The organism is Neobacillus muris (assembly GCF_943193175.1).
In the GTDB taxonomy this organism is placed as follows: Bacteria; Bacillota; Bacilli; order Bacillales; family Cytobacillaceae; genus Neobacillus; species Neobacillus muris.
On the sequence record NZ_CALPDF010000005.1, the window covers coordinates 115,344 to 200,167 of the forward strand.

78 protein-coding genes and 4 pseudogenes (1 of these 82 only partly in view) are annotated in these 84,824 nt (G+C 40.2%); 16 read left to right on the top strand and 66 right to left on the bottom strand.

Annotated features, from left to right (window positions below; all coding sequences use genetic code 11):
• The 4 genes and pseudogenes from NFS43_RS05685 to NFS43_RS05700 form a co-directional block, all read right to left on the bottom strand.
• On the bottom strand, window positions 1-116 hold the 5' portion of the coding sequence (locus NFS43_RS05685) for a hypothetical protein (protein WP_251550371.1). Its footprint begins 49 nt before the window's first position; the window shows 116 of its 165 coding nt (coding positions 1-116); the start codon lies at window positions 114-116; its stop codon lies beyond the left edge, outside the window.
• Window positions 117-144: 28 nt separating this feature from the next.
• On the bottom strand, window positions 145-870 hold the full coding sequence (locus tag NFS43_RS05690; RefSeq protein ID WP_251550373.1) for a 3-ketoacyl-ACP reductase: 726 nt from the start codon (window positions 868-870) through the stop codon (window positions 145-147).
• Window positions 871-981: 111 nt separating this feature from the next.
• Window positions 982-2,247 (bottom strand): annotated as a pseudogene (locus tag NFS43_RS05695) (MFS transporter).
• A 357-nt stretch (window positions 2,248-2,604) separates the two neighbouring features.
• Window positions 2,605-3,210, bottom strand: coding sequence for a TetR/AcrR family transcriptional regulator (locus tag NFS43_RS05700; RefSeq protein ID WP_251550375.1), 606 nt, complete (start codon window positions 3,208-3,210; stop codon window positions 2,605-2,607).
• A 114-nt stretch (window positions 3,211-3,324) separates the two neighbouring features.
• On the opposite strand from NFS43_RS05700, the gene NFS43_RS05705 reads away from it, so the two are divergent.
• Both NFS43_RS05705 and NFS43_RS05710 read left to right on the top strand, forming a co-directional pair.
• A complete protein-coding gene (locus NFS43_RS05705) occupies window positions 3,325-3,894 on the top strand; it encodes a cysteine hydrolase family protein (protein WP_251550377.1) in 570 nt (189 codons plus the stop codon).
• A 136-nt stretch (window positions 3,895-4,030) separates the two neighbouring features.
• Window positions 4,031-5,422, top strand: coding sequence for an MFS transporter (locus NFS43_RS05710; protein ID WP_251550379.1), 1,392 nt, complete (start codon window positions 4,031-4,033; stop codon window positions 5,420-5,422).
• A gap of 112 nt (window positions 5,423-5,534) precedes the next feature.
• Here NFS43_RS05710 and NFS43_RS05715 read toward each other — a convergent pair whose 3' ends face one another.
• Together NFS43_RS05715 and NFS43_RS05720 are read right to left on the bottom strand one after the other, a co-directional pair.
• Entirely contained in the window at window positions 5,535-7,199 is a 1,665-nt protein-coding gene (locus NFS43_RS05715) for a hypothetical protein (protein ID WP_251550381.1), read from the bottom strand.
• A 58-nt stretch (window positions 7,200-7,257) separates the two neighbouring features.
• The gene (locus NFS43_RS05720) at window positions 7,258-8,076 is read right to left on the bottom strand and encodes a class I SAM-dependent methyltransferase (protein ID WP_251550383.1); all 819 of its coding nucleotides are present in this window, start codon (window positions 8,074-8,076) and stop codon (window positions 7,258-7,260) included.
• A gap of 196 nt (window positions 8,077-8,272) precedes the next feature.
• On the opposite strand from NFS43_RS05720, the gene NFS43_RS05725 reads away from it, so the two are divergent.
• The gene (locus NFS43_RS05725; protein ID WP_251550385.1) at window positions 8,273-8,980 is read left to right on the top strand and encodes a DNA alkylation repair protein; all 708 of its coding nucleotides are present in this window, start codon (window positions 8,273-8,275) and stop codon (window positions 8,978-8,980) included.
• 53 nt (window positions 8,981-9,033) lie between these two features.
• Here NFS43_RS05725 and NFS43_RS05730 read toward each other — a convergent pair whose 3' ends face one another.
• The 9 genes and pseudogenes from NFS43_RS05730 to NFS43_RS05770 all read right to left on the bottom strand — a co-directional run bounded on the left by NFS43_RS05730 (window position 9,034) and on the right by NFS43_RS05770 (window position 17,000).
• Entirely contained in the window at window positions 9,034-10,113 is a 1,080-nt protein-coding gene (locus NFS43_RS05730) for an FUSC family protein (protein WP_251550386.1), read from the bottom strand.
• 88 nt (window positions 10,114-10,201) lie between these two features.
• Window positions 10,202-10,660, bottom strand: a complete 459-nt coding sequence (locus tag NFS43_RS05735) for a MarR family winged helix-turn-helix transcriptional regulator (protein ID WP_251550388.1) — start codon at window positions 10,658-10,660, stop codon at window positions 10,202-10,204.
• Between the two features lie 88 nt (window positions 10,661-10,748).
• Window positions 10,749-11,322 (bottom strand): annotated as a pseudogene (locus tag NFS43_RS24505) (beta-propeller fold lactonase family protein); the annotation flags it as partial.
• A gap of 96 nt (window positions 11,323-11,418) precedes the next feature.
• On the bottom strand, window positions 11,419-12,006 hold the full coding sequence (locus NFS43_RS05750) for an HAD-IA family hydrolase (protein ID WP_251550393.1): 588 nt from the start codon (window positions 12,004-12,006) through the stop codon (window positions 11,419-11,421).
• Between the two features lie 287 nt (window positions 12,007-12,293).
• Window positions 12,294-13,766 carry an Msr family ABC-F type ribosomal protection protein gene (locus NFS43_RS05755; RefSeq protein WP_251550395.1) on the bottom strand — a complete coding sequence of 491 codons (1,473 nt, stop codon included), beginning with the start codon at window positions 13,764-13,766 and terminating at the stop codon, window positions 12,294-12,296.
• 6 nt (window positions 13,767-13,772) lie between these two features.
• Window positions 13,773-14,681: a putative RNA methyltransferase gene (locus NFS43_RS05760; protein WP_251550397.1), complete on the bottom strand. Its 909-nt coding sequence runs from the start codon at window positions 14,679-14,681 to the stop codon at window positions 13,773-13,775.
• Window positions 14,682-14,962: 281 nt separating this feature from the next.
• Entirely contained in the window at window positions 14,963-15,007 is a 45-nt protein-coding gene (locus NFS43_RS24580; protein ID WP_108745583.1) for an erythromycin resistance leader peptide, read from the bottom strand.
• Between the two features lie 301 nt (window positions 15,008-15,308).
• Window positions 15,309-15,911, bottom strand: a complete 603-nt coding sequence (locus NFS43_RS05765) for a MerR family transcriptional regulator (RefSeq protein ID WP_251550399.1) — start codon at window positions 15,909-15,911, stop codon at window positions 15,309-15,311.
• 246 nt (window positions 15,912-16,157) lie between these two features.
• On the bottom strand, window positions 16,158-17,000 hold the full coding sequence (locus tag NFS43_RS05770; protein WP_251550401.1) for an aldo/keto reductase: 843 nt from the start codon (window positions 16,998-17,000) through the stop codon (window positions 16,158-16,160).
• Between the two features lie 148 nt (window positions 17,001-17,148).
• Between NFS43_RS05770 and NFS43_RS05775 the strand changes: the two genes are divergently transcribed.
• Window positions 17,149-17,397 (top strand): hypothetical protein, encoded by a 249-nt coding sequence (locus NFS43_RS05775; protein ID WP_251550403.1) that lies wholly within the window; start codon window positions 17,149-17,151, stop codon window positions 17,395-17,397.
• 42 nt (window positions 17,398-17,439) lie between these two features.
• Here the strand turns inward: NFS43_RS05775 and NFS43_RS05780 are convergent, their stop codons facing one another.
• Complete coding sequence (locus tag NFS43_RS05780) at window positions 17,440-17,733, bottom strand: hypothetical protein (protein ID WP_251550405.1); 294 nt, start codon at window positions 17,731-17,733, stop codon at window positions 17,440-17,442.
• Window positions 17,734-17,736: 3 nt separating this feature from the next.
• Window positions 17,737-17,937, bottom strand: a complete 201-nt coding sequence (locus NFS43_RS05785; RefSeq protein ID WP_251550407.1) for a hypothetical protein — start codon at window positions 17,935-17,937, stop codon at window positions 17,737-17,739.
• Between the two features lie 215 nt (window positions 17,938-18,152).
• On the opposite strand from NFS43_RS05785, the gene NFS43_RS05790 reads away from it, so the two are divergent.
• Window positions 18,153-18,647: a hypothetical protein gene (locus NFS43_RS05790; protein ID WP_251550409.1), complete on the top strand. Its 495-nt coding sequence runs from the start codon at window positions 18,153-18,155 to the stop codon at window positions 18,645-18,647.
• Window positions 18,648-18,678: 31 nt separating this feature from the next.
• Here NFS43_RS05790 and NFS43_RS05795 read toward each other — a convergent pair whose 3' ends face one another.
• From NFS43_RS05795 to NFS43_RS05815, 5 genes are all read right to left on the bottom strand, one after another.
• Complete coding sequence (locus NFS43_RS05795) at window positions 18,679-19,065, bottom strand: hypothetical protein (RefSeq protein WP_251550411.1); 387 nt, start codon at window positions 19,063-19,065, stop codon at window positions 18,679-18,681.
• 211 nt (window positions 19,066-19,276) lie between these two features.
• Window positions 19,277-19,984: a M48 family metallopeptidase gene (locus NFS43_RS05800; RefSeq protein WP_251550413.1), complete on the bottom strand. Its 708-nt coding sequence runs from the start codon at window positions 19,982-19,984 to the stop codon at window positions 19,277-19,279.
• Window positions 19,985-20,012: 28 nt separating this feature from the next.
• Window positions 20,013-20,510 carry a YehS family protein gene (locus tag NFS43_RS05805; RefSeq protein WP_251550415.1) on the bottom strand — a complete coding sequence of 166 codons (498 nt, stop codon included), beginning with the start codon at window positions 20,508-20,510 and terminating at the stop codon, window positions 20,013-20,015.
• Between the two features lie 223 nt (window positions 20,511-20,733).
• The gene (yidA, locus tag NFS43_RS05810) at window positions 20,734-21,546 is read right to left on the bottom strand and encodes a sugar-phosphatase (RefSeq protein WP_251550417.1); all 813 of its coding nucleotides are present in this window, start codon (window positions 21,544-21,546) and stop codon (window positions 20,734-20,736) included.
• Window positions 21,547-21,607: 61 nt separating this feature from the next.
• Window positions 21,608-22,507 (bottom strand): Cof-type HAD-IIB family hydrolase, encoded by a 900-nt coding sequence (locus tag NFS43_RS05815; protein WP_251550419.1) that lies wholly within the window; start codon window positions 22,505-22,507, stop codon window positions 21,608-21,610.
• Between the two features lie 243 nt (window positions 22,508-22,750).
• Between NFS43_RS05815 and NFS43_RS05820 the strand changes: the two genes are divergently transcribed.
• On the top strand, window positions 22,751-23,779 hold the full coding sequence (locus NFS43_RS05820; RefSeq protein ID WP_251550420.1) for a CdaR family transcriptional regulator: 1,029 nt from the start codon (window positions 22,751-22,753) through the stop codon (window positions 23,777-23,779).
• 33 nt (window positions 23,780-23,812) lie between these two features.
• On the opposite strand, the gene NFS43_RS05825 is transcribed toward NFS43_RS05820, so the two are convergent.
• The 10 genes from NFS43_RS05825 to argH all read right to left on the bottom strand — a co-directional run bounded on the left by NFS43_RS05825 (window position 23,813) and on the right by argH (window position 34,768).
• Window positions 23,813-24,949, bottom strand: coding sequence for a glycerate kinase family protein (locus NFS43_RS05825; RefSeq protein WP_251550422.1), 1,137 nt, complete (start codon window positions 24,947-24,949; stop codon window positions 23,813-23,815).
• Window positions 24,950-24,968: 19 nt separating this feature from the next.
• Entirely contained in the window at window positions 24,969-26,270 is a 1,302-nt protein-coding gene (locus NFS43_RS05830; RefSeq protein ID WP_251550424.1) for a GntP family permease, read from the bottom strand.
• A 430-nt stretch (window positions 26,271-26,700) separates the two neighbouring features.
• A complete protein-coding gene (locus NFS43_RS05835) occupies window positions 26,701-27,813 on the bottom strand; it encodes an ROK family protein (protein WP_251550426.1) in 1,113 nt (370 codons plus the stop codon).
• 18 nt (window positions 27,814-27,831) lie between these two features.
• Window positions 27,832-28,662: a carbohydrate ABC transporter permease gene (locus NFS43_RS05840; RefSeq protein ID WP_251550428.1), complete on the bottom strand. Its 831-nt coding sequence runs from the start codon at window positions 28,660-28,662 to the stop codon at window positions 27,832-27,834.
• A 12-nt stretch (window positions 28,663-28,674) separates the two neighbouring features.
• Window positions 28,675-29,622, bottom strand: a complete 948-nt coding sequence (locus tag NFS43_RS05845; protein WP_251550430.1) for a carbohydrate ABC transporter permease — start codon at window positions 29,620-29,622, stop codon at window positions 28,675-28,677.
• A 106-nt stretch (window positions 29,623-29,728) separates the two neighbouring features.
• Window positions 29,729-31,033, bottom strand: a complete 1,305-nt coding sequence (locus tag NFS43_RS05850) for an extracellular solute-binding protein (protein ID WP_251550432.1) — start codon at window positions 31,031-31,033, stop codon at window positions 29,729-29,731.
• Window positions 31,034-31,090: 57 nt separating this feature from the next.
• Window positions 31,091-31,759 (bottom strand): bacillithiol biosynthesis deacetylase BshB2, encoded by a 669-nt coding sequence (gene bshB2 / locus NFS43_RS05855; RefSeq protein WP_420910297.1) that lies wholly within the window; start codon window positions 31,757-31,759, stop codon window positions 31,091-31,093.
• Between the two features lie 26 nt (window positions 31,760-31,785).
• Window positions 31,786-32,136: a YojF family protein gene (locus NFS43_RS05860; RefSeq protein ID WP_251550436.1), complete on the bottom strand. Its 351-nt coding sequence runs from the start codon at window positions 32,134-32,136 to the stop codon at window positions 31,786-31,788.
• A gap of 111 nt (window positions 32,137-32,247) precedes the next feature.
• The gene (locus NFS43_RS05865; RefSeq protein WP_251550438.1) at window positions 32,248-33,261 is read right to left on the bottom strand and encodes an N-acetylglucosamine kinase; all 1,014 of its coding nucleotides are present in this window, start codon (window positions 33,259-33,261) and stop codon (window positions 32,248-32,250) included.
• Window positions 33,233-34,768: an argininosuccinate lyase gene (gene argH, locus NFS43_RS05870; protein WP_251550440.1), complete on the bottom strand. Its 1,536-nt coding sequence runs from the start codon at window positions 34,766-34,768 to the stop codon at window positions 33,233-33,235. The genes NFS43_RS05865 and argH overlap by 29 nt, the downstream gene beginning before the upstream one ends.
• A gap of 634 nt (window positions 34,769-35,402) precedes the next feature.
• Between argH and NFS43_RS05875 the strand changes: the two genes are divergently transcribed.
• Window positions 35,403-36,875 carry a GGDEF domain-containing protein gene (locus NFS43_RS05875; RefSeq protein WP_251550442.1) on the top strand — a complete coding sequence of 491 codons (1,473 nt, stop codon included), beginning with the start codon at window positions 35,403-35,405 and terminating at the stop codon, window positions 36,873-36,875.
• Window positions 36,876-36,976: 101 nt separating this feature from the next.
• Here the strand turns inward: NFS43_RS05875 and NFS43_RS05880 are convergent, their stop codons facing one another.
• Window positions 36,977-39,205, bottom strand: coding sequence for an AAA domain-containing protein (locus NFS43_RS05880; protein ID WP_251550444.1), 2,229 nt, complete (start codon window positions 39,203-39,205; stop codon window positions 36,977-36,979).
• Between the two features lie 496 nt (window positions 39,206-39,701).
• Here NFS43_RS05880 and NFS43_RS05885 point away from each other — a divergent pair, with 496 nt between their 5' ends.
• A complete protein-coding gene (locus NFS43_RS05885; protein WP_251550445.1) occupies window positions 39,702-40,442 on the top strand; it encodes an amino acid permease in 741 nt (246 codons plus the stop codon).
• 93 nt (window positions 40,443-40,535) lie between these two features.
• Here NFS43_RS05885 and NFS43_RS05890 read toward each other — a convergent pair whose 3' ends face one another.
• The gene (locus NFS43_RS05890) at window positions 40,536-40,997 is read right to left on the bottom strand and encodes a GNAT family N-acetyltransferase (RefSeq protein WP_251550447.1); all 462 of its coding nucleotides are present in this window, start codon (window positions 40,995-40,997) and stop codon (window positions 40,536-40,538) included.
• 164 nt (window positions 40,998-41,161) lie between these two features.
• Between NFS43_RS05890 and NFS43_RS05895 the strand changes: the two genes are divergently transcribed.
• Window positions 41,162-42,790, top strand: a complete 1,629-nt coding sequence (locus NFS43_RS05895) for a peptidase MA family metallohydrolase (protein WP_251550448.1) — start codon at window positions 41,162-41,164, stop codon at window positions 42,788-42,790.
• Window positions 42,791-42,943: 153 nt separating this feature from the next.
• Window positions 42,944-43,285 carry a hypothetical protein gene (locus tag NFS43_RS05900; protein WP_251550450.1) on the top strand — a complete coding sequence of 114 codons (342 nt, stop codon included), beginning with the start codon at window positions 42,944-42,946 and terminating at the stop codon, window positions 43,283-43,285.
• A 74-nt stretch (window positions 43,286-43,359) separates the two neighbouring features.
• On the opposite strand, the gene NFS43_RS05905 is transcribed toward NFS43_RS05900, so the two are convergent.
• The 14 genes and pseudogenes from NFS43_RS05905 to NFS43_RS05975 all read right to left on the bottom strand — a co-directional run bounded on the left by NFS43_RS05905 (window position 43,360) and on the right by NFS43_RS05975 (window position 54,274).
• Window positions 43,360-45,423: a sigma-70 family RNA polymerase sigma factor gene (locus tag NFS43_RS05905; protein ID WP_251550452.1), complete on the bottom strand. Its 2,064-nt coding sequence runs from the start codon at window positions 45,421-45,423 to the stop codon at window positions 43,360-43,362.
• Window positions 45,424-45,707: 284 nt separating this feature from the next.
• Window positions 45,708-45,968, bottom strand: a pseudogene (locus NFS43_RS05910) (TSUP family transporter); the annotation flags it as partial.
• Window positions 45,969-46,009: 41 nt separating this feature from the next.
• The gene (locus NFS43_RS05915; protein ID WP_251550454.1) at window positions 46,010-46,237 is read right to left on the bottom strand and encodes a sulfurtransferase TusA family protein; all 228 of its coding nucleotides are present in this window, start codon (window positions 46,235-46,237) and stop codon (window positions 46,010-46,012) included.
• Between the two features lie 25 nt (window positions 46,238-46,262).
• Entirely contained in the window at window positions 46,263-47,390 is a 1,128-nt protein-coding gene (locus NFS43_RS05920; protein WP_251550456.1) for an MBL fold metallo-hydrolase, read from the bottom strand.
• A gap of 103 nt (window positions 47,391-47,493) precedes the next feature.
• The gene (locus tag NFS43_RS05925) at window positions 47,494-48,069 is read right to left on the bottom strand and encodes a sulfurtransferase TusA family protein (protein WP_251550458.1); all 576 of its coding nucleotides are present in this window, start codon (window positions 48,067-48,069) and stop codon (window positions 47,494-47,496) included.
• Window positions 48,070-48,123: 54 nt separating this feature from the next.
• Window positions 48,124-48,420, bottom strand: a complete 297-nt coding sequence (locus tag NFS43_RS05930; protein WP_251550460.1) for a rhodanese-like domain-containing protein — start codon at window positions 48,418-48,420, stop codon at window positions 48,124-48,126.
• A gap of 24 nt (window positions 48,421-48,444) precedes the next feature.
• Entirely contained in the window at window positions 48,445-48,807 is a 363-nt protein-coding gene (locus tag NFS43_RS05935) for a rhodanese-like domain-containing protein (RefSeq protein ID WP_251550462.1), read from the bottom strand.
• A 42-nt stretch (window positions 48,808-48,849) separates the two neighbouring features.
• Window positions 48,850-49,329 carry a DsrE/DsrF/DrsH-like family protein gene (locus tag NFS43_RS05940; protein WP_251550464.1) on the bottom strand — a complete coding sequence of 160 codons (480 nt, stop codon included), beginning with the start codon at window positions 49,327-49,329 and terminating at the stop codon, window positions 48,850-48,852.
• Window positions 49,330-49,612: 283 nt separating this feature from the next.
• On the bottom strand, window positions 49,613-49,876 hold the full coding sequence (locus tag NFS43_RS05950; RefSeq protein ID WP_251550466.1) for a metal-sensitive transcriptional regulator: 264 nt from the start codon (window positions 49,874-49,876) through the stop codon (window positions 49,613-49,615).
• A complete protein-coding gene (locus tag NFS43_RS05955; RefSeq protein ID WP_251550468.1) occupies window positions 49,863-50,003 on the bottom strand; it encodes a hypothetical protein in 141 nt (46 codons plus the stop codon). The genes NFS43_RS05950 and NFS43_RS05955 overlap by 14 nt, the downstream gene beginning before the upstream one ends.
• 204 nt (window positions 50,004-50,207) lie before the next feature.
• Complete coding sequence (locus NFS43_RS05960) at window positions 50,208-51,863, bottom strand: CoA-disulfide reductase (RefSeq protein WP_251550470.1); 1,656 nt, start codon at window positions 51,861-51,863, stop codon at window positions 50,208-50,210.
• A 202-nt stretch (window positions 51,864-52,065) separates the two neighbouring features.
• Window positions 52,066-52,397, bottom strand: a pseudogene (locus NFS43_RS05965) (DUF1048 domain-containing protein).
• Window positions 52,394-52,747: a DUF1048 domain-containing protein gene (locus NFS43_RS05970; RefSeq protein ID WP_251550472.1), complete on the bottom strand. Its 354-nt coding sequence runs from the start codon at window positions 52,745-52,747 to the stop codon at window positions 52,394-52,396. The pseudogene NFS43_RS05965 and the gene NFS43_RS05970 overlap by 4 nt, the downstream one beginning before the upstream one ends.
• 318 nt (window positions 52,748-53,065) lie before the next feature.
• Entirely contained in the window at window positions 53,066-54,274 is a 1,209-nt protein-coding gene (locus NFS43_RS05975) for a macrolide family glycosyltransferase (RefSeq protein ID WP_251550474.1), read from the bottom strand.
• 226 nt (window positions 54,275-54,500) lie between these two features.
• On the opposite strand from NFS43_RS05975, the gene NFS43_RS05980 reads away from it, so the two are divergent.
• The gene (locus tag NFS43_RS05980; RefSeq protein ID WP_251550476.1) at window positions 54,501-56,057 is read left to right on the top strand and encodes a PAS domain-containing sensor histidine kinase; all 1,557 of its coding nucleotides are present in this window, start codon (window positions 54,501-54,503) and stop codon (window positions 56,055-56,057) included.
• A 123-nt stretch (window positions 56,058-56,180) separates the two neighbouring features.
• Here the strand turns inward: NFS43_RS05980 and NFS43_RS05985 are convergent, their stop codons facing one another.
• From NFS43_RS05985 to NFS43_RS05995, 3 genes are all read right to left on the bottom strand, one after another.
• On the bottom strand, window positions 56,181-57,698 hold the full coding sequence (locus NFS43_RS05985) for a glycine betaine uptake BCCT transporter (protein WP_251550478.1): 1,518 nt from the start codon (window positions 57,696-57,698) through the stop codon (window positions 56,181-56,183).
• Between the two features lie 460 nt (window positions 57,699-58,158).
• Complete coding sequence (locus NFS43_RS05990; protein WP_251550479.1) at window positions 58,159-60,492, bottom strand: putative bifunctional diguanylate cyclase/phosphodiesterase; 2,334 nt, start codon at window positions 60,490-60,492, stop codon at window positions 58,159-58,161.
• 199 nt (window positions 60,493-60,691) lie between these two features.
• The gene (locus NFS43_RS05995) at window positions 60,692-61,741 is read right to left on the bottom strand and encodes an NAD(P)/FAD-dependent oxidoreductase (RefSeq protein ID WP_251550481.1); all 1,050 of its coding nucleotides are present in this window, start codon (window positions 61,739-61,741) and stop codon (window positions 60,692-60,694) included.
• A gap of 426 nt (window positions 61,742-62,167) precedes the next feature.
• Between NFS43_RS05995 and NFS43_RS06000 the strand changes: the two genes are divergently transcribed.
• From NFS43_RS06000 to NFS43_RS06015, 4 genes are all read left to right on the top strand, one after another.
• A complete protein-coding gene (locus tag NFS43_RS06000; protein ID WP_251550483.1) occupies window positions 62,168-63,013 on the top strand; it encodes an ABC transporter ATP-binding protein in 846 nt (281 codons plus the stop codon).
• Entirely contained in the window at window positions 62,964-63,887 is a 924-nt protein-coding gene (locus NFS43_RS06005; protein ID WP_251550485.1) for an iron-hydroxamate ABC transporter substrate-binding protein, read from the top strand. The genes NFS43_RS06000 and NFS43_RS06005 overlap by 50 nt, the downstream gene beginning before the upstream one ends.
• A 68-nt stretch (window positions 63,888-63,955) precedes the next feature.
• Window positions 63,956-64,966: a FecCD family ABC transporter permease gene (locus tag NFS43_RS06010; RefSeq protein ID WP_251550487.1), complete on the top strand. Its 1,011-nt coding sequence runs from the start codon at window positions 63,956-63,958 to the stop codon at window positions 64,964-64,966.
• The gene (locus tag NFS43_RS06015) at window positions 64,963-65,970 is read left to right on the top strand and encodes a FecCD family ABC transporter permease (protein ID WP_251550489.1); all 1,008 of its coding nucleotides are present in this window, start codon (window positions 64,963-64,965) and stop codon (window positions 65,968-65,970) included. Before NFS43_RS06010 ends, NFS43_RS06015 begins: the two co-directional genes overlap by 4 nt.
• A 128-nt stretch (window positions 65,971-66,098) precedes the next feature.
• Here NFS43_RS06015 and NFS43_RS06020 read toward each other — a convergent pair whose 3' ends face one another.
• The 12 genes from NFS43_RS06020 to NFS43_RS06075 all read right to left on the bottom strand — a co-directional run bounded on the left by NFS43_RS06020 (window position 66,099) and on the right by NFS43_RS06075 (window position 80,835).
• Window positions 66,099-67,187, bottom strand: coding sequence for a sensor histidine kinase (locus tag NFS43_RS06020; protein ID WP_251550491.1), 1,089 nt, complete (start codon window positions 67,185-67,187; stop codon window positions 66,099-66,101).
• The gene (locus NFS43_RS06025; RefSeq protein WP_251550493.1) at window positions 67,184-67,864 is read right to left on the bottom strand and encodes a response regulator transcription factor; all 681 of its coding nucleotides are present in this window, start codon (window positions 67,862-67,864) and stop codon (window positions 67,184-67,186) included. The genes NFS43_RS06020 and NFS43_RS06025 overlap by 4 nt, the downstream gene beginning before the upstream one ends.
• Before the next feature lie 99 nt (window positions 67,865-67,963).
• Window positions 67,964-68,779, bottom strand: a complete 816-nt coding sequence (locus NFS43_RS06030; protein ID WP_251550495.1) for an ABC transporter permease — start codon at window positions 68,777-68,779, stop codon at window positions 67,964-67,966.
• Entirely contained in the window at window positions 68,776-69,807 is a 1,032-nt protein-coding gene (locus NFS43_RS06035; protein ID WP_251550497.1) for an ATP-binding cassette domain-containing protein, read from the bottom strand. Before NFS43_RS06035 ends, NFS43_RS06030 begins: the two co-directional genes overlap by 4 nt.
• Before the next feature lie 242 nt (window positions 69,808-70,049).
• Window positions 70,050-70,502: a helix-turn-helix domain-containing protein gene (locus tag NFS43_RS06040; RefSeq protein ID WP_251550526.1), complete on the bottom strand. Its 453-nt coding sequence runs from the start codon at window positions 70,500-70,502 to the stop codon at window positions 70,050-70,052.
• 338 nt (window positions 70,503-70,840) lie between these two features.
• Window positions 70,841-71,677, bottom strand: coding sequence for an ABC transporter ATP-binding protein (locus NFS43_RS06045; RefSeq protein WP_251550499.1), 837 nt, complete (start codon window positions 71,675-71,677; stop codon window positions 70,841-70,843).
• An 85-nt stretch (window positions 71,678-71,762) separates the two neighbouring features.
• Window positions 71,763-72,806 (bottom strand): FecCD family ABC transporter permease, encoded by a 1,044-nt coding sequence (locus NFS43_RS06050; RefSeq protein WP_251550501.1) that lies wholly within the window; start codon window positions 72,804-72,806, stop codon window positions 71,763-71,765.
• 53 nt (window positions 72,807-72,859) lie between these two features.
• On the bottom strand, window positions 72,860-73,930 hold the full coding sequence (locus NFS43_RS06055; protein WP_251550503.1) for a FecCD family ABC transporter permease: 1,071 nt from the start codon (window positions 73,928-73,930) through the stop codon (window positions 72,860-72,862).
• Window positions 73,931-73,935: 5 nt separating this feature from the next.
• Window positions 73,936-74,943 (bottom strand): iron-siderophore ABC transporter substrate-binding protein, encoded by a 1,008-nt coding sequence (locus NFS43_RS06060; protein ID WP_251550505.1) that lies wholly within the window; start codon window positions 74,941-74,943, stop codon window positions 73,936-73,938.
• 254 nt (window positions 74,944-75,197) lie between these two features.
• A complete protein-coding gene (locus NFS43_RS06065) occupies window positions 75,198-78,842 on the bottom strand; it encodes an EAL domain-containing protein (protein ID WP_251550507.1) in 3,645 nt (1,214 codons plus the stop codon).
• A 900-nt stretch (window positions 78,843-79,742) separates the two neighbouring features.
• Window positions 79,743-80,189 carry a hypothetical protein gene (locus NFS43_RS06070; RefSeq protein WP_251550509.1) on the bottom strand — a complete coding sequence of 149 codons (447 nt, stop codon included), beginning with the start codon at window positions 80,187-80,189 and terminating at the stop codon, window positions 79,743-79,745.
• A 1-nt stretch (window position 80,190) separates the two neighbouring features.
• A complete protein-coding gene (locus tag NFS43_RS06075; RefSeq protein WP_251550511.1) occupies window positions 80,191-80,835 on the bottom strand; it encodes a S1 family peptidase in 645 nt (214 codons plus the stop codon).
• A gap of 205 nt (window positions 80,836-81,040) precedes the next feature.
• On the opposite strand from NFS43_RS06075, the gene NFS43_RS06080 reads away from it, so the two are divergent.
• The gene (locus NFS43_RS06080; protein WP_251550513.1) at window positions 81,041-81,451 is read left to right on the top strand and encodes a hypothetical protein; all 411 of its coding nucleotides are present in this window, start codon (window positions 81,041-81,043) and stop codon (window positions 81,449-81,451) included.
• Between the two features lie 282 nt (window positions 81,452-81,733).
• Here the strand turns inward: NFS43_RS06080 and NFS43_RS06085 are convergent, their stop codons facing one another.
• The 3 genes from NFS43_RS06085 to NFS43_RS06095 all read right to left on the bottom strand — a co-directional run bounded on the left by NFS43_RS06085 (window position 81,734) and on the right by NFS43_RS06095 (window position 84,744).
• On the bottom strand, window positions 81,734-82,150 hold the full coding sequence (locus NFS43_RS06085) for a GNAT family N-acetyltransferase (protein WP_251550515.1): 417 nt from the start codon (window positions 82,148-82,150) through the stop codon (window positions 81,734-81,736).
• Between the two features lie 443 nt (window positions 82,151-82,593).
• Window positions 82,594-83,889: a GIY-YIG nuclease family protein gene (locus NFS43_RS06090; RefSeq protein WP_251550517.1), complete on the bottom strand. Its 1,296-nt coding sequence runs from the start codon at window positions 83,887-83,889 to the stop codon at window positions 82,594-82,596.
• Window positions 83,890-84,252: 363 nt separating this feature from the next.
• Window positions 84,253-84,744, bottom strand: coding sequence for a hypothetical protein (locus NFS43_RS06095; protein WP_251550518.1), 492 nt, complete (start codon window positions 84,742-84,744; stop codon window positions 84,253-84,255).
• Window positions 84,745-84,824 lie beyond the last annotated feature (80 nt).

Here is an 84,824-nt window from a genome sequence, read left to right on the forward strand (position 1 = left end):
ATATTAAAAAATATAGGATTATTTGTCAAACGGCAAGCCTCCTTTTTTTTCGAGCCATTGAACCATGGGGACGGTTCTTCTGGCTCCCGATTGACTGAAATCTCTTCATAAGCCATGAGAACCGTCCCTTTGGATTCTTTGGATTTAGAATGGGTTCGTCGCCAGCATGCTGGCTGTTTTCACATAAATACGTGGATGCAATTTTAATTGGGAGACGATAAATTCAGCAATGTCTTCCGGCTGCATATATTTTTGGTCATTGTTCTCAGCAATTAAGTTCGTCTTAACTGCCAGTTCAGTAGCAACGGTGCTCGGCGTCAATGCAGTCACGCGGATATTATTTCTCCGGACTTCCTGTGCCAATGATTCCGTTAAGCCAATTAATCCAAATTTGGATGCGCTATAGGCACTGGATGTGGCCGCACCATTTAGCCCATTTGTAGACGAAATATTGATGATGTCGCCGCCGTTTTTCTCTATTAATTGAGGAAGAACCGCACGTGTGACATAATATGGTCCCATTAAGTTAACATCAACGATTCTCTTCCATTCCTCCGGATCCATCTCTAAAAGGGTTTCAAACTTGCCAATTCCTGCATTATTAATCAGGATATCAGCTGCCCCTAATTCCTCCGTTAATTTTTTCACTGCCTGGTTTACTTCTTCCTGAGACGAAATATCCACGGCCGCATAAGCCGCTTTCACCCCTAAGCCTTCTACTTCTCTTGCTGCTTCCTTTAAGTCAGCCTCTGTTCTTGCAAGCAGCCCGACATTTACTCCTTCATTTGCCAAAGCAAGTGCAGCCGCCCTGCCAATTCCTTTTCCCGCACCAGTTACAAATGCCACTTTCCCTTTTAATGATTGTGCCAATTTCAACAACTCCTTCCTATCTCATTATAATATTATGGGAAAATTTTTCTATCAGTATGCTCTAAGACCATGAGGGAGGTTGTACTAGTTTTTTGATTGACTGCAGACCCTTTAAAAGCCTTGAGAACCGTCCCTATGGACCACCAATGCAGGTTTTCCCGCAAGGATAAGCTCTTTGCTTCGGCCTAGCAGAACAGCCAGTATGACAATCAATAACCCTGTTCCCATTAGCAGCCATTCGATTTTGATGATATCTGCGATTGGACCAAAAATAAGCATTCCAAGCGGCATCATTGAGGTTGAAATCATCCCCATTACACCAAAAACTCTGCCTAAATACTCTTCTTCTACCTTCTCCTGCAGCAAAACGGTAGCCGGTGTATTAAATATAGGCATAGCCACCCCGAATAAAGCCATGAAAATCAAATAAATCCAAAAGAACGGAACGATACCTAGCGCCAATGTACAGACTCCCATTATCACACTTGCGAATCCCATCGTTTTCACTTTATTTTGAAAACCTCCCCAGGAAGCAATCAGTCCTCCACCAGCCATCATGCCAATGGAAAAGGCAATTTCGATTGCCGTCAGCTGCCATACATCATTGCCAAAACTTCAGGCAACCTGTAATGGCGTCAAAAATGCCGCAGGTGCCATCAAGACAAAGAAGACTGCAAAAAACAGGAAGAATTTCTTTAGAAAACCATGGTTATTCACATACTGTAAGCCTTGTTTGAAATCACTGAAGTAGCTCGTTGTTTGTTTCTCTTTTGCCTTTTCATGGACATCGATTTTTAAAAAGGCCAGCAAAGTGAAAATGGCCAGAGCCGCCGTGATGACATCAATAAAAAATATTACTTCAATCGAGGCTAATCCCAAAAGGGCTGCACTTACAATCGGAGAAATAAACATGATAACCGCTTGAATACTTCCATTCACTCCGTTCACCTTTGTCAGTTTTTCTTTCGGAACCAGCTGCGGTAATATAGCCCCGACTGCAGGGGTTTGAATTCCAGTTCCAAAAGCACGAATTGCCGCCATCACAAACAGCAGCCAAATCGCATCAAACCCTGCCAAAAAGAGAATGGCAAGGATGAGCGTAGCAATGGCAATCAGTCCATCTGAAAGGATAATCAGCATTTTCCGGTTGTAGCGATCTGCCCAGACCCCCGCAATCGGTGACAAAATAAAGGTGGGAATAAAACCGCAAATGATATATAACGTCATCATCAAACCAGATTCTGTCTTTAGCGTTATATACCACATCATGGCGTATTGAATCAATGAAGATCCAAACAGCGAAATCGACTGACTACTAAAAAAGAGAATAATATTCTTTAACCAATTCTCCTTGAGATCGTTATTTAAGGTGGTCATGAAATCACAACTCATTTCTATTAAAATTTATTGAAACACTTTTCACCTTCATTCAAAACAACGCACCGCTCTATTCACATTCCATTTTTATACAACAAAAAAGAGGGAGACTTGGCATTACCCCCTCTTTTAACATAACCGTTCAATATAGGTTTTCTTAAAATAGACAGACCAATCCCGTTGCTCTGAAAAAAGACAGAGCCTTCAATCGTATTTAATTAACGAAAGAAAATAGGAAATCTTAATTTCATTGATGCTGTCACAAGGAAAACCTCCATTTCTTCATGATCAATTTTATCATACCAAAAGAGCCCTATTCATACAATGTCTTTTCATTTCTATGGCTCTTCTGTTCAATTAATACCCAATAAATGTAGCCCACAGCTGTTCTAAAATCCCTTCAGGTGAATAGCCCCGCACTTCCCTTTGAAATAAATAAGCATCGCTCCTCAGAGCTGCCAGTACCATGTCTGCTCTAAATACACTATTCGGTAGAGCTTCTTTTGCTGAATCCATCTCTTCAAATAGATTAACGAGGATTTGGTGCAATTCATCATATAACGGACTTTTGGTTTTCGACTTTGACCGGTTGGCAGACTCGAAATCCTCCACACCTTTCAGCAATTGTGCCTTGCTCTCCCGAAAGGCAATAAATAAGCGAAGAACCTCTCTTAATCGTTCGCTTGGAGGCTCGGTACGGTTTTCCTCCAAATACGCTTCAATCGCCTCAAAGAAAAAAACGACATTATCTTTAATGAGATCTAAACATAATTCGCCTTTGTTTCTGTACCTGCGATAAAGTGTTCCTGGACCGATCTGGGCCACTGTCGCAATTTGATTCATGCTTACCTGTTCAACACCAAATTGTTCAAATAACCTAGAAGCTGTTTCTAATATTCGCTGGCGATTTTCAGCAGCATCCCGCCGTTCGACCCGATTATAACCTATATAGCCATCCTTCATATTTTCACTCCCCACATCTATAACTAACAAATTGACAAACGGAGATATCTCCGTTTAAAATAAATAATAGAGTTCTCCACTTATAATAACTAAATGAAAAGAGGTTATCAACGTATGCAAAATCATACTGAAAAAGCTGCATTATTGGTGATGGATATCCAAAACGGAATTGTATCACGTTACGCAGAAAACAAGGAGATACTGCATAACATTCAAGAGGCGGTGGCAAGTGCGCGAAAACACAATATACCAGTTATTTTTGTACGCGTTGGATTTAGCAAAGGCTATCCAGAAGTCAGCCCACGAAATAAGGGATTTTCAGCCATTGCTGCTCATGGAGGCATGACGACTGCAGACGTGGCCACACAAATACACGAATCGGTTAAGCCGCAAGAAAACGAACCAATTGTCACCAAATACCGTATCAGTGCTTTTGCCGGCAGTACGCTCGAAATGATTCTCCGCTCCCGTCAAATTGATACGCTGATCCTTACCGGGATTGCAACAAGCGGCGTTGTTCTTTCAACTGTACGAGAAGCAGCGGATAAAGATTTTTCATTAACAGTATTAAGTGATGCCTGTCACGATAGTGATCCTGAAGTTCACCGCGTCCTTATGGAGAAGGTATTCCCTCGGCAAGCCACTGTTCTAACTGTAGGTTCTTGGGTTTCATCATTGGCTTGACCCATCAGGGGCTGTTTTGCTAAGCGAAACAGCCCCTGTCCATTTGCCTTTACTTTTATTTCACGTTAGATGCGCTTATTTTTCTAGCCCCGGCCATCTTTACACCCAAATGGACAGCAGAAGGAAGGAATAGATTTTGTCCAAATCCAGAAATCAAAATCATTTTAATCAAAAACTGATTACACCGATGATCTTAGGATCGATTCTCAATCCGATTAACTCTTCGATTATTTCAGTGGCCTTAATTCCAATTGGGCAGGCGTTCGGTGCACCGCCCTCCCAAACTGCTTGGCTGATATCTGCTTTATATTTGGCAACCGCAATCGGCCAGCCAGTCGTCGGAAAACTAATTGATCTTTACGGTCCAAGACGCCTTTTCTTAATTGCTACGTCATTGGTTGGCATCTCCAGTTTAATTGCAACTTTCGCCCCCAATTTCTGGTGGTTAGTGGCCGCACGAGTCATTCTTGGTTTTGGGACATGTGCTGGATACCCCTCTGCCATGTATCTGATCCGCAGTGAGGCAGCAAGAACCGGGAAAGACAGTCCGACAAGCATTCTGACGATCCTGGCCATTTCCAGTCAAACGATCGCCGTGATTGGACCAACTTTAGGCGGTTTACTGATTGAAGTCGGGGGCTGGCAAAGTACCTTCATTATCAACATCCCATTATCACTTGCCTGCATTATTTTGGGTTACTTGCGCTTCCCCAAATTTGCAGCAGCCTCCGATGGGAATAAGGGGAACAAGGCAGCGATTGATTTAACCGGCATCCTCTTCTTTGGGATCACCTTGATTGCTGCCCTGCTTTTCTTAATGGCTCCTAGCATGCACAAGGGATATTTGTTAATTCTGTCGATCATCGCTGGAGGTATTTTTTCCGTGGTTGAGTTAAAAATAAAGAATCCGTTTATTGATCTTTGCGTATTAAGCGGAAATAGGCCATTGTTGCTGACATATACCCGCAATTTACTTTCTGCTGTTGTTTCTTATAGCATCCTGTATGGGTTTACTCAATGGCTGGAAAACGGCAGGGAGTTATCCCCATCGAAAGCAGGGTTGTTATTGCTGCCGATGTTTCTAATGGCCATCCTTGTATCTAGATTGACTGGAAAAAGTCCTGCCATCCGTTTAAAGTTAATCGTCGGCAGCTTCGTTCAATTTATTTCGATTGCACTGCTGCTGTTCACTAATCCTTCGAGTAATCTGGTTTTCCTCGCAGCTATTGTTCTGCTGTTAGGGATACCTCAAGGCCTGCTAAATTTAGCCAACCAAAATGCGCTTTATTTTCAGGCACTTCCAGAACAGATCGGTGCTTCGGCCGGCTTGCTGAGAACGTTTATGTACATGGGGGCAATGGTTGCTTCTGCCGCAAATGGACTATTGTTAAAATCGGATGCGATGACCATTGGGATTCACCAAGTCGCTCTATTCTGCGGGGGAATCAGCTTGCTCCTTATTATGATCACTCTATTAGATCATTCCTTACTCAAGGTCGGCCATAAAGGTCAATTGAATCATACTTAGGTCAAACCACAGGGACGGTTCTACAGGCTTTTAGTAACAATAAACCACACATAAAAAGCCATTTGAACCGTCCCAATCAAGGTCCTTTTAACTAGCCGACTCACTGCGTTTCTTATTTCATTTTCCCTAATTCATCTATAAAGGCTGGTCTTTTTCTATATAAGTCTTTCAGTTGATTGATTAATTCTTCTTGCTTTGTCTTGCCTGCTATCTTTGTATATCTCTTTATTTTTTGGCATATTATTCGGTACTCTCGTCGATTGGATGAATCCCTCGCTATAGACTCTATATACTTTTTATAAAGTTCAATCACTTCTTCCTTAAATGGTTTGACTAGCTTCTCCGCATATTCTTCAATATAGCTGGGATTGTCTTTGACAAACTCCAACATTTCTTCAAGATCATTTTCTGTCTCAATTACCTTTAAGAAAATTCGACGGGCATCCCAGCCCTTCCCAGATTTCAGTTCTTGTTTTAAGCATAAATAGAAATCGCATTGATATTCTGAAGCTAATTCTTTTAAATCTTGATAATATTCAAATTCACCATCAAACAAAAGTTCCTTGGCTAATTTCTGTTGTTCTTCTTTTAATGCAAGACACTTATATGCAATATAACGAAATTTTTTCCACTTGGCGATCAATCCTCGATATGGCTCGTCCTGCATTTCTCCTTCCAAAGCTAATTCTATGACTTTATGGTAGTTTTTCTTCTGCATGCACTGATTGATTAGTTCCTCTCTAAAAGAGGAAAACTGAAGATGACCGTGGATGAATTGTTCTGCTTCCTCTTGTGTACCATATTGCTCAATCAGTTGAAACAAGAGTTGCAGAATCCGTTCATTCTTGTAATTTGTGTATCGATCGCTGGATTCTTCATCAAGCATGGACTCCATTATCCTTCTAAGCTGCTCTCTATGGATTGCATCATCTGCAAATTCAAGGCAAATTTCTAGTAAATCCATTCGAAAATCCTCCCAACCGTCAAAAATAGGATGATCGCTGAAAGATAATAGTTTCTCAAATACCTCTGTTCTTTGATGAGCTTTCACACTTTGGATAGCCGCGATTTCCGTTATTAATTCTAGTGTTTCCATGACAAGGGACCCTATATCACCGCCAGAATCATCCGCATATTGAAACGCATTGATTGCCTCCCCAAGCAATAGAAGGGCAATATCTACTGCCAACAAAGGATTCTGCGTTGTCCTTGCCTTTTCTGCCACACTTTCCATTTCGGATGTAAAAGCTCCTATATCTCGATAGTTAATGAAGCCATTTCGCCCTTTATATTTTCTTACAATCGCATTTATCAATTGCTGACAGGATTCGAGCTCTTGGCCACTGTTTGAGTATTTAACGATGAGACTGTTTTCTAACGCTTCATCATCATTGACAATATCTATAATAATTTCGAGCAATTCATCCTTCGAAAGAGCACTTAAAACCTCTGGGAGCGATGCTCGCCTGGAAGGCTTGCCATTTACTTTGCCATTGGAGGTCATTTGGTTCAATATTTCCACAAGCTGAAAATAGGCTGCCGCCTCGTGTTTACATACAGGACCAAAATCATATGGGCAATTACACTCGGAATATAAAATGTCTCCGTTTTCTCCTACCTCAACTGTCACTTCGTAATCATCGCTGCCTTCAATATAGAAAACATACTTATCATCACCAAGGCCATAAGATTCAACTACTCTTCCACCCATATAATAGTTGAACCCTCTGTCTAATATGGTTTTGTTTATATGGGTTTCAAAATTATGAATGTTCATTCCTGTCCCTCACCATTCACCTTTACCAATATCACCAAACAAAAGGTTATTAGTCCGATTATTTTCTAATCCCGATACGCATTCGATAACTAAACAGAATATCCTTGGTTTCTCCAGAAAAAACTTCTTCAACATGACTTCTGAACTCTTCAAATGCCCCTTCCAGTTCTTTCACACCTAATTTTAATGCCGTTTGGAGACCGCCCTGGCTTAAGGCAATATTGGCATAACGGACAGCGTCACATGTTTCCCAGTTATGAAACACAATTTCTTTGGCAAATGAAAATAATCCTGATTGTTCAATTTGATACAGATGCTTCTCTTTATCCCATTTATGGGCTTTACTTTCATGTGGAAGAAGCTGGGCAAGTTTATGGTCGACAAGTGCGTACAATCTATTATAATGTTCTTCCAAACGCCAGTCACAGGCAGGCGGCCAATCACAATCATAAGCGGCAAATACCCCATTCGGACGAAGAACCCGGGCAAATTCCTTTAAAGTGGACTCTGGTTCCATCCAATGAAAGGATTGGGAGCACGTTATAATATCTGCCGTTTCATCCGGCATTCCCAACTGGTGGGAGTATGCCTTCACAAACTTAAGACTTAACGGTTTTTGGAGTGCTTCCCAATGGGATACGGCCACATTGCGCATATCATCATTCGGCTCCACTCCGATAATTTCATCCGCTTCATTGAGCCAAAGAAACGTAGAAAGTCCCGTACCACAGCCAACATCCATCACTAGCTTAGGTCTCCCTTTCAAGTATGCCGTTATGATTTTCACCACCTCATTTGGTGCACTTGGGCGATTCTGATCGTATAATGAGCCAAAACCAGTAAAGCGTTCGATATTATTGCGATTTGCTTCAGCCATTGTCTCCACTCCTTTATCTATCCATTGTTACAAATGATTGTATCACAGTAGGAAAAAAGAGGAGAAAACGATACATTCTTTCTTGTTCCAAAAATTTAATTAATTCTATAGCCTTTTTCCAAATTGCTTGTTAAAGAATCGAGCCGAAACGGTTACAATGAAGAGGATATATGTTAATGAAGGGAAGTGTAAGAAGATGGATTTCGAAACAGTTATGCAGGAACTAGAGGCACTTGGAAGCGAACGAAATAGAAAAATTTACATAAGCAATGGTGCACACGAGCCGCTATTTGGCGTAGCTACAGGCAAAATGAAACCAATCGCCAAAAAAATCAAGATCAATCAGCCTTTGGCCGAGCAGCTTTACGCCACCGGCAATTATGATGCCATGTATTTTGCCGGCGTCATTGCGGACCCCAAAGCAATGACGGAAGAGGATTTTGAGCGTTGGATTGATCGTGCTTATTTTTACATGCTGTCCGATTTTGTGGTCGCCGTCACTTTAGCAGAAACCGATATTGCGCAAACTGTTGCAGATAAATGGATTGCAAGCGGGGAAGAACTTAAAATGTCAGCTGGCTGGAGCTGTTATTGCTGGCTTTTAGGGAATCGGCCAGACAGTGAATTTAGTGAAAGCAAGCTGGCCAGCATGCTTGATCAGGTGAAAAATACGATTCACCAAGCTCCAAATCGGGCAAAATCCTCGATGAATAATTTTATCTACACCGCCGCAATTTCTTATGTGCCGTTACATGATAAGGCTGTTGAAGCGGCTGAGGCTGTTGGTCCAGTTGAAATCAAGAAGGGGAATAAAAAGAGCAGCACCTCGCTTGTTTCCGAAAGGATTCAAAAGGATCTGGATCGGGGAATACTTGGTTTTAAGCGCAGATATGTTAGATGTTAATAATAGATCAATAAGGAGTATTATCCTTTTCAAGGACGAATACTCCTTCCTTTTTAAGTCGCCTTAGCTTTCCGCCGCCAAATGATGTAACCTAACAAAAATGAAATGATACAGCCAATAATCGTGTCTAGTAAACGAACAAATAAAATGCCGCCTGTCATATTGCTATGCAGACTAGAACTAATAACCATTAACGGCGTCATAAGCATGGAATAAAGGAGATAGTTTCTTTTCTTCAAAATAGGACGAAAGGCAGCCAGTGATCCAACAATTAAGGCAATAGCTGCATGCGGCAGCGGGATGATAAGTAAAATACTTCCCACCATAACCCCCATAACTGTACCTATACCTCTTTGAAAGATCCTTTGCAACGCAGATGAATAATGTGGGTGAGTGATTAATGCCACTGTGAACGGTATCCAATGGGAAAGCTCTTGGCCCAGAAATAGTCCAATCGCTTCAGCCGTTATCATGCATAGCCCCATTCGAATCGGAAACTCCCACCCCTTAAAGTGCCTCAATGTCCGAACCCAATGATGATAAATTTTTTTAAACGGGATTGCTTTTGCAGAAGCAGGGAACTGCCCGATTCCTCGTTTAAAGCAAAAATTAAAGATCAGCAAGAGAAGCGTACTCCACACTGCTCCGATTCCAAAAACAAGAGCAAATTTCAATGAGAGACCAATCTCCCAATTTGAACCTAATCCTGTGCCAATAATGAAAAATACCAAGAATTGAATGGCTAATCGGGCGATTTTCTTATCTAAACCTGTTATGAGTGCCACGAGAAAGGAAATACATACAATCACTAAAGCCGTAATCCAATTCTGTCCACCTAGCAAACTTCCCAAAAATATCGACGATGCTCCTGCTAATATGGTCATAAGATAATCCGCTGCCAGCTTCTTCAGTGTTGGACTGGATGAACCTTGAGTGACAAACATAGCACCGAGCGAAGCAAGCAAACTTGCATGTAATTGATTAAACAGGATACCAAAGAAAATGGGACCAGCCATTCCGATAAAACTTATAATGAGAATCCCCCAATTGACTTGTTCAGTCGTATCCCATCTAAATAATAAGGCATTTATCGAGTTTAAACCCTTGTAAAGTAATTGGGTACGTTCCTGCATTCTATTAAAATAAAAGAATTTGATAGCTCTCACCTCGCACGCTTCCATTAAATTAATTAGAGTTCTAACTAATTGCATAAAAAATTTTCTATTCCTTTTCTAATTTATCTACCATTTTCACGAGCAGTTTCTTCAATAATTGAATCTCCTCAGATGTGTAGGCGGAGCCAATCTTTTCATCTATCAGTCTTGCCAAGTGTTTCGTTTGATGGGCGAGTTCCTTCCCGTTTTCCGTTAAATACAGTCTTTTATATCTGCCGTCATCTGGATGATCCTCTCTATAGACAAGCTCTCTTTTCACTAATCCATTGATTAGACTTGTGACGCTCGAACGTTCAATTAATAGAATCGTTTGGACTTCAGATGCCAATAAGCCTGGATGCTTATATATGATACCTAGGGCACTCCATTGTGCAGGCGTAATTCCATAGGAATTTAATTGGTCCTGCATCTCTTTACGAATGGCTCTATTTGCTACCTTAACTAATCGGCTAATGCGGCTATCTAACTGTCCCTCTTCGATGGATGAATGAATGACTTTTTCCAAAATTAATCCACTTCCCTCAAACTAATTAGAATTCTAACTATATAAATCTTACTTATCTAAATAAACTATGTCAATGAGCGTATCATTCATGGTTAGATGTCAACTCCGATACAACGATTTTACTGCCATCCGGAGTGAAGAGAACCTGTACTGGCTGAGCATTGAAAGTGATCAGAGAATGGGTGGATCCATGAATAGGAGTAAGGTTCCCGCTATTATCTATATGAAAACCAGGATATTGGAAGCAAAATTATTTGCGGGATGACCCACATTGGAAACATAGAGAAGATGGCCAAATACATCTACACTGTTGGGCTGAGCACCTCCTGATGGCTTTACATCTGCCAGAACAGGTGTCCCGCTGTCAGTAATAATGAAACTGCTGATACTATGGCTTCCTGCGTTCACAGCAATCAGAAAACGTCCATCTCGAGACAAGGTTAAAGCGCCTTGTGACGTTAAGGGGTCGACACCATCGTTAGTTGTCGCGTCGAGACTTCCTTTGGTCCAGTGCCCCTGCCATAAGTAGGGTATGCACCCGCATAGGTGAGCATCCCTTTCCCGTCCCTGCTATAGGCTATGATTTGGTTCATGACATCATTATTGGTCATTATGTACACCATACTAGGTCGCTGGCGAGAAAAATTGTTCATTAGCTGCATGTTGTAACCTCCTCCCTTCATAATCTTATATGGTCCTTTTACCTTTTAGATTCCACAAAAAAACAAAGGACGGTTTTGGTCCTTTGTCACAGTTTGTTAGTCTATGCTCGTATTGCTTGCTAATGGAAGATCCATATTAAAAAATTCAGTGTAGTCCTTTAAATTATAATCAGCAGCATCAGAATGATTTTGAAATATGCACGTTGATATTCCTAATTTTTTTGCGGGTAATAAATCCCATTCTCTGTCACCAATCACTAGGTCGATTTTATGCTTCGTGTGCAAATGAATGTATGCTAATGGATCCGGTTTCCGGGGGAACCCATCGTCAATTGTAACCATATCCACAAAGTATTTTTCCCAACCATAATATTTTAAGATGCCTAAGACTCCTTCCCGATGCTTGTGTGTGACAATCACATTTTTTGTTGCAAATTTTAATATTTCCTCTACTCCATTGAATGGTTTCATATCTACTGGTGCTAATTTTTTCTTTAATCTTTTGATCTCTTCTTCCTGTTCACCTGAAATGTTATAAAATTGAATGGCATGCGAGTATGATATTTTTAACTTTTCATAGATTTGGTGTTTATCCACTGTTTCTCCCAAAACTTGAGAAAGTATGCCCGTATAAGCAGGATATGTATCAAATAGTGTTCCATCAAAGTCCCATAAAATGTTCAATTATACCATCCTCTTTATCATTATATTAAACATATTTTACCACCAATTCTTTCCCTTCAATAAATAGGTATATCAAAAAAACAAGAGGAGTTTAATTCATTTGCGAATTAAACCCCAATTATTATGAGTTCTCCTATTTTGCATCCTTAAAGCTTCCAAAGCAAACATTTCAAAATCATTTTGTATCTCCATCAGGTTCTATGATAATGTATGCCTGTCACCACTCTCATACTGTCGAAGGTCAGTGACAGGCTCATCCTATTTACATTAGCTTTATAAGATTATATTCATAAATTAGATTTTGCTAGTTTTAGCTGTTGATCTTCAATGATATAGATCATTTCCGCCACACGATCGATAAACATTCGATCATGTGACACTAGGATAACCGTGCCTTCATACCGCTTTATAAAATGCTCTAACGCCTCAATACAAAAAACATCCAAGAAATTGGTCGGTTCATCTAAAACCAGCGCATTGTATCTGCCCAAAAATAATTGGCACAAAACGAGACGAATCGCTTCTCCACCACTTAGATCCCGTACATTCTTCCTTAAATCATTGCCAGTAAAATTCATGGAGTGAAGAGCTGCACGAGTTTTACTCTCATCATATTGGCTTCGCCCCTTCATATATGAGAGCACCGGTTCATCCTTCTTAAATTGATAGTCCATTTGACCATACGATCCAATAACTGCTTTGGGAGAAATGGTTATCCCTTCTCCTTGTCGTAAAATATGGCGAAGCAAGGTCGTTTTCCCCGTGCCATTGTTTCCTGTGATTGCTATGGTCCGGCCTACTGGGAATTGGAAGCTTGCTTCTTTAAGAAGTGTTTTGTCACCTGCCTTTAGCGTTAAACGATCGGCCATAATAGGGAACTTATTGTGCAGTTCCAGTGCCTTAGATAGAGGGAAATATAGTGACAGTTCCTCTATCGGTGCCTCCACTGCATCCAGTTGTTCCACTCGTTTTTCAAGCGCCTTAGCCGCTCGCTGCATAGCCTTTTGGCCGGTATCCTTTGATTTGGTCATGAACATCTTATTCGCCTTGGCTTTAGTTTCTTTTTTGGAAATATGGCCATTTTCCTTCGTCATTTTTTCCGCTTTCTTCATCTTCTCCTCTGCCGCTTTGAGCAGCCGGCTTTTTTCTTTCAGGTACTTCTCATGCTGTACCTGCTGCTGTTTTCGCATCAGTTCTTTTTGAAATACATAGTCTGAATAATTCCCCGTATATTCCGTTACGCAGCCGTCTTCGACTTCCCAAATTTTCGTCACAAGCTTGTCGAGAACATACCGGTCATGGCTGACAAGCACCAAGGCGCCATAATAGTATTCCAATTCTTTGATAAAAAATTGGGCCCCCGATGCATCTAGATGGGTTGTTGGTTCATCAATCAATAGACCTTCATGATAGCATGAAAATATCTGCGCTAATTTCAGCCGTGTTTGCTCGCCTCCGCTCAAATTGGCAATCTCGGTCGATGGAATCGACAGTTTACCAATTAACTCATAATCGACTTCTCTTTCAACCGGTGCTGTCAGCTGGTCAAAATAGGCAAAATCTACAAAGCGGATTACTTGCCCTTTATTCGGGGTGATATGGCCGGCCAACAATTTTAATAAGGTGCTCTTGCCTGCTCCATTTTTCCCCACAATGCCAATCCGATCAAACTGATGAATGGCCAGCCTGGGGATATTTAATACCAATTTATCTAAAAATGAGAGTTCAATATTTTCTAATTCAAGACATACTTTTTCCATGGCTGATTACCTCCACTTCCCAAGTGTGTTTGGATCTATTTCATTCTTCTTTGTTCCGAATAATATTTCTAAGTCCACAGTAATCTCAGCAGAATCCTGATTCATAAACTCATCCAGGCGTGCTTTATCTCCGTTCCAGGCAAGCGGGGTCATTTGTCCCAGATGGTTCAGCTCCGCTTTAGCAAGTTTTCTTGAGTAACGTAAAGGGATGGAATCCAGCAGCTGGAAATGCTTTTTGAAAAGCGTCACCGTTTTATCATTTCTGTAAATAACCTTGTTCTCATTTTGATGGAAAAGACTTTCTCGCAGTTCTTTTAAATAATCAGGTCCCGGAACTACTTTAATGACGAGACCATCTGGAGTTAATATCCGCTTAAATTCCTTGTAATTGGAGGGGGACAAGATATTTAGAATGACATCAAATGATTGGCTTTCTAAAGGTGATCTTGCCAAATCACCTACTATCCAAATTGGGTCCTCATACCTTTTTGCTGCCAAAACAATGCCTTCTTTTGACAGATCAAGCCCAACTCCGGTCATTCCAGAGCATTGGCATTCATCGATAATCCTTTGTAGATGGGAACCCTCGCCACAGCCCAGATCTGCCACCATTAAGGGATTAGAGACATCCAGATGCCTGAGGATCATTTTTGCAATGGTTTCGTGCATCCCATCGTATAAGCCGCTTTCCATAATGATGCTGTGTCTTGCCTCAAACAATCCCTTACCATAGTTGCTTTTGATAGAATGAGCGGACATGTTGATATATCCCTGTTTGGCAAAGTCAAATGTGTGGCGGTTCATACATAATAAGCTTTTCAAATCCACAACCTGCATCGTGCTGCCGCAGATTGGACATTTTAATGCTGGCACTACTTCCCTGACATATTCCGCGCTTTTTATTTTTTTCGTCATGCTTATCTTCCTTTCGCCATAAAAAAATCACAGGCGATCTGCCTGTGATTTGCGAGTAAAGGGAAGAAGACCCATCTTTATTAGATCAGGGCGATTAGAAGCCGTCACCAAATAAACCTTCTATTGATAAGGAAAGAAGGAAATTTGAACATAAATAAAGAAAGGCAGAATCATCCGCCTTTCTTCACTTACGTTTTTTATAATGAAATGAAGATTATTAAAAAAGGACAGACTTATCCCGTTTACTCTGCAGCCACAAGCAGAGCCTTTGAACTATTTAATTACTTGTTCAAAGTTGGGAATCGAAGTCTCATAGCGTGTGTCATTTTTTAATAATCCTCCTTAAGGTCATAATACGATTAATATTCTACTATTGATTTTAAAAAATGTCAAAACCATACACTCTTCACTTCAGTTATGTATCCATAAATAGATCGGCTTTGATTGCCGTTCTTTATGCCTGTATTTTTTACCAGATTGGCATTAAGCAGATGGTACCTTGATGAATCTCGTTACCATCTGCTTTTATTTAATTGAGATTTAAGCTGCTATTTAGCTGAACTTATATCCCTGTTTCATACTTGCGCCGCAGGATCAACTTTGAAGCAAAGTATATGAAAACCAGCATCATATCATCATCCTCCTCCACCATCTATTTGCCAGCTCTTGGCCTGCGGGACCTTCCGGGTCTTCCTTTTGCTGGTACAAGTCGATCAGTTCAGCTGTGATGTCGCGAAAGTTTTTGTTGAACTCAATGGCAGCCTCTTCACTTTCAAATTGATTGGAGAAATACTCCATCTGTCGTTGGCTCATGTGCCGAATCAGAAAGGAATAAGGATTCCCTCTCTGGGTAGCCTTCAAAATAGCGAGCAGTTTTTCGATACTCACATCAGTCCCCAGCTTAAGCTCAGATAAAACATCCTCCAATTGATGAACAGACCCTTGGAGTTGGGAGATCTGCTCCATCAGCACTTGTTGCTGTTGTTTAAAAATCTGCTCCAATTCATAAGTCGAGTCAGCAGGAAGGATTTGATCGCGAATTTCCTCTAAGGTAAAGCCCATTGATTTAAAAAACAATATTTGCTGTAACCGGATAATATCCTGTCTGCTGTACATCCGCCTTCCCCCCTCACTGTATCCACTGGGGGTCAAAAGACCTTTTTTATCGTAGTATTGTAATGTACGCACGGTTACACCGCCTTTTCGGGCAAGTTCACCTACAGTAAGCAATTGTTCTTGGTCATTTTTTCATGCTGCTGCCTCCTCTGGATTCATTTTATTACGTTACGTTGCGTCACAAGCAAGCATTTTATAGATATTATTAAATGTTTTGTTTAACCTCTAGCTTTATTACTACCAAAACAACAAAAAGCCTATTTCCAGTATGGAAATAGACCTCTCATTTCATCCTAAATTTGGATCATAGCCTTCTTATTTTTAAGCGCCCTCGAATAAACTATCCCTAAGGACACAGTTTTAAAATTCCTCGTATACAGCAGGGTCTTGATTGGCAATCCTTCCATCAGTTCGTGTTAATTGCGAAATCATCCCCATTTCCGTTTCATTCAGTGAAAAATCAAAAATCGAGATGTTTTCAAGCTGTCTGGCCGGCGATGCAGACTTTGGAATGGAAATGGCCCCTAGTTGGTAATGCCAGCGCAAAACAATTTGAGGAATTGACTTGCTATGACGTTCTGCAATGGTTTGCAGTGTATCAATTTGTAAATCTTTAAATCCACGGGTAAACGGGCTCCAAGATTCTGTTGCGATACTTTTTTCCTCATGGTATTTTCTTTGTTCTTCCTGATTAAAAAATGGATGCAATTCAATTTGATTGATACTTGGAATTACGCCTGTTTCCTGTTCCAGCCGCTCTATATGCTCTGGCAAGAAATTGCATACCCCAATCGAACGGATCAATCCCCATTTTTTCGCATCAATCAATGCTTGCCAAGCCTCGACATATTTATCCTGAATCGGGTTTGGCCAATGAATGAGGTATAAATCATAATAATCTAAGTTTGCGCGATATATGGATTCTTGAATCGCCGTAACGGCTTTATCATACTCCTGATAGCGTCCTGGCAATTTAGAGGTGATTCGCAATTCTGATCTGGGCACAGAACTGCGGCGAACAGCTTCTCCCACTGTTCCTTCATTTTCATAATTGTATGCGGAATCAAGGAGCCGGTACCCCATATCGATTGCACTCTGTATGGCAGCGACCCCTTCATTTCCCTTAAGCTTATAAGTTCCAAGACCAATCACCGGCAAAGTAAGACCATCATTTAGCGTCATTTCTGGAATAGAATTGCGCAATTTCCGTCACCTCAATCATTAGAATAATTTAAAAATATCATAGCGATTGAAAAAAATCATGGCTTTTGTCTTTCATTTGGACTTTTCACAAGCAGTCATCAATTACATAAGATAAGTTACAGGACAGGAAAGAATGGGAGGAAATAATGTGCCCTCGGTTATAACTTTAGGAGCTTTGAACGTCAATTCTCTTCAGCCGAGCTCTGTCGTTCAGGTAGGTGAGTTGGTGATTAATGGGATGGATGCAAACAGAAAATACAACTTGAACCTTGGGGGTATGTATGGTTTTGCCAATGCCGTTACGGGCAATTTAAATAATATTTCAGATAGTTTTGAAGCAGTCGATGGCGTGATCTTTGATCAGGATATTAAACCAAATCTTGCAGGGAATATATAAGGTTAAATAAATGACTTCCCTGCTTAGATAAAAAACAAACCCTTATTGATCCAACGAGGGTTTGTTCGTTTTTGCCCTTTTATGGTATCCCTTTTCAGCCTCTGGCTTTTGTTCACTTTTGGCTGTTGATTCCTCTCCCTGTTTGGACAATGACGCAGTCATTTGAGAAAAATTGTTCTTATCGCCATGAATGTTTCCTAACCCTTGATTATGTTGTTTACTGCTCTGAAAGTCTTCCAAAAAATTGTTGCCAATACTAAAGCAGGAAGCACTTTCAATCGTCCCAATTTTGATCGAGCCGATATGAAAGGTTGGAGATAGAATAGTGGCAGCCATGAATTACTCATCCTCCCGTTTTCCATTGCCGATAATCCAATAACTCTCCAAAATCATATTCCTATTCCCATCCAATTTTCCAACTACTTCGTTGGTAATTTTTTTAGATTGGAAAGTTTTAAGAGTATTTTTTTCACCCAGAAATATTCCAGCCGAGGGGCCGATCCTAGTGATGTTAATGTTCCCTAATGCCAATTTGATCATAGAAATCCCTTCCCCTTTTGAGCCCTTTGTCAAATGAAAACAGCAGCTAGTTTTTAGGAATAAGTTCCCCGCTCCTAACCATTGCTTTCTCTTATGTAGGATATTCCAGCTAATGGGCGAATGACACAATGTTTTTTTGCGGCAGTCTCACGCTTTTTTCCCCATAAACATACGCTACCATTAGCAAATTTAAAAACAAATGTGGTGAACCATAGATGTTAAAATCCTCACATTTTCACTTTAATGGAGATATAAAGGTGCAAACCATGCAGAGACAGTCAGGGATATTTATTGGGGAACGCAACACAGCGATTGGCTGGAATGCCCATGGGAAGGAAAATCAAGTGGTTGGCAGCATAAGCGGAGAATCCAATCTGCTCTTGGGAAATTTTTTCCTATTAAATGATCCTGACATCGTAGATACTCCAATCGATGACCGTGACTTTAACCTGCATCTTGAACACCCAAATGACGATCATACAACCCATTTCACGCTTGACAATATCAATGTCAATGCCATGGTGAATAGTAATTCTATTAACGTTGGAAAAGGACATATAAATGGAATGGATGCGAACGAAAAAGTCAATTACTCGCTAGGGAATTTATACGGAGACAAAAACCACATCCAAGATAATGCAAATATCGTTCATGATCAGGATATGGTAGACGGAGTGATGAATGACCAGGACATCAAACTAAATATGTAAAAGAAAATGAACAATCAACTATGTACGGGGGCTAATGAATATCCTCCTTACGGATACGATAACCCTTTGAGGTTTTTTCCATTTTCTTTTCAAGGGAAGAGGTTTCTGACAGAACTTGTTTTTTTGCCATTTCCTTGTCAACCTTTTCGTGAAGTGTTTTGGCCAAGTCCTCTGTGCTGCTAATATGATTGCCAATAATTAATTTCCCGCTCAATTGGTCAATTTCAATACTGTCTAACCGGAAAATCATGTTTTCGATTTGATCCAACTCGACATGATCAAAATGAAAAGTATTTCCTGCCCCTTCATTTTGTTTCTGTTCCAATAACTCAATAATCCTATCTAACTTTGTTACAATAAGGGAGTTTACTCGGTTTGAATCTGTTCGTTTTCTTTTAAAAGAAAAATATTTAAACATAAACTCCCCCCTTAAGCAGACCGTATAGGAGCGGTCCAACATGTACAAGTTCCGATTGCCATCAGTATTGATTATTCCTATACCTATTCCAATTTTATGCTTAAAAAATGGAACTTAGTATTTTAATGACACTTCCACGGGCTATGCTCCAACGTTGATACCCGCTTCAACAAGCTGCATGGATAACTTTTTTTCATCCCCCGGGGCTTTGCTAAACCGTCATTTTCCAGCTTGATAAAGCCAGCCAGTTTTCTTTTTCTTTATAATCAGGCATGATTTTCCCGACAAGGCGCCAGAAGGATCGGTCATGGTTCAGATGAATCATATGGCACATTTCATGGACGACTACATAGTCGATTACTTCCCGCGGTGCCATTGCCAGCCGCCAATTGAAGGTTAACTCCCGCTTCGAATCACAGGTTCCCCAGGTAGTCTTGCTATCCGAGATACGGATGGAACGCGGTTTGGTTTTGAAATGGCTTTGGCAGGAAGCCATACTTTTTTCCACCAGCGCCTTACACTGCTGATAATAAAATCGCTTTAATGCTTGTCTGATTTTTTCCGTGTCATGCTGCTTTACGTATATATGAAGCTTCTCTTCCTTGAACAGTACATGCTCTTGCATGATATGGTGATCCTCAAAAATCTCAATGGGATAGGCTTTCCCTAAATAAAGAAAACTTTCACCGTATTTATACGCCTTTTTCTCTGGTCCAAGCAGCCGGTCCTGCTTTTCTTTTATTTTTTGTAAAATAGGTCCCCAGTTTTCCTCTAACACCTGATGTACGCTCTCATCTATTATCCCTTTTGGGGCCAGGACCTCCACATGGCCATAACCATCAATCAAAATGGCAATCGATTTACGATTTTTGTACTTGATTTCAAAACGTATGGTTTCACCTAAGTAGGTATGTATCATCTAATCACCTATACCCCATATTCTAGCTTTATCCCCTGTATTTGAGCGCCAGCCCTTTTAAGAAATTCCTGGCAAATTTATCTCCACACTCTTTATAATTCTTATGTCCCTCTTTTCTTAACAAAGCGCCGAGTTCCCCTTTGGAAACCGTGATTCCTGCCCTTTCAAAGATATCGAGCATATCCTCGGTGGTCAAGGATAAGGCAATTTTCACTTTTTTCAACAGAAGATTATTCATGTTTGTGCTTTTCTTGATTGATGGCTCTGGTGTAACAGGCTGTCCTGGTATCGGCTCTTGTTTTCCTCTTTTAAAAATTATGAAGCCATTTAAAAAGGAATCCAACATGCTGTTATTGCATCTGATTTGATCATCACTTTCCTCCGCATCATCGTCCGATTTTATCAGAATCTTTATGACTTCTGGTACCGTCACATCCATGCCGCCGAGTTTAAAAATCTCTGCCATTTCTTTATTTTTTATTTCCAATGCATATCTCAGTCTGATTAATATATCGTTATTGTCCATATTGGACCTCCCAAAGGAATATTTGTTTATTTCAATTTTGGCACATTTGATTAATATAATACTTTTTCTGTGTAATTACCATACTGAAATCTCGCCTGCCCCTTAGGCAGCAATCAACACCCTTCCCAATCTGCACAAAAAAAGCGCCTATCACGCCCTATATAACGTCGAAGAGTATTCGACAAATGAATGGATGCGACAGGCACTTACATGTATGCTTTTGTTATTTGTTTAACACCAAATTTTCAATCGCATAGGCGACTCCATTTTCATTATTGGATAATGTATGGAACTGAGCCGCTTCTTTTACGACTGATTCAGCATTGCCCATGGCAACTCCACAGCCAGCATACTCGATCATACTTAAATCATTCTCGCCATCCCCGATACAAATGACTTCTTCCCGTTTAATAGAAAGTTTTTCAGCCAGTTGTTTTACGGCATTTCCTTTGCTGACACGTGGATCCAGAATTTCTAAAAAGAACGGAGCACTTTTAACCAGTGTATATTTATCCCAGATGGATTCAGGTATTTTTGAAATAATATGATTTAAGCGTTCCGGTTCATCAATATACATGACTTTCGGAATAATCATGTCTTTTGGCACCTCATCGATTGGCCTATAATGGAGTGGAATTTGATTGATATGGGCCTCATGGATGGTGTATCGGTTAATTTCTCTATTTGGTGTATAAAGATTTTCGGTATCAAAGAAATGAAGCGGTGAATTTATTTTTAGGCTTAATTCGTATAATTCTTTTAAGTCTTCATATGCTAAGGTAATTTGAGATTCTACCTCATTGGTGTGAGTATTTTGCACAAGCGCCCCATTAAATGTAACAACATAGTCATCTTTATCATTTAATTTCAATTCTTCAACAATCGATTGGACACCGACGATTGGCCTCCCTGTGCAGATAACAACCCTCACTCCTTTTGCTCTTGCAGCTTGAATAGCGTCATTTACTTCTTTTGTGATTTCTTTTCGATCATTCATCAGCGTACCATCAATATCTATTGCCACTAATTTATACAAATCGCTACCTCCTAAATCATGTAACTGCATGCAACCATTTCTCAATCACTTATCTGACCGCTCATACATTCGTCATCATATATTTACGATCATTTTTCTCCGTTTCTTTTAAAATATAATGCTCGATGGCATAAGCTACCCCGTTTTCATCGTTTGTAAGTGTAACTAAATCACACATTTCTTTAATGTGTTCCTTCGCATTTCCCATGGCAATCGACAATCCAGCAGTCTCGAACATCGGGATATCGTTATTTTCGTCCCCGATAGCCACTGTATCTTCCAAAGGAATATCGAAATAGTCTGCCATTACTTTTAGTCCATTCCCTTTATTCCCATCCATATGCATCACTTCGATATTAAAGGGAGAAGAAGTGGAAATATATCCATCCTTTACTGACTCTATATTAGAAATCAAACGATGCTTTTGTTCTGGAACCAATATTAAGGCAAAGAATTTCTGGATTTCCAGTCCTTCTTTATTGAGTAGTTCTTCAATATGGTTAAAACTTAAAGCCAGCTCTGATTCCACAGGATTTCTCGTCATTCGCTCAAAATTTTCATTTTCATAGTGTTCATCTGGAATAAGTCCAGAGTCAAGCACTTCATCCAAGCGTTTTTTCCAGTCCTTCGGCATATAAACTCCCATGTTCGTATAAACCTTATAGGGGATACGCTCATTATCCAGGCTTAAAGCAACACTGCGAACTTGATCAGGGTTCAATGAAGTAAGTTCAAGCAGTTTTCCATCTGCATATACAGCAGTACCGTTGCTGGCTCCAATTGGACAATCCAAGTCGTATTTTTGCAAGAGTGCATGAATGGATTCCGGGGATCTGCCTGACAAAACCATTACAATATGCCCCATCGATTGAGCCTTTTTTATTGCTAAGATATTTTCTCGATTAACTTCATTTATAGAATTGACGGTTGTGCCGTCCATATCAAGTGCGATCAGTTTCATCATTCATTCTCCTCGTAAAAAAATGACCCCTTTTTGAGGTCAAAAGTTGCGAAAGCAGCTTTTTCATTATTTCATATAATTTTTCTTTTATCCATTTTTTTGAACGTTTTTGTTGCTCTTACCGTGATATTATAGAATTATTTATTGTGACGATTTCAAAAAATAGATCCTTATTTTTTTCACTTTTCATATAAGAAAATCTCGGAAGCATTTGAAGCAAGGGACCAAAAAGGAGCAGCGGCTATGTATGAATTGACCTCTATTCAAGCTCAAAATATTGTGAATAAAATGATGAAGGATATTCCTTATAATATTAATATAATGGATAAAAATGGAATCATTATTGGGAGCGGCAATAAAGAAAGGATCGGCACGCTGCATCAAGGTGCTGCAGCGGCTATAAAACAAAGGAGAATAGTAGAGATCAATAAAGATGAAGAATTTGTAAAAAAGGGGATCAATCTGCCCATTGATATTAATGGAAAAATTGTCGGCGTCGTAGGGATTACCGGCGAGGTAAAAGAAACGAGGCCCTTTGGAAATCTAGTAAAGTCCACCGTTATTTTGTTAATTGAACAGAGTGCTGCCATAGAAAGAGAAAATCTTGAAAAGAACCTAAAACAAGATTTTTTCCACAGCATAACCGAACCATCTGCCGTCTATTCTAAAGAACTAATCGACCAGGCGTTATCCTATGGTATCCAATTAAACAATCCTTCTCAAATCGTGTATGCAGAATTTCCTTACGAGGTCGAAGAGGACACCATTAAAAAAGATCCTGTATTTAAAACATCTAATACTTCGCTTTGTTTCATTGTTCAGGACCCAAATCAGACCGATGAACTGACCAAACAGCTTGAAGCTGAACATCCAGATGCATGGCTTTCCATTAGTAAGATGAACAAAAAAATTTCCGATGGCTTTTTTCAAGCAAAATCTTCTATGCGGATCCTGCAGGGTGTATTTTTAAATCAAAAAATCATTTCCTATGAGGATTGTGAATTTATAGCAGATATGTCCGAACTTCAAAGGAATAATCCCAAATCTGAACGGTTAATCCCTTTGCTTGAAAAACATGAGGATTTGATAAAAACGCTGCAGGTTTATCTAACCTGTAATATGAATGCGAATGAAACAGCCAGCCGGATGATCATTCATCGTAACACTTTAAACTACCGATTGAACAGAATTCATAAAATAACAGGCAAAGATCCAAAAAAAATATTGGAACTCATAGAATTAATTTTTTTGCTTATTCATCGAGTGCATTAAAAGAAGAGGATGCATGGGCATCCTCTTCTGCGTTTATTTTAATAACCGGGCAATACTTTCTGAAGTACGGGCCACATTTACTTTTCCGTTCGCCAGCAGCGTTTCTAGATCAGCCGCACCCGGAACGATGCCAAAAATGGCATCAAATCCTTCGTCATACAATGTTTCAACATCCTGGCCCACATAACCAGCCAAGGCAATTACTTTAATGCCGCTGTTTACACTTTTGGCTGCCTGAGCCACACCAAAAGGAGCTTTTCCAAACTTAGTTTGGAAATCAATCCCCCCTTCGCCTGTAAAGCAGTAATCCACATTTTGCATTTTTTCCTTTAGATTCGTATATTCAATCACAATCTCAATTCCTTTTTTCATGGTTGAGTTTGTGAAAGCTAATAACCCGGCACCAAGACCGCCTGCTGCACCTGCGCCTGGAACGTCGACTACATCAATTCCCAGCTGCTCTTTCACAATTTTGCCGTAATGCCGTAAATTTCCATCTAAAAATTGAACCATTTCTGGAGTGGCACCTTTTTGCGGGCCGAATACAGCCGATGCGCCCCGTTCTCCACATAGGGGGTTCGTTACATCTGAAGCCACCAAAATGTTGATATTCTTTAATTGTGGAATCACTTCAGCCGTATCAATGGTATATAAATCGCCTAGATATCCGCCGCCGAGCGGAAGTTTATTCCCATTTTTATCTAAAAATTTATAACCCAATGCAGCCGCCATTCCTGTTCCGCCATCATTGGTCGCACTTCCGCCAATTCCCAAAATGATATCCGTAATCCCTCGATCTATGCAGTCCCGAATTAATTCACCCGTTCCATAAGTGGTTGTGATCATAGGGTTTTTGGTTTCCTTTGTCACATAATGGATTCCGCTGGCGGATGCCATCTCAATCACACCAGTCTTGCCGTCTCCCAGAACTCCATACTGTGCTGTTACTGGTGTTCCAAGCGGTCCGGTAACTTGTTTTTCTAGGATGATGCCGCCAGTTGCATCGACCAATGACTGAACCGTTCCTTCACCGCCGTCTGCCATCGGGACATGAATGCATTCTGCATCCGGAATCGCTCGTTTTATTCCGATTTCCATTGCTTCACAAACTTCTTTAGCCGTCATACTCTCTTTAAAAGAATCTGGAGCTAATAAAAACGTTTTCCCCATTATTTACACCCCGTTTATTTTATAGAATAAATCCGAATAGAATAGTCGCAACGATTGTCATGGTTAAACCAACAATACTTTCGTACAAGACAACCTGCATCCGGTCCTTCATGCTCATTTTCATTGCATCACGGGTCACGTGGAAGTAGGTTCCATGCGGCAAGTGATCGATGACAGTTGCTCCGGCATGAGTCATAACAGCTGCTGCCAACGGAGCTGTGCCCGTAGCTAAAATGGCATCAGAGAATGAACCGGTCGCTAAGATAACACCTGTTGAGGTAGAGGCCGTGGCAGCTGCCATTAATATACCTGCAATTGGCGCAAGGAAGGTACCAGAAATGCCTGTAGAATTAACCAATGCAACTACCTGCTCCGGCAGATCAGAGGCTGTAATCAGACCGCCGATGGCTCCTGCACCGATAATAATTAAAATCGTTGGCGTCATTCGATTTAAGCCCGCTCCACAATAGGACAAGATTTCTTTTCTCTTCCCTAAAGCAATGGACCCAACAATGCCCGCAAACGGGAGGATAAATAGAGAATCAATTTTCAAGCTTGCTAATGCGTCAACTCCAATCATGGAACCAATAGGACTAATCATTAATAGGACAATTGCGATAACTGGAGTTACAAGAGCTTTTGACAAAGTTGGCAGATTCATCTGGCTCACCTGTTCCAATTCTGCTGCCTCTTTATCCGTTACTTTAGTGCCTTTATACTTAATAAGAGTAGCTAAGATAACAGTTACAATGACGCCGAAAATAGCAGGGACAAGTCCGCCGATCATGACTTGGTTCACGTCCAATTTAAATCCGCCCGCTGCTGCAATGGTATTCGGATTTGGAGAAATAATATTGCCCGCTTTACCGCCGCCGGACAAAGCAACCAGCATGGCAACTTTGGAATAACCCATTTTGTTCCCTACAGACAAGGCGATCGGAGCCACTATTAATACAGCAACCGGGATAAATACACCTACAGCCGTAATAATCATTGTTGCCAAAGCCAATGACAGCATGGCTTTCGTTCCCCCGAGCTTGTCAACTATCACTCTAGCAATCGTTTCTGCTGCACCTGATTCCATCATAACGCCAGCGAAAACACCGGCAGCAATAATCCGGATGACTGTCCCCTGTACACTTTGTGTTCCTGAAATTAAAATGGATACAGCATCCGCAAAATTAGCTCCGCCAATAAAAGCACCCACTATAGCACCTAAAATTAAAGAATACGTTGGAGCCAGTCTAAACAAAATTAGAATAATGGCAAGTGCCAAACCGCTTAACGCACCAATCCAGCTAATATCTAATGCTTGTGTCATATAAATCCTCCTAATTGTGGTGGGAATATTGTTTCAATGAAAGAGGCTCTTAGCTCGGTTCATGAATAGTCTTTCGTCTTTTATTCTTAACTTTATTAGATTGCACAATGTTAAATCTTGATAAGATCCTTGTATATTTTTGTTTTGTTAAAAAGGTGACCTTGTAATTTCTCTTTTCAGTAAAGCCCTTTCATTGATTGCGCTTTCAGTATAGAGGCAAATCAGCCGCCAAACAATTGATAATCCGCCAAAAATATTTGTGCATTTGCACTAAATATAGCGTTTTCAATGAGTGGTATAGACGACAAATCCTGTGGTATCAAGGAAAGAGGATTTAAAAAACCCGTTTTCATAAAGATGAAAACGGGCTGAATAGATATGAATATTTTGTGACTGAAGAAGCACCACTGAAAAATAACAGCGGTATCTATTAAAAGTCCTTAACAAAGTTGGGGTTATAGCTGCTCTCAAGGATACATCTGCCCGCCCCGTATAGTGGCGCATCGTTTCCTAAAGGAGTCACATAGATTTCAGGCATGTTTCGTACCAGAGGCTTCACGGCCTCACGCAATCTGTCCAAAAAGCCTTCAATCAACAGTGGCATATCCCCGCCGATCGCAATCATCTCCGGATCAATCAACGCAATGATATTGACAAAGCCGTAAGCAAGATAGCCAATCAGGCGGTCCTCAATTTCCCATCGATTCTCACTTTCTTCCAGCAATTGCCGCATTCCAAAATGTGACTCGAAAAACCCCTGCTCGGTCTGCTGCTTAGTACTTTTCGATATTGTTTGCGGGTCCACGATAAAGTGGCCAATCTCCCCCGCAGCGAAATGAGCACCCCGGTAAAGCTTGCCTTCAATCAACAGAGCTGCACCTATTCCATGACTTAGATGAACATAAACCATCGTTTCCGATAATAATTGGCGCCGCCATGCCTCTCCCATCACCGCTAGGCGGACATCATTTTCGACGACAACTTGGTAGTCGTTGAAAAATAATTGGAAGTGATCCTCGAGAGGCTCATTCTCCCATCCAAACTCCGGCGCATCCGATACACACCCTGCCTCATCCACGACACCTGGCACAGCAATTCCGATTCCCAACAGCTTTTCTTCGATCCCGCCCGAAGAGACAACAAGCGCTTTCATCTTAGCAGAAACCAAAGCACAGAGATCCTTGGCGGGAATATGGAGGGTCGGGAAATCTTCCGTTAATAAAACCTCCCCAATCAAATTGGACACCCTCATGCGAATTTTATCATGATTCATTTGAATGGCGCCGATATATCTTGCATCCGGATTCAGCTTAAAAAGCTGAGGCGGTTTCCCGCCTTGAGAAATTCCGCCTCCTGCTTCCAGCAGCCAGCCTTCCTCCAGCAGTTCTTTCACAACGCTGGAGACAGTGGGCATGCTGAGTCCTGATTTATCACGCAGTTCGGTCCGGCTTGCAGGAACAGATTGTTCCAGCAAGCGGAGAATGGTTTGCCGATTTAACAATCTTAATAGATTTGGAGTTGCTGGAATTGAACTATTGACCATCAAAATCACTCCCTGTGCTTATCCTTTCACTCCCGTCAAAGCAATTCCTTCCACAATTCGCCGCTGAAATATCAGAAACACGATAATCATCGGGATAATCGCAAGCGTGCTCATCCCCATGATGGTGTTCCATTGAATCCCTCCGCTATCACCCGTAGCATAAAGAGAAATCCCTACGGGGATGGTCCGCATTTTGTCTGAGGAAATCACAATAACCGGCCACAAATAAGCATTCCAATTGCCTAAAAACGTGATAATCCCCAGCGCTGATAAGGCCGGTTTCACCTGAGGGAGCGCAATTCTCCAAAATATTTTCAACTCCCCCATCCCGTCAATTCTTGCTGCATCTAAAAGATCATCCGGTATCCCCAGCATGAATTGCCTCATCAGAAAAATACCAAACGCTTCAATTAACCCCGGAAACATGATCCCTAAGTAACTGTCGATAAGATTTACCTTCGTCCCCATCACATACCAAGGGATAACCAGCATTTCTGTTGGGATCATCAGGGTACTTAAAATTAAGATAAAGATGGTCTTGCCGCCAACAAATTTATATTTCGCTAACGTATAGCCAATCAGCGAATTAAACACCAAACAGCTTAGCGTCACAATCGCTCCAATGATAATGCTATTAATATACCACTGCAGAAAATCGGTTTCCTCAAAGATATATTTATAGCCAGAAAAGTCCAGCTTGCTGGGCCAGAACGAAAAACTATAGAAATCTGGCAGGCTCTTAAGGGACGACAGAATCATCCAGATAAAAGGAAACGCTACTATAATCACCCCGGCCAGCAAAACCAGATGAATCAAATAGTCAAAGCCATTCACTTTCTTCTTTTTCAACACTTCCACCCCCTAGTACTCATAGCTTTTGTTTAAGACTTTCATCTGCAAAAGGGTAACAAGCAATATGAAGATAAATAGGACAACCGCTACCGCAGAGGCATATTCCATATTAAATTCCGAAAAGGCATTTTGGTACATATAAACCACAATGCTGACTGTGCTATTTAAGGGACCTCCAGCACTAGCCCCGCTGCTCGCCGTCAAACTTTGGATTTGGGCAAAGGTTTGCAGCGCAGAAATGACTCCCGTTACTGCCAAGAAGACAATGGTTGGATTTAACAGCGGCAAGGTAATTTTCCAAAACATTTTCCACCTTCCGGCACCGTCAATTTGGGCAGCCTCATATAATTGTTTGGGGATACCTTGAAGACCTGCCATAAAGATGAGCATACTAAATCCCATTGCCTGCCAAATCATAACTGCACAAATACAGAATAAGGCAAGCTTAGGGTCTGAAAGCCACTTTTGCGAGGGAAGCCCGAACCAGCCAATCAGTTCATTAAAGAAACCCACACTTGGTTCAAACATTAACCTCCATACCCAACTGACTGCGATGACCGAGGTAATGTAGGGCAAGAAATAAATCATCCGGTAAAACCAGCGGAAATGCTGGATCCGTTCCAATGCTAGGGCAATCAGCAAACCAAGTGCCATTTGAATAGGGACTGTTATGATGACGTATTTACACGTATTCCAAACCGATTTCCAAAAAACTTCATCCTTAAATAATTGCTGGTAATTTTCCATGGTAAATCCTTCGCCATATTGTGAGGAAAATGACATGGAAAAAGAATATAGGGTTGGATAGATTCGAATGCATAAGAAGAATAGAAGAGGGATAGCAAGAAATGAATAGGCAACCATTGTCCGCTTTGTTTTCAATTTCATCGGCGGCTTGTCTCTTTTTTCTATCATTGATTTTTTTGTCCCTCTATCGACCATACTCGTTTGGGCCAAGGCTGGACCCTCCTTTCACCTGATGAAAAGACCAGAGGACGGAAAGCCCCTGTGAAAATCTCACACAGATGTTCCAACACACCAACCGTCCGCTATTCTTGTAAAGTTAATTATTTTTAAAATATTCATCTCTAATTTCTTGCTGCTCTTTTACTAGACTTTCAAAGGTTTTGTCAATTGGCTCGTTATTTAAGATGATTTTATCAATTTGGGCCGTGATCGAATCGCGTTCCTTTGTTTCATCAACGAAGAAGGTGGCATGCGCAGATTTCAAACCTTGAACAAACGGACCATAGATTGGATCATTGTTAATCGATTCGTCATTGGCAAAGGAAGCCGCTGCAGGCAGTTCTCCAACTTCTGTTAACCATTCTTTCTGTGTTTCTTCGGAGATCAGGAATTTAATAAATTTCTCCGATGCTTCAAGCTGCTTTCCTTTTACACCCTTAGCGATTCCATTCGTCCAATAAGAACCAAAGTTAGACTCCATGCCGCCTTCCTCTTTTACTGGAAGGGTTGCAACACCCCAGTCAAACTTGGCCGCATCTTTGATCGCTGTAATATCAAATGATCCATCGATAATGATGCCCGCTTTTCCTGCTTTGAAGGCGGTATTGTAGCCTTGTAAAAATAATGGTTCGCCAAGCTTCTCTTTCTTGTACATGTTAATCCAATACGTAAAGGCCTCAAGCCCTTCTGGTGATGAATTCCAAAGTACTTTCTTTCCATCATCACTAAATGGCGTTACGCCCCATTGACGAAGCATGACTTCTTCAAATGCATGGTATCCTTGTCCATTTACATCCCAAGCGAAGCCTTCTTGTTCCAAATTTCCGCCGGAATCACGCTTGGTCATTTTCTTGGCATATTGAATGAGCTCATCCCACGTTTTTGGAGGGCTATCTGGATCAAGTCCAGCCTCTTTAAACATGTCTTTGTTATAGAATAAGGCGAGTGAACGAACGGCCGTCGGAAGGGAATAATATTTGCCGTCAATCTTAGAGGCTGTAATCATTGGAATAAAGTAATCTTCAATTTCAGAAGTGCTCATGAAATCTTGGGGAATCGGTTGAAGATAACCTTCTTTTACATATTGCGGCAGCCATCCATAGTAGAGATTTAAGACATCCGGCCCTTTGCCTGCGTGCATGGCAGCTGTCACTTTTTGGGTATATTGATCATAAGGGAAATCTTGGGCAACGACTTTAATGTTGGGATTTTCAGCTTCGAACTTTTTAATTAAACTTTTTATTTCTGTTACTTTTGCCGGGAAGGTATATTGCCAGTAGGTAATCGTTACTTTATCACCAGATTCAGATGAAGAAGCTTCGTCGTTGTTGCTGCAGCCAGCAAGTGCGATAAGACTGAATGCCATCATGACGACAAGCATTTTAAAAAGCCGCTTTTTCAATGGTAGAAACCCCCTATTATATAATTTTTTTGAATTCCGATACAACAAGCAGCCCGCTTATACCTTAATGGTCCAATATCGTTCCTTTCGATATGGCTCTAACAGTACATCTTGCTTTTCCGTTTCAGCCGCCAGGCTTTGCTCGAGTTTTTTGATAATGAATTCAGATTGCGACCGGTGGGCACGCAGCGCATCCAGCTTCACATCCAAAACCTCCGATACATCCATTACATGATCCGGAGTTCCGATGATCTTTTCACAGTTTTTCGAGAAAGCGGAGGCATATACGACTGGCCTTTCCTCTTTTGGAAAACGTGAGATTGCTAGAATAACAGCTTCTGCTAAAGCATCGTGATCAGGGTGGACCGCATAGTTTGGGTAATACGAATAAACCAGCTCCGGTTTCACTTCATTTAGGACGGTTTCCACTCGATCCGCCAATTCTTCAGGATCTTCAAATTGAAGCGTCTTGTCAAGCATCCGCCAAAGTCTCAAATCCTTAATCCCAATCACATTACAGGCATCTTTTAATTCCTGTTCACGAATTTTCCAGAGAGTTTCCCGATTTGCAAAAAAAGGTTTCCCCATTCTTCGGCCCATCTGGCCCGATGTCGCGCAAACCAATGTGATCTCAGCACCCTCCTTTGCGTGAAGCGCCAGTGCCCCCGCTTTTCCAAATGATTCATCATCAGGGTGCGGGTAAATCGCAAGAATTTTTTTATACACACTCATAACCTCCTTTTCCTTTGCCATTAAACCGAAAATGGATGCCGGCTAAGCTCCAGGGCAATGCCAATCCGCCCCTCATGATCATAACCGCCAAGTAAAAGCTGGCCCTTTTCTGTCATTTCATAATCCGTCAGTCCCTCTGCATACACCCATCCCTCTTCAAGCTTTAGACCGACACGATAGGGTCCAGCGCCAGCAATTGTTCCACGGCTGTAACGGATGCGCCCATTCCGGATAAAGGCACATACAGACATTTGCTGCTCACTCTCGAGCGAGGCGTAAGAACCATTTGAGGTTTCTAGATGATAATAAAGATCCTGGTTTAAAAATTGATCTAAGTATTGTTGGACTTCCCCTCGGTCAATTGATTTCATCCTAATCACCTCCTTTTTTGACTGTGCATTGGTTTGGTAATGTGTATACGCCTCTATCCACATGCCAGCTCCTAATTCAGTTCATCTGTGCGGAATCGTATGTCGCTGCCTTTACTTATTCTTTTTCCACCTTAATTGCCAATCCTGAAGGGATTGTGAACAGTTCCATTCAATGGTTTTTGAAACTCCTTTTCCTTTACGCAGGCCGTAAAGCAAGGCACAATAAAGCGGCTGTTTATCAAGGATGAAGTATCTAAACGTGTAATCTTTTGCCAGCCTTTGGATGAGACGGCCGGCCACAAATGGGTGATACTGCAAAATGCCTCCGCCTAAAATAAGCATGAAGGGTTTTTCAGACAATCCTAACTTTTTAATCGCAGTCCGGCAGGCATGGGCCAAATCCGCGGATGCATTGGATAGGATCTCCATTGCTTTAGTGTCCCCTTGATCTGCAAGATCGAAAATCACAGGTGCCAAAGAGGCCATTTCATTAATCGAAGAATTTGCTTTATAAACCCAATTCATTAAATCTTGGATTGTCCGCAATTTCAGATGAGAAAGAACCGCATCCATGATTCCAGAAGGCTCCTCCTGTCCGTCAATGGTACGAAAGATGTGCTGAATCGCCGCCAGTGAAATCCGGTATCCGCTGCCTTCATCCCCGATTAAATGGCCCCAGCCGCCAACCCTAATGGATCTGCCTTCCCCATTCATGCCACAGCAAATCGATCCAGTCCCTGCAATGACAAGAACACCAGGCTCATCATCAGCCAGTCCCCGCAAGGTCATATTGGCGTCATTCTCTAAATAAAGCTGGTCAACTCGAATCCCTGATTGATCAAAACTATCTAATAATATTTTTTTAACTGCTTGGTAATCCTGACCTGTATCAATCCCTGCCATCCCCACAATGGCTCGTTCAACCTCCAAAGCGGCCGCTCCGATTTGATTCAGAAGGGCCTGCAATAGCTTGGTCAGGTTTTGGTTCGTTTGGGCGATGCCGATATTCTGATAGTTGACAGGACCCTCTTCTGCATAGGCAAGAATTCGGCCGTCATCATCACACAGCGCACCCCTGCAGCAAGTGCCGCCCCCATCAATGGCCAGAATTGGAATCGGATTCATCCGTTTGGCCCCATTGGTTTGTGAGTTGATCCAGCTTTTTCCTGCATTCCGCCATTCGATTCACTTCAGCGTTGAATAGAGAAATTTGTTCATTTAAACACGCCCTTCTATCCGTAATCCCCCGCTTCATTTCCTCGGGAGCTGGTCCGCCTGGCAATGACCGAATCTTAACAAAGTTTTCTGGATCCATTGCAGCACGGACAACTGCCTCTGGTAAATTCAGCGGATAGCCAACCACTGCTTCTGCCGCCTCATCGACCAGCTCCGAAGTAACATGGGTCGCATTCATGCACCTTGAACAGGCGATTTTCACAACTTGGCTGGCAATCGAATGAGCAGTTCGAAACGGGATATGCGCTTCCCTAAATAAGGTGTCGGCTAATTCTGTGATAGTCGCAAAACTTTCCTGGGCTCTTCTTTTTAAAAGGGCTTCATTTACTTCCATTGTGCCAACTACTGCTTTTGTTAACCGAAAAACTTGATCAATAAGCTGCAGGCTCTTCCATAAATATGGCTGCAGGTCATCCTCGGTATCATTGATATCTCCGTATGGCGTGTTATGCAGCATTTGAAGGACCGTTTGGGCATTGCCGATCCCGCTTGAACTCAATGCGCGGATATGCTCCAAGGAAACAGGATTTCTTTTTTGCGGCATAATGGAACTGGTTTGAACATAAGGGTCAGCTACACGGATAGCAGAAAATTCTTGAGAGGACCATAAGAGGAGGTCTTGTGAAAACCGTCCTAGATTGATGAACGATAATTGGCATGCTGTAGCAATTTCACCTAAATAATCAGCACCGCCAATAGAATCATAGGCGCTTTTGATGATTTTCGGAAAACCTAAAAGCTCTGCCACTCTATTTCGGTCAATCGGAAATCCGGTCGTAGTTAATGCTGCCGCGCCTAGTGGACTGGCATTGCATGTTTCATAAGCTGATTTTAATCTTTTTAAGTCACGGTCAACCACATCGTACATTCCTAGCAGATAGTGGGAAAAGGTCATAGGCTGGGCCTGCTGCGTATGAGTATGGCCTAGGACAATCGTTTCCTTATAGGAATCAATCACCGTTAGCAGGGTTTCTTGAAAGGAAAGCAGCGCTTTGAGGGAAATTTGAAGCTTGTCCCGAAGAACCATCCTATACATTGCAACCCCCATATCATTTCGGCTTCGGGCAAGGTGCAAACTTCCGCCAATTTCTCCAGCAACATCCATAATTTGACTTTCAACAAGAAAAAAGAGATCCTCATAATTCCCATCATAGGAGGATTGAATCAGTGCTTCCTTATCCAGAGCGCGAATCCCTTTCATAATTTGAGCAGCTTCATTCACTTCGAGTAATCCTTGTTCCACAAGCATAATCAAGTGGGCTTTATGGATCGAAATCATCGGCTCTAGCAAAGATTGTTTGGCATGCTCATAAGCTGGAGCTAATACCACCTCAGAATATGTTGCACCTGGAAACTTGCGGCCTTCCTTTTTTAAAATACTCTCCATCATGCTCATTACATTACCCCCTTGTAGACACTTCCATGGCCAGTTAGAAGAAATAAACATTCGATTAGTAAATAAACTTTATTTACTAATAAGGCTTGAATATAAAGCAATTGAAAAAGGCTATATTAAGGATTTGTAAAAACTTTGTAAAGTTCCCTTAATAAGGAAATTATAGACCCCTATTTATAGGTTGTCAACAAATTATCTAAATACTCTTATAATTCAAAAACACCTGCCGCCACCCAGTTATGTCGATAAGTATTCAACCAATTCCGGGTGGTGGCAGGCGCTTGCCTCTATTATATTGATATTGAGTTAACACTAGTATAGAGGCGAGGTACTTTCCATAATATACAAAAATACGTAAAATCTCACTTTTTCATTTAGACAATTGAGACTTTTTGATTATTTAGTATAATATCCTTAGCAAACTAAATAAAAAGTAAGCACTCTATACAATTCTTAAAAAGGTGAGGACGCAAAGTCACGGACCTGAACCCACTCGTAAAGGTGCCGGACCGGCAAAGGAACCGGATCAAATAGGTGAACCTAGTATTTGAGGTTCGCCTTTTTTTATCCGATGTTAAAAAGAATTGCTTCCATGCTTTAATAATTATGCGTTTTATCAAAAGGAGTTAGATCATTGGCAGTCAAACCTGTTTTTTTCTTATTTCTATACATTTTAGCTGACTATAGTTTGTTATTTTTTTTAGAGGGCAATCCAATTTTGCTTTCAACTGTTAGCAATATTTTGCTTACTATAACTAGCCTCATCACTGTAACCGTTCTTCTAAAAACATACACTAACCAAAATAATCAAATAAAAAAATTTACACTATTATTGCTTTTAGGTTGTTTATCTTATTCTATAGGCAGTATTTACTGGACTTACTATGAATATATGCATATGTCCCCTCCAACTTTGGGATTATATGATTTTTTCATGTTATTAGTATATATATTTTTTATTTGGGCCTTAATTTACTATTTTAAAACTCATAAAGTTGTATTGGCAGCTACTTACCTATTTGACATCTTGATATTTACAGTCATAACTGCAACTTTATCCTGGGTATTTATCGTTCGTCCCTTTTTAATGCCAACTTTTGATGCTCATTCCTTGTTAATGTCCATTACTTCTTTAGGTTATCCAATAGCAGATTTAACAATATTATTTGCATGTTTAATTATTTTTCTTTATACTTCATTATCTAAATCGATACTTTTAATTATTTTAGGTTTTCTTATCAATATAATGGCCAATAGTATTAACTTTTATCAAAGTGCTCATACTACTTATCTTTTTGACCATCTTCTTGATCCGTTATGGGTTTTATCGAATTTACTTATAGGATTTTCAGGTTTAGACAATTTTAAAGTAAATCAGAGAACGTATCCCAAAAAATATTTTCGATTATTTATTCCATACTCTATCATGATCATTTTTCTTTTTGTGTTATACATTCATTTTTATGATATAAAAAATCCTTTATTTATTGGCGTTTTTATTTCCATCGTCTTATTAATGATTCGCTTGTTTACTACAATTTATAGTAATGAATCATTAAATCAAGAAATAAACCGAAAGAATTTACAGTTAAAGGACGCAAACGAAAAGTTGAAATTTTTAGCCTATCATGATGAGTTAACGAAATTACCTAATCGGCATTTTTTGTTTGAAAAAATTCAAAATGAAATGAAGGCAACTATCAACCAAAATCAATGTCACTTTTATCTATTATTTATTGATTTAGATGGATTTAAATCTGTAAATGATACTTTTGGCCATTACGTAGGAGACAAATTACTCAGACAGGTTTCTTGCAGGTTAAAAGAACAATTGCCGGAGGGTGATTTTTTATGCCGCTTTGCTGGGGATGAATTTATTATGTTGTTATCTGACAGCGATCAAATTGGTGTGAAAAAAATGGCAGCTGCTATTGTGGAATCTTTAGCTAAACAATATTTGATTGATTCTCACAAAATATCAATTTCGGCAAGTATTGGAATCAGTGCTTATAAAGAAACTGACTCTTTGTTATCCGTGATGAATAGAGCGGATAAAGCGATGTACGACATAAAGAAAAATGGAAAAAATAGCTTTGGTATTATGTAAAAGAACTCCCTCTCAATTAAGATCGTGATGTCAAACAACCTCCATGGTATTGTTTCGTAAATAACACGGAGGTTGTTTTGGGCATGATAGAGAAAATTCTATTAAAACTGCCTTAACAAATACTCACAAACCTTGCTTGAACTCAGTCTAGCCGCTACATAGGGCGGTTGGACTTCTCTGGCTCCTTCCAATGGAAATCCCAGCCATAACACCTTCTTGTCAACCATCACAAACGGAAACGGAAAACTCTTTTCCCGCCATACATCTGAGCTGCTCCATCTTTGTTCGGAAATAACCGTCAACGTAATTCCTTTGCCTCTGTTTCGTAACTGCTGATTCCACTCTTCAGTTAACTTGGCACCCTTCGGCAAAGAAATAAGAATCGATGACTTGGCCGAATTCAGGTCCCGAAACACAGCTGCTAATTTACGCGCATGCATCCATCTCAATTTTGGCAGCTGGTTTCGAATCCATGAGCCTATTTCTTTTGTCGTGACCGTTTGGTTGTGCCAAACCTGATGATCAACGAGCTGCCTTAGTGTTTTTCCGCGATAAATGTGCTTTTCAATAAAATGCCGGTTGCTGACATGAAGAAATTTTCCTTTCGTTCTCGTAATTGCCACATTGATCAAGCGTTCACTATCCTTGCCGGTCATTAGCATACCAGCCCGATCTTGCGGGGCACTATCGACCGTATCAAAGATCATCACATCCCGTTCACTCCCCTGAAACCGGTGGACGGTGGCGGCAATAATATCTGCTTGGCTGCGCTCCTTCTCATAGATTTCTTCAAGAAGCAGTTCCATAAGATTCGCCTGTGCCCGGTACGGTGTCACATACCCAATCGATTTTGCTCCCCCCAAATAGGCTTCATGAATCAATTGAAAAGACAGCAGCAGCTGCCATAGGTTGAACCGGGAATTGGTCGCCTTATCACTCATACAATGCAAACCCGTAAAACTGGTATCCACCAGCACAGCCGCCTGGTCTTGAAAAGGAGCAAGGCTTACGATCTTATTTCTGCTTTTAAAGACACTTTCGTGATCTCCTACCAGCGAGTGATAGATGTACCGATTCGTAAAAGCAGAAATTTCAGGGTGCATCCTCCGCTGCTCTTTTAATAGAAAAAACTGAGGATGAAGCTTCCCTTCATTTAGCGACTCAACCACCCCAGCATGATGGAACACATCCTCTTTCAGCCATTTGGCTGCAAGGGGGTCCCGGCTTGCAGCAATCGGAGGCAGCTGCTTAAAATCCCCACAAATAATGACCCGCTTGCCCAAAGCCGCGGCAAAAGCGGCCTGCGGAACATAGGCCATGCTCGCTTCATCGAGGATAACGACATCATACTCCACTTCATATACAGCACTGTCACTAGCTGCCTTTGCCAGCGTCGTCCCAACAATGAACGCATCTTTAACTAATTGAACCTCTTTTTTTCGAACTTTTTCCAGCAATTTTGCAATCTGTGTTTCAAGCTCCAGCAAATGATCCGAATCGCGTTTGCTAAAAGAATCGGCCAGGTCCTGCTTTAAGGCCCTCCTTTCTTCCACCAGCCTCTCTCTATCATGGGCAAGATGAGGGTCCTGCTGTTCTATCAGCAGATTAGTGGTAATTTCCTGATGGGCTGCCAGCGTCTCACCGGGGTTCCCGCCGTAGCGGAGTACATCCCCTTCACGGAATCGTTTTTTCTTTTTAATAAAATCAGTCAGTTCCCTCATCACTACATCGACAGCTTGGTTGCTATGGGACAGGATCAATACTTTTTTTTGCTGAAAATATTTGTTGGCTGCCGTTCTGGCTAAGGTGTATGTTTTTCCGGTACCCGGCGGTCCCCAGACGAACGTGACCGGATTGTATTTGGACCGCAGCACCAGTTCGTGGACATTACTCGTAATCTTTTCAACTGGATGATTGGCTTTCATGGGAGGATTCATCAATCGTTTCACTCTCAGCCGCTTTTGTTTGCTCTTTTTGATTTCATCCAAGCGTTCGATTAATTGTTCGAGCAATTCCCATGGGTCATGCATCAAATACGCATCCGGGATGAGGTCTCCGAAGCTTTGCTCTAATGCCAAAATGATTCCCCTGCCTTCAGAGGAAAGCACCTTGCCGCTCGTTATCATCGTTCCCCATTCCAATTTGATTGAGGAACCCACCGGAATTCTTAACGAAATGGCGGTATCAAAGTAATAGCTATACGGGCCGTCGTTCGATAGCAGCCTTCCATTGGTCACTGAATATCGGCTTCCGCCAAACTTTTTTAAATAGTTGATCTCTAGCTGCAGCGCTTGCTGCCACTCCATAATATAGGTTTTGGTTGTCGTCATTTGCTTCTCCTTGTTTGTGCTGCTTTTAAGATTGTATCAAACTTGGTTCCGTTTTTGGGTGCCTGATATGGAAGGTAACAGTGCAAAAAGCGCTTGTTTAAATTTAGGGCTAGCCTGAAAAATATCCTCTATGTTATAACTGAACGTTGATTTTCTGTGCTTGAAAAATAAAGGGAGGAATTCCGCTTAAATTGGGAAATACCCGTATTTCCTTAAAAATAAGGGGATTTTTTCCGTTTATTGTATCAAAATCAATGAATTTTGGCTTATTTAGAGCCGTTAAGCGGAATTTCTCCCCTTATATCGGCTTCTTAAGGCCCCTCTAACTACAATAGACGGAAATTCTCCGCTTATTAATTCTCATACCTACACGAGAATCAACAATGAACTAACAGAGCCAAATTCATAAAAAAGTCAAAATACATTTAAAAGCATTATTTTAATAAAACAAATTGAATAATTATACACACATGATTATTATTATATTACTATTTGAATGAATCTTATTTGGGAGAAAGCAAACATCAGGAAAACCATAGAAAAAAAGAAGCTCGGTGTTTTGGGCTTATCACTCATTAGCATCAATAACATTATGGGCTTAAAAAACATTCCGTTCGCCGCTACGGTTGGACCCTCTGCCATTTTGTTTTGGGTCATCGCGGCACTTCTTTACTTTATTCCCATTAGTTTAATCGTAGCGGAACTATCGACCACCTATCCTGAGCAAGGCGGGATCATCGCATGGGTAAACCGCGCGTTTGGCAAAAAGGCAAGCTTTCTATGCGGTTGGTTTTATTGGGTTGCCAATTTCACTTACTATCCCTCTTTAATGATCGGGATCGGGATCATGGTCAATATCGCTTATGCTGCCACCCATCAGGAAATAATTGAAAACACATGGCTGACCACTATTGTTAATATTAGTGGCCACTCTTGCGTTCTTTATACCTTATGTCTTTTTAATATGTGCTTATATCAAGCTTCGGAAAACAGACAAACAAGCGTTAGGCCATTTAATGTGAAAAGAGATATAACAGCTTATTTCGTTGCTGGCATTGGATTATTATCAGTTATTGGAACAATCGTATTAACGTTAATTCCATCTCCTGATACGACTGTTGCCCAATATGCCCCACTCGTGATTGGACCGGTCGTTTTCGCAGTACTAGGTTTTTGGTTTTATCGATTAGGTTCAAAAGAAGAAGAGAAAGACATCGCTTTGAAAAAAATTAGTTAAGGTATATCTCAGACCAAGAGGCCATTCCACGGAATGGCCTCTTTACTAATTGTTTATTTTGCCAGTGCCAATGCCTCTGGGCAATCAGGAATGTTAGCTGGCAGTCGTTTTCACATATACCTTTGTTGGCTGGCCATTAAAAATATAGGCTTCCGCCATATAACTCCATCCGTATTTTTCATAATACCCCTCTAAATCTGTACAAAGGTAAAAATTTTCAAATCCTTTCTTATTGGCCTCTTTGGCAGCATGTTGAAGCAAAAGAGAGCCAAATCCTTTTCCTCTTAATTCTGGAATAACATATAAACAAGCCAACCATGGAGTTAGATCCTGGCGGCTTATTAAATCGTTTGTTAGCAAGGCATAGGAACCGATTAGCTGATCATTTTGGAGAGCCAAATAAAAACGAGGCAATTCACTTTTGGCGTTGCAAGAATGTTTCATGCAATCATGATAAAACCTCACATTTTCTGTGCTTCCCCATTGTTTCCAAAAGAAGTCTACGGCTTGATCAAACAAATCCATTCTATCTTTTATTTCATATATCTTTATCATTTTTCCCCCTTAAAATACCTGCGACGTCCTGAACCTTATTGATGAACTTCCAAATTATAGGTAACAAATTTATTTTAAACGATTCCACTATGGGATGTCATTTATTTTCCAATGTTAGACATGTTTTTTCTTGGAAGATATACTAAGTATAGGGAGAGTGAAAGATGAAAAATATTTTCCGGATTTTAGTCGGTATCGCGGTGATCCTTATTGTATCTTGTTTATTTTTTGTTCTAACCTTGTACTTAGATGGACAAGCTGGGATTAATGCATGGCTTCTTCTTGTTTTTTCCATACTTCTTGTTATTGTATTTAGCTTTAGATCGAAAACCTATTCGTCAAAAAACAAGAGCAAGCTGGTCATAGCGATCCTTTCAGCCATCTTCCTCACACTATCTACTCTGGTAATAGCCTTTTTAAACTTAGCAATCTATCAATTAGATGACTATTTATATGAAGATAATCAAGTCCTGACCACTGAACAAAAAATGGATTATTACAAAGAAATAACTGATAGTATCACAAGTAATAAAAGCAATCAGCAATTAGAACAAATGGACCATCAAAAGGTTGGCAATATTACGTTTTACTATACAAAAGACATGGATGATCAACAGTTGATCGATGCAGCAATGAAAGCAATCGACACGGCAAAAACCAAGTACCAAAGCTTATTTGGGAAAGTCGATCACACTCTCCCGGTTAAAGTTGTTTTCTTTGATAATCTTAACGAGCTTTCCATGAATAATGATAAAAGATTGGATGGGGCCAAATTCGGGGGTGAATATCATGCTAGCGACCAGACAATTCATATACCGATACCTTCTGATATGATCCCACTGAACGAATTTAAAGAGACGATGATGCATGAATATGCCCATCATCTCATGTACTCAGGTTTGGGCCAGCCTTCATTTGGAAATTTGCCCGTCTGGTTTAATGAAGGGGCAGCCAGTTACATAGAGGACTTTACTCTCGGAGTCAGAGATTTGGATGAGAACTTTGAGTTTGTAAGTTTTGATGATTTAACGACTCTTGGACAATGGCGGAGCCATCTAAAAGAACCGTATGATCCCTATTCCGAGAGCCGTTTGCTCATTAGTTATTTAATCGAACATGAGGGGCCAAATGTCCTTCAAAAACTTATGGATGTGCCGGAACCGACTTCTTTTGATGAGGCTTTTAAAGCCGTAACCGCTCAGAGCATTAGCGATTATGGAGAGACCTTTATCAAGGAAATGAATAATGTTCGAGAATTAATGGATAAAGCAGACACCCTGGACATCGAAAAGGATTGGCAAGGAGAGCTGGCAGTTCTGGATCAAGTCCTATCAATGGTTCCAAATCATGTTCTTGCCAATCACCGAATCGGCAACATCTATATGGAAATGGGCGATTATAAAAAGGCAAAAGAGTACCGTGAGACGGTTCTGTATTTGGATCCAGAAAATGCTGCCTCCTATACCTATTATGCAGATACCTTGCTTTTCAATGGTGAAATAGATACTGCGGTTGAGTCTGTGGAAAAGGCTAGTGAACTAGCAAAAATGGAGCCTGAAGGGAATGGCTGGCAAGAAGGATATTTAGCTCATTTAATGGACTTAAAAAAAAGCATTAGCGAAGGAAATCCTCTTCAGGGCTATCTAACCATGATTAACAGTGATTATGTCCTCTTTGACCAAGATAAATTAAACTTGATTGATGTAGCTTTGGCCAGTTATCCCAATGCCAAGTCAGCCGACAAGGAAAAATTGGTGGAAATGAAACGAGAAATAGAGACTGGGAAGGAATAAGGACAAGCCTCTAACAGACTGCAGATGGCTTGTCCTTATCCTTCATATCATTTCATCGTTTATTCACTGTATTTTTCCACTTCTGGTGTTAAACTTAAAATATATTTGAGCTCCATAAGAAAATGATCTCCATAAAGAAAGGGATGTTTACTAGTGAAAATTGAATTTGAAAATGTCACTATAAATTTTCTCCCTTTCATCATAGCTGCCATCATTCTCTTCTTGTTAATGAAATGGGGCAAAGAATTAGAAAATCGGCGGTTTACGCTATTTTTTTATTTCTTGATCAGTTCCTACATAGCGCCGCTTTATTCCCGTTACACAGAAACAGGCGGTTTATTTCAGATATGGTTCCCTTTAGGTTTTGTCTTAGTCACCGCTTATCTGCATGCATATAAAAGAAGCCATCCCGCCAAAATAAAGGCCAGTCTACTAGGTTTAATTCTGGCAATCTATCTTTTAATTCAAAAATATATAGATTTTCCATTAGACTAAAACGGACCAGGGACAGACCTGTCCCTTTGTCCATAACTTCTAACATGATGATCATGTCTGGTGAAATACCTCTCTCATTCCAATGAAATCTTCACAACATCAGCCAAATATTTGGTTGTGTTATATCCATAAATCTCCAATCTTTTTGGATTCACTTCTTCTCCAACGTTGTCACTGTGCAATTCTATGTTATCAACTGTAGTGAAGTATCGAGGCTGCTCAATTTCTTCATAGGCAAAATTGCCTCGATTCAAATCGTATTCTTTCCCGTTTTTATCAACCAGCACTCCTTCTGGACTCATATCCATTGAAGTAGGGACCGTTTCATCCTCACCTATAATATTAAATTGAAGCGACTCATATGCTCGATTTTTAATGTCATGATTGCTTAAGACCACTTTGGTCGGCTGTCCCACTTCCACCTTTTCGATGGTGATTGTGCTGCCTGCATAGTCAAAGGTTTGAGGATATTCTCTAGACGCATCCAGTTCAATGCTTTTATGGTCCTCAATATTTAGATTAATGGCTCCAAAATGGACTTTAACCTCTTTTGGCTTTTCTCCTGCTAGAGCTTCAAATGGTGTTTGAAAAGTACTCCAATCCATGTCTTGATTGGTTTCCACAAAAGAGCTGCCATAAATATCCGCTTTCACTTTTTTATCGTTCACTTCTAAACTGTCAAAATTAAGAAACATTTGCTTCTTTGACTGTTCATTTCTAATGCTATATTGCAAAATCGCCGCGGTTGGAGCGATGGTTAGTTTATCAAATCGAACCGGGATCCCTTCAATTTCGGTTTCTTCATTCAATGCATATTCGATGGAAGGCTGTCTCGTTACGGGGATCTCGAAATTCCAATCCCCTGTTGCATAGTCCATTTCATCATTCATCCTAAACCCATTCTCATCATAAGAATTAGGATTCAATTTCATAAGTCTTGAAATATTGAGTTTGATTGTCCCGTTATCCTTGGAAAGTGGGAGCAGACTAATTTTTCCCTGATAAACGTTCTTGGCTTCCTTATTTACCTCTGATTCAAGGTCAAGCGGATTGTACCGTGGATTTGCTGAACGGTTCATGATTTCATATGAATTCTCCACAAATACCCCATCATCATAATTTATTACATATTGATTATCTTTATTTGTATCTTCGATTTCATAAAAAACAAGCGTCTGAACCTCGTCAGCAACCACACCCTTGATCTTGATTTTCACCCCATCGCTTTTTGCTTCCAGGTTCAGCCTTTCACCCAGGTCCTGTTTCAAAAAGGCACGCAATTCCAGATTCTCCTCTGTCCATGTATAGTAGAGGCTGGAAAACATTCCTGTAAAATAACCTATACCCATTAACAATGCGAACATACCGGCAATAACAAGCGCTTTTCTTTTCCGTTTCTGGTTCTTCTCTTTTCTGCGCCTATCCGTTTCTGCCAATCGATTTTTGACGTTTTCCATGAAGCCAGATGGCATAGGCAAATCTTCCATCCTTTCCGTGAGCTCCAGCATGACATCCTGGAATGCTGCCAAATCCTCCTGACAGTTTTGGCATTGATAAATATGCTTTTCTAAATCAATCTTCCTCGACCGCTCCAAGGTTCTTTCTAAGTAATCGATGTAATCCCCGTGATACTCCTTACAGCCGTAAAAGGCTGATCCGTACCCCATTTCTTTTCTAAGAGACTGGATCCCAGAAAACAAAAGCTCTTTTACCTTTTGCACTGAAACTTGGAGAAGATGTGCTGTTTGATCCATAGGGATTCCATTTATATAGGTAAGGACAACCGCTTCTTTCTCGGACTCTTTCAGTTGGTCAAGCGCTATAAATAAATCCTGCCGCAGTTCACTTTCCTTTGAAACTTGTAAATTTTTATCATGAGAAAACTCACGGCAGATATGTATGAATATGGAGGTAACCCATGTTTCGAATGATGTTTCATTTTTAAATCGTGGAAGTTCCTTTTGGACCTTTATAATGGACAAGTAAAAAAGCTCTTCCATTTGCTGTTGAGTTCTAAGATAGGTCCAGCCAAGTGTATAGAACGCTTGGCTATGCTGTTCGAACCAATCGAGGATGGATCCCGCTCCTTTTTCTCTTATCGCAGTGATCGAAACGGGATCCATTTTTGCTGGAATCATATTGTGTTTCCCCCCTTTAACCAAATCGTATGAAATTCTATTTTATTTTTCTTATGAATAGAGTTAAGGTTATAGTAAAATCAGCCTACAGATCCTTTAGTGCAATAAGTTCTACAAAAAAAGCGTTAATCCTTCTTAACCTTAAAAATGATATATTAACAAAACGCCTAATCCCTTATGTACTAAGGGTTTAGGCGTTTTTTATTGCAATTCATGAATTTGCTTTTCACACATCAATAAAATAGATGGTTGAAAAAGATCGAACCATCCGAATTTTATTCAAATTATAAAATTGTCGTCCACGTCTTCATTGCCACAGCAAAAATTAAAATTCCCATGATAATTTGTAATACCTTAGTATTCACTCTTTTACCAGTATAAGCACCTATAGGTGAAGCGATTAAACTCGCAACCACCATAATGAGAGCAGGCAAAATTGACACTTGTCCTGTTGAGATTTTTCCAGAAACAGTTCCAATCGATGAAATAAGTGTGATGGCTAAGGACGAGACAATTGTCATCCTAGTTGGGATCTTTAACACAACTCCTCTTAAGAAAAGAGAACCTACATTGGTTCCCCATTATTTTACCCTTTCTTAATCCAAAATATTAGCACGCCGTTTTCTTCTACATGTTTCATAAGCTCGTGTCCGCCTGATTTCGCCCAGGCTGCTAGGTCATTTTTTGCCCCTTTATCAGTTGTATGCACTTCTAAAACTTGACCGGATTCAAGCTCTCCAATTGCTTTTTTTGTTTTAACAATCGGCAATGGACATGCCAATCCTTTAGCGTCTACTATTTTTGATGCTTCCATTTTAATAATACCTCCAATTTTAGTCTTAACGAACCGCACAACGATTTGGCCCGATTTCCATTTCGCGCTGCTCATCCATGTCTGGGCTGATTTTCCCCATATTGGTTTGACGAATCTTTTGATAGTCATTTGGTTGCGGCGGCAAGTTTTCCGTTACCAATCTTCTAAATTCATTTTCATCTTCAATATTAAGCCCGTGATTTTTCGCAAAGAGTGTACCTAAATTTTCTGATACACTGCCATCATTGTTTAACTCATCAATGATCATAAAATGCGCTGGAAGAACGATAAGTTCTTCAGATAATTCTCTATAACGCTTATAAAGAGTCTCCCTTAAATCTCCTACCCAGTCCTCTGCCTTGCCTGCAAGGTCAGGTCTGCCAATTGAATCGATGAATAAGATATCACCTGAAAGCAGGAACTTATTATCCACTACAAAAGAAGTCGAACCAATCGTGTGGCCAGGAGAATATAATGCATGAATAGTAATGACCGTATTTCCGATAGTTATGTCATTCCCGTCTTCTAATGGTTGGTAATCAAAGGTTACTTCTGTTGCATCCTTTGGCGGCAGCCAGTAGGTTGCGCCAGTTTTCTCAGCAATTGTCCGTCCTCCGGAAATATGGTCAGCATGAAGGTGCGTATCAAAAACGCGGGTAATTTTCGCGCCAATGCTATTAGCAAATTCAAGATACGTATCCGTCATACGTGTTGCATCAATCAGTGCTGCTTCACCGTGTGAAACAATCATGTAGGATAGACAGCCTTTACCAATTCGAACAAACTGAAAAATTTCTCCTCCATCATTCAGGTCACCCAGCTTAACTGGTTCTAAATGCTCACTCCATGACTTCATTCCACCTTTAAGGTATGACACGTTTAACCCGGCATCGGAAAGCATTTCTGCTACCATTACGGATGAGCCTTCCTTTGCACACACCACTAATACTTCTTTATCAGTAGGAATCTTTTCAATCACTTCTTCTACTCCATCAAGCAATTCAAAATAAGGAACATTTAAATACTTAAAGTTTTCACCATCGATTTTCCAATCTTTATAATCACTTTCATTTCGAACGTCCAGAATAAATAACTCTTCTTTATTAAAAACTCTTTGGGTTACCTCTTTTGAAGTCATTCCTTTTACAGTCATTTTCCTTTTCCCCCCATGGTATTAATTTTACAAAAAATCCTTAACACAATAAGGACAACGTAAAGTTGTATAAACAGGAATTGAATTTATATTCTATATCTTCTCATCTATTGATTCCTGTTGTTTTCCCAGTCCATTGACTCATTCCTGGAATAACATTTATTACTTTTGTAAATCCATTTTCCGTTAATTTTTGTGCTGCAAAATCGCTGCGGTTACCTGTCCTGCAGACTACAAATATTTTATCTTGCTTGTTTAATTCATTGACTCTGTTTTCCAATTCTCCTAAGGGAATAGAAATTGCATTAGGGATATGATTAAAGGCATATTCTGCGGCTTCTCTAACATCAATTACTACGATATTTTCGCTTGCCTCAAGATTTTTCTCTAACTCTTCGTTGCTGATTACATTTGGGTGCTTTTTTCCAATGGATTCATCATTAGAAGATTTGCGTAGAAAATGCTTTAATACGTCACCTTCCTCCAATGTACCCAAATACTGGTAACCAGTACTTTCCGACCAAGCCTTCAGGTCAGCCTTAGATCCTTTATCTGTTGCTTGAACTTCTAATACTTGCCCTGCCTCAAGATTATTCATTGCCTTTTTTGTTTTTACAATAGGCATCGGACACGCTAATCCCTTTGCATCTAAAATCATGTTTGCCTTCATGTTCAACATTAATATAGTCTCCTATTTCAATACCTATCAGGGTATTATTCTCATTAAAAAAATTTATTCGACATTACCTTCCCAAGTAAGCATGCCGCCATTCATGTTCATTACGTTAAATCCATAGCTTTCAAGAAATTGAGTAGCGCGGCCACTTCTTGCTCCTGAACGGCAAACCATGATATACTCTTTCGTTTTATCCAACTCATGCATGCGAAACTCAACTAATCCTAATGGAATATTTACAGCACCAGGAATCTTCCCAGCTGCTACTTCATCGACTTCACGAACATCAATAATATCTAATTTTTTTCCTTGATTTAATAATGTTTCAACTTCTTTGGCTGTAATTTGTTTCATATTATTTCTCCTCCTAAAAATTTTTTAATTCCAAGTATTCATGCCGCCTTTGACATTTGTAATTTTTGTGAATCCCAATTTTTTTAGGATCCTACTAGCCTGCCCGCTTCTCATCCCACTTTGACAAATCACAATTACTTCTTTTTCCTTTGAAAGTTCTTTCTCTGCTTTTTGGGCAAGTTGATGGAGAGGAATATTTTTAAAACCTCTTATATGGTTTCCTTTAAACTCTCCAGGTGTACGTACATCGACAAATTGTATATTCTTATCATTTAATTCTGCTTTCAATTCCGTTGTTGAAATATTGCGAACACCATTTGTTGGTAAGAACCTCTTGAACATAATGAATAAAAATAGTGCAATAACAAGATAATTTACATATTCCATTGGAAACCTCCTTTTTATACAGGGGAAGACCCCTGTTAGGTATTATATAAACAGATTCACATTACCTTCCTCCGCATCTGCTAAGTATGCAGCAACTCCTGCATATTCAATATTACTTAAAAGCTCTTCTTGCTTAAGACCTAACAAATCCATGGTCATTGTACAAGCTACAAGTTTTACATCTTGTTCCTGTGCCATTTCGATTAATTGGGGTAAAGGCACCGCGTTATGCTTTTTCATAATATCTTTAATCATTTTGGGACCAAATCCGGCGAAGTTCATTTTGGAAAGTCCCATTTTATCCGCGCCTCTCGGCATCATTTTTCCAAACATTCTTTCCATGAAGCCTTTTTTCACCAAAATATTTTCATCTTTACGTAAGGCATTTAATCCCCAAAACGTATGGAAAATCGTTACATCATGATCATATGCAGCTGCACCATTTGCAATAATATAGGCTGCCATTGCCTTATCGTAATCTCCACTGAACAAAATAATTGTTGTTTTTTTCTTTTCAGACATATTGTGTACCTCCTAGAATAATCCTCTCATATACGTATGCGGGTATTTTTAAAATTAAAAAATTGACCGTCTGATCTTGCCAGGCACCCTAAGATCATTCTAAGCACCATTTCCTTTGTATGGATTCTCGATTCCATTTTATTCATGGCTTTCTTTGTTTTCACAATTGGCATCGGACAGGCTTAACCTTAAGCATCAAAAACTTTGTAATTCCATCGTCTTAATACCATTACCCCTATGGGTATAAATATTAGTGAAAATAAAAGAGGGTGTCAACCCTTTTTTATCGGCTTTTTACTAGCAAATTCACAGCTTCTTGTACTAATTCTTCCATACTTTTTTCCCCAGTATCGTTTGCTTTTTGAACACAATCCACTAAATTGGAACTAACAATTACCCCTATAGTGCGGTCAATGGCACTTCTAGTAGCAGTTAACTGCGTGATAACTTGTTTACAGTCCTTGCCTTCTTCCATCATTTTTAAAATTCCACGTAACTGTCCTTCAATGCGTTTTACTCTGTTTTTCATTTGATCATTGTAATCCATTGTTTATGCCTCCTTCAATTGGGTTCTTATATGGTTCATCGAAATCTCTTAAATCGGTTACCTTTATTTTATCCAAATCAAGTTCCTTCAAAATATATAAAATGATCGGGAAATATCTTTTATACAAAATAAAGGTTAAAATGATAAGGGGGCCGTTTCAGCCTATAATGAAACAATGTCATTGACACGCTCTATAATATACCCCTATAGGTATAATGTCAATGAGGTACTTTCAAAAATTAGTTTTAGCAGAAAAAGACTGCAATCAATATGAAGTTTAAAAATATCACATTTTTTAAAATCATTTTGACAGTAATGATCTGGACAAGTCTTAACAATTGCTTCCGAAAACAGAGGAATATGTTTTCCAGCCCCCGTCCACATTTTTAACCAAATACCCATTATTTTTTAGAATCCGGCTTGCAATATACCCTCTTAATCCAACTTGGCAGCTGACATAAATCGTCTGTTCCTTTGGAAGTTCTGTCAATCGATTCCTTAGTTCATTTAGCGGTATATTGCTAGACCCTTTAATAAATCCAAATTCACGCTCCATTGGTTCACGAACATCGATTAATACTCCTCCTGCAGCAACTACTTGATCTACCTCATGCCACTGTATCGTTTCCAATTCATCTTCCATAATATTAGAAGCAACATATCCAGCCATATTGACAGGATCTTTTGCAGAAGAATATGGTGGTGCATAAGATAATTCTAGATTTGTCAAATCTTCAACTGTTAATCCTCCTTTAATTGCAGTAGCGATAACGTCTATGCGCTTATCAACCCCATCAGCTCCAACCGCTTGTGCACCAAAAATTTTTCCAGTTTCTTTATCAAAAATTAATTTTAAAGCAATCGGTGATGCGCCAGGATAATACCCCGCATGAGAGCTTGGATGAATATGAACAACTTCGTACGAAATACCTAAACGTTTCAATATTTTCTCATTGTTTCCAGTTGCTGCAGCCGTTAAATCAAACACCTTCGCAATGGAAGTACCTAATGTTCCTTGATACCTCTCTTTTTTGCCCATTATATTATTTGCCGCAATGCGCCCTTGGCGGTTAGCTGGTCCTGCAAGTGGAATCATTGCCTTTGTACCGCTCATATAATCGACAACCTCCACCGCATCCCCAACAGCAAAAATATTCTCATTAGAAGTTTGAAGATATTCGTTAACAACAATTCCTCCGCGCCCGCCTAACCTTAATCCAGCTGTCTTGGCTAATTCATTTTCCGGTCTGACTCCGATCGATAGAATGGTCATATCGGTTTCGATTTCTGTTCCATCGGAAAGGATAATCCTCTTTCCTTGGTCAGCAAAAGACTCCACACCATTTTCTAAGAATAACGTCACGCCTTTTTCTTTTAAATGAGTGTGCAGAATACTAGCCATCTCAAAATCGATGGGAGCCATAATTTGATTAGCCATTTCAATAATGGTAACGTGGATCCCTAGATCTACTAGGTTTTCGGCCATTTCTATGCCAATAAATCCACCGCCAATAATTACCGCCTTTTGAGGTTTATTGGCATCCACATAGTTTTTGATTTTGTCAGTATCAGGAATACTCCTTAAAGTAAACACGGTCTCGTTTTCATTTAACCCAGGGATAGGTGGTACGATCGGTCTTGCTCCTGGTGATAACAATAACTTGTCATAGGATTCCTCGTATACTTCACCCGTTTGTAAATTTTTAATACATACATTTTTATCCTCAGGATTAATGTTTACTGCCTCGCTTAAATGGCGGATATCAAGATTAAATCGTTCCGACATTCCTTTTATAGTTTGTACTAATAATTTGTTTTTGTCCTTAATCGTTTCACCAATGTAATATGGTAATCCACAGTTAGCAAAAGAAATATGTTCTCCACGTTCAACAAGAACGATTTCCACATCTTCGCTAATTCTTCTTAATCTTGCAGCAGCTGTTGCTCCACCAGCCACTCCACCTATGATGATAACTTTTTGAGTCACGTTAATCCCTCCAGATTTATAAATGTTATACATTATTAATTTTCAATACATATACCTATAGGGGTATTATATAATCTTAAAAAAAAAAGTAAACTCCCTTCAAAGGAATGTCACATATTCTACAAATTTAAGAAGAGTTTGGGAGGTTAGCATAGTCGTTAGGCAAATGTTCGATAGAATTTTGCCTAACGGCCGTGTTCCTCTATTTTTTCATAGCCTTATCGACTTTTTGATTGACCGATTCTTGATAGAGATAGCGTAAGTTTTTGAATCTTCCATCAGCGCATCGCAGAAAGCAGCAACGTCTGTTCCTGTGACTTCAAGCACCCCTTTGCCGGCAGCTGCCCCTTCTTCAAAGAAGCTGAGAATTTCGGAGAGCAGTCCGGTGCCTTCATTTAGCTCAACAGGACCGACTTTGAAAAGATATTTTTGGATCTCTTTATAGACAATTTGGTAATCTTGCGGAAGCGCTTTAACACGTGAAACATGGGCTCTCCATTCCTTTTTACCTTCGATGATTTTTTTAATACTCATTTCAGCCCTCCTAATTTTCTTGCTACGTTCTTATTAAGCTGGTCACGCCATTTATCTCGATAAGTTTTTGCACCCTCGGCACCAACAAGTGCTGCGCAGAAGCCTTTGATATCATCTCCCAGCACTTCTTCGACGCTCTGGCCGTCTGCTGATGTCACTTCAAGCAATTCAAGAGCACTGTCAAGAATCGGCATCAGATTACGACCGGTGAAATCTCCGTGAATCCAGAGATTGCTTGAGATTTCTTTCCAAGCAGTTTGATATGCAGCTGGCAAGACTTGTGCGCGTGCTTCAAAACCTTTCATTTCTTTCGTCATATCGCTGCCGGTGATTTTTTCAAAAAAGTTCACTGTAGTCTCCTCCTTCATCTTATTAGCTGTTCATTTCACATTATGCTTTCATTTCGCTTAAATCCGTATGTTTGATTCTCCATTATTTTGCCTTTAATTCGTTTAGTTTACTTGATATAAAGTTAGCCCAGAAATGTTTCAATTCTTGCTGATCAGCATTTCATTTATATTTTTGGTATTCTTATCTCCGGTATTTTGTATTACTTAATACAGGTATATAGTAACACGGAATAGTGGAGTGTGTCAATAATGGAACTTTTTGTAAATACTTAAAATAATGGTCCACAGAGATGGCTATTATATATGGCTGCTTATGCTTTATAGGGATATATTATTTTGACGTTTAAAATCGAAAATTTCCTCAACTGCTTGATGATTCCTGCCCGATTTTTGAAAAGATTCCCTCATCGCTGCAACCGCTTTATGAACAGATAGATCGTTTAACACAAATTCTGCGGCGTCGTGCAATTGATTGGCCGTCAAGCTTTCCATTTGTAACGTAAGTCCGGCTCCGATTTTGGCAACCTGCCCAGCAATGATGGGCTGATCTGCACTTTGCGGTATGACAATCAAGGGAACCCCGAAATAGAGTCCCTCATGGGTACTGTTCATTCCCCCATGTGTGATAAATAATTTAGCGTATTTCAATACTTCGGTTTGTAGAACGTAGTTTTTCACCATAAAATTGGGGGGGATCTCACCTAAATCAGCCAGCGGGGTTCGATTCCCTATCGACATGACCACTGTATGACCGCTGTTTCCAAATGCTTCAAAACAAAGCTTATAAAAATCAGCAGCTCTGTTAAATACCGTTCCAAGTGAAATATAAATCGGATTTCTCCCTTTGATTGCATCAAGGTCAAAGTTATTTTGCTTGAATTTTGATGAGATCGATGGACCAACGAATTTATAGGTTTGGTCAAATTCCTCACTATTGGGTTGAAATTGCCTAGTTGTATACACGATGGTAAGTGGTGCGGGATTACAAAAAACTTCAAAAGGAGATGGAACCTCCACACCATATTTTTCCTTCACGCTTACGGTCAGGCTTTGAAATTCATCCTGTATTTTTTTCGCTCTTTCCGCAGGAATTTTAGTATAGAGCTGTTCCAGCATTGTATTGAAGGCTGCTTTAGATTGTGCAAATGAAGTGCATGAACAAATGGCCGGAAGCTTAAGAATTCGGGCAAGTAAATAGCCACAGCCGAACATGGAATCGTGGATGATGTAATCAAAATCCTCACCTTTGATCTGTTCCAAAACGCTGGGGATAACCGCATCTGCTGTATGTAAAAGACCGTTGATTCTTTCAGGTACATACTTTCTTCCTCCTGAAAGAAAGGCTTGGATAAATTTTTGGCCGTCAATTGTTCGTACCGCAGCCCCTGTCTTCTCTATACGTTCTCGAAAATCTTCGATTGAAAAGTACACTACCTCTTCCCCGCGGGAAATAAGCTCTTGCACAACGTCAATCGTTGGATTGATATGCCCTTCTGATCCAGCATTTATAAATAAAACACGTGCCATAATAGCCGCTCCTCCTCTTTTGCGCACTTTTTTTCGTCATAAATTTATACCTATAATATGAATTTAAAATATTTCCTTTTTCCTTATTATAGCCCACATAAGCATTTTGACAGAATGGTCTATAGCCTATGGTAAAAGTTATCGATAAAATTGTCAGAAGAAAAGGGATTTGGCGAAAATTTGTCTAATTATAAATTATGAAAAATATTCTTTTATGAGGTATCGAATGAACAAACAAATTGAGTACATTGGAGCGAAGATAAAAGAAATAAGCGGGGATCCATTTCAACTAATCGATTCGCCAATGGGCGAAGAAAAATTTTTAAATCCTATATTCGATAAAGTGGATTTTCCAAAAGAATCAAAGGAGAACTTATTTATTCATATAGGGGAGTATTTAATTGACCCTAATGAAAAACACAAAAATGATTTAATAGCCTTTGTCAAAGTCTTTGGTCTCAAATTAATTAAATCTAAGGCTTCATTAGATCAATCTGTTCATTTTGTGTATCTGACCCGCCGCTCCATTATAGAATTGCTTGAACAAGAAATTCTTCAAAATGAGATTTCTCTCAACAGCTATTTTGAAGTGGTGAAATTAATCGAAAACTTATATCAGATTATTTCCAAAACCTTATTAAATATATACAATGCGGAAATGTCATTTATTAAACTTGCCTTGGATGAGTCGAAAGAGGATTTAAAAATGACACTTAGAGAGCTGGCAGATTTGGAGAAAGCCTTAAATGAAGCCACCATTTTTGCCATTTCGGATCATGAAGATAAAATCTTATATGCCAATGATAAATTTTGCAAGTTATATAAGTATACAAGAGAAGAATTGGCCGGGAAAAAACATGATATTTTCTCTTCTAATTTTCATCCTCCGGCATTTTTCAATGAAATATGGGAGACCATCGAACGTGGAGAGGTATGGAAAGGAGAAATCCTTAATCAAGCAAAGGATGGGACAAAATATTGGCTGGATACGACCATCATCCCGTTTGTTGATTCAAACGGTGAACGTTATAAACATATTTCCATTCAATATGATATTACTGAAAAACGGAATACAGAAGAAACGTTGCGCAAAACAGAGAAGCTCTCGATGATTGGAGAATTGGCAGCAGGAATTGCCCATGAAATACGAAACCCGTTAACAACCATAAAAGGATTTGTTCAGCTTCTAAATGAAACCGCATTAAAACCAAACTATACTAACACCATCCTTGATGAAATTGATCGGATCAATTTTATTGTCAGTGAATTCATGATTTTTTCAAAACCCCATCAAATTCAATTTAGTGAATGTAATATCCATCGTATTTTAACTAGTGTGATTAAATTTCTCGAGCCGGAAGCAAACCTTAAAAACGTGAATATTGAATATCAATTGCCAAAAGAGGAAGTGGTTATTCCTGGAGAAAAAAATCAATTAAAACAAGTTTTTTTAAATTTAATTAAGAATTCCATTGAGGCTATGCCCAATGGAGGCAATATTTTGATTTTGCTTGAAAGGACGCTCCAGAATATATCCATCAAAATATCGGATGATGGAATCGGAATGGAAAAAGAACAGGTGAAAAAGCTGGGTGAACCTTTTTTTACAACAAAGCAAGACGGGAATGGCTTAGGGCTTATGGTGAGCTATAAAATCATTCAAAACCATAAGGGAACGATCCATGTGGATAGTCAATTAAATCAAGGCACTACTTTTAGTATTTCATTTGAAAGTCCCCAAAGAATCCATAAAGACGGTTATTATAAAGGTATATGTCAATAAAAGAACGAAATCGCTTCGCACATTGACCTAAAAAAGTGTGCCTCTCTCAGAAAGAGCGCCTCCTACCTTTTGGCTCTTTTCACATAATGGACCCATAAGAATAGGAGGCAGCAACAGGAATTGCTAGTTATGATGTTTACGTGGGTTTGGTTTGTGATATAATCCAAGTTCCTTTTTCTCTTTTGTTAAAGACCGGTAAAGAGAAATCATCATTAATACAACAATTATGGAAAATGGGAAGGCTGCTGCAATTAATGCATTTTGTAATGCTTGTAATCCACCACTATATAAAAGAATGATTGCTACCGAAGATTGCGCAATTCCCCAAGTTAATTTTACTGAATTTGGCGGAGTAAGTGATCCGTAAGTTGTTTGCATTCCTAGTACGAATGTTGCTGAGTCGGCAGAAGTGATAAAAAAGGTACAAACAAGTGTGATCGCTACTATTGAAAGAATTGTCGACATTGGGAACTCATTAAAAATTGCAAACAATACTTCCTCTGTAGCAAATTTCGTTAGGTCAATACTTCCTGCATTTTGAACTTCAATGGCTGAGGTACCAAATACAGCAAACCATAAAAAGCTTACGAGAGTAGGCAGCAATAAAACGCCAATTAAAAATTCTCGAATCGTCCTGCCTCTAGATACACGGGCTATAAAGATACCTACAAATGGCGACCATGAAATCCACCATGCCCAATAGAAAATAGTCCAAGCATTAATCCAAGAGCGGTGTTCTTCATTAAGAGGTGCAATTCGAAAACTCATTTGAATTATGTTTTGAATGTATCCCCCTAGTGAATCTGTAAACATGTTTAAGATTAGGATAGTCGGTCCTGCGATGAACATCAATACAAGTAAGGCGATTGCTAAAAACATGTTAGTATTGCTTAAAATTTTTATCCCTTTGCTTAGTCCAGACCATGCCGACATCATAAATAGGACGGTTACAATCCCAATAATGATTAATTGAACAGTAAAGTTATTGGGAATACCGAATAAATAGGATAACCCGCCATTAATCTGTGCTGCACCAAACCCAAGCGTTGTCGCAACTCCAATAACTGTAGCAAAAACGGCTAGTATATCTATAACTGTCCCCAGTGTTCCTTCCATTCTTTTTCCTAATACAGGTTTTAAAGTAGCTGAAATGAGGCCTGGTTCTCCTTTACGGAATTGAAAGTAGGCTAATGCAAGCGCAACAATAGCGTATATCGCCCATGCATGAATTCCCCAGTGAAAAAATGTGTACCTCATGGCTTCCTTATTAGCAGCAGCAGTTCCCCCCTCTGCAAGCGGAGGATCTATGAAGTGGGATAGTGGTTCAGCTGCTCCCCAGAAAACAAGGCCAATCCCCATACCTGCACTAAATAACATCGCAAACCAGGAAGCTTTGGAGTACTCGGGCTTTTCATCAGGTTTTCCTAATTTTATCGCTCCTACAGGACTGAAAATAAGAAAAATACAAAACACAACAATTATTGTCACTAAAATTAAATAATACCATCCAAAGGATGTTGTAAGAAATGCCTGTAAATGTCCTGTTGCCTCTTCAAAACTTTTAGGTGCCGAAACACCGAATACTACACATGCGAGTAAAATCGCAACTGAAATCCAAAATACGTTTGATATTCTTCTCATCTAATGTTCCTTTCTCTGTTAAAATCTTCGCTGAAAAAAGCTATTACAATTACTTTTCTAATTTTCCCCCAATGATGCCCCTTTAAATTAACAATCTGTTTGTATCTCATAGCAATAAAAAAGAGTGGATTATGTAAGTATATGACGAAAAAATGGAGTATAAAAATGTGGGCTTACTCAGAGTATTATTCTTTCGCTTGGTTGAAAAGAATATTACATCAAACATAGAAAAGTAAAGAATGAAAGAAATCCTATTTAATAAAAGGATGCAGATGCCGACCAAGCAAAGACCGACTTTACTATTTTAACATAAACAAATTTTTTTATCTCCCATTTACAATCAAATGTTATATATGCCAAGATTTGAAGGTTTCCCTTTTTTTGGATAAAAAAGAGCCCAATTTTCTATGAAATTGGGCCCAGAAAATGCGAAAACAATCGGACAACTGCCAACTATTCTTTAAGAGATCGTTGCCATTGTTTTAAAAATAATTTGTTCTGCCTCAGCTGCCGGCAGCGGCTTGCTGAATAAATACCCCTGGCCAACAAAGCACTGATTGTTCCGCAAAAACGAAACATGCTCAGTGGTTTCTACGCCTTCGGCAATCACCATAAAATTCATATTTCGTCCCATGTCGATGATGGTTTTTACAATCGGACCGCCGTCATGTGCAGTAAGCTCATCAATAAACGCCTTATCAATTTTCAGGCAGTTCACCGGGAGATCTTTTAAATAACTTAAAGAGGAATAGCCGGTGCCAAAATCATCAATTGCAATTTGAATGCCCATTTCTCTTAACTCATCCAGGATTTTTCTCGTTTTATTCATGTTTTGCAAGATGGTCTCAGTAATTTCAATCTTCAAGCATTTCGGGTCCAGTTTTGTCTCTGCCAATATATTTCTTACTTCTTGAACATAGTTAGGATTCTGAAACTGCCGAATCGACGCATTGACTGACATCGATACGTCTTTTAACCCCATCTGCTGCCAGGCTTTTAATTGATCGCAGGCGGTTTTCAAAACCCACTTCCCAATCGGCTCAATGAGCCCAGTTTCTTCGGCTACAGGAATAAATTCCACCGGTGATATCATGCCCAATTCTGGATCGTTCCATCTAATCAATGCCTCAAAGCCGATGATTTTCTCAGTCCGCAAATCTACTTGGGGTTGATAATACAGGATAAAACGGCCCTCCTCCACCCCGCGGCGCAGCCTGGATTCCATCTGAATTTTCTTTGAGATTTGTTCATTTAAATGATGATTGAAAAACTTATATTTGTTTTTGCCCTCTTCTTTAGCCAAATACATGGCAGCATCCGCACTTTTTAGCAGGTCATTGGCCGTTCTGCCGCCATCCGGATAGATGGTAATGCCAATACTTGGGGTCATGTACAGTTCATTATCATTAATCGTCATCGGTAAATTAAATTGATGAAGAATTTGATTCGCTGCCTGCTCTATGCGGCTAATCTCTGACTCCCTCAAAATAATCGCAAATTCATCACCGCCAATTCTGGCTACAACTGCCTGGTCACCTGCGGCTGCCTTTAACCGGTTGGATACCTGCTGCAGCATCAAATCGCCGCTGTCATGTCCCAAGCTATCGTTGACATTTTTAAAGCGATCCATGTCGATATACATCAGGGAAAACCTATTTCCGGTTTCTTTTGCGTGTTTCAGCTCCCGATCCATACTTATCTGGAACAGGTTTCGATTGGGCAATCCCGTTAATGGATCATAATGGGCCAATTGTTCAATCTTAGCTAGAAGCCTTGCCATCTCATTTGCTTTTTTAGCTGCCAAAGGCTTCTCTAAATGAACGTTTCCATCTGCATAGGCCAGCATCCGCAGCTTTTGAAAAATCGATTTATTTTCAAACGTGGTTAGAATTTGCTGTAATAAAAGCAAAATGACAATCAAATGCAGCCCTTTTTCTAACACATTGGTCTCGTGATTATGGAAGGTAATCAGTAAGAGCGTTCCAGCACTAAGAATCGTCAAGTAGTAGGTTTTATATTCTAATTTCTCATCCTTGTTGGGATTCCACGGGTACTCCTCTGCCAAAACAGCCGCTAACCCCATCAGTAAAGCGGAAGCCGGCCTTAAAAGAATTAGCCAGTTTCCCGCATACTGCACATGATTGATGTAGAAAAAGTCCTCAACAACTTGAATGAAAAAGCCAGCCGCAATCAAGTATAAACTCATTTTCTTCTGCTGTGGCTTTAGCATAAAAATAAGGCAGACGCTTGAAAACAGCAAGCTAATATTTACCACATGATTAATGGAGGAAATATAAAAACCGGTATGCGTTACTTCTTGATTTCCTTGCAGAATAGGATTCACAACAAAATGCCAGCTCACACTGTAAACTGTAATGATGACAATTATGATGTTGATGAGAAAGCGAATCATCGGCAGCGTGCTTTTGATTGCTTTTATTTCAAACATAAAGCCGGCAAAGAAACAGAGATAGCCAGAAATCCGAAACAAATCCTCCCATAACATACGGGGCATGTTTCCAGCCAAAAATATCTGATAAACAGAGGCCAGCTTGGCTATTAATAAAAAGCCAATCCCCAAAGCAAAAAATAGCCAAAAAAACTTTTGTTTCCCGTTTATATTTTTATAAGCATGGAGCATCCACACAAAAGCCGTGAGATAAGCAGCAACCGAAAGGACATTTATTCCGATATCAGCAAACCCCCGATTATTATGCTGAGCCAGCAGCCAGCCAATAAGGACAGTTATCAATACGATGCTAAATAGACTTCTTCGTACTATATGTGATTTCATGAGTAAGAACTCCTCTAAAAAGTGAATAGCACCTTAGTGCTATCATCCTATCCCATTCTACTTACCGAATCTTAATTTTATATTAATTCTCTATGAATTTCTCGTGAATGAAATATTTGGAATTGTTATGGTAAAAAACAATATTTATTTTGAAAAAAAATCAACCCCCACACGAAGGTAAGGGTTGATTTTGCTGCGATTATTTGACCATTTGTTTCACTAGTTCTTTATTGCGCGCTTTAAACAGTTCATGATGAGAAGATACCATAGCGAATTTATTGGCGTCAGGCTGAATATATTGTTTCGCTTTATTCACTGCGTTTGCGGCATCCTGGAAAGCACCAGCAATTAAATTGACTTTGCCGTCATAGGTGAGAATGTCTCCGGCAGCGTACAGGCCATCTACTGAAGATTCGCAGACAGCATTGCCCGCAATATAGTATTGATCCGCTAACGCAATATTCAACTCACTATTTTGAAGTAAAGCCGCATCCTGTTCATAGCCATGATTAATAATCACTTCATCAATCGGCAAATAAGAAACCTCTCCTGTTTCATGATTGGTCAGTTCCACGCTTTCAATTACTTCTTGATCCTTGCTTGCCATAAGCTTAGTAATCGATGTATGGAGTAAGCACTCAGCCGAGCTGTTCTTTAACTGCGTACACTGTGCTTCATGGCCTTTTAGCGCATCTTTTCGGTAGGCAACATATACCTTTTTGGCAATCGACTCTAATTCATTGGCCCAATCGACCGCTGAATTTCCCCCGCCAGAAATAATCACGGTTTTATCTTTAAAATCTTTTAAAGCCTTCACTGTGTAATGTAAATTGGCTACTTCAAATTTTTCAGCGCCTTCAATGTCAGGCTTTTGCGGCTTCAAGATTCCACTGCCAATGGCAACAATAACGGTTTTGGAGTAATGCCTTTGACCTGAGGCCGCTTGTAAAATAAAGATTCCTTCCTCATTTCGAGTAATCGATTCTACCTTTTCATTTAACACGACCGTTGGATCAAACGTTAATCCTTGTTCAACCAGTTGTTCAATTAATTTTGCCCCAGGAATGGGAGTCAGCCCGCCTACATCCCAAATCATTTTCTCTGGATAGACATGCAGTTTCCCGCCCAGCTGCGGCTGGAACTCAATGATTTTCGTTTTCATTTCTCTAAGTCCGCTATAAAAAGCGGAATAAAGTCCTGCCGGCCCGCCGCCAATCACCGTTACATCAAATAATTCCTGTTGCTCCATTTCGAACACTCCCCAGCCTGCTATAGGATTCATTATATTTTGGATTTGTTTTTACGATTACGTACACATACCTGTTGCAATGGCATGTTCCATTTTCCCGTTCACTCATCTATATTTTTAGAAAGCGATCAACTATCCATTTGATTCAACATTTGCTTTTTCTTTTATTCTATTTTAATTGATAACGATTATCAATATCAAATATTTTTTTCATTTTTTTGCCCCTGTCACAAAAAATTCAAATTTTTTTCTGATTTATGAATGACCAGCCCTTGAATAGCCGACAAAAAAAGAACTGATTTTTATGACAGAACAATCTAAAAATTATTATTGACAACCAATGGTCAGCCCTTTATAGTTGTTTATGAGAATGATAATCATTATCAATTAAATGCGATTACCTGCTCTTATCCAAGGAGGTTAATTATGGTTCGCTTGTATACAGAGGATCTAAATATTGGCTATGGAGAACGGCTCATTGTTAAAAATCTCAGTGTGACGATACCCGATCGAAAAATAACGACCATCATTGGCCCAAATGGCTGCGGAAAATCCACCTTGTTAAAAGCAATTACACGGATTATTTCACAGCAGTCTGGAACCGTTGTATTAGATGGAAAAGACATCTCAAAGGAAAACACCAAAATTCTTGCTAGAAAAATGGCCATTTTGCCGCAAACACCCGAAAGCGCCCGCGGATTGACTGTAGGGGAACTTGTTTCCTATGGCCGTTTTCCATATCAAAAAGGATTTGGCAGCCTGACCAAAAAGGATTATGACGTTATTGATTGGGCACTTGAAGTCACAGGAACAATGGATTTTAAATTTCGTCCAGTTGATGCCTTATCAGGAGGCCAGCGCCAGCGTGTCTGGATTGCCATGGCCTTGGCTCAAGAAACAGACATTATCTTCCTTGATGAACCAACCACTTATTTAGATATGGCACATCAGTTAGAGGTATTAGAATTGCTTCAAAAGCTGAACATCGAACAGGAACGGACGATTGTAATGGTCCTTCATGATTTAAATCAGTCCGCCCGTTTTGCCGACTATTTGATTGCCTTGAAAGACGGGCGAATCGTCAAAGCGGGCGATTGTGAGGAAGTCATGACTCATGATGTGCTAAAAGAAGTTTTCCAGATTGATGCGCAAATCGGCAGAGATCCCCGCACGAATAAACCAATGTGCCTGACTTATAATCTACTAAAAGGAGAAATTCAAAATGAAAAAGCTGCTATTCCCATTCATCGTGCTGTTAGTGCTGCTTATTAGTGCCTGCAGCAACAGTTCATCTGATAAGAAAGAAACTGGCTCTAAGGACTCAGAGGAATCAAAAACCGTTACCTACCAATCAGAAACCGGCCCTGTTGAAGTGCCGGCCCATCCCAAGCGCGTCGTATTGCTTTCAGGTTTCACAGGAAATGTACTCTCATTAGGTGTAAATGTGGTCGGTGTCGATATTTGGTCTAAAAATAATCCCACCTTTAAGGATGAACTAAAAGATACAGCTGAAGTATCCGATGAAAACCTAGAAAAAATTATTGAACTGAATCCTGATTTAATTATTGGTTTATCCAATATTAAAAACTTGGATAAATTAAAGGAGATTGCTCCTACGGTAACCTACACTTGGGGCAAATTGGATTATTTATCCCAGCATGTTGAAATTGGCAAACTATTGAACAAAGAGAAAGAAGCTCAAGCATGGGTGGATGATTTCAAAAAACGTGCCGAAGAAGCAGGAGAAGAGATTCGAGCCAAAATTGGCGAAAATGCTACGGTATCGGTCATAGAGGCGTATAACAAAGATCTTTACGTATTCGGTGACAACTGGGCCCGCGGTACAGAAATTTTATATCAAGCTATGAAACTGAAAATGCCTGAAAAGGTAAAAGAAATGGCATTAAAAGACGGCTATTATGCGCTCTCAGCAGAAGTCCTTCCAGAGTATGCCGGGGATTATATCATTATAAGCAAATATGCGGATGCCGATACTTCTTTCCAGGAAACAGAAGTATACAAGAATATTCCAGCGGTCAAAAACAATCACGTATTTGAAATGGAAGGCAACGGTGCCTCCTTCAGCGATCCAGTTACACTGGAAAAGCAATTGAAATTCTTCAAAAAATCATTTTTAGGTCAATAAAACCCTGAAGAGGCTGTCCATTAAGGGGTCAGCCCCTTTCCCCTATCTATGAAAGAGATGAGAGACTGATGAAAAACGAAACTCAACGTTCCATTCCCTTAATCTATAAAATAGCGGCCAGCCTGCTGGTGTTTGTCGGCATGTTTATCGCTGCCTGCGTGTTTGGCGCAGCCGAAACAACGGTCAAGGACGTTTGGATGGCTATAACTGCCTCCGTGAAAAATGATACTACTTTGATGCTTCGGGAAATCCGCTTTCCTCGGGAAGCCGCAGCCATTTTTGTCGGGGCGGCACTGTCCGTTTCAGGTGCGATTATGCAAGGATTAACGAGAAATCCCCTTGCCGATCCAGGTTTTCTTGGGCTAACGGCCGGGGCTTACGCAGCACTTTCCATTACCCTTGCCTTTGTTCCATCAGCCAATTATTTCGCTGTCACGGTTGCTTGCTTTATCGGGGCGGCCCTTGGAACCATGATGGTTTTCGGTATTGGCTCCATGAAAAGGGGCGGCTTTTCACCACTAAAAATTGTTTTGGCTGGAGCAGCGGTTTCCGCCTTCCTTTATGCAGTCGCCGATGGGGTTAGTCTTTATTTTAAACAATCTAAAAATGTCACAATGTGGACTTCAGGAGGGATGGTTGGAACCTCATGGAGCCAGCTGCAACTCATTGTTCCGTTCATTCTTATTGGAATCTTCGTTTCTCTGCTGTTTTCCAGGCAGCTGACCATCCTTAGTCTAAGTGAAGATGTGGCAATTGGTTTAGGGCAAAAAACAAAGCGAATAAAGACAATCCTATTTATTGTCATCATTATGCTAGCTGGCTCCTCTGTTGCGCTTGTCGGAAATATGGCGTTCATTGGCTTAATGGTTCCACATGTGGTCCGGAGAATGGTCGGAACGGATTACCGATCGATTATTCCCATGTCCGCTATCATTGGCGCTGCTTTTATGCTCTTTGCCGATACACTAGGGCGGACCATCAATGCGCCGTATGAAACACCTGTGGCTGCCATTGTAGCTACGGTTGGATTGCCTTTCTTCCTATTCATCGTGCGGAAAGGAGGCAATGCGTTCTCATGATTCCGTCTTCTTTGCGAAAAAAACAACGCCTTCTTGTCGGTCTCTTCATCATCCTGATTTTGATTACCGTTGTAATCGGGATGGGGATTGGGGATGCTCCCCTTTCCTACGGCAGGCTGCTTCCAACCCTATTCGGCCAAGGAACATTTAAAGAAGATTTTATTTTATTTTCGCTTCGCCTGCCGCGCATGATCATTACCCTTTTGGCAGGAATGGCATTGGCCTTATCCGGTGCCATTTTACAAGGGATTACCCGCAATGATTTAGCGGAACCCGGAATGATCGGGATTAACTCTGGTGCCGGTGTGGCCATTGCGGTATTTTTCTTGTATTTCCCAATCGAAGCCGGTTCATTTGTTTACATGATTCCGCTCGTTGCCTTCGTTGGTGCCATCCTGACTGCCTGTTTGATCTATGTCTTTTCCTATAATCGAAATACCGGCTTGCAGCCGGTCAGATTAGTATTGGTCGGAATCGGATTCTCCATGGCACTTTCGGGAGCCATGATTGTCCTGATCTCCTCTGCTGAACGGGAAAAAGTAGATTTTATAGCCAAATGGATATCAGGAAATATTTGGGGTACTGATTGGCCATTTATTTGGGCCCTGCTACCATGGCTGATCCTGCTGATCCCCTTCACCTTATACAAGGCGAATCGATTAAATCTGCTAGGATTAAGCGAGCCAGTTGCTGTCGGGGTCGGCGTATCGATTGAAAAAGAACGGATTATCCTGCTTTTAACAGCCGTTGCCCTGGCAGCTTCCGCAGTATCTGTTACGGGGGGGATTTCGTTCGTTGGTTTAATCGCTCCTCATATGGCAAAAGCGCTAGTCGGGCCGCGTCATCAGTTATTTATGCCTGTCGCGATTCTCATTGGGGGATGGTTCTTATTAATTGCCGACACCATTGGACATAATCTGGTGGAACCGAATGGGATTTCAGCCGGAATCATGGTCGCCTTAATCGGAGCCCCGTATTTTATGTACTTATTATTTAAAAAATAAGAAAAGCGCAAGCTCCCTGGTCAGCGCCGGATGAACACGCACTAGACCATTTCAAAACCGAAAAATTTTTTATCCTTTCTTTCATAACGAAAACATCCCTTGATAGCTGTCAAGGGATGCATTTTCACTCATACTGCTGTTTCACTTGAATTTAGGGGCAGAGTGACGGTGATTTCCGTACCTTTTCCCAGTTCACTTTGAACCTGAATCTCCCCCTTATGCAGATCAATGATTTTTTTTACAATGGACAGGCCTAGACCGCTTCCTCCGGTATTGCGATTTCTTGATCGATCAGCCTTATAGAACCGTTCAAAGATATGCATGACCGCGTCTTCTTCCATGCCAATTCCTGTGTCAGCTATTTTGACAATCAGCTGGCCCTCTTCTGTTTGCAATGCCTCCACTGAGATGGTTCCTTCGTTTGGAGTAAATTTAATACTGTTATGAAGTAAATTGATCCATACTTGATCCATCAATTCCTCATCAGCAGTTATCATCAGGTTATCAAGTGATACATCCATATTTAATTCTTTCTCAGCCCATTGTGGTTCATTGGCAAGAATAATACGGCGAAGCTGACGGTCCAATCGATAGGTTTTTCGTTCAAGGGTTAGATGATCGGACTCTAAGGAAGTGAGTTTTAAAAGATTCTCACTCAATTTAGACAGCCGGATGCTTTCCATTTCAATAATTTGCAAGTAATGTTTGCGTTCCTCCGGGCTCAATTCATCGTTCTTCAAGGCATGAGCAAACCCTGTGATAGATGTCAGCGGCGACTGGATTTCATGGGAAACATTTGAGATAAACTCCTGACGCATTTCCTCCATTTCCCCCAATTTATCCGCCATATGCCGAATGCTCTCAATAATCTTAGAATAAGGATGGTTTCTATCGCCGCGGATTTGATCCCGATAAAATGAAAGATCAATATTAAAGTTTCCTTCGGCCATCATCTTCATGGCGTGAATCAGCGGAAGCAAGAATTTATCTTGTTGTTTCTTGATTATAGGAATTTTTGTAATCAAATACACACAGCAGCCAAACAGGAAAAATCCCAGAATCGAATTGATCAACTGTCTAGCCAATTCATGAGGATCATATTGAATCGCATCAAAAATATGTGATGTTAACCAATAGGCACAGAACCAGCTGAACAGCAATGACACAGAGACAGCCAAAAAACCAAGCCCTCGTTTAATGATTTCAGCCAGCTTCAATGTGCCACCTCCAGACGATAGCCCAGCCCTCTGATTGTGGTAATTTTAAAAGGGCAATCCTCTTGGGCAAATCGCTGCCGCAGCCGCTTAATATGGACATCGACCGTCCGTTCATCACCCTCGTAATCAAAGCCCCAAATATCTTCAATTAATTGTTCCCTTGAAAAAGTTTTCTGCTGATGGGTGGCCAACTTAAACAACAGTTCAAACTCTTTGAGAGGTAAAGTGATCTCCTGCTCCCCAATCGATACGGTATAGGAAGCGCGATCAATCACGACATTGCCAATTTCGATTCGATTAGAAGCGGCAATTTGGCAGCGTTTGAGCAGGGCCTTGACCCGGGCAGCCAGCTCCTCCGGGGCAAATGGTTTAACCAAATAATCATCCGCTCCAAGCTCAAAACCTTTTACCTTTTGGGTGGTTTCCCCTTTTGCGGTCAGCATTAAGATGGGCAATGTATCAGAATAATAGGAACGGAACTCCCGGCAAAAGGTCCAGCCGTCCATGATCGGCATCATAATATCTAAAATAATCAAATCCATTTTTTCCGCCTCTAGTAAGGCTAGAGCTGCTTCACCGTCTGCTGCTTCTACAATCGACATACCTTCTTTTGACAGAATGATATGAATCAATTCCCGGATATGCTGGTCATCATCTACAACTAATATCTTGGCCATGTAGTTCATCCTTTTTATAAATATAAAGGAATCGCCAAGCCAACGCGCGATTCCTATCTATGATTAACTATATTTTACACCATTAAGTATTTCCCACAACTATATCCGGCGCATATAGGCACGGACCGTAAATGGAGCAAACACCGCTACAATCACAACAGCACCAATAAGAGAGGCAGTAAGGTCCCAGCCTATCGAGCCATTATTGACCAATTCTCTGACTGCCGTAACAAGATGTGAGATCGGATTAATCTTCACAAACCACTGCAGCCAGTCTGGCAAGGTATCGGCCGGTACAAAAGCATTCGAAAGAAACGTGAGCGGAAACAGGATAATCATCGAAATTCCCGATACACTTGACGCGGTACGGGCAATCACTCCGAAGAAGGCAAATATCCAGCTGACACACCAGGAACAGACAATGACAAGCAGACCGGCAATAACGACATAACCCAGACCTCCTTCAGGGCGATAGCCCATCAGATAGCCCATTAGGAACGTGAGCACTGTTGCAATCGTGTAGCGAATGGAATCAGCCAGCAGGGCCCCCGCTAGCGGAGCAATCCTTGCGATCGGCAATGATTTAAATCGGTCGAACACTCCCTTATCCATGTCCTCCCGCAATTGGACCCCCGTGACAATTGAGGTTGAAATAACGGTCTGAACGAGAATGCCGGGAATAATAACAGGCAAATAGCTCTTCACGTCCCCTGAGATCGCCCCGCCAAAGATGTAGGTAAACATCAAGGTGAAAATAATTGGCTGCAGCGTGACATCGAACAGTTGCTCAGGCGTACGCCGTATCTTTAACAGTCCGCGGTAGGCCATTGTTAATGAATTCCGTACCGCTTTTCCAAAGCTCGATTTATTGCGCAGCTGGCTTTCAGCAGCTGGCAGCATTGCATTACTTTTCATACTCGTACTTCCCTTTCTTGTTCTGATTTATCGGACGCCTTTGCAGCGTCCCCCTCCACACCATGTCCAGTGATTGTCAGGAATACTTCGTCTAGTGTCGGCTTCTGTACACTAAATTCAGCCAGTTGAATTCCTGCCTCCCTTAATGCGATCAGCACGTCAGCAACCCGGTCAGCATCCGCCATTGGCGCCAAGACTTTACCGCCTTCAGCCGAAACAGCCGATTCTACCTTTAGCACCCGGTCAACGATCAGTCTGGCGTCCTGCATATGCTGTAAATTTTCAATATTTAAATGTAAGGAAGAGGTGCCAACAGACTCCTTCAGTTCATTTACCGTTCCCTCCGCAACTACATGGCCGCGGTCGATCACCGCGATCCGGTCAGCCAGTTCATCTGCCTCTTGAAGGTATTGTGTGGTCAGCAGTACAGTTGATCCCGACTTTACCAGGCGGCGGATGGTATCCCACATTTGATTGCGTGTCCGCGGGTCAAGCCCCGTAGTCGGTTCGTCCAGGAAGATGAGCGGCGGCTGGGCGATTAGGCTGGCAGCCAGGTCGAGCCGGCGGCGCATTCCTCCGGAGAAATTTTTCAATGGACGCTTTGCTGCTTCCGTTAAGCCGAATTCCTCCAGCAATTCCGATGCCTTACGGCGTGCCTCAGTGCGGCTTAGGCCTAAAAGCCTGGAAAAGATAATCAGATTCTCCGTAGCACTGAGTGATTCATCAACGGAAGCGTACTGACCGGTCACCCCGATTAATTGTCGAACAATCTGAGGCTCCTTTACTACGTCATGACCGAAGATGGATGCTGAACCTCCATCAGGCCGAAGCAAGGTGGCCAGCATTCTGATGGTGGTGGTTTTGCCTGCCCCGTTCGGACCCAGGACACCGTAAATCGAACCAGCACGGACGTTCAAATCGACACCGTCAACTGCACGATTATCACCAAACGTTTTGACAAGGCCCCGTGCTTCAACAGCCATGTCCCCATTATTTGGCACTATATTAATACTGTGTTGATTACTCATTGTACTATCTCCTCTTTCATTCATTTTAGAATTAATAAGAACAATCCGAGGGATTCCCTCTTTTCATGACGACTACTACTTCTTATCCCAGATAGTTGGATGATGGATTACTTCGGAAGTATAAATGACATTTATGAACTGAATATGAACTTACAATGTCACGAAAATAAAAAAGTGCCATGAGCGGAGAAATCTGACTCTGGCACTTTGGAATGTTCACTTTTTACCTGTATATCCGCAGCTTATTCTTGTTTATATTTTTCTTTTAATACGCCGGAGCCGATCCCTGCAGCAATCATAAAAATTAATGAGCCAAAATTCCAAATAAACGAACCGCCATATAAAGTAAAATCTAGCGCGGTAAATTTATTTAGCAATAACACAGCTAGCTTTATGATCAAAAGCGCAACTCCCAATAAAAATAAAACATCAAACAAAAATTTTAGTTTGGGATGTGCCAATTGTTTGCTGTCTTGAATCACTTTCTCGGTCAACTCTTCATCACTCCTTAATAATTCATCAATAGTTACACCAAACAGATCACTTAACTTGATAATGATTTCAATGCTCGGATAATTTAGGCCATTTTCCCATTTAGAAACCGACTGCCGGCTGACAAAAAGTTTTTCTGCCAATTCTTCTTGAGACCAGCCTTTCTCCTTTCGCTCCTTTTTTAACTTATCTGCAAAAATCATTTGAGCACTCACCTTTCTGCATCCTAAACCCTATTATCATTAGGCCTTATAGAAAAAGTAAAGATAGCTGTCGTTGCCCGGCACCGCAACCTCTGGTTTCCTCTCTTAAAATCCTGGTTTCATCCCGTTTATAAACAGACCATTGTTCTATTATCAACAAAATCAATTTCACGAATGCCAAAAGCTCAGAGCCACAGCAGGCAAAAAAAATGGTGACCTTTTGATTAGGTCACCTTTTTTTATTTCGTACTCATCGCTTTTTATATTGAAAAATACTTACTGCTTCTATTTCAGGGCACAATTATTTCACATCTTTGCAATGTCAGATCCCCAGCACGCTATTTGGATCGATCTCTGCCTAATGGGACGATAAGCGGCGTGTCCGTGACCGGGTCTTTGATAACCTTGCACTTTAGACCGAAAACTTCTTCAACGAGTTCTTCAGTGACGATATCGGAAGGGTTGCCTTGCGCGATAACCTTGCCCGCTTTCATAGCAATCAGATGGGTGGCATAGCGGGCAGCATGATTTAAATCATGGAGCACAGCCACTAAAGTATTTCCTTGTTCATTGAGATCTGTAAATAATTCGAGCAGCTCAATTTGGTGTGCAATATCCAAGTAGGTGGTCGGCTCATCCAAAAGAAGCAATGGAGTTTGTTGGGCAAGCACCATCGCCACCCAGACTCGCTGGCGCTGACCTCCGGAAAGCTCATCTACAAAGCGGTTGGCAAGCTCAGCTGTATTGGTCAGCTCCATTGCGGTCGTAACCGCCTGTTCGTCTGTCTCAGTCCATTGCTGAATAAGATTTTGATAGGGATAACGCCCATGTGCCACCAAATTGGCCACAGTAATTCCATCAGGAGCAGTTGATGATTGTGGCAGAAGTCCAAGCCTTTTCGCCACTTCCTTTGATTTATATGTACTAATTAATTTTCCGTCCAATAGCACATGACCTGCTGAAGGTTTAATCAGATTGGAAAGGGTGCGCAAAAGGGTAGATTTTCCACATGCATTAGGTCCGATAATGACCGTAAAGGATCCATCCGGTATCTCAATCGAGAGATTTTTGGATATCACTCGATGATCGTATTGGATGGTGACATCTTCTACTCCTAGACGCGATTGTATAGGCGAAATCGTTTGGCTTTGAAGTTCTGCTATTGTTTTGACCATAATCAACGACAACCTCTTTCAAGAATATAGGGATAGTCAAAAGTCCTATAAAAAATGACTCTTTTCTTATAAAGTGCTTATTTTGCTAGGCAGAGCGTGCCTGGTGAAACAATAACCAAATTAAATACAGCCCACCAATAGATAAGGTTAGCACCCCTACAGGCAGGATCATTCCGGGAATCATTCTCTGGGCCAAAATATCAGCACTTAATAAAACAAATGCACCGACAGCTGCGGTTGGGGCTAAGCTTTCTGCCGTCTTTGTAAAGCGCAGGGCTATTTGCGGAGCAGCTAACGCCACAAAAGTAACTGGTCCCATTATCGCTGTCGCAGATGCCGTTAAGGCTACTGCAATCACAATCAATAGAAATTGTGTCCTTTCGAAATGAACACCATGGGACTTGGCCGCATCCTTTCCCAACTCCATTTCACGGAGAGGCCGATTCATGATTACCGCAGCTATAAGCAATACCAATACGAACAGGATGGCAGGCAACGAATGGGACCAATCGATTCCATTTAAGGATCCAACTCCCCACGCACCCGCTGTTAAGGCAACCTCGGCTTGACTTTGAAGAAGCAGCATCGAATTGACACTGCCTAAAACGGTCGAAACAGCAATCCCGACAATAATTAATCTGAAGCCCTGTGTCCCGTTGCGGAAGGCAAATAAATAAATGATCAGTGCCGTTGCCAATCCGCCGATTAGGGCGCCCATTGCAATAGCTGTAAAAGCCATCGACTTAATCACTAACATCACGACCAGTGCTCCTGTATAGGAGCCTGAAGTAAAGCCAAGAATGTCAGGCGATCCTAACGGATTCCGGGTAATCGATTGAAAAATCGATCCGCTCACTGCCAGGCCCGCGCCAAACACAATAGCAGCTAACACCCGCGGCAGCCGCCAATCGATCACAACTGTCCGTTTAAATCCTGCCAGATCGCCAAAAAACGCGGAAAACACCTCAGCAATACTTAATTTAAGTGTTCCAACCATGAGGGAAAACACAGCAAGACCTATTACAGCAGCGAGGAAAATTGCAGTAATAGTCATACTTCTTACATCTAAGCGCAGCTTTATTGGTCCTTTAAGCTGCACATATTTCCGTCCAAAATCAATACGACCCACGAGTTTCACTCCCTTTTCCGATAAACCCTGATATCACTGGTCTTGTCCCGTCATCATAGACTGCTGACTTTTCGTCTCCTCACAAGGATAAGTAGAATCGGGGCACCGACAAATCCTGTGATAATGCCGACCGGCACCTCTGCTGGAGACATAACGACCCTTCCAATAATATCAGATAGAAGCAAAATCAACGGGGCAACGACGACGGAATAGAGAAAGATCCATGGCTGGTCAGGGCCAATAAACCATCGCACACAATGAGGAACCATTAAACCAAGAAAAACGATAGGGCCCGCAATAGCTGTTGCTCCGCCTGCTAAAAGCGTGATGGAAATAAGACCAAAGATTCGAATCATCCCCACATTCACACCAAGAGAGGATGCACGGTCGTCACCATAGGCAATAGCATTTAAGGCTGGAGCAATCAATAAGGCAACTAAAATCCCCACAACGAGAAATGGAAGAATCGGCCATAGATCCTCAAGACCTTTTCTCGCTAACGAACCGACTCTCCAATTCAGCATGCCGGCAAATGCCCGGCTATTCATCAAAGATAGCGCAGTCGTTATTCCGTCCAATGCAGCAGCCATGGCAACACCAGCAAGGGTAATTTGTTCAGGCGTGGGCGATTTCCTGCCTGCACCACCGCCAATGACATATATTGCAATTGTTGCGACTAATGCTCCAGCAAGTGCAAACCATATATAGCTTGACGTCGATGTAATAGAAAAAACGCCTACTGCCAATGCAACAGCAAAGGCTGCCCCTGCATTCACGCCAAGAATGCCTGGGTCAGCCAGTGGATTCCGTGTTAAAGCCTGGATTACAGCTCCTGCCAGACCAAAGGCTGGTCCAACTGCAAGGGCGATGATGGTCCGAGGTATACGGGACTCATGAATAATTGTATAGTCATAGCTATTGGCGGAAGAAAACAGGGCTTTCCAAACGACGCTAAAGGAAAGCGGCTTTGCGCCAATCATGAGACTTAAGAAGACAGCTGCCGCCAGAAGGCATAAGGCGATGACTAATCCAGTAATCCGTTGCAACCGTAAGGCAGTAATTGGTTTTATTTTCTTTTCAACTACTTTTTTCTCTTCACCATTTGGTTGCTTACTTGCTGTCACGAGTTTCACTCCCCGCCTTCTAAGGCCTTATTAAACATAGCTGGCAATTGATCAATTGCCCACAGTAAGGCTGGTGCTGTACCTGCTGAAAAGGCATTTGCATAATCACCATCAATAATCACAGATCTTCCATCAGCAACGGAAGGAATCTTTTGATATAGGGCATTGCCAGTTACTTCTTTTGTATCTACAAAAATCGGCAAAATAACTGTTAAATCTGCATCTAAAAGCTCTAATTGCTCATCTGCCACTTTAATATAATAAGAGCCGTTTGCTTGTGATTCAATTTCCTTTTTATTAGTAAATCCTAGCTTGGTCATAAAATCAACACGGGAATCACCACTTACATATGCTCCCCAACCTTCAGATGTGTATGCACCTACTGAAATCGTCTTGCCAGCAAATTGTGGGTATTCTTCCTTTGCCTTTTCAAAAGCAGTGTCAACATCCTTCAATAATTGTTCTCCTTCTGCTTCCTTGCCAAGAGCTTTCGCAATCATTTGAACTTGCTGTTGATAAGTCGTCAAGTAGTTATCGCCACCTTCAGGAACACCGATCGTTGGAGCAATTTCAGAAAGGCGGTCGTAACGTTCTTGATCACCGGAAGATCTAACATCAAGTATTAGGTCTGGCTCAAGTGACGCAATTTTTTCATAATCCAGCTCTAAAGTTCCAAGAATGGTTGGGGCAGTCTTATAGGCTCCTTTTAACCAAGGGCCGACACCCTCGCCGCCAAAAGCCAGCCAGTCACTGGCACCAACTGGTTCCACTCCAAGGGCTAAAGCGGTTTCAGCATCCCCCCAGCCAAGGGCAACAATACGTTTAGGCTGTTCTTTAATCTCTATTTTACCGAACTTCGTTTCAATTGTGGAACTAGTAAAGTCTTTTGTTTCTTTATCTGTTTTATTCTTTGGCTCTTCACTTGTATCAGAACCACATCCAACTAATCCTATCGCAACTATCATAACCATAATAAAGCTTAACAATTTAGAAAGACTTACATTTTTCTTCATTGGTGTTTTCCCCTCTCGACAACTCTATTAATTGCCATTCACTGATAATGATTATCATTATCTTATATTATTAGAATTTCACTCATTTTGTCAACAAGCGTTCAGAAAGGAATCTATTTGTTAAAAATATTGTCACAAATTGTTTAATAAACGGGGATGGCAAAAACTAGATTTCAACTTGCCAGATGAGGGACTATCCATATTCATACAGCTCTCTGAATCTCACGACTTGAAAAGCCGAAGTTCTTAAACGGCTAACTTCGGCTACGATTTTTAGATGGAATCGGCAAGGCATTGTTCACCGTGATCCCATACCATTTTTCTGACTTACGAATGAATTCATCCATTCTCTTTCTCTCTGTTACATCACGCCCAACTACAACCACATGCTTTATCCTGTTATCCGTTCCAAATACCGGTGTACCCTGTGCCTCAATATAAACCCAATCACCATTAGCATTTTTGCAGCGAAATTCAGCTTGGAAAAGCTCATGGTTTGCAATCGTGTTGTCAAATCGGCTTTGAACATGGGCTCTATCTTCTGCATGAACCAAACTAAATGCTGATCTGCCAACAAACAAATGATGGGGGTGCCCCAAGCCCTTTTCATGAGAGGGGGAAGCATATTTGACTAGACCATTGATGTCCCAAACCTCAATCATATCCAACATGTTATCCGTAATAAGCCGAAAATTAGATTCGCTGATTCTCAGAGCTTCTTCTATTTTCTTCCGCTCAGTAATATCGATACATGATCCAATAACCCCAATGACTTCTCCCCCTCTTTTGACGGGTCGTAAAGAAGCAAGATAGAAGATTCCATTTATCTCGCCTTCGTAAGAGACATTCATCTCACCCTGCCATGCACGGCGATAATATTGTTCTTTTCTTTCTGCTGCTTTAATAGGTTGAAAGTCTTTTAGTTCTCTGCCAATAATTTGTTCTGGAACAAGTCCCATGCGATAAGTAAGTTCTCCATCACATAAGGTATGAATGAACCTGCCATCTTTTTTAATAAACTTAAATGTCATCCCTTGTTGTTTCCTAATGGTTTCCAACACTTCTTGGCGGGCAGTCTCTAAAGCATTCTCCATCCATTTTCTATCCATTAAATCCTTCGTGATCCCATACTCTTGAACGATTTTCTCCATTTCACCAAAACGTTCCTCGAGTTCTTTCAACGGTATCGGTTTGCTAAATAAGAAACCTTGAGCTTCATCACAAAGATTCTGTTGTAAGAAAATAAGATGCTCTACAGTCTCAACACCCTCTGCTATTACCTCAATATCTAATTGGTGAGCCATAGCTATAATGGTTCTAACAAGAGTCGCCTCATTGCTGTTTACGGCACAGTTACGAATGAATGATTGATCAATTTTAAGCTTATCAATGGGTGCTTCCTTTAAATAATGGAGGGAACTATAACCTGTTCCAAAATCATCTAAACTTATTTTTAAGCCTAAACTTTTTAAATCGTTAAAAATTTTAATGGCATGGTCACTATCCGCCATCATGCTTTCCGTAATCTCTAATTCCAGATTCTTAGGGTCAATCCCTGACCCTTTTACTACTTCCCTTACCATTTCAACTAAATTAGGCTGATAAAGCTGGCGGACCGAAAGATTAACCGAAACCTGAAATGGCGGCAGGCCTGATTTTTGCCAATCCATCATCTGCTTACATGCGGTCCTCAAGACCCATTCTCCAATGGGAATAATGAGTCCCATTTCTTCCGCTATTGGGATAAAGTCCCCTGGTAAAATGAACCCCTTGGTTGGATGGTTCCAACGAATCAGAGCCTCTACGCCCTTCATTTTACCCGATGATAAATCAAATTTGGGTTGATAATGAAGCATGAATTCTTCATGCTCCAACGCCTTCCGCAGCCTCATTTCCAATTCCAATTGTTCATGGGATATTTCAAGTTCACTAGGGTTATAAAACTGATAGCCATTTTTTCCACCCTTTTTTACTTGATTCATGGCCGTTTCGGCTTTTTTTATTAAATCAGCCTGATCCTCCGTGTCATTTGGATAAAGGCTGATGCCAATACTCGGTGTGATATACAGTTCGTAACGATCTATTAAAAATGGTTCAGCCAAGCTAGCAATCATATGTTCCGCAACCATGGATGCTTCCATCTTTCCCTTGTTCAATAAGGATACAAGAAATTCATCTCCACGATTTCTTCCCATGTCACCTTCATTAGGAACACAATTCAATAACCTATTCGACACGTCTTTAAACAATTGATCCCCAATTTCATGGCCTAACGCATCGTCAATCATTTTGAACTCGTCCAAATCAATATATAATAGGGCCAGGCACTCTGTTGACTCTTCAGATAAACAACCCTTTAAACGGCTGCAAAAAGTATTTCGATTTAGCAAACCTGTTAAGCTATCATGGTAAGCAATATATTCAATTGTCTCTTCAGCTTTTTTCCGTGCAGTAATATCCACAATGGTTCCGATAACTGCTGGCTGTCCTTGATAGATCATAGCCGATACGAAATTTTCTATATAAATAATTGAATGATCCTTTTTAACCATTCTATATTGATAGTGTGCTGTTGAGGAAAGATCATGGATAGGTCCTTTCTCATTTTTGAATATCACAGGATAATCTTCAGGGAAAACATAGTTCATGACATTGGAACCAATAAGTTCCCCTTCACTATAACCTAATAACTCCAAAAGTTTTTGATTGGCATAAATGAACTTCCCGCCTTGCACAATGTAAGAGCCTACGACTGAATTTTCTGTCAGACTTCTATATTTATCTTCTGCTTCAGCCAATGTTACCTGGGCCTTTTTAAACTCTGTTATATCTTTGATAACAGCATAGACCCCAACGGTCTGATTGTTTACGATAATAGGGAAGTTCGAAATATTCACTTCGAATCGTTCGCGATTTTCCCCATAAAAAGCTGAGTCATAATTCACTCGCTGCCCTTTCTTTGCCATATGAAAATTTCTATTGGTGGTATCTATCTGGTCTGGAGTAATGAACGGCACAAAAGACTGATTGATTATTTCATCCTCTGTATACCCATACCGTTCCACTACCCTATTTACACTGAGAAATTTCCCTGCCAAATCAAAGGTGACAATCAAGTCTGGATTCTGTTCATAAAGTGACTGATAATATTGTTCAATCGTTTTAGTTTTGATATAGCCCGCCATTACTTTTTCCAAAAGGGAAGAGCCAAACATCAAAGATACGATAAGAACTATGGTGGCAGCTGCTATTCCAATCACTAGTCCAGGCATATTTATACTTAGGGGAGTGATTTGTTGATTCACTACTTCTATAATAAGGGATAGCCTTAATAGGTATCGAAATAGCGCGAGCGCTAATCCAAAAGAGACTGCACCTGCCAGCTTGACATAGAGAGGTGCTTTTTCGTTATTCTGTAAGAATTTAACCCAGCGAAGTGATGAAAAAATCCCTGTACAGCCAACAGAAACAACACCTAGAAAAATGGGAAAATGAAGTTCAATATCGACGTCCCCATGATAGGCTTCCCATCCGATGAAGTTTGTAGTGCAAATAGTTATTCCAAAGGCAATACTACTAAATATAGCCCCATTTTTAAGTTTTAAAAGGCAGGCTGAAAAATAGGAGAGGATGATGGCAAGTAACAATGTAAATAAGACATAAACTAAATCTAAATAAAGACCACCTATTGGAACATAGACGAAAATGCCAATGTATTGCAAACACCATATGCCGATCCCTAAAATGAAGGATCCGCTAATAAACCATCGTCTCCCAACGCTTTTGGGAGAAAGACGATAGCGTGAATAAAGATTGAACGCTGAATAAGAGGATATTACCATAACGATAAAGGATAAAATAACAAGAAGAATTTTAGAAGAACCCACTGCAAATCCCAATATGACCCACTCCGATATGCTAAAAATATCTATTTTGATAGAATAATTGAACTGTTGAAGGCTCTGTTATGTGAAATCCCCTTTTCACTTTCAGGAGTCGAAAGTATCTGGATATGTTCAGGGTAATAATCTTATTTGACAATAGGGGGCTAACACTTTCTAGTTCAAACAGTATGAACCCAATAGTTTATTGGTTCATTGATTTCTTTCTCGTTTCGGATAAAACCAATTATTACAATTTTGTGAACAGAGGTTTCCTCATCTATTGTACTATTTCATTCGACTTTTTTCGACGCTTTCCTCGTTTTCCACACATTCCAATTTTTGGATTAAGCGCATCAAGTTTATGACTGCTTAGATTCCTGCTATTGAAAACCCTCCCCAAAATAGGGGGATATTACCAGATGAGTAAAAACCTTTAAAATAGTAACATAGGGCAATTTTTATGGGAATATGAAAGGCAAAAGAAAAATAATTCAAAAAACAATTGTATAATATTGGTATAGGAATCTAAACAAAATAGTAATAAAACAGCTGTAGCAAAAAGATTTTCAAAGGGCGATTTATATGTATGAAAACGATTTTATCATTCAAGAAAAAATTATTTTAATATAGCAGAGAAATTAATTAAAATACTATTGATAAAATTGCAAATTCACAAGGTTTCAGCATTTACACAAATTAATGGCGCATCAAAAAAAGACTGGACCACTATTCGATCCAGCCTGATCTATTGCATTCATTTGAAATGGAAACAATTTTTATTTGACGAGTGAAAGGTCACTATTATGATTTTAATATCATTTTCGCAACTGCTTCACAATGTGTAGAGTGCTAGGTGTAGATAACATTCCTTAAAGAGCAGTGGAATTCACCTTTTAAAAGAATAACACTGTATTATCAATTTTCTGATGTTTCCAATGCACACCAAGCATTTAATGAAGTCTTAGCAATCATCATAAATATTATTACAATTGCTGGTGCAATGAAAGTGGCAGCTAAACCAACTTTAGCACCGATTACTGCCGAAACCATCGAAACAATAGCAGTCTTGTTCTCTTTTGTTTGAGTTAATTGTGCTAACTCATTTCGATCAGTTGCATATTCGGGATTTCCACAAAGCAATTTGTGGATTTCTTTTTTTAGTAACGGCAAATATTTCTTCTCTGGCTGTGGCTGTCCAGTAAAAGGTGATGTATTATCGACAGATGCTTCAAGCCAAGCTAGAGCAGCCTCTTCATGAGATTTAGAATCTAATAACTCTGATACAATTTCCTTTTGATAACTCGGTAATGCCTCCAACCAACTTGATTCTTTTTGATCAGAAAATAAATTAAGATCCTGCATTTTACAACATCCTCTCTAAGTATCCCGCTGAAACAGCATGAGTTGTCTGGTGTAATGTCTGAGGGTCAATTCCACCTAGACTAATTCCTCCCTTAATGGTTGGAACATAAGCTCCAATAAGTATACCAATTAGAGTTCCGTCAGATATACGTATTACTGGACCTCCAGACTGCCCTGGTCGAGCCTGTATATTTAACACAAGATGTTTTGATTTGATACCCTGGGAACTAAGAAGTATTTTTGCACCTACTTCGCAGGTCTGTTGAGTCAAAACAATTCTACCTAAATTCGAATGAGGGAAACCAATTACAGTAACTGCCTCGCCAGAATTCACATTATCAGCACTTCCCAATTTAACATATGATTGAGCAGATCCGTTTCCTTGTAAAGACAGGATGCAGAGATCTCTTAATGGGTCTATAGCTTCGATTTTCACAGGTACGAGCGGAAATTGTTGGATCGTTGTATCTTGGTAACCAGACTCGTAGTTATTGCTTATTCGAATAAACAGATTTTCATTACTTCCATTAACTACATGTGCCGCTGTGACTAAAAGGTTCTGTTTATTTATCAAAGTACAAGTACCAGCAGCATGAAAGATTCCATCTATAAGTTTACCTATGGAAAAGACAACATTTTCAAACATTGAAACACCTCCTATTTCGTTAAATAATCAGACCGACTTCCACATGTTATTTTAAATTTATACGGAATAAGCATAGGCTCTTACTTCTATAATACTATATCTTCACAAAAAGAAAGGGGTTGTGCATATAGACAAAGACACATTCTTTACAATGAAACCATCTATTCGAGTCAAAGAGGTAAACCTACTTTTACAAAAGTATGACTTGAAGAAAGTAGGCGAAATCGTCGGTATCCCATATAGCACTTTCACGAAGGAAATGAGAGTTGGTGATTATTTTTATCACCAATCAGACAAGAAGTATTACCCATTCGTGAAGTCAGAAGAAGAACGTTTTAAAGCAGACCAGAAGGATGAACCATACGAACTATCATTTATGAAGGAAAACTTTGACGCTTTAAAAGGTTTGCTCGAAATGTATCAATCTAATAGATTACTGATGCTTGATGAGAGGATTTACAGTAAGGAAGTTAAGTATGAAAACAAGAGCTTCAAAATGAATACAGAGCTATATAATGATTTCAAGAAATTCTGCGAGGAATATTACCCTCAATTCAAAATCCAAGATTTGATTTGTCAATCTATATTGGATTTTCAAAGCAAATACAGTCGGTAACGAGAAAAGAGCCCATAGGCTCTTTTCTAACGGATTCGGTGTTTAGGTACACAATTTACAAATAAAATGAAAAATAATAACTGTTTCACCAACTAAAGTTGAAAATGTAAAATACATTACAATTTCCATAGAAAAACGATCAGAGCGTAAAAGCTCAGAGCATTTCTGTTTAATGTCTATTCAACAAAAGCACCTTTTAGCTTAATAAAGAAAAAGAGTTACTTAAAGAACAATTGTATTAATGATGATTGATTTCTTCTTCAAAATTTTAAATCTATAAGTCTATTTTGAAATTACAGTAAACATCCCTGTCATATTGGGTGAGTAGTCTTTAATATTATATTTCTCATAGAATGGTTCTTTACCTTGTGATGCAAACAAACCAACAAACGCCTTGTCTGGGGCATTTTTATTTAAGTATTCAACCAAATTATTCATTATTTCATTTCCAATACCCTTTTTCTGATAATCTGGATGAACCACTATATCTTGAATATAGAAATAAATAGCCCCATCGCCAACAATTCTGCCCATCCCCACAATTTGTTCATTGTCCCTGACTGTAATGCAGTGAATAGAATTTCTTAGTGATGTTTCTACCACTTCAAAATTCATATAATCAGTCCATCCCACAGACTCACACAAATATTTGTATTCTTTCAATGTGGGAAAATTATTTTCAATCTTATATTTTTCCAAAATATTTCCTCCACTCCCTCAAACTTCACCAATAAATATATATATTCGACATCAATTTATTTCCTCCTCTTCTTCAGCTAGCCTTTTAGTTGAAGAAGGCTTGGTTGATTTTTAATTATACCAGTGTATTGGTTAAGGTATCATTTAGCCCCTTCATTATATCTACTATGGTTTTTACAAGAAAATTATCGTACCATATTATTTGTCAATGATTGTCTCACGGTGCTAGAAGACAACCGTACTCCTATGTGGAGCAACCAAAGTGTAGCATTCGTTTCATAAAAGCCTTTATAAAAAGAAGAAAAATAGCAACAATATTACTTTGCGTTTTTCAATGTTAATTTTTATGTTATTTGTCTTGTTATCTCTTATTTCTCAATCAAATTAAAGCTGTTAGTTTTTTCATTGGCCACCTTATTTTATGGTCTATTTAACGTTCTACACTATTTAGCTTTTTGTTTCAATGTGAGAGCTTTTGATTGACGTTCCTTAAATTTCATTATAAGAACTTCGTTTGCATTATTTTTTTCTGCATGTACCCGATCAATCGCTTCATTGATTATTGCAACTTCATTATCGTAGTCTTTGAGTTTTCGATAGGCCATTGCATACGAATTATATAATGCTGGAGCATTGTAGCCGTTGTATCGTGCTTTGTCAAATAACTCAATGGCTCGTTCAAGGTTGCCATTTTTTCGTTCCCTATCGCCTTCATCCCAATACGGCTTCCCATCGTCAAAGCCTTTAGACCAGTCGTACAAGTTTTTTATATCTTTTAGGGGAATTCGATTGTGTATTGGATTAACCATGATTTCTTCTATCGTAACAGGTTCAGGTTCACCAAACTTTTCGTTTAAAAACTTCCAAACATCAATAAGATGATAAGTTGGTATATTTCGTCCGATCTTTTCTAATGCTTTTTCTTGGTCTAACTTATAATTCGTTACGTAATCGTCGCCAATAAATATCCAAGCAGTAACCGATTTTGCATATTGGCTTTTAAGTATTTTGTTCCTATTTGTTGATAATAATTTTTTTACTTCGCTTAGATACTTGTCTAAATTCCCTCCAAAAATGATGTCAATCTCATTTCGTATATTTCGAGAGATAAAAACTACAGCTTTTAAATTTTCGTCCTTAACTTCATCAAACGGTCGAGATTTCACTCCAAAGTAATGGTCTTCTATCTCACTTGCATAAAGATGCGGGGCTGTTTCAAATTGAAGCTCAGGCGTGTTAGGACTACGATCGTACCCGTTATCTCTTTTAGTGAAGAGTGGAATTATGCGGTTCGTTAGCCTATCATTTGATTCATTTAGTATTCTAGTCATTTCTTGAGATTCTAACTCTATTGCTTGTTCTTCGGTTAGCCCAGTTCCAACAAAGCGAACATCAGTATCATACACTTTGCGGATTTTTTCAGCTTCATATGCTCTATCGTGGAACTCTTTATAACGATTCCCACGCCCTTTTCCGACATAGAATATTTCGCTAGTATTTTTAACAAACCATTCATACACATAAAAATCCATTGCTGTACTACCAGTTGCAACCCCCACAGGCGATGAAGAAATTGATATTCCATTGATTTCATCAGATGAAATATTGAAAGATATACCCATGGGTTCTTTATTCATTTTTTCTCGATCTAGTGATTCACTATTATCTTCGTTTTCTTTCTGATTATCATTTTGTTTTTCTGACTTTGTATTTCCAAAAAGTTTACTTAACAACCCCATTTTGACATCTCCTTTTTGACTTAATAGAAAAGAAATCTTCATTTACATTTAACAAAGAATGCACAAACAGAGCTGATAACACAAGAATAATTTTTGTTCCCTAATTCCATTTATCTTGCTTTATGTAAATCCCACCCTGCGTTGAAAAGGGTGGGCGTAACGAATTCGGCTCTGTATTACAATCCGAATATTTTTTCCCCACCACCCCGTTCCCCTATCAACTGAATGTTTCTATTAATCTAATTGTAACAAAACATACAAGAGTTTTGTTACAATTTGGTAATAACATCCAGGTGGAGTTTTTTTATTTCGTTTGGAACCAAACTCCATAAGGGATTTTTCATTTGAAATACATTTTGGCGTTCAAAGTATGAATGGATTTTTCAAGAAACTTGGGAATGCAGCGTGGTTTTGGGTGGAGAGATTTTTTGGAATGAGAACGGGGGATATTCCAATACTTTCAAGATCACGAAGGTATTTTCGATAGGTGGGTTTAGACATATGTTTCTTTGGTGTATCAATATTGCCTTTGGAGATTTGAACGAGGAATGCTCGAAGGTCATCTTTTTTCTTCTTTGTGAAATGACTGTTTTCAATGATTTTTTCAGCCTCAGTGATCTTATAATAATCACCTCTGTGAACAATTGGCTGAACATGCTTTACCATGTACTCTTTCCATAACTGGTACGAAAAGTAGCTCCTTAATTCCTTTGGTCTGCCTTTTCCTTTGTCATTTCTCTTCATGCTATTAAGGTGGCTGTTTTTTACTCTCAACTCGTACCTCAGACAACAAATATCATACGATTGGATTTTTTCGCCTTTTGCAATTCTTTCTTCCTCTTTATCATAGATCACCAGTGTTTATTGCAAAATAAAAGTACAGAGGTTTGCGAGGAATTTGTGCAGAATCTAACTGCATAAAAAATAGGCTTGCC

Bases quoted from the DNA above. Each gene is read 5' to 3' on its own strand.
- NFS43_RS05700 (WP_251550375.1), bottom strand. From the start codon at position 3,210: ATGAAGGATGGCTATATAGGTTATAATCGGGTCGAACGGCGGGATGCT.
- NFS43_RS05705 (WP_251550377.1), top strand. From the start codon at position 3,325: ATGCAAAATCATACTGAAAAAGCTGCATTATTGGTGATGGATATCCAA.
- NFS43_RS05715 (WP_251550381.1), bottom strand. From the start codon at position 7,199: ATGAACATTCATAATTTTGAAACCCATATAAACAAAACCATATTAGAC.
- NFS43_RS05720 (WP_251550383.1), bottom strand. From the start codon at position 8,076: ATGGCTGAAGCAAATCGCAATAATATCGAACGCTTTACTGGTTTTGGC.
- NFS43_RS05725 (WP_251550385.1), top strand. From the start codon at position 8,273: ATGGATTTCGAAACAGTTATGCAGGAACTAGAGGCACTTGGAAGCGAA.
- NFS43_RS05730 (WP_251550386.1), bottom strand. From the start codon at position 10,113: ATGCAGGAACGTACCCAATTACTTTACAAGGGTTTAAACTCGATAAAT.
- NFS43_RS05755 (WP_251550395.1), bottom strand. From the start codon at position 13,766: ATGGAAAAAGTATGTCTTGAATTAGAAAATATTGAACTCTCATTTTTA.
- NFS43_RS05760 (WP_251550397.1), bottom strand. From the start codon at position 14,681: ATGACGAAAAAAATAAAAAGCGCGGAATATGTCAGGGAAGTAGTGCCA.
- NFS43_RS05780 (WP_251550405.1), bottom strand. From the start codon at position 17,733: ATGGCTGCCACTATTCTATCTCCAACCTTTCATATCGGCTCGATCAAA.
- NFS43_RS05785 (WP_251550407.1), bottom strand. From the start codon at position 17,937: ATGATCAAATTGGCATTAGGGAACATTAACATCACTAGGATCGGCCCC.
- NFS43_RS05790 (WP_251550409.1), top strand. From the start codon at position 18,153: ATGTTAAAATCCTCACATTTTCACTTTAATGGAGATATAAAGGTGCAA.
- NFS43_RS05795 (WP_251550411.1), bottom strand. From the start codon at position 19,065: ATGTTTAAATATTTTTCTTTTAAAAGAAAACGAACAGATTCAAACCGA.
- NFS43_RS05800 (WP_251550413.1), bottom strand. From the start codon at position 19,984: ATGATACATACCTACTTAGGTGAAACCATACGTTTTGAAATCAAGTAC.
- NFS43_RS05805 (WP_251550415.1), bottom strand. From the start codon at position 20,510: ATGGACAATAACGATATATTAATCAGACTGAGATATGCATTGGAAATA.
- NFS43_RS05815 (WP_251550419.1), bottom strand. From the start codon at position 22,507: ATGAAACTGATCGCACTTGATATGGACGGCACAACCGTCAATTCTATA.
- NFS43_RS05820 (WP_251550420.1), top strand. From the start codon at position 22,751: ATGTATGAATTGACCTCTATTCAAGCTCAAAATATTGTGAATAAAATG.
- NFS43_RS05825 (WP_251550422.1), bottom strand. From the start codon at position 24,949: ATGGGGAAAACGTTTTTATTAGCTCCAGATTCTTTTAAAGAGAGTATG.
- NFS43_RS05830 (WP_251550424.1), bottom strand. From the start codon at position 26,270: ATGACACAAGCATTAGATATTAGCTGGATTGGTGCGTTAAGCGGTTTG.
- NFS43_RS05835 (WP_251550426.1), bottom strand. From the start codon at position 27,813: ATGGTCAATAGTTCAATTCCAGCAACTCCAAATCTATTAAGATTGTTA.
- NFS43_RS05860 (WP_251550436.1), bottom strand. From the start codon at position 32,136: ATGAAATCAATTGACCGAGGGGAAGTCCAACAATACTTAGATCAATTT.
- NFS43_RS05865 (WP_251550438.1), bottom strand. From the start codon at position 33,261: ATGAATCCGATTCCAATTCTGGCCATTGATGGGGGCGGCACTTGCTGC.
- argH (WP_251550440.1), bottom strand. From the start codon at position 34,768: ATGAGCATGATGGAGAGTATTTTAAAAAAGGAAGGCCGCAAGTTTCCA.
- NFS43_RS05880 (WP_251550444.1), bottom strand. From the start codon at position 39,205: ATGACGACAACCAAAACCTATATTATGGAGTGGCAGCAAGCGCTGCAG.
- NFS43_RS05885 (WP_251550445.1), top strand. From the start codon at position 39,702: ATGAATCTTATTTGGGAGAAAGCAAACATCAGGAAAACCATAGAAAAA.
- NFS43_RS05890 (WP_251550447.1), bottom strand. From the start codon at position 40,997: ATGATAAAGATATATGAAATAAAAGATAGAATGGATTTGTTTGATCAA.
- NFS43_RS05895 (WP_251550448.1), top strand. From the start codon at position 41,162: ATGAAAAATATTTTCCGGATTTTAGTCGGTATCGCGGTGATCCTTATT.
- NFS43_RS05905 (WP_251550452.1), bottom strand. From the start codon at position 45,423: ATGATTCCAGCAAAAATGGATCCCGTTTCGATCACTGCGATAAGAGAA.
- NFS43_RS05915 (WP_251550454.1), bottom strand. From the start codon at position 46,237: ATGGAAGCATCAAAAATAGTAGACGCTAAAGGATTGGCATGTCCATTG.
- NFS43_RS05920 (WP_251550456.1), bottom strand. From the start codon at position 47,390: ATGACTGTAAAAGGAATGACTTCAAAAGAGGTAACCCAAAGAGTTTTT.
- NFS43_RS05925 (WP_251550458.1), bottom strand. From the start codon at position 48,069: ATGTTGAACATGAAGGCAAACATGATTTTAGATGCAAAGGGATTAGCG.
- NFS43_RS05930 (WP_251550460.1), bottom strand. From the start codon at position 48,420: ATGAAACAAATTACAGCCAAAGAAGTTGAAACATTATTAAATCAAGGA.
- NFS43_RS05935 (WP_251550462.1), bottom strand. From the start codon at position 48,807: ATGGAATATGTAAATTATCTTGTTATTGCACTATTTTTATTCATTATG.
- NFS43_RS05940 (WP_251550464.1), bottom strand. From the start codon at position 49,329: ATGTCTGAAAAGAAAAAAACAACAATTATTTTGTTCAGTGGAGATTAC.
- NFS43_RS05950 (WP_251550466.1), bottom strand. From the start codon at position 49,876: ATGGATTACAATGATCAAATGAAAAACAGAGTAAAACGCATTGAAGGA.
- NFS43_RS05975 (WP_251550474.1), bottom strand. From the start codon at position 54,274: ATGGCACGTGTTTTATTTATAAATGCTGGATCAGAAGGGCATATCAAT.
- NFS43_RS05980 (WP_251550476.1), top strand. From the start codon at position 54,501: ATGAACAAACAAATTGAGTACATTGGAGCGAAGATAAAAGAAATAAGC.
- NFS43_RS05985 (WP_251550478.1), bottom strand. From the start codon at position 57,698: ATGAGAAGAATATCAAACGTATTTTGGATTTCAGTTGCGATTTTACTC.
- NFS43_RS05990 (WP_251550479.1), bottom strand. From the start codon at position 60,492: ATGAAATCACATATAGTACGAAGAAGTCTATTTAGCATCGTATTGATA.
- NFS43_RS05995 (WP_251550481.1), bottom strand. From the start codon at position 61,741: ATGGAGCAACAGGAATTATTTGATGTAACGGTGATTGGCGGCGGGCCG.
- NFS43_RS06000 (WP_251550483.1), top strand. From the start codon at position 62,168: ATGGTTCGCTTGTATACAGAGGATCTAAATATTGGCTATGGAGAACGG.
- NFS43_RS06005 (WP_251550485.1), top strand. From the start codon at position 62,964: ATGAAAAAGCTGCTATTCCCATTCATCGTGCTGTTAGTGCTGCTTATT.
- NFS43_RS06010 (WP_251550487.1), top strand. From the start codon at position 63,956: ATGAAAAACGAAACTCAACGTTCCATTCCCTTAATCTATAAAATAGCG.
- NFS43_RS06015 (WP_251550489.1), top strand. From the start codon at position 64,963: ATGATTCCGTCTTCTTTGCGAAAAAAACAACGCCTTCTTGTCGGTCTC.
- NFS43_RS06025 (WP_251550493.1), bottom strand. From the start codon at position 67,864: ATGGCCAAGATATTAGTTGTAGATGATGACCAGCATATCCGGGAATTG.
- NFS43_RS06030 (WP_251550495.1), bottom strand. From the start codon at position 68,779: ATGAAAAGTAATGCAATGCTGCCAGCTGCTGAAAGCCAGCTGCGCAAT.
- NFS43_RS06035 (WP_251550497.1), bottom strand. From the start codon at position 69,807: ATGAGTAATCAACACAGTATTAATATAGTGCCAAATAATGGGGACATG.
- NFS43_RS06040 (WP_251550526.1), bottom strand. From the start codon at position 70,502: ATGATTTTTGCAGATAAGTTAAAAAAGGAGCGAAAGGAGAAAGGCTGG.
- NFS43_RS06045 (WP_251550499.1), bottom strand. From the start codon at position 71,677: ATGGTCAAAACAATAGCAGAACTTCAAAGCCAAACGATTTCGCCTATA.
- NFS43_RS06060 (WP_251550505.1), bottom strand. From the start codon at position 74,943: ATGAAGAAAAATGTAAGTCTTTCTAAATTGTTAAGCTTTATTATGGTT.
- NFS43_RS06070 (WP_251550509.1), bottom strand. From the start codon at position 80,189: ATGCAGGATCTTAATTTATTTTCTGATCAAAAAGAATCAAGTTGGTTG.
- NFS43_RS06075 (WP_251550511.1), bottom strand. From the start codon at position 80,835: ATGTTTGAAAATGTTGTCTTTTCCATAGGTAAACTTATAGATGGAATC.
- NFS43_RS06090 (WP_251550517.1), bottom strand. From the start codon at position 83,889: ATGGGGTTGTTAAGTAAACTTTTTGGAAATACAAAGTCAGAAAAACAA.